Origin of the sequence: Metallumcola ferriviriculae (genome assembly GCF_035573695.1) — a bacterium.
In the GTDB taxonomy this organism is placed as follows: Bacteria; Bacillota; JADQBR01; order JADQBR01; family JADQBR01; genus Metallumcola; species Metallumcola ferriviriculae.
On sequence record NZ_CP121694.1, the window covers coordinates 1431273 to 1546615 of the forward strand.

Sequence of the window (115343 nt, forward strand, 5' to 3'; positions counted from 1 at the left end):
AAATGATAGAGCAGGGCTTTGTACCGCTGCGGCTGGACGCAGTGGCAGCTCAGGAGCATATTAATAAGAAGCAGCTGGAATATACCAAGCTGTTAAAGGAACTTAACCTGCCTTAATAATCACATCAACTGCAGGAATGAGGCCTTGCACTTCAATGCGCATAGCTTTGAGCTGTTCGTTAATTGACTTTTTGAAAAAGGGAGAGAGCCATTGTGGTTGAAAACTTTGCCGGAGCACTGGGGCACATATTCAATTTATATAATTTCATGTTGATGACCCTGGGGGTAGCGGTGGGCATCGTGGTGGGAGCATTACCGGGCCTCACTGCTACCATGGCTCTGGCAGTACTTGTTCCCTTTACTTTTATTATGGACCCGGCCACAGGGTTGATGACACTTGGTGGTATTTATGTTGGGGCAATCTATGGCGGCTGTATTTCTGCCATTCTTATTAACACGCCGGGCACCCCCTCGGCAATTGCTACCACCTTTGACGGCTACCCACTCGCGCAAAAAGGAAAAGGAGAGCATGCTTTAGTTGCTGCCGCTTTTAGTTCTGGCGTAGGTGGTGTAATCGGTGCTTTAGTGTTGATATTTCTGGCACCATTATTGGTAGAGGTTGCTCTTAAATTTGGCCCGCCCGAGTATTTTTGGCTGGCTATATTTGGTCTAACCATAATTTCAACATTAGCGGCCAAATCCATCTTAAAAGGCCTAATCGGTGGTGCCTTGGGCCTGCTTGTATCCACCGTTGGTTTAGCGCCAATCGGCGGCGAAATGCGCTATACCTTTGGCTTTTACCAGCTGCAGGGTGGGATTGAATTGATTGTGGCATTGATTGGCTTTTTCTGCATTCCGGAAATTCTCAATATGATAGCCGATAAAAAAATCGGCAGCGGGCAAGTGGGCAAATTGCAATCCCGCACGGGGGTTGCCGGCAGTGTAATGATGGCACTGATAAAACAACCGGTGCTCCTTATCCGTTCTGCCATCATCGGTGCTTTTGTAGGGATCGTTCCCGGAGCTGGTGGCAATGTGGCAGGTCTGGTTTCCTATAATGAGGCAGTAAGATGGTCTAAAGATTCAGAGAAATTCGGTACCGGGATGTTAGAAGGAGTGGCGGCATCAGAAGCAGCTAATAATTCTGAAGTGGGTGGTTCCTTAGTGCCGCTGCTTACCCTTGGTATCCCGGGGGCGCCACCGGCAGCTGTGATTATGGGAGCATTATTGCTGCATGGGCTGCGCCCGGGGCCGGACTTGTTTATCCAGCATGGCGCAATTACCTATACATTCCTGCTATCTTTAGTGGTGGCCAATGTGGTGATGTTTGTGCTGGGATTTTTCGGTGCAAAGCATATCGCCAGGATGATTAATTTGCCTGCCAATTATCTAGCCCCGCTAATTGCCTTTATGACGGTCATTGGGTCTTATGCCATTAGAAACAACATGTTAGATGTGGTTATTATGGTGACCATGGGCTTGGCTGGCTACATTCTACGGCGATTAGATTTTCACCCGGGACCCATTGTGCTGGGTATGATCTTAGGACCCATTGCTGAGAAGGGATTAGTACAGTCCCTAATGCTGGCTCGGTCACAAGAAAGCATTGCAGTGGTATTTTTCACCAGACCTATCTCCTTAGTGCTGATAATCTTATGCATTATCTCTGCGGCATGGCCTGTGGTTGCTGGTTTTCGCAAAAAGCACAGTGAGCGCCTACGAGAACAGACTGTGGATGGAACCCGGGAGGTGACCGCTGATGGTTAATAGAAACACTATTTTTTCTTTGCTAATAATCATCTTTGCTATTGGCGCTATTTTTGAGGTGCAGGAGCTGGGAACTGACAGCAGGATATTTCCTCAGGTAATTAGTGTTATTCTGATTATCCTCTCGTTACTTCATTTGGTTAAACATGCCCGAATTAAACCGATACAAGGTTTCTTTGGCGATGCCGTTATCAGTCGTCTCATAATAATGGCTTTGGGGATGATTTTTTACGTTTTTGGTGTTAAATATCTGGGTTTTACAGCAGCTAGCGTAATATTCTTAAGTTTTTTCATGTGGTATTTCCATATCCGACGTAAAGTCGGCGGCATGAGGATATTATTGTTTAGCGTGATATTGTCCGTGGTGATTACCCTTACTTTTTATGGTATTTTCCAGTACTTGTTTTTAATTCCCTTACCCCAAGGAGTTATTTTTGCTATAAACTAATACAGTACTCGTCAATGCAATGCCTTCCTTCAGGGAGGCTCTTTTTCTTTTTTTAGAAACGTCAGAAATTGACAAAAATTCTACGGCGGTATAAGATTACCCTAATGTGTTAATTTAAATATAGGGGGTAGATGATTTGACGGAGGAAATATTTCCCGGGCTTTTTAGGATAAGGGTACCGCTTCCGAAAAACCCTTTGAAAGCCATAAATTCTTATGTTATTAAGTCAACTGACAGGAATTTAATTGTAGATACAGGATTAAATCAAGAAGAATGCTTAGCCGCCATGCAGGAAGGCTTAAAAGCATTGGGTGTAGATATTGACAAAACTGACTTTTTTATTACCCATCTTCACGCGGACCACGTGGGCTTACTTGGTGCTCTAGCCGGCGAAAAGAATCGTATCTATTGCGGTGATCCAGATGCTTTTGTGGTTAGGAGTGGGGTAGATTGGGGGCAGTTTTTGGATTTTGCCAGGCAAAATGGGATTCCGGAGACTGAAGTGCAGGCCGCATCTTCATTACCGGGATATGACTATGGAGCAGGCAGTGGTCTGAATGTTATTTCCGTTAAGGAAGGCGACCTTATCAACGCAGGGGAATATTCCTTTCGGTGCGTACATACTCCGGGTCATACCGAGGGGCATATGTGCCTCTATGACGAAGATAAACAGATTATTTTAGCCGGAGACCACCTTTTAGCTGAGATTACTCCTAACATTTCACTTTGGGGCGGCAATGATCAAGACCCTATTCGTGATTATTTCAACAGTCTTGATAAAGTCGCCCAAATGGAGATTCAATGCGTCCTGCCGGGCCATAGAGATCCTTTCAGCAATTATCGTCAGCGGGTGGATGAGCTAAAAGCTCATCACCGAGAACGCTTCCAAGAGATAATGGAAATACTTAAGCCAGGAAGCGCAACCGCCTATCAGGTGGCCTCTCTGATGCATTGGGATATGAGTTATGACAGGTGGGAACAGTTTCCTGTGGCCCAGAAATGGTTTGCTACGGCAGAGGCCAATGCCCATCTTAAATACCTCGAACAAGAAGGACTGCTGAAGGTAGAAGTAAAAGATGGTAAAATTATATATCAGGCGAAAATTTAACGGGCTATCGGGCCTGTTTTTTTTGCTCGCTCAGCCGCGTTACTGGTACTACACGGGTGTTTAGATAAATAAGGTGTACAGCGAAATAATGTCGCGTATATAATAGGGATATAGATGGCTATCAAAAACAGTTAAACTAGGGGGCGCTATAATGGATGAGATGATTTTAAAATTGGATGAAATAAATCCCCGTCATCAATTGTATTTTGGTAGTAAGGCTGCAAATTTGGGGGTGATTGCCAGGAACTGTCAGACCGCTCCTGGTTTTTGCCTCAGCAGCAGAGTATATTATAATGCTTTAAGGTCCGCCGGAGTGCTGAAGGAAGTTATTAAGGTGGCATGTAAGGCGGAAGGCGGCAGTATTGACACTATCACCGCAGCGTCTCGTAGGATAAAAGAAATTATCAAGGGAGTTAATCTTCCTGAGAATGTTGAACAGATGCTTGAAGCAGCTTTTCGGCAGTTAATGGGCGAAGGAGAGGGCATTAAAGTCGCCGTACGTTCTTCGGCCACTGCTGAGGACCTTCCGTCCGCCTCTTTTGCCGGGCAATTAGAGAGTTTTTTGAATATCCAGAGTTTTGAAAAGGTAAAAGAAGCGGTAATAAATTGCTGGTGTTCCCTTTGGGAACCGCGGGTAATCCATTACCGTTTTCAAAAGGGAATTGAGCAGGCTAATTCCGGTATGGCCGTAATTATCCAGGAGATGGTTCCTGCCGAGGTCGCAGGAGTGATGTTTACTGCCAATCCCCTCAATAATTCCCGGGAAGAAATCTGCATCGAGGCGGTAAAAGGTCTGGGTGAAGGTTTGGTACAGGGAACTACTAGTGGTGACCGTTATTTGGTTAAAAAAGACGGACTTTATATTACACACCGGGAGATGGTTGGGGGAAGTCCATACTTGACCGATTTTCATATTCGCTGGCTGGCGGATGAGGGAGCGAAGTTAGAAGCACTCTTTGATGCACCGCAGGATATAGAGTGGGCATACAACTGGGGTGATATTTACATTTTGCAGGCAAGGCCTATTACTACTTTGGCAGATGAAGAGGCAGAGATTCCTGATCCGGAAGATATGACTGTAATTCAGCGGGAAGTATGGACCACCATTAATGAACGTTTCCCCGAACCGGTGCTGCCATTGGATAGTGTGATTGTGAAGACCTATTTTCTCAGCTTGTTCCTGGCCTACAAAGATCTAGGGTTTAGTGTGCCGCTGGTGGATTGGAACCGGGTGGAAAAAGGTGTTTTCCCCGATTTCTTTGTGCCGCCTGCTATCAGAATGGGGCCTAAAAGACTAATTAAGATTTTTAAAATGGTCAGACTGGATATAGCTAAAGAATGGCAGATTAATGAAAATATCTTTAATAAATATCTTGATTTACTTAAACGTGATACTCTGAAAACATTTCCGATGGAAGTAATCCATCAGTACCTTGAGGAGGCTCTGAAAGATTTCCAAAGGGCCAATATGTTTCGCTATCTAATGTATATCCAATACGGGACTATTTACGGGGCTTTATCTAAACTGCTGAGTTTTTTATACGGGGATGAAGGTAAGGAACTATTCCAGGATGTTATTATCGGCCATCCTCAAATTACTATGGAGCTAAATGTCAGATTGGAAGAATTGGCTGGGGAGATTAACAAAAATCCCCAGGCTGCGGGTATTGTAATTAAGCAGGAGACCGATGAAATTGAGGCATGTCTTCGGGAAGTTCCTGCCGGCGAAAAAGCGATAGAAGAATTTAATTCTTTTCTTGAAAAATACGGCAGCAGGGAAGTTTCACAAGGCCTGGGGGGTGTGGCAGCGGACACCTGGCAAGAGAGGCCGGAGGTTGTTTGGGGTATGCTAAAAGGAGTTTTATTGCAGCAGGATGGTGTGGTCGATTATCACCAGCGACAGTTAGAACGCAGGGAACGGGCGGAAAAACGCCTGGCACAGTTGACGAGTCGGGGTGCGGGCCGGGTGCTGCCACTTAAACGGTGGATAGATAGGCTTGTGGTATATGCTCGGAAATATACGGCGTTTCGCGAAGACAGTCATTTCTACTTAACTCAAGTAATGCCGGTATTTAGGAGCTTGTTTTTGGAAATTGGCAGACAGCTGGTTTCCCGGGGTGTGCTTAAAGATAAGCAGGAAGTAATGTATTTCAACTACTGGGAATTGGTGGAGCTGTTAGATGACGTCTATAACTATAAAAAGGTAAGTCCAAAAGAAATTAAGGAAACATTGGCAGAGAGGAAAGCCAATCTGGAACGGCGGCGTAAACTATGGCTGTCCCGAAACTTAGTAGTAGAGGGCGATAATGCTTCCATTTTGAATGGAATAGGTGCCAGCAGCGGCAAAGCATCGGGAATTTGCCGGGTGGTCCTTGACCCAAGGGATCTATCAAAATTAAAACCAGGGGACATTCTGGTGGCACAGTATACTAACCCATCTTGGACGCCGGTATTTTCATTTATTGATGGTTTGGTGGTGGAGTACGGCAGTGCTTTGTCCCATGCGGCCATCATCGCCCGGGAATATGGAGTGCCTGCCGTAATGGGTGTTAAAGGTGTCACGAGACTGATTAAAGACGGTGATCGGATAACTATTGATGGTAGTCAGGGATTGGTTCACCAGGAAGGTAAATAAAGGGGTAACGCCCATGCGTTACCCCTTTATTTTACCCGCCGCCAACCGGTGGGAAAATGCCCACCCTGTCGCCGTCTTTTAAGGTGGTTTCCTCAAATTGCCGGCGCCCGTTAACCATGATAATTAATGGTAAATCCCGGGTAATATCAAGTTTTTCAATTAATTCTGCTACGGTACTGTCTACCGGCAAATCTACTGTCAGAACCCCTTTAGATTCTTTGGGGAACTGGTCTCGTAAGTTAGCAAATACTCTTACTTCAAGTTTCATCAGACCCAACCTTCCTAGAAGTCAAATACCTGATCTAATTCTTCATTGGGAATGTCAAATACTGCTCCGTGCGGGGTAAGCTCTTCTTTAAAGAATTCCGGCAGGCGATCATGGGCTTCATTGAGACCCGCCGTAACATTGAAATTTCGCTCATTTTTAAGTACTTCTTTACCCAAGGCGGTGACATCGTCGGTGGTTAGATTAAAACCATATTGTGCATTAAGCATATCTACAATCCGGTCTAATGCCTTGGGTTCATCCAATACGGAGAAAGCTACAAATAAGCAAAGCCCGGTACTGTCTATGGCTGCGGTAGCAATTTGCAAAGTTCTTGATAGATCCACTTGTCCTTCTTTCTTTAGTGGGTCAATGTGTCCGCCAACTTTAAGGATGTTTGCAGTGACGCTATATCCGGCGGTATGGTCTGCACCCATGGGCGTGGTAGCATAAGTGACACCAATTCCTTTAACTGCTCTTGGGTCGTAAGCGGGAATACTTTGGTTTTTCACCACTGGTACTCGCGTAACGCCGAAGGCCTTACCGGTGAAGCCGGCGCCATTGCCGATGATTCGACCCATCTGGGTGCCTTCGCCGATTTGTTCCAATAGATTTATTGCTCCGTCCGCATCGCCAAATTCCACTACGCCGGCTTCCATGGCGACTCCTACGGTGACTCCCATTTCGATGGTATCTACACCAATGTCGTCGCAAAGATAATCCATTTTTGCAATCGCATCCAAGTCATCAATGGTACAGTTGGCACCGAATGCCCAGATAGTTTCGTATTCAAAACCAGCGGTAAGATATTTACCTTCTTTGTCGTGATAAACTTGCGAGCAGCGAATGACACAACCCCGATGGCACCCATGGGTGGGTTCGCCTTTCCGTTCCTTGATTGTGTCATGCATCATTTCTCCACTGATCTTCTCTGCAAAGTCAAAACGTCCGTGTCGGAAGTTCTTTGTGGGTAGACCACCCGCTTCGTTAAGGATATTTATTAAAACTGCGGTGCCATACATAGGTAGTCCTTGGCCGCTGACAGGGTGTTCGGTGAGCATTTTGCTGAAATCCCGGGCTGCTTCTTTGAATTTTTCTTTGTTTTTTATTTCTACTCCTGGTGCATTAATGTCGTCAATCACTATGGCCTTGATACCTTTAGAGCCAAATACGGCGCCGCCGCCGCCTCGGCCTGCATGTCTCACTGGTCTACCTTCGGGGTCTGCTACGGCCACGGATGCTGCGGTCAGCCTGTATTCACCAGCAGGACCGATACACATCACCCCCACATCTTCGCCATGTTTAGCTTGTAAGGTTTGGATGGTTTCGTAATTGCGTTTACCGCTAAGTTCATCACCTGGCAGTATCTCCACGCCATCGGTTGATACCTTTAAAGTATAGAAGGTTTCTTCCTTGGGGAGACCTTCGATAATAATAGCCTTAATGCCTAGTTTTGCTAACTTTTGGGCTGCTGTGCCGCCGGCATTGCTTTCTTTAATACCACCGGTAAGAGGGCTTTTAAAGCCGACGGACAGGCGGCCAGAACTTGGAGCGCTGGTACCGGATAACAGCCCCGGCGCGATTACTATCTTATTCAAGTGTCCTAAAGGGTGGCAGGTGGGTTCTACTTCTTCGGCGATAACTGCAGAGGTAAGTGCTCTACCCCCTAAGGTCTGCAGCTTTTCGGGCGTGTCTTCGGAAGTTACCTGTTGATTTGACATGTTTACTCTAAAGATTTTCATAATGTTTACCTCCCGTTTATTAACTTGTATTAGTATCCAAAGTTTTAGAAAAAAGTATACTAGTAATGTCAGATAGCCCAGAAGTGCTATGGGGGTTTCTGCATCAAAAAAGACCCTTGCGGGTCCTTAAGATACTATCACTTATTCGTATTGTACCGCAGCGCCAATGGTACCCGGGCCGGTATGTACACCTATTACTGGCCCCACTTGGGTAAAGAGAGAGGCCTTAATGCCAAGGGCATTTTCCAAAGAGTCCTTCAGTCGTGCTGCTGCTTCCGATGCAGCACCGTGTGCCACCGCAAGTTTTACCGGTTTACGGCCGTTGGCTAGCTTTTCAAAACCCTGTTCCAGGGTTTTTAAGGCCTTATTTTGACTGCGGGCCTTGCCAAAGGGTACATAAATGCCTTCATCATTGACCCTAACAATGGGCTTGATGTTTAGCATTGAACCCAACATACCTGAAACTTTGCCGATACGGCCGCCCTTGCTTAAATATTCTAACGTGTTTAAGGTAAACAAGGTCTCCGAGTTTTCCCTCACATAGGAAATTTTATCCATGGTATCCTTCACATTTAGCCCTTCTTTAATGCATTTCGCGGCTTCCGCTACCATCAAACCAATGCCTAAACTAATTGATTTAGAATCCACAATGTGAATCTTTGCTTTCAGCTTTTCCTTGGCCAACTGGGCTGAATTAATGGTGCCGCTCAAGCTAGAGGAAAGATGGATGGATATAATTTCTGAATAGTGTTCCAGTAAATCTTTGTAAAGAGTGGTGAAGTCAGCTGGAGACGGTTGGGAAGAACGGGGTAGTTCCTTACTCTTTTGCAGTTTGTCGTAGAATTCATCCGACTGGATGTCTACTCCGTCCAAATATTCTTTGTCGCCAAACAATATGGTCAGGGGCATCACCTGGATATTATCTTTGGCGGCAACCTGTCGAGGAATATCTGCAGTACTGTCGGTAACCAAGGCAATTTTTCGCATAAAAAAGCTCCTTCTCGAATCTGGTTTATTAGCTTATTTATAACATACTCGGGCCTAAAAGTACAAATATTTCTTTAATTGGCAAATAGTATCCATTATCCATTTTCACGGCAGGGCAGCTAAGGGGTCAGCGCTCACGTAGAGTGAGCGAACGTTGTTCGACTGAAGGCAGCAAAGCTGTTAAGTCCCTGCCTGCGCCGGGGGGAGTGGTGCCATTTCCCTTAGTGTTCAAGTGATTAGATTAAGCAGGATACTTAGAGTGATTATGCTGAGAAGTGTACTAACAAAGGTGATTGAAGAGACCAGCTGGGGTTCACTATCGTACTGGAGGGCGTACATGGTTGTGATAGCTGCAGAAGGCATGGCCGCTTCCACGATCATTACGCTGCCCAATAACGGCTCCACCGGAAGCATTAATACTATCAACCAGGCAATAGCCGGTGATAAGAGAAGGCGAAAGAGTAAAGCCACAGCACTCTTTTCCCAGTGAAAATTAGCTAACTTAATCTCTGCCAATTGCAATCCCAGTACCAGCATGATGGTAGGTATAGCCGCGTCGCCCACCATTTTAATAGCTTTAAAGATGTTTGCCGGCAGGGGCAGTGCCCAGTACTGCCAGGCCAGCCCGGCAACGGCGGCATGGACGATGGGCATTTTCAGGACTGACAGCAGGGAAGTTTTAATATCAGATTTGCCCTTGGCGGCGTAATAGATGCCAAGGGTGCTCATGATAATGGTATGAAAGACCATAATTGCTACCGCATACTGAAAACCCTGTTCACCGAAGGCAAAAAGAACTATCGGGGCCCCCATGTTGCCGTTATTCATAAAGGCAGAAGATAATATCAATGCGCTGGTGGCTGCAGCATCATAATGCTTTAAGCGGGCGAACAGTTTTACCAATACAATTAGGGACACGGATAGAAGTGTACCGTAAATGACTATATGCAAATATGTGCTGCCTAATTGGGTCTCATAAAAAGTACGAAAAATCAGTGCTGGGGTCATTAGATAAAGTGCGGCTGTAGAAATAGATTTTATATCCAGCTTAAAGGATTTTTGTGCCGTATAGCCCGCAAGAAACACCAGAAATACCGGTAGTACTACTTGAAACAATATTGACATATTAAGTTGCTCCTCTTCCCAAAACTAATAACCGACCCGGACAGGCCGGGTCGAATGAAATCAAGGATTAATCTGATACGAGTATTCAACTGACGCCGTTTTATTAAGCATATGCAGGACACTGCAGTATTTTTCCTGGGTTAAGTCCACAGCTCGCTTCACCCGGTCTTCAGATAGGTTTTCGCCCCAAACTCGATAAACCATTTTGATTTTGTTATATACTTTAGGATGTTCATCTGCTCGGGCAGCTTCAATTTCTATTTTAAAATCTGTTACGTCTAAGCGCATTTTTTCAAATATAGACACCACATCTATTCCAGAACATCCACCTAAAGCTACCAATACCACTTCCATGGGGGAAGGGCCTTTTGCTTGATATTCTTCATTTAATGTGGGGTCTAGGAGAATTTTATGCCCTGAAGGAGTCTTGCCTTCGAAGGCCATATTACCTTTCCATTGTACTGTTGTTGTCAAGAAGATCATTCCTCTCTGATAGGGGTTTTAAGCGCTGTTTTAGCGCCCCGGCTGCTTGGCCTGGATTAGGGGCTGTTAAGATATAGGACATTGCTGCGATTCCATCGGCACCTGCTTCCAACAACTCTTCAACATTATCTGGCATTATTCCTCCTATCGCAACCACCGGAATATCCACCCTGGCCTTAATTTCTTTTATTAACTGAAGACCTTTAGGAGATAGTCCGGGTTTACTGGCGGTGTGGTAGATATGGCCTGCCAAGAGGTAGTCAGCACCGTTAGCCGCGGCAAACTCCGCCTCGGAGGCTGAATGTACTGAGACGCCTAACTTCTCTGAGAAGTTACGGCATTCTTGGGTAAACTGAGCAAAATGATGAAAGCCGTCATGATACCCTGCGGCCCCCGTCTGCTTGGCCACAAGCAAATTGCCGTTGACGATTAAAGGTATGTTTAGTTTACCCAAGCGATACTGTAATATTTTTGCCAGCGCTAGTAGTTCTGCGTCCGGCAGGTCTTTTTCTCGCAGTATCACCGCATCAACGCCGCCTGCTGCGGCGTCCAAAATGCAGTCAAGAAAATTTCTGTTTTGCACTAACAAGCGGTTGGTCACCAGGTAAAGCATGCTAAGTATCTTCCCTAAGAATATTTACATTTTTCCCCTGCATAACCTTATTCATATTACGCATAGAGCACATTTTACCGCACATGGTACAGCTGTCTTCATGCTCCGGTGCAGATTCAGCCCGGTAACGGCGAGGCTTTTCAGGGTCGATGGCCAACTGAAACATTTTATCCCAGTTTAGTTCCTGCCGGGCCTGACTCATTTGATAGTCCCACTCCTTGGCACCCTTGATACCTTTTGCAATATCCGCTGCATGGGCGGCAATTTTAGTGGCAATGATACCTTCTTTCATATCATCAAGGGTAGGCAGGCGCAGGTGTTCTGCCGGGGTGACGTAACACAAAAAATCTGCTCCGTGGCTGGCAGCGATTGCCCCGCCGATGGCGCTGGTGATATGGTCATACCCCGGAGCTACATCGGTAACCACTGGGCCTAATACGTAAAAGGGGGCACCGTGGCAGAGCTTTTTCTCCAGCAGCATATTGGCCTGGATTTCTTTTAAATCCATGTGGCCAGGACCTTCGATAATTACCTGGACGTTTCTTTTCCACGCTCTGAGTGCTAGCTCACCTAACACCATCAATTCTTTAACTTGACTGGCATCGGTGGCATCATTAATGCTCCCCGGTCGGCAGGCATCCCCTAAGCTTAGTGTCACATCGTATTTTTCACAGATGTCCAGCAGGTCATCAAAGTACTCAAAGAAAGGATTCTCCCGGTTGTTTAATTCCATCCACGCATATAATAATGACCCGCCCCGGGAGACGATGTGGTTAAGCCGCTTGTTTCTCTTGAACACTTCAACAGTTTCCCTGTTTAGCCCGGCGTGGACGGTCATAAAATCGACGCCGTCTTGGGCGTGTTTTTCCACTACTTTGAGAAACTCCTCTACAGTAATATCCTGAAGTTCCTTGTCATAAAAGCCTACCGCATCATAGACCGGCACCGTACCAATGACCGCCGGGGACATTTCTACCAGCCGCTGTCTAAACTCTTCTGTCTTGCCGAAAGAGCTTAAATCCATGATAGATTCCACCTGCATGGACAGAGCAGTACGAACCTTTTCCAGTTCTACTTCAATATTGCAGCAGTCTTTAGAAATACCCAAGTTCACATTAACTTTGGTGCGTAGACCTTGGCCTACGCCGTGGGGGTCTAGGCTATGGTGATTGATATTTGCGGGGATAGCAATTTTACCTTCTGCTATTAAATCTTTTAGAGCTTCTTTGTTCATGTTTTCTTTTTCGGCCACAATGGCCATTTGCTTAGTGATAATTCCTTTTCTAGCAGCATCCATTTGAGTAGTATAATGCATTTCATCGTCTCCCTTATTATGGTCTCACTTCTGAAAAACGTGATAACGTGGCGCTGACACGGCGTAGCGTCGGTACGCACAGAGGTGTCACTTATTTAACATTGTGGTGCCTGACACCAAGGATACCAAGTGTCACTTATTGTGGTGCCTGACACCACGTGTCACTTATTTATTCTAGCGCACTGTGAAGGGCAGCCACCTTTTGCTCAATTGAGTGGGCGCCTGCCAGTTCTGATATAATGGCGAAACATTTACCGCCGTGCTTTTTTACCTGGGCGATATTTTCTTCCTTGATTCCGCCGATGGCTACATGGGGAATACTGATATTTTCTGCTACCCATTCCAGATATTTCAGACCGCCTGATTTTTCTAAGTTTTTCTTGGTGTTAGTGGAGAATATGGGACCAACGCCAATGTAGTCTGCACCGTCTGATACTGCTGCCTTAGCCTGGTCGGGGTTGTGGGTGGATACCCCTATGATCATATTGCCTGCGATTTGTCGCACTTTTTTTAGCGGTAGATCATCCTGCCCGATGTGTATACCGTCAGCAGTCACTGCCAGGGCAATATCCAAGTCATCGTTGACAATAAAAGTGGTACCAGCTTCTAGTGTCAGGCGGCGTATGGTCTGACACTGGTGATATTTTTCCAGCTTGGATTTTTCTTTTTCTCGGTATTGGATGACTGTGATTCCAGCAGCAATCATTTCCTTTGCTAAATCTACATTGGTTTTTCCGGTGGCAAAAGTCTCACCTGTGATACCGTAGATACCATCAAAGACTACTCTCTTTAAAGGAAAGTTTTTTTCCAGTTGATAAGCGCTGAAGCGGAGAGTTTCGTAGACTTTGGATTGCTGGTTATATCCCAAGATTTTCAAGTGTTCTTCGATACTTCTAATACCCTCTTGGATACGCTTAAAATTTCCTGTCACTAAATCACTGATATTTCCTTTATTGTCCCAGGTGGTGGCAGCAGATACACTTAATCCTATATCCCCGGCAGCATTCCGATAATTTGCCAGGCGGGGATGGCTAAAACTCTTGCGTATCCGGTGTCGCAGTTCTCTCAGGGAATTAGTGGTGTCAGGATTTTCAATAATAAACCGGGAGATATCCTCTAAAACTCTAACACCTTCCGCTACCCTGTTGATATTGGCATCAATAATTCGGTAATAATTCAGTTTACACACCTCGCTTAATTCGGCTAGGTTTTACTAAAAACTCATCCAATCCTTAGAAACGGGTTGATAACCCTTGGCCAGTATGGCTTGTTTCATTTTTGCAACATTTCTATTATCAGCTATTTCAAACTGTCCTTCACCCTTATCTTCGGAACTATGTCCGCCTACTTCCGTGCTTACCCCGGCGGACATTTTAGTAACGCCCAGAGGTATTAAATGGTCTCGGTATTCCTGCCGTTCCCTGGTGGAAATGGTTATACCGGTGTAGGGAAGAAAGATGCGCAGGGCAAGCATAATTTGTACCAAGCTTTTATCATTGACCGGGAAGATATCTTGGAAAGTTCCCGCATGAGGACGGATGCGGGGCAGTGAGACACTTACTGCTACATCGGGATATTTATTTTGTAGGTAATCGGCATGGAGGCCGGTGAAAAAGGCTTCTTTACACCACTCATTTAATCCCAGCAGTGCCCCGATATTTACCGAGCGTATTTTTGCCCGGCATGCTCGTTCCGGAGCATCTAGTCTAAAGCTGTAGTTTCGTTTGGGTCCCGCCAGGTGTACCTTATCGTAGATACCTTCGTCGTACACTTCTTGATAGACGGTTAAACTATCCACACCGGCATCGATTACCTGGCTGTATTCCTGTTCTGTTAGAGGATAGATTTCGATGCCCACGGAGTGGAAATGTTTTTTTAATATCCCGGCAGCCTTTGCTATGTAGGAAACCGGTGATTGAGCTGGGGACTCTCCTGTTAAAAAGAGGATATGTCTTAATCCAGTAGCGGCAATGGCTTTGGCTTCCTGTTCTATTTCTTCCGCGGTGAGTTTTTTTCTTTTAATACGGTTGCCTACATTAAAACCACAGTAAGCACATTTATTGATACAATGGTTAGCAATGTACATGGGTGTAAATAGGAGAATTGCCTTGCCGAAATGCTGCAGGGAAAGCTTTTGTGCCTTCTCTGCCATGGATTCCAGGTGCTTCTCCGCCTGAGGAGAGAGTAGTGATAAAAAGTCATAGGCATTTATTTTATCCTTGGCGAGTATCCGCTCAATATCTGTTGTTGTGATACTACTGAAGAAAGAATTAAAATCAAAGTCCTTGTGTGCCAAATAATATTGATAAAAGCTCATTATTTGTCACCTTCGAAGAGAAAACCGGTTAGGGGAGAGGAGGCTTGGGCGTATCGAGTTTTTGCGCCCATCTTTGCGAGATAACCCATACGACCAGCTTTAACTGCTAAAGAAAAAGCTTGGGCCATCTTTACCGGGTCAGCAGAAGTGGCAATGGCAGTATTGACCAACACCGCTGAAGCACCCATTTCCATGGCCTCTGCTGCGTCTGACGGTTTGCCCAGCCCAGCATCGATAATAACCGGCACCTCAATTTCATCGATAAGAATGCGTATCAGTTCCTTGGTCTTTATGCCGCGATTGGTACCAATGGGTGCACCTAGCGGCATTACCGCTGCTGCACCCGCTTCTACCATTCTTTTTGCTGCCATTAAATCAGGACTCATGTAAGGCAGTACTTTAAACCCTTCTTTAGCGAGAATTTCCGTAGCTTTGATGGTTTCTTGGTTGTCAGGCAGCAGGTACTTATTATCGGAAATAACTTCGATTTTCACCCAATTTCCCGCCCCCAATGCCCTGGCTAAGCGGGCGATCCTTACCGCTTCATCGGCATCCCGAGCACCAGAAGTGTTGGGAAGGAGAATACATCCCTTGGGGATATATTCAAGAATATTGTCCTCATCAGCACCGATGTCCACTCTGCGCAGTGCCATGGTGACAATCTGGGTTTCACAGGCATTAATTACTTTAGGTATAATCTGCTTACTGGGAAATTTACCTGTGCCGATTAATAGACGGCTGTTTAATTCTACGCCCCCGATAGAAAGAGGGTCCATATGATCAACTCCTTTTTATAACAGTCAAAAAGCCTTAACTAAAAAAAGCGTTAACTTTGGGGAAGGCATCAACTCAATAAGGTTTATGCCCGAAATTGACCTAGCCTCCTCCTACAAAACTGATAATTTCTATTTTGTCTTCGGCATCAAGAATTACTTTCTCAAAGCGTTGTGCAGAGATAATTTCCTGGTTTACTTGTACTACAACCCGTTCCGCATTTATCTTGAGTTTTTTTAACAGGGCGGAGATAGTGGTACCTGACGGAATATTCATTTCCTTACCATTGACTATCATACTATACCTCCTTTGCTTAAAATGAGTTGCACCCTCCTGCGTCAGAGCAATATTTAATACAGGTTGTTAAAATGCGATAAAAAAAGAAAAAACCTGCTGTAGAAAAGCAGGTATAAAAGATTTCAAGCTTCCCTACGGTAGTACTAACTACATCAGGTTAAAGGGTTAGGAAATATTTCCTTCTCAGCCAAAGGGCACCCCCAGCGGTAGTATTTAATTTTATTAAATTATATCCTGAAAGTAAGGGGCTTGTAAAGAAAGTTAGTTAACTGGCAGGAAAATTTTAGTTTGTGTTGAATTTTCATTTAAAGTTTAATAAGACTTATTGGTGCCCGTCATGGGAGAATAGGGAAGTTCGGCCTAATATTTAGGTAAAGGACGCGGTCCCGCCGCTGTAGTAGGGTTACGAAAGCTCCGAAACCACTGGTTTTGCCGGGAAGGGGAGTGATTAGGCAGCCCTGAGTCAGAAGACCTGCCAATAAGTGAGATTTTAAGCCCCCGCGGAAAGGGGTGATGGAGTTTAGGATGATGGAAAAGTCCTTGGGAAACCAGGGGCTTTTTAATTTTTTTAAAACGAAGGGGGATTTATATGTTAACCAAAACCGTCACTCGTGTTGGTATTTTTGTAGCATTAAGTGTTGTAGGTGCGTTTTTAAAGGTTCCCAGCCCTACTGGAACCGTGGCATTTGATTCTGCGCCGGGGTATTTTGCCGCTGCAGCCTTCGGCGGTGCTGAAGCAGCACTGATTATATCCATCGGTCATCTAGTATCATCTGCTTTAGTGGGCTTCCCGTTGTCATTACCGATTCATTTCCTTATTGCCGTACAGATGGCGCTGTTTGCCTATCTTTTTGGGTTTTTAGTACGTAAAGTGAACGGTTATGCAGCGATAACTTTGACCACGCTGGCCAATGGAATCCTGGCGCCTCTTTCTTTGGTACCTATGAACGGGTGGCCTTTTTTCGTGGCCATGCTGCCCCCCCTGTTGGCAGCTTCCTTTGCGAATGTTTTGTTGGCGTACATTATTTATAAGTCCGTGCGGAAAGCTGGTATAGACGTTGCCGGATAATAAGCGGGTGCGTGATTTAACCCTGGTGGATTTGGGTCAGCAGACTTTGATAATAGGATGTGATTCTACCGGGGCTGTAGGCCCAAAATCCGGTGATCAGCTGCAGGTGAGCGGGGAACTGCTGGGAAGAATGATAGCTGTTGTTCCTATAATGGAAGTAATGGCCAGCGGTGCTTTACCTGTGGCTATTATAGACACGTTGAGCGTGGAGATGCATCCTACCGGGGAAAATATCCTTAATGGCATCAAGAAAAGTATTGAGGAAGCTGGGCTGCCGCTATCACTTATTAATGGCAGTACGGAAGAAAACTTTCCTACCAGTCAGACCGGTATGGGTGTAACGGTGGTGGGCGTTGCCGAGCGGAATGATTTGAGAATCGGTTCTTCAGTGGATGGGGATATAGTTTACTTAGTGGGTAAACCTTTGGTGGGTGCGGAAGTGCTTGATAAGCCGCGTCTTGTCGCCGGTATCAAGACCCTGCGTTATTTACTGGAAGTTACAGAAATACATGAAATCCTGCCGGTAGGTTCTAAAGGTGTTGATTATGAACTTAAACTGTTGGCGATAACCGCCGGATTATCTTTTGAATATCTTCTTGGCGCCGATAAGGTAGACATGCAAAAGTCTGCCGGCCCGGCAACATGTGTGCTTGCTACCGGAGAAAGGGAGGCTGAAAGGTATTTAAAGGAATTACATTTACCGGTAACCCCCATTGCAATACTTAAACCCGATATAACGTTTTAAATGAAAGGCCGTTATTGATTTGCGGCCTTTCATAATTGTTAAAGACTATTGGGAAATGGTATTATAATGGTAATTAATGATTTGTAAAATAAAATTCAAGTTTTAAGTGTTTTAGGAGGAGACTAATGCAATTTGACCGGGAAATTGACCTTAAAGGTGAAGAATGCCCAATGCCATTTGTGAGGAGTAAACTGGAACTTGAAGAGATGGAGCTGGGGCAGGTGCTGCGGGTAATTGTGGATTATTCGCCGGCAGTGGATAATGTGCCTAAGAGCCTAGAAATTCAGGGGGAAAAGGTGTTAAGTGTAAATAAGATCAATGATACTGATTGGGAGATTATAGTGAAGAAGACGTATGAACCTGGTAATTAATATGGGATTTTTTAATGTACGGGAAATTATGGGGTATGGATAATTTTCTATTAGATGCCGAGAGGCATGAAATGTTTTTGTTCAGAGGGGGTGTTGCGTATTTTACGGGGAGGAGCATGGATGGATAAACTTTACGTGATGTATGGGGATCAAGCCGAAGAAATGGCCGTTAAAATTATGTCTGCTCTAGATGTTCAGCAGGATATTGCCCAGCTTGGCAGGCAGAATCCCCTGATCGGTATCAAACCTAATCTGGTGGTTTCTCAACCGGCACACTGGGGTGCTACTACCTCGCCGGAGTTAGTACGGGGTGTAATAAAGTACTTACATGAATATGGCTACAAAAATATAATTATTTTGGAAAGTGCATGGGTGGGAGATAATACTGAGGACGCTTTTCGGGTTTGCGGCTACAAGGATATCAGCGAGGATTTTGGGGTGGAACTGATCGACCTGAAAAAAGATAAAGCCCAAGAACTTGACGTAGAGGGTATGAAAATAAATGTATGCGGTAAGGCTTTAGGAGTAGACTACCTTATTAATATGCCGGTGCTTAAAGCACACTGCCAGACAAAAATGACCTGTGCATTGAAAAACCTAAAAGGCTGCATCCCGGATAAAGAAAAGAGACGCTTTCACACCATGGGACTTCACCGACCTATTGCTGCATTGAATAAGGTTATAAAGACAAATTTGGTAGTGGTAGATGGCATTGTGGGCGACCTCACTTATGAAGGGGGTGGTAACCCGGTGCAGATGAACCGGGTAATTGCCGGTACGGACCCGGTGATGGTGGATACATATGCAGCGGAATTGATAGGCTACCAGGTTGATGACATTCCTTATATAGGTATGGCGGAAGAATTAGGTGTAGGTTCTGCGCAATTAGTTAGGGAAGATATTGATGAATTGAATTGCCTTGGTGATGCGCCGGCAGTAGGAGAAATTTTGGCCAGCCAAGAGGCGGACCGATTAGCTTACTGGGTTTTGGAGCAAAAGGCCTGCTCAGCTTGTTACAGCAGCTTAATTCACGCATTGCAGCGTCTTAAAGATAAAGGCAACCTGGAACAGTTAACAGAAAAGGTTTACGTCGGTCAGGGATTTAAGGGGAAGGAAAAGAGTGGTATCGGTGTGGGTACATGTACAGGAAAGTTGACTAAAAATGTGACCGGATGTCCGCCTACTGCTAAAAATATTGTTTCTTTTTTGGAAGCATATTTAATGGCAGGGAACCAAAGTTAGGTAAAAATATTTAAAGGATTTATTATTCTTATCAAGAATATGGGGCTAGTGGGAGGTGAATATCATTAGTTTAGACACGAAAGCAAAGGAATTTGCACAGGCAGTTAAGGAAACAGAAGAGTATTCCAACCTAAATGCGGCTCAAGCTCGAATTAAGCTGGACCCGGTGGCCCAGGAATTGATAAATGAACTGGAAGAAAGCCAGCGGCGCATCCAAGAGGGTCAAGCCCAAGGACAACAGGTGAATAGTGAGGTGCAGAGTTTCCAACTTCTGCAGCAGAAAGCTATGGCCAATGAGACGCTAAAGCGTTTTTTCCAGGCTCAACAGGATTTTAGTAAGGTGATGGAAGAAGCTAACCAGATCATCACCAACGAACTATTTGGTCAAATTAGTTCTTAATTTATTCAATAAAAAAACCGCGTCCCTTTAGTTAGGGCACGCGGTTTTTTTAAACCAAAAAATATAATTTTGGTAGGGCGGGCTATTTCTTTTTGAGGTTGCTGCGGATTGTATTAAGTTCTTCGTCAGAGATTTCTCCCCGAGCATATCTCTCTTCGGCAATTTCTATCGCGCCCATATGACCGGTCTTTTGCTGTACGCCGCCGGATTGGACAGCGGCCCGAACAGCCCAGTAGATGATCAATCCGATTATTAGCAAAGGTACTAACATATAGAAAATGCCTAATAAACCCGCACCGTAGCCCATACCGTAGCCACCCATCATATCAATCACTCCCCTTAGATTTTCTATTATAGTAATTAGTCTATCAACAACTTGTGATAAAAATGTGGAGTTTATTTGATTAAATTATGTAGTTTGCTCAAGTTAACTGCTTGAGTAAAGCATCTATTTGGTATACTATGGAAAAAAAGTTTGGTAGTAACGAGGTAATTATGGACCGAAGTAAGATTAAAAAATTTGCCTATAAGGCGAAAAGAAGAATATTGGCGCATACTGACCGGGGCATAGCTTTGCGATGGTATACCTACTTTACTGTGTGGTATTTCATAAGAACAAACGGTTATCTTCCCGGCAAGGTGGATTTTTTGCCTAGGCAAATTCCTGTGGAGGAATTTATTGCTGATTGTTCCCGACTAGAGGGCCTCTTCCCCAGGTTGTTTACCGGACAGAGGGAAGCACTGGCTTCATTTCCTCAAGCATTGCTGAGCGCACAAGGTTGTTTAATGGATCTGGCAGGGGAGTTAGAGGAAACTGATTGGAATAGTGTGGAAACAATCGGCTGGTTTTACCAGTTTTTTATGGCGGATAGGCAAAAAGAGCTGTTAGGTATCAATAAGGGCCCGGTTAAGAAAGCTGATTTACCCGTAGCCACTCAGCTATTTACTCCTGATTGGCTAGTAAGATATATGGTAGAAAATTCGGTAGGGCGGCTCTGGTTAGCGGGGAACCCCCGCCACCCATTGAGAAGCAAATGGCTTTACTTGATTGAACCGTTACAGGGCAGCCAAGGCTTCTTTTCAGAGGGCAGATTACTGCCGGAAAATATTAGAATACTTGATCCTGCCTGTGGCTGTGGACATATTCTGGTATATGCTTTTGACGTACTTTATGACATTTACCTTGCTGATGGTTATGCTGCTGAAAATATTCCCCGATTAATCCTAAAAAATAATCTATCCGGCATGGACATTGATGAGCATGCCGTATCGCTGGCGAGTTTTGCCCTGTCAATCAAGGCAGCTGAAAAAAAGGCCCGGAATTTGGAGGAAGAATTAAAGCCCGATGTATATGCTTTTCAAGAACCTGGTGGGCTAGGTGATGAAGATATCCGAAAATTTTCGGGTGCCGGCGGGGACGGGCCGCTGCAAAAGGTAAAGGATTTATTGGATGTGTTTAGTAATGCTAAAGGGTACGGGTCTATGCTCGATGTGGCTCAGATGGATATTCCCTTTCTCGTCCGGCGGTTGGCGGTAACGGATCCTGTCGTGGCAAGTAAATTTGCGCCTTTGGTGAAGCAGGCTGAAATATTGGCAAGTCAATACCATGCTGTAATTACCAATCCCCCCTACCTGAACCGTAAAGCGATGGATAAAGACATGAAACAGTTTGTCAGCACAAATTGGTATGATGTCCAGGCAGATCTGTTTGCAGTGTTTATGAAAAAATGTTGTCTGATGACTGTTGCAGGCGGTTATACGGCTATGATGGCACCTTTCGTATGGATGTTCATCAAATCTTATGAAAAACTTCGTCGCTTCTTAATTGATGAACATAACATTAGCAGTTTGGTCCAATTGGAGTATTCGGCATTTGAAGAGGCCACTGTCCCAATTTGTGCTTTCGTTATTCATAATCAACCGGGCCATACCCAAGGGACCTATATCAGATTGGCAGACTTTAAAGGTGCGCCGCTTCAGCAGGTGAAAACTTTAGCAGCGACCAAAAATTCTGCAGTGTCCTATCGTTATACAGCTGACACCAGCAAATTTAAAAAAATCCCCGGCTGCCCCATTGCCTACTGGGTGTCGGACAAAATTGGGGCAGTTTTTAAGACGGCGCCGCCCCTGGAGCAGACAGTGCCCCCCCGACAGGGTTTGGCTACCGGTGATAACGATACTTTTTTGCGTTATTGGTGGGAAGTAAGCCGGGACGAAATTGCCTTTGGCTGTCGTGACAGCCAAGATGCAAGGGACAGTGAAAAAGAATGGTTTCCTTATAATAAAGGCGGCTCATATCGCAAATGGTACGGCAACAATTATCACGTCATTAACTGGCATAATAACGGTCAAGAACTAAAAGAGTCACCCCGATCGGTAATTCGTAATGAGGCCTTTTATTTTCAACCGGGAATTACCTGGTCTTTTGTCAGCTCAGCTAGGTTTGCTGCCCGGGCATCGGATACTGGTTTCCTCTTTGATGTGGGCGGTTCGTCAGTTTTTCCAGGGGTGGAGGATGCATATTATCTCTTGGCATTTTTAAATTCCACGGTTGCGGCTGAATTTCTGCAAATTCTCAATCCAACCCTTAATTTTCAAGTTGGTAACATTGCAAAGCTGCCATTAATAGTGAGCACGAACAAAAGAAAGAAAGAAAGAATCAACCAGCTGGTACGTGATAATATAGCAATAGTTAAAGTGGACTGGGATTCTATGGAGGTGTCTTGGGACTTTCAAGGGCATCCGTTGATAATTGCAGGAGATAAAGAGACCGCCATTGAAGAGAAATACCATGACCGGGTAAAGCATATCATTAACCAGTTAAATCGTCTGAGGCAAAATGAACAGGAGCTTAATGAATTGTTTCTAGATATTTACCGTATACCGGGGCGAATGCGGCATGAAATTGCGAAACAAGAAATTTGCTTGGCTGCGCCGGATAAATTAAAAGAGGTTAAGTCATTATGCTCCTATGCAGTGGGCTGTATTTTAGGACGGTTCGCATTGCCGGCGCGAAATAGCTATAATGCGGCGGATTTTTCCGTGACTGACGGGCAGGTCTCGCTAATGGGTAAGACGAATGGTCTCACTGATATGATGGCAGGGTTCGATGTTTTTCTGTCAGCTGTTTTCGGTAGAAGCACTTTGAATAGGAATCTTGACTTTATTGGCAGGACATTAGGAATTGATGAGGGGGAAAGTTCCAGGCAGCGAATTCGGCGATATTTTGTAAAAGAATTTTACCCTGAGCACTTTTCACTTTATCGAAAGCGTCCGATTTATCATTTATCCCGCGACAGAAATGATGCGGTGCTGACCTACCGGGGAGGAAAAATAAGGAACTAAGCTAAAAAGGCTCTTCATGTTATTATAAATAAATGAGAGACAGAAAATAAATGGAATAAAGAAAAAAATTTCCGAAAGAGGCAGGAAATGGCGTGACAATGGAGAATGATATGGTAATAAAAGGGAACATATGTACGGAAAGTAAATTTTGAACAGGAGGTAATTAGATGCTTAACAAGGTAATTCTCATCGGCAGACTAACTCGGGACCCGGAATTGAGGTATACCCAAAGCGGAGTGGCATTGGCAACGTTTACTTTAGCGGTGGACCGCCCCTTTACCAGCAATAGCGGGGAACGTGAGGCAGATTTTATTCGTGTGGTCACCTGGAGAAAGCTTGCTGAGGTATGTGCAAATAACCTTGGTAAAGGACGATTGGTTGCAGTAGAAGGAAGAATTCAGGTACGTTCTTATCAAGACCAGGAAGGTCAGAATAAGATTATGACTGAGGTTGTAGGTGAAAATGTACGTTTCTTGGATTGGCCTAAAGATGGCCAACAGAACCAGCAAAACCAACAGAACCAGCAGCAAGGCCCGGGGGAGCAGAAGTCCAATGATGAACCCGACTGGGGACAGCAGGTCCCGCCGGATGATGTACCTTTCTAAAACGAATTAATAAATAAGAAAAACCCGCGGGCTTGTTGCAAGCTGCGCGGGTACTTTTTGTTCAGAAGCTGAGCTAATATATAATGCGATTTTTATAGCTTTGTTAAGCTGTTGAGCCTGCGCACTAATCGCCACGGGGCAGGAAAACCGCACGCCGGGTAATGCGGCTCATAGTCACTCTCTGTTTTTTAAGATTCTGCTTTCAAAATATGATACTGCTTGATACATAAGAGTAGCACAAATAGCAATGATGAAAAGACTGACAAACACCAGTGTCAGGTTAAATACCTGGAAGCCGTAAATGATTAGATAGCCAAGGCCTTGTTTCGATACCAGGAATTCACCTACGATAACACCCACCCAGGCTAAACCCACGTTAACCTTCAAAGTTGAAACGATAGTTGGGAAAGAGGCCGGGAGGACGATTTTACTGAATATCTGTTTCTTTACCGCTCCGAAAGAACGGGCTAACCTAATGAGATTACTATCCACTTCCTTAAAGCTGCTGTAAACTACAATGGTGGTAATAATTATGGAGATGGCCACGGCCATGGCCAGAATTCCGCCGTAGCCGCCACCAAATGCTACGATAAATGTCGGCCCTAAAGCCACTTTAGGCATGCCATTGAGTATCACAAGATATGGGTCTAATACTTTGGACAGAAAAGGTGACCACCAGATAATAATGGCGAGAAGGGTGCCGGAAAGGGTACCCAAGATGAAGCCGGCAAAGGTCTCAGTTACTGTGACTATGATATGCTGATGCAGTTGGCCGGTCATTAGCATTTTATAAAACGTTACCCATATCTTTGAGGGCTTACTAAATAAGAGCGGGTCAATCCACCCTTGGCTTGCCCCTACTTCCCAGAACCCAACAAACGCTATAAGAATTGCCAACTGAGTGAGCCGGACCAACAATTGTTCAACCCGATACTTCTTTAAAAATTCCGCATGGGCGGTGGACTTGGCGCCACGGGTTAGTAGGCGCTGAAGTAAGTTGTTATTTCCTTGGAGAGATGAGGAGCTGCATTTATCCGTTCTCTTGTTCATGCTCATTCATCTCCTTCCAAATGGCCTGGAAATATTTTTGGAAATGCGGTACATCTCTTGAAGCGAATGGTAGCGGATCGCGCAGTGGTACTGGAATTTCTATTATATTTTTTATACGGCCCGGACTGCTTGCCATAACAATGATACGGTCAGCCATGGCAATTGCCTCTGCTATATCGTGGGTGACCAGTATTGCCGTCTTTTGTCTGCGGCGTAAGGTGTCTAATACTAGGTCCTCCAAGCGTAACCGAGTAGTATAATCCAAAGCGGAAAATGGCTCATCTAAAAGTAAAATAAAGGGCTTGGCGGCGAGGGTGCGCACCAGCGCTACCCTCTGCCGCATCCCTCCGGATAGTTGATTGGGGTAATGGTCTTTGTAATTTGAGAGTTCCATTTCGTCCAGCATTTCCAGGGCATATCGCTGACTTTCTTTATTTAACTGCCTGCGTATTTCCAAGCCCAGCATAATATTCTGCTCAATGGTGCGCCATTTCAGCAGATAATCCTGCTGCAGCATATAGCCAACCTTACGGGAAGGTGATGTTATTTCCTTACCCAAAATGCTGAGAGAGCCAGTTGTAGGGGGGAATAGTCCCGCCAGTAGTGACAGAATTGTGGTCTTGCCGCAGCCGCTGGGACCTAGAATGGCGACGAATTCTCCTTCTTTTATGGAGAATGAGACATTTTTTAATGCTTCCGTTTCTCCTTCCATGGTGACATAGGTCTTGCAGACTTCTGAGAATTTGATTACCTCTCTCGCTTCCACAACTACACCTCCTACCATCAGATTATGCTTTGGGTAAGGTATAATTGCTTGGTCGGGCGGTTATTTATTCATGGCTTTTCTGGCAAATTCGGTATTAACAACTTTTTCATAGGGTACTTTATTAGTTAATTCTCCGGCATATTCCATTACCGCTTCTAGGTTGTGATATTCTTCCTCATCCAAGATGGGGTCAGTGGCCCAAGTATCCTGCTCTTTGTAACGATTTAATACCATTAACATGGTTTCCCGGTCAGTGTCACTAAAATGAGGCTGAATTGCATCAGCGATTTCTGCGATGGAATGGGAATTCACCCACTGTTGGGCTTCGTAGACGGCATCGGTAAACTTTTGAATGGTTTCTGGTTGGTCGTCGATGATACTTTCCTTGGTGATGTACACAGTGTAAGGAAGCTTACCGCTTTCTTTACCCATAGAGGCAATTACATAACCTTTTCCTGCAATCTCCATAGCCGATGCTACCGGTTCAAACAACTGTACAAAATCCCCGGTGCCGGAAGCAAAAGCGGGGCCTAAGTTTTGGAATTCCACGTTTTGAATGATTTCCACATCTTTGTGGGGCTCCAGCCCGTTTAAGTACTGCACATATTCACTGACCATTTCCGGCATGCCGCCTTTACGTTGACCCAGCAGTACCTTGCCCTTCAGCATATCCCAGGAAAAGTTTTCGATGGGCTGCCGAGACACCAAGAAGGAACCGTCTCTTTGGGTCAACTGAGCGAAGTTAACTGCTAAATCGTTAGCATCTTGATTGGCTACATACATGGTTGCTTCCGAACCCATTAGGATGACATCGGCACTGTCACTTAGCAGCGCAGTCATGGTTTTGTCGCCGCCAAATGCAGCTGCCAGTTCCACGTCTAGCCCATGCTTTTCAAATATGCCTTGAGTCAAGGCGACATACTGGGGTGCGTAGAAAATAGAATGTGTGACTTCAGCAAGGCGTACCTTAGTGCTTTCCTGACCGGTGTCAGCCCCTTGGCCGCAGCCTGCGGACACCAGCAAGGCGGCAATAATGCCAGCTACCAACAAAAACCGAATCAATTTAGACACAGTATCAACCTCCAAAAATTTTAGAAATTTTTCTTGCCCTCATAATATATTCATTGCGAGTCAAAAGGTGAAAAACATGATGTTATGTGTTTTATTTGATAATCATTCGCCGGACTAATATAATGATTAAAAGGAGGAATTAATTTGACAAAGGAAATTGGTCTTATGGAAAAAGCAGAAGAATTTTATGGCCAGCTGCGCGGAAGGCAGTATCGCTTTTCTTTTCTCGTATTTATACCGTTGACAGCGTCACGGAATTAAACTATAATAAAAAACCAATCAACATACTTGGTAATAGGGAGGGTAATTTTATGAAGAAGTTTACAATATTAATAGCGTTGATGTTGGTGCTGGTGCTCGCCGTAGGTTGCGGCCAGGGTGGTCAGGAGCAGTCTGCGCCGGATAAGGAACCCAAGGACGATGGTACCCAGAATGCAGCCACTTTACTGGACAATATCAAGGAACGTGGAACCATTAAAGTGGGTACGGAAGGGACATACCCCCCATTCACTTTTATGGATGAGAGCGGCAACATTACGGGGTACGACGTCGAAGTAATTACGGAAGTAGCCAAGCGCATTGGTGTGGAAGCTGAGTTTGTGCCCACCGAGTGGAAAGCCGTGTTTGCGGGCCTTGATTCTAAAAGGTTTGATCTAATTGCCAACCAGGTTGGCATTAATGAAGACAGGAAGAAAAAGTACGACTTTTCCGAGCCTTACACCGTTTCTGGAGCCCAACTGATTGTACACAAGGATACTGATGATATCAGCAGTGTGGAAGACCTTGCCGGTAAAAAAGTTGGCGCTAGTCAGGGTAGTAATTACGCCGAAATTGCCGAAGAAGCAGGTGGGGAAATGGCCTTTTATCCGGGAGCCAACGAATATCTGGCTGACCTGGCTGCCAAGAGAGTTGACGCCGCACTTAACGACCGTCTGTTTGTAATGGAATACATTATGAATCATCCAAACCAAAACCTCAAAGTTGCCGGTGAGCCTTTTAATCGTTCGGAAATGGCTTTCACTTTTAGAAAAGGTTCAGAAGAATTGGTTGACGCTGTTAATCTGGCGCTGGAGGAAATGCGTGCCGACGGTACTTTAGCAGAAATTTCTCAGAAATGGTTTGGTGAAGATGTCAGTAAGTAGTGAATGGCAATATGTAATAAGCTCCCTGCCTATTTTGGTACAGGGAGCTTATGTCACATTATATTTAAGCCTTGGTTCCATGGTAGGAGCCTTGGTTTTAGGCTTATTGGTCGCCTTAATGCGCATTTCAAAATTCCGGCTGATAAAGGGGGTAGCTAGGTTTTATGTATCATTTTTCCGCGGCACCCCATTATTGGTTCAACTGCTGCTGTTTTATTATGGTTTAACCAGCTACAATATTGTATTAGACCCATTGCCTGCTGCATATTTGGGTTTAATTCTTCACTTTGGAGCATATATTTCGGAAACATTTCGTGCCACTATTCTATCAATCAAGAAAGGTCAGTGGGAAGCAGCTTTCTCACTAGGCATGAACTACCTTCATACCTTTTGGCATGTTATTCTACCCCAGGCGGTAAGGATATCAATTCCTCCTTTATGGAACAGTTTTATTGATATTCTCAAATCATCGTCCTTGGCATCGGTAGTTATGGTAGGAGAAATTACTCGTATCGTCACGGAGCAAAGTGCCGCAAAGTTCATTTTCATGCCTTATTTCATGGCACTCGCACTCTTTTATTGGATAGTGGTGATTGCTATGGGACGAGTGCAGGAGTGGTTGGAACAGAGGTTATCCATACCTTAATATAAGAATTTTTATTGCCGCGTTCGCGGCTTTTTTTATGCTTTTGTTCTGCTTTTGCCCGCTGCAAAAACGCGATTAACTTAAGACCGCCAAAGGCAATGAAATCGCTTTTCTTCTTGTCTGGTTATAGATAAGACAAGTCGGGAAGGTGATTCGCTGGCGGATGTGGAAATGGTGGTAGAGAAAATTTCGAGGAGGAGAGTGTTGTGGCCAGGAAGGTACGGTTTATTCATAGCGCGGACTTACATATGGGCAGCCCTTTACGGAATGTGGGTCAGGTCTTTCCAGGACCCAGAAGCATTCTTCAGGAGGCGGTCTATACAGCTTTTAAAAGAATTGTTGATGCGGTGCTGCGCTGCCGGGTGGATTTCCTGCTGCTTTCCGGGGATATTTATGACCAGGAAACTCGGTCAGTTTTTGCTAACCAGTTTTTAGCGGAGCAGCTAAAGCGTCTGGCTGATGAGGACATACCTGTGTACATTATACATGGTAACCATGACCCACTGGGCAGTAGTCGAGAATTTGTAGACCTTCCGGAAAATGTAAAGGTTTTTGGTTTTGCTGAAGTGGAAACAAGTGAGGTGCTCGGTGAAGGCGGTTTGACTATCGCGAGAATAATGGGCCAGTCTTACCGGACTGCGTCTGAGTCCCGTAAGATGTACCAAGTCTTTAATCCACCGGATAATGATGTGGTAAACATTGGCATGCTGCATACTGGACTCAATCCAGGCAGCAACATGTATGTACCTTGTTCCCTGTCAGATTTGAAAAGCAGGGATAATATCAATTATTGGGCCTTAGGGCATATCCACCGAACTGGGATAATGCACCGGCAGGAACCGTTGGTGGCTTACCCAGGTATCCCCCAAGGAAGGGATGTGGGGGAACCGGGCCTGGGCGGTTGCTTAATGGTGGAAGCCGAACCGGGAAACTTGCTTCAAGTGTCATTTATCCCCACGGCACCGGTAGTTTGGCAAACCATATCCGTACCGATAGATGGCCCGGGAATGGCGCTGCGTAATATAGATGATTTGCTGGAACTGATCTTGTCAAAGGGACATGAAATTTTGGAACAGGGAGTGCAGCCGCCTGATGGTTTGCCTTTAGCAGATGGAGAAACATCTACGGTGGAGGGTTATGTGGTGCGCTGGCTGATTAGTGGACGCGGTGAACTACATCAGACATTATCCGGTGAGGAAGAAGAAGCTGTCGGTGTCCTGGAAAGCAGGCTTAGAGAGCTGCTGGGCAACGGGTCGCCATTCGTTTGGACAGAAAGCGTTAAAATCCATACCGCACCACCGCTGCCTAATTTAGAAGCGCTGATGCGGGAGGATACAATTATTAGATCATTGAGCGAGATAAGCCAGGAGATGGAAAGGGACTCGATTAAGCAAGAAGAGGCAGTACGGGCTATGGGACAAATCTGGTATTGGGAAAAAGACCACGAATACAGCCAAAATGAGGCATTCCCGCTTGATAATGAACGTCTGCAGCAATTATTGAGCCGCGCCCGGGATATGGTGATTGAAAAAATTCTGGAAGGGCGTGGCGGTCAATGAAGATAAACCGCCTATATTTTGAAGATTTTGGTATTTTACGTAATCAAGCCATGGAGGGTATAGCCGGATCGCCAGTGGTAATTGCCGGCCCTAACCGGGCAGGCAAGACAACCATTGCCACGGCCCTGCGTTATCTTGCTTACGGTTTCCCCCGTCAAGGGGCGGGGCTGCCTAGTTTTGTCACACAGCATCGCGTGGAAGCGGATGTGGAGACAGCGGATAGTTTTTCGTATAACATCAGTCTGAAGGGACATGGAAGCCCCGATATAAGGCCGTTGGGGCGCAATAATTCAAGGGATTTGCCACAGTTGTATGGTGAAATCGATGCTTTTACTTACCGTCAGGTTTTTTCTATCAGTTTAGACGAATTAAAGCAGGTGCCGGAGGGTTTGGCTGACCGGGAGTTGGAAAATTTACAGGTGCTGCTGCTGGGCGGCGGCTGGAGTGATATCCTTCGCTTAGAGCAGATACGGGCCGGCCTGGAGAAGGAATATAACGTTATTGGCGGCAAACACGGCAAAATTCATGTCAAGCAATTTGGTCCTTACGGAGGTAAAGTCAGTGAGGGGCAGGATGAACTGCAGGAAGCACGTAAGGAGTTGGAATCGTTCTATCGACAAAAAGACCGCTTGATAGAAATAAACAACAACATGCCATGTTTAGTGAATGACAAGAAGGTGCTTCAGAACAAAGTGGACCGGTTGGAAGTTATTAAAGAACATTTTCAGCATTACCGGCGGATGCAGGAATTAGAAAAAGGACTGTCGCAGCATGAGCATCAACAATTGTTGGAGAACTTTCCTGCAAATGCTGAACAGCGGGCAGCGGAGCTCTATCGAGAATACGAAGAGGCTCAGGCAGCATTGGAAAAGGCTAAAAAAGATTTGACTTTAGCAGCGGGATTTACTAATGACCGGGAAGCTCTACAAATAGCGCTGTTAAACTCGGGAGCGAAACTGGATGAATTTCAGTTAAAGCTTTCCGGATGGCGGGAGAGAATAACAGCTCTTAAACGCGGTCGGGCGGAAAACAGCGGGGAAAAAAAGCAGCTTGAAGAAGCTATCAGCGAGTTAAACGCTAATTGGCAGCTGACGGAACTTGCCCAGCTAGAGGTAGACCGGGTGAATGAAAGTGAGCTGCAAAGTCAAGTGGAAGCGTACCAGGAGAAAGAAGGGGAGGCTGATAGCCTGCGTCGGGAGCTTGGCCAGCTCAAACTGCGGTTAGAACAGGCTCAAAAGATTAAAGGGCTTCAGTCGAGGTCATCGGAAGGCGTCTTAAAGCAGGTGATGCTGCTGACTGCTGCTGATTTAGTGATGACATTGGCGATATCATTGTTAATTACTCCTTCTGTTGCCATGGTTATGGGCTTGGTTGGTGGAATGGCGGTATACATTTATTATCAACAGCGCAGCGGTGCTATAAATCAGCAGCTGAGGGAGATAAAGGATACTAAGAATGAAACTGCGGAGCTAGAAAAACAGTGTGAACTTCTGAATGATAGAATAAGTGCAATAGAGCAGGATATAAACTTAATAGGCGATGCACTGATGGAAATACGGCAGAAATTGGGCTTGCCGGATAGTGTGGCCTATCACTATTTACCGGATTTCTGTTATCGTCTACGGGATTTAAAAAGATCCTATGGGCGTTGGCAGGAAAGGGGTAACAATTTGATTAAAGAAGAAAGAGCCTTGTTTGAAATACTGACAGAAATTGTGTCTACTTTAGATTCCCTGGGATTAGATACCGGCGATAAGGAGTTAATATCCAACGGCAATTATATTCTTGACCTTGCCGACCGGGCCAACTACTATCTACGGTTGGCGCGACAGGTTGAAGAGGCAAAATCTAAAAAGGTTGAACAAGAGCAGCGTCTACACCGGTTGCTGGAGCAGGACCCGCTCGGCGACGCGGATAAAAATGTAGAGGAAAGATTGGAAAACTTTTTAGAGCGTGCTCAGCGTTGCCAAGTGTTACAACAGGAGCAGCTTGATTATAGAAACATCTTAAATACTCTAACTACGATGCTGGGTACTACCCGGGGAAAAAATCTCTTTACAGAAGGTGATACAGATATTATTACCGCTTTCGGGCATTCGTTAAATGAGTTTATTTCTCACCGTCAAGCTGCAGAAGCATACGAAGAAGCTGTAGAAGCGCTTCAACAGGTGGATGCCGAGTATCTGCGGACCACAAAGGAACAGACAAGCTTAGAGAATGAGATACAGCGCCTGGCCTCTGATGAAAAGTTTAGGACGGCAAGGCAAAAGATAGATATGGCTAAGGGTGGCTTAGAACCACTGGCTGAGAAATATGCAGTACTGCGTTTGGCGGAACTGATGACGACGAAATTAAAGGGAAGGCTAATGGAAGATTCTCAGGGGTCTATTTTTCAAGGGGCCGGGGAAATATTCCGCAGGGTCACCGGCGGTGATTACGATACTATTTTACCTCCGGAGGATTTAAAATCTCTCGATTTCCGGGCAGCAATGGCTAGGTCGGGCGAGCATCTGGGTGTAGGCGCTCTTAGCCGGGCAACAAGAGAACAGCTATTCCTAGCAGTACGGTTAAGTCGGATTCAGGAAATAAAGCCACCCCTGCCGGTTATTTTTGATGATTCCTTTGTTAATTTTGACCCTGTGCACTGCAGCAAGGTAGTGCGCATGATTGTTGAGTTGAGTAACACTCATCAAGTGTTTGTACTGACCTGCCACCCGCAGCTGATAGACAAACTGATGGTTGAGGCGGCAGCGCCCCAGTTTTGGGCATTAGAACAAGGTAGACTTTCAGGGCCGTATCATGATTCGGCGGCAATAAAATCGGCGCTGCAGTAATTGGTGCGCGTAGCATAGATTTGACTTTTTAAGGAGCATTCCTGTAATCAAAAAAAATGATCTTTGAAAAAAGAAGTACCTCCTGCTAATATACTAGGTGTCACCGGTCGATGACCCTTAATTCGCAAAGGAGGTACTCCAAAATGAAGTATAACCAAAATTTCAAGATTTCGCAAGTGACCGAAAACACCTTAGTGATTGGAGTGGACATTGCAAAGAGCAAGCACTATGCCAGAGCATTTGATTGGCGAGGGATAGAACTGAGCAAAGTCATTAGTTTTCGAGCAGACAGAAGAGGGTTTAGGCAGTTTAGAGAGTGGGCAGAAAAGATTGCCAGGGATGAGGGCAAAAACAAAATTATCGTGGGTATGGAACCCACAGGACATTACTGGTTCACCTTTGCAGCCGATGCAGATAGCAATCAGATGATGGTAGTGCAAGTAAACCCGTATCACGTTAAGCAGTCAAAAGAAATGGATGATAACACGCCCAGTAAAAACGACCGGAAAGACCCAAGAACCATAGCGATGCTGGTGAAAGATGGGAGATATCTGATACCATACTTTCCCAAAGGTCATTATGCAGAAATGAGAAAAGCCTATGAAATTAGGGAAAACCAATTGCAAAAGAAGTGGGCCATAAAGAACCGCGTACAAAGATGGCTTGACATTTACTTTCCCGAGTTTACCCAAGTATTTAAGAGTTGGGAAGGCAAGGCTGCATTGATGACACTAGAGAAATTCCCCACACCAACAGAGATAGTAGAACTTGGCGCAGAAAAGATACTAGCGGCCTGGAGAGAGAAAGTGAAACGCGCAGTAGGTATTAAAAAAGCAGAAGCACTTGTAAAGATGGCAGAAGAAACAGTAGGAATACAAGCTGGGCTAGAGATGGCAAAATACGAACTTGAGTGCATGCTTCAGGAATATCAGGCAATACGCAACATGTTGGAGATGACAGAACAGAAATTAGAGACATTAGCGTCCCTGATCCCTGGAATGGATAAAGTTTTGCAGATAAAAGGTGTAGGGGTCATAACCGCAGCCGGTTTCATTGCGGAGGCTGGTGATTTATCCCGTTTTAACCACCCAAAGCAAATCATAAAGCTTGCAGGACTTAACGTACGAGAAAACAGCTCCGGCAAGCATAAAGGCCAAAGTACAATTAGTAAGCGAGGCAGGAAGCGATTAAGGTCATTACTCTTCAGGGCAATACTGCCATTGGTCGCAAAGAATAAAGAGTTCAAAGAGATTCATAAGTACTACACAACAAGGCCCGTAAATCCACTGAGAAAGAAACAATCACTCATAGTATTATGCGGGAAATTGATTAGAGTAATCTATGCTTTGCTGACCCAAGGCGTAGAATACAGTCCCGAAAAACTACTTTCGGACATTAAAAGACCAAAAGTAATGACACAAGCAGCATAAAAGACTGCACCGCCAAGGAGAGTGTACCGCAGCCAAGAAAGCTTATCAAGGGCAAGGACTACGTCTCCGCTACGCGGACCCTTGACAACCTTTCATGGCAGCTGGTTAGGGTAGTTAAGCGGTGCGATGGATAAGTATAAACTATTCGTTTTCAATCTTATGATTAGGAAAGACATTGATAAAAGTGAGCCGGATAAGTCAGCAGAAATAATATCCATAGGGCATAGACCCAGCAAAGGAGCATGGCTGACGTCCACCTCATGGGCAGGCTGAACGAAGGAATTTAGGCTACGAGCCAGCGAGACATGGGAGGGTGCGCCCCCGTGAGAAACGTGGATTCCGATGGCCAAAATATGGAAAACAAGGACGTAGTGTAATAAGTGGCAACCCTTATATTCCATATATTTGAATATCTGTAATTTAGAGGCCTGCTTTGCGGAACAAGCTCATTTTTGAAAGAATGAATTTCTAAGAATGAGGGAGAAAAACGAAGAAATTTAAAGATTATAGAGGGAGGGATGGTTATCAAACTGACTGACGGCTTACAACTTATTTTTGGAGAGAATACCGGCGGTTTTCCGTATTCTAACTCATTGCTGATTACCGGAGAAACCCGGGCATTGGTAGATGCCGGTGCCGGGGTAAATATACTAAAGGATATAGCGGAGCAGGGAATTGAAACATTAATATTATCTCATTTTCATCCGGATCATGGCCGTGATGCTTATTTATTTAAGGATTCACAGCGCTGGGTACATATTGGCGATGCGCCGGCGGTTGCTGATAGGCGCAGGTATAAGGAATTTAGGAATTATCAATTGCCGGGCAACGAAGGTTTGATGGCAATTGAAGAGGCATCACCGTTGGGCAAATATCCACATTCGCCCGTAGCTAGGGCATTCACCGATGGTGAGGAGCTTGATTTTGGAAAAGGCGCTAGAGTAACAGTAGTGCATACCCCTGGCCATACTGCCGGACACTGCTGTTTCTATGAAGTTGACAGAGAGATACTCTACGCAGCAGATGTTGATGCCGGTCCTTTTGGACCGTGGTACGGCGATGAGGTTAGTGATATTGATGATTTTATCCATTCGGTGGATAAGATTATAGAATTAAGGCCCAAATTGCTGGTGCCCGGTCATGGCAAACCGGTAACAGAAAACATTATGGAGAAACTGACAAAGTATATCCGGGTTATTGACCGCCGTGAGGATGATATTATCCAGTTTCTTGCAGAAAAACCATCTAGTCTGGATGACCTGGTAGGACAGGGACTGATTTACCGGCGTATGCCTGCGCCCGGGGAAATTTTTCGGCTTTTTGAAAAGGGAATGCTGCAGAAGCACCTTCAGCGCTTACTCCGATTCAAAGAGGTAACTGTAGATGGGGATTTGTATTATACCTGCTGATAACAATTCAAAGTCTTAATGAGCTTCGGGTTCAAGCCTGGGGCTTATTTTTATTACGGTGGTAACCGGGGAAATCTATAGCTCGTTAAAGTTTATTTTGGTGTGGATCTGCACCGGTTATTGCTGAAACACACCGCTTATTTCCCGGCAGAGTTTCTTCCCCGCTAATATCGCCCCATTCAAACTAACTTATACAGAACGGTGGCGCTATTTCCGGTTGGCAGCGAAATTGCATTTAAAGAAATGCACAATAAGAAACACAGTAGGGCAGAGCACGACTAATAAGGTGGTACTAGGTCGTGAATTTTAAAAATATTCTGATTAGTAGTCGTGCGCTTAAGTGTTAAGCTATGCTGACGTGACATCGGGGAAGCGAATTAAGAATAACATAAAGGATGGTGAGAATATGACTAAACCATATTATCAACATTGGCCGCAGCTGCTGCCAAAAGAACTGTATTATCCACAGGTGCCGCTTTTTGTACTGCTAGAAACATCGGCTCGATTTTATCCAGATAAGACTGCTATTAATTTTTATGGCCGGGAAATCAGCTATAGCCAACTGCAGGAAAGTATCCTTCACCTGGCAGGTGCATTGGCGGAAATGGGCGTCAGTAAAGGAAGCCGGGTAGCAGTTTATATGCAGGACACGCCCCAGTTTGTTATCAGTTATTATGCAATTATGCGGGCGAATGCCGTAGTAGTGCCGCTAAATCCAATGCTAGTAGAAGCAGAACTAGAGTTTCTAGTTAAAGACAGCGGCAGTGAGATTGTAATTACTACTGCAGATTTGATGCCCAGAATACTGAATATCAAACCGAATACTGCTCTTAAGGAAGTAATTGTTTCTCAATATCAGGATTATCTACCGGAAAAAGCCTCACTGCCGGTACCCAGTTCCCTATTAGCGGATTACCCCGTGATTGAAGGGGTAAAGAAATTGCAGGAATTGATTTCTAAAGAACTGCCGGCACCTCTGGTTGAAGTAGGACCGGAAGACCTTTGTATGCTGCCGTATACATCAGGGTCAACAGGAAACCCCAAGGGCTGTATGCATACCCACGCGACGGTGATTAGCAATACAGTCAGTGCTTATTATTGGATGGTACATACTTCTGCCACTGTGACATTAGCGGTACTGCCTTTTTTCCATGTTACGGGATTAATACACAGCCTTCTTTCACCGCTTTATGCGGGATCAACCATTATCATGCTGGCACGATGGGACCGGAAGACTGCCCTTCAGGCCATTGAACAAATGCGCTGCACACATTGGGTGAATATATCTACTATGTTGGTTGATTTATTGGCCGCACCAGATATTGAACAGCGTGATTTGAGTTCGCTGATGGGTATAGGTGGTGGAGGAGCACCTCTACCTAGAGCAGTAGGAGAAAAGTTGGAACAATTGACCGGATTAAAGTATGTGGAAGGTTACGGGCTTACGGAGACTATCTCCCAGACCCATTTCAACCCACCCCACAGACCTAAGCTACAGTGTATCGGTATCCCTGATTTTGGTGTGGATGCCAGAATAATCGATGTGGACAGTGGAAAGGAAGTACCGCCTGGCAAAGAAGGTGAATTGATTATTAGCGGGCCTGAAGTATTCAAGGGCTATTGGAATCGCCCGGAAGACAACGAAAATGCTTTCATGGAAATTGAAGGCAAAGCTTTTTTCAAAACAGGTGACGTCTGCTATATGGATGAGGAGGGATATTTCTTCATTGTTGACCGTACGAAGCGCATGATTAATGCGGCGGGTTTTAAGGTTTGGCCGGCAGAGGTGGAAAATCATCTTTACAAAAACCCACACATTTTGGAGGCCTGCGTGGTAGGAGTGCCTGACACTAAACGGGTGGAGGAAGTACGGGCATATGTGGTGTTAAAGGAAGCATCCCGGGGACAAGTGACCAAAGAGGATATCATCAACTGGTCCAAACAACGCATGTCTGCTTATAAATATCCCCGACAGGTGAGGTTCGTGGATTCTTTACCAAAAAGTGCATCGGGTAAAATCTTATGGCGGCAAATGGAGACTGAAGCAAAAAAGGAATTTGCCTAAAAGGAAGCTACCAGTTCTGGTAAGGTGCTTCGCCGTTTACTCAAGGAACAGGAAGAGAAGAAGTCATCTTAATACATGTTTGGGGGGTAGCTGATGCAGGAAAAAATCAATGATTTGCTTCGGCGTAAAGAAAAAGCCAAGCTTAACGGTGGTGCGGAAAAAATTGCAAGCCAGCATCGCAAGGGTTATTATACGGCGCGGGAAAGGATAGATCTGCTGGTGGACCCGGGCAGTTTTTTGGAGCTGGGGATGTTAAATCATTCCGACATGACCGGGGCGGAGGACAAAAGTGCCGGGGACGGTATAATCGCCGGACTGGCAAAGGTTCAAGGGCGGCCGGCAGTGGTTCAGGCCGCAGATAAGACAGTGTTTGCCGCTACTGAAGGGACCGTACACATCCGAAAATCCAGGGCAATACATCATTATGCATTAAAAAGGGGACTGCCCATGTTCAACCTCACTGAGGGAGGGGGACTGCGTATGCCTGATGGTATGGGGTCGGACGGTATCAGCGACAAGCTATTTCCCAGCGAAATGCTGGCTCATTCTCGGCAGGTGCCGACCATCACTGGTGTTTTAGGCGATAGTTATGGCGGCCCTACGTGGATTTCAGTTTCCTCTGATTTTGTGGCTCAAGTAAAAGGGACCTGTATGGCGGTGGCTGGCCCAAGAATGCTAGAAATGGCTACCGGGGAAGAAGTGTCCCCTGAGGAACTGGGCGGTTGGAAATTACACGCTAATACAACCGGGCAGGTCGATATTTTTGCTGACGATGAGGAAGAATGTGTGCAGCATATGAAGGATTTCTTTAGTTATCTGCCATCGAACTATCAGGAAGAACCGCCTTTTAAAAGTACAGCCGATGACCCCGAGCGTCGAATTGACCAAGTAATTGACGTGGTGCCTGGGGAAGGAAGACGCACCTATGATATGAAAGAGCTGGTAAGGCTGATAGTGGATGACGGTGAGTATTTCGAATATAAAGGTCTTTATGGTAGAGCATTGATCACCTGTTTGGCGCGGATAAACGGCAGGGTGGTTGGCATAGTGGCCAATCAACCGATGTTTTCTGCCGGAGCAAGCGGGCCTGACGAATGTGATAAAGCGATAGACTTTATCTGTCTTTGTGATTCTTACAATATCCCGATGGTATTTCTTCATGATACTCCCGGCTTTAGAATTAGCGTCCAGGCGGAACGGGCAAAGATGCCAACTAAGATCATGGTCTGGAATCAGGCATTGGCACATTCCACAGTACCAAAAATATCGGTTGTCATTCGAAAAAGTATCGGCGCTGCCTATGGGAATATGTGCGGCCCTTCTATGGGAGCTGATTTCGTAGTAGCTTGGCCCACGGCAGAAATTAATTTTACCGGCCCGGAAGTAGGCATCAATGTGGTTTACGGTCGGCAGTTGGCAGAAGCTTCAGACCGGAAGGAGAAAAGACAGGACCTGCTGAGAAAATGGAGCTTTGACAGTTCACCGTACAAGGCCGCAGCCAAGCACTTAATTGATGATGTGATTGACCCAAGGGATACTCGAAGTTTTCTCTGTCGCAGCTTGGCATTCGCCTGTGATAAAGGGGTCAGAAGTGAACGCCGCTTGGCCAATTGGCCTACCGGCTTTTAATGTTTCAGAGGCAGTTGTGACAGTGCTATCCAGGTAACTTTTTTGGTGCTAAAGAAGTCCCTAGCTTCTGCTGGGGACTTTTTACCGAGGGTTGTACTATTTAACCGTATGGCCAAATAAAGATATTGTTGGCGGAACTTTTGCAATTTCAGGGAGGTAATCAGATGTTAATTGAGTTTAACGGTAAAAAACCTAAGGTGGCCAAAGGTGCATTTGTAGCACCCAATGCTACATTAATTGGTGATGTAACCGTGGAAGAAGGAGCAAGCATCTGGTTTGGTGCACAATTGCGTGGCGACTTCGGCGGGATTATTATTGGTGCCAATAGCAGTATTCAGGATAATGCTGTGGTCCACGTACTGCCCAAAGGGCAGACGGTAGTGGAAGAAAATGTGACGGTGGCTCATGGTGCGGTATTGCACAACTGTGTTGTCCGAGAAGGAAGCATTATTGGAATGAATGTCGTAATTTTGGACAACGCTGAGGTAGGCGAGCAGGCAATGATTGCTGCTGGAAGTGTTGTGGCCACGGGGTCTAAGATACCTGACCGTTATCTGGCTGCCGGTGCTCCCGCAAAGCCTAAAAAGGAACTATCTGGAGAATCGTTATGGTGGGTGGAGGCCAGCGCTAAAACATATGTCGACCTGGCGAATGACTATCTCAAACAGGGAATAGGGAAAATAAACAGCTAAATTTCCGTGGTGCAAAGATGCACCGAAATTGCGATAACGCACCAGCATTTCCCGTGAGGAAGTTAGAATTACCTGAATAAAGTCTTTGGCAGCAATCTTGCAATAAACTTAACCATATAATTCAAAATATTCTGACCGGAGAGAAGGGAGGTTTCGAGGTAATGCAGGCAGCCGGTGTTCATGGCGGCGGTTCGCCTATCATGAACGGATAGCAATCATGGGTCAGTATGATATGGAAGCTAAGAAGATGAAATTTCAGTATCTGGCGGGGATAGAGGATTGGCCCCCAATGTTAGTGTACGGAAACTTGCCGGTGGTGGCTTAGGGCTATTAAGCTGGGAGGAAATAAAATGTTAAAAATCACTCATGTCATGACAGAGAATGTCACCAAAATTTCAACAGAAACCACTATGACGGAAGCAGCATTGGCTTTTAGACAAAAGGATTTGAAAAGGGCGGCTGTGGTTGACGGATCTGAGCGGTTGGTGGGCATTTTAGAAATGAACAGCTTCATCAAAGCCTTCCTAGCCACCGCAGATATGCATGAAAGAGTAACTAAGTACATGAACCGCTCTTTTCGCACCATTTCGGTGGATAGTGACACAGATGCATTAAAGAATGCACCTGTGGAAAGCACTTGGGTAGTAAATGCACAAGGACAGTTGATGGGTTTCTTAAGAAAGTCAGACATTTTAGCAATTTCCGGAGAACAATGCTGGTTATATAACAGCCAACTTCAGACAGTACTTAATTCTTTGCCTGACGCAGTCATTGTAGTGGATACTAAAGGGACAATAGCGCTTTTTAATAAGCCGGCGGAAAGAATGCTGGGCATTGACATCGATGATGCATTAGGTCAGGATGCCCGGAGTATTCTTGCCGATGATTTTCTATCAGACTGTCTCAGGAGGGGTGAGTCACGGTATAACGTTAAAGAGACGATTAACGGAAAGAAAGTGCTCCGCGATTGGATGCCGCTTCTTGATAATGATAAACAAGGTCTTTTGGGCGCGGTAGAGATTATTAGGGATATTTCACACCTAGATCAGGTGTCCACTCAACTAGATGGTGTTAACGAGCTTGTGAAAGAGTTGGAAGGGATTGTGGAATCTTCTTATGACGGCTTGGTGGTTACTGACGGTAACGGGCGGCTGCTTCGGGTGAGCAGCAGTTATGAGAGAATTAGCGGTGTTTCCAGAGAAGAACTTAATTCAAACATTGGTAAGAATATGCAGGAACTGGAGTCCGACGGTACTATATCACATTCAGCAAGCCTATTGGCCTTACAAAGGAAAGAGCCCGTCACCATTAAGCAGCAGGTCAGAACCGGAAAAGAATTGATGGTTACTGCCAACCCCATTATAGACGAGGACGGTAATGTATTGCGGGTTGTTTGTAATATCCGTAATTTGTCAGAGCTTGACCAGCTTCGCAGGGAATTAGCGGAGACCAAAGCGGTTTCAGCTCGTTACCATATCGAATTAAAAGAATTAAGAGCGCGTCAGTTAAATATAGAGGGTGTGATAAGTAAATCAAAGGAAATGCAGAATGTCCTGGATTTAGCCGCTCGGGTAGCCCGAGTAGATTCAACCGTATTGCTCACCGGGGAAACCGGTGTTGGCAAGGAGATTATTGCTAAGGTAATCCAGAAAAACAATACTCGCGCCGATGCGCCGTTTGCTAGAATTAACTGTGGTGCAATTCCCCATGAACTGTTGGAATCGGAACTATTCGGCTACGAAAAAGGATCTTTTACCGGTGCTGGTAAAAACGGCAAAATAGGTATGTTTGAGGTAGCTAACGGGGGCACTATTTTGTTGGATGAAATTAGCGAAATGCCCCAGTCGCTGCAGGTAAAACTGCTTCGGGTATTGCAGGAGCACGAGATTGTACGGGTAGGTGGTGTGAAGTCTATTAAATTAGACGTGCGGGTAATAGCTGCCACCAACCAAGACTTGAGTAAGCTAGTAAAGGAAAATAAATTCCGAAAGGACTTATATTACCGTTTAAATGTTGTACCCATATTTATCCCTGCACTGCGCCAGCGTCGGGAGGATATCATACCTCTGGCTGTTCACTTTTTGAAAAAGTATAACGACCGGTATGGATTTGATAAACACTTTTCTGCCAGGGTATTGGAACTATTCGAGGGCTATGCCTGGCAGGGAAATGTGCGGGAACTGGAAAATATGGTGGAGCGGTTAGTGGTAATGACTGAGGGAGAAATGATTGAAGTACATTGCCTGCCTCAAAGTTTCCTTAAGATCTTGGAATCTGCAGACATTGACGGTATTCATAAGCCAATTACCGTTAATGGCATACTGCCGCTACGGGATGCTTCGGCAATATTGGAGAAAGAATTGCTGGTAAGAGCGTTAGGGGTTTACCGTACTACTCGAAAGGTAGCGCAGGTCTTAGGTGTGGACCATTCTACGGTAGTGCGTAAGGCCAACAAACACAGTATTGCTCTGACTAATTGATTGTTTGAATGTGCCTTAGAGAGTACTTAATTAAGTCCAACATATAGTATTTGCAGGCAGAGTCTTGCATTAGGAGGGGTATTATGAGAGAAGCAGTGATTGTTAGCGCTGCTCGAACAGCTATTGGCAAGGAAAACGGTGCTCTAAAGGATGTACCGCCGGAAAACTATGCGGCTTTGGTAATAAGGGAGGCAGTGAAACGCAGCGGCTTGACCGATCAGCAAATGATTGACGAGGTGGTTTTCGGTCATGTGCTGGGTTCGGTAGGTTGTATGGCCAGGATGGCACTTTTAAAGGCGGGATTACCTCAAAGTGTGCCCGGCTTAAGTATTGATCGCCAGTGCGGTTCCGGATCCACTGCCATTAATATGGCGGCAGCATTAATCAAGGGCGGGGCCGGGGATATTTATGTCGCCGGTGGTGTGGAAAGCATGACCAGACAGCCGTATCTGTTGGAAAAGCCAACAAAGGCTTACCAGCGGGTGGCCCCTAATTGGATACCTTTACGGCCGCTGGCACCCAAAGAGATCGGTGACCCGCCCATGGGAATTACCGCCGAAAATGTGGCTGAAAGATGGCAGGTAAGCCGCGAAGAACAGGATGAATTAGCGTATTTGAGTCAAGTTAAAGCCCAGCGGGCAATCGAAGAAGACCGTTTTGTGGAACAGATAGTACCGGTAGCTATTCCGCAAAGAAAAGGGGATTCGGTGATATTTAGCAAAGATGAGCACCCGCGGCTTGGTATTACCAAAGAACAGATTGCAAAGCTTAGACCGGTATTTAAACAAGATGGTACGGTTACCGCAGGCAACTCATCAGGAATTAATGATGGCGCCGGTGCAGTGGTAGTGGTAGAGGAAGAAAAGGCCCGGGAATTAGGTCTTAATCCACTGGTATCGGTCAAAGGGTTTGCCTACGCCGGTGTTGACCCCAATATTATGGGAATTGGACCTGTGCCGGCAGTGGAAAAAGTATTCCAGCAGACAGGATTGTCCGTAGAGGATATGGATGTGATAGAGCTGAATGAAGCTTTTGCTTCTCAGGCCATTGCCTGCTGCCGCGAACTTGGGATAGATTGGCAGGATGAAGAAAAGTTCAATCCTAACGGCGGTGCCATTGCACTGGGTCATCCTATAGCCGGTTCTTTAGCCATTTTAGTAATCAAAGCTATTTACGAACTAAAACGAAAGAATGGCAGGTATGCACTGATTACCGCGTGTTGTGGCGGCGGCCAAGGGGTCGCCACTATTATAGAAAATAAATAAGTAATATCAAGGGGGAAATTGTAATGAACATTAACGACATCAAGCAAATTTGCGTCATCGGCGCAGGTAACATGGGACATCAAATAGCGCTGCGCGGGGCATTGTCAGGTTATAAGGTTATTTGCACCGATGTATCCGACGAGCAATTAAAAAAAGCTGAAGCATTTGCTGACAAGTATCTGCCCGGTCGAGTGGCAAAAGGTAAATTAACTGAAGAACAGGCTAAAAGTGCTCGAGAGAACATATCCTTCTCCAGTAGTCTTGAAGAGGCGGCAAGAGATGCGGACTTTGTTATCGAGGCCGCTACAGAAAAAATGGACTTAAAACTTAATATCTTTTCTCAGTTGGACAACATTTGTAAGCCCGACACTATTTTAGCCACTAACAGTTCCTTCATCGTCAGCTCTAAAATCGCCGGCTCTGTTAACAGACCGGATAAGGTCGTGAATATGCATTTCTTTAATCCTGCCTTGGTAATGAAATTGGTAGAAGTGGTCAAAGGCCCGCATGTTTCTCAGGAGACAGCTGATGTGACGATGGAATTAGCACGCCGCATGGAGAAAAAGCCGGTATTGCTGAAAAAGGAAATTTACGGTTTTCTTGTGAACTATCTTCTTGCATCTCTTACTCGGGAATCGCTATATTTATTGGACCAAGGAATTGCCAGCGCCCAGGATATTGACATGGCGGTAGAAAATGCGCTGGGTCATCCCATGGGACCCTTTAAACTGATGGACTTAACCGGAGTGGACCTTTCCTATCATATTTCTATGGAGCGTTTTTTGGAGACCGGAGAGCGCAAGGATATGCCCAGTCCCACAATAGTGGAAAAATATGTACGTAAAGAATGGGGAAAAAAGACCGGTAAAGGTTTTTATGAATACAATAAGTAGGTAATTCTAAGCCTGGGGGGAGCGAACCTCCCCTTGGGTAATAATTTTTTAGGGAGGGGTAATAATATGTCAACAAATCAAGAACAACTATGGTATAAATCGTATCCGGAGCAGGTTGATTTTAACTTGGAATATCCGAAAAAAACGCTGCCCCAGTTGATAGATGAGCTAGCAGAGCAGTACAGTGATGTTGATGCCTATGTTTTTGCGGGGAAAAAGGCCAGCTATCGTGAATTTAGTGAGCAGGTGGGCAGGTTTGCCACCGCATTGACGGATATAGGGATAACAAAGGGCGACCGGGTGGCTGTGATGGCTCCAAACTGCCCGCAATATGTAATTAGTTACTATGCAATTTTAAAAATTGGTGCCGTAGTAGTGCAGACCAACCCGATGTATACCCAAAGGGAAGTGGAGCACCAGCTGAAGGATTCAGGCGCTGAGTCCATGATAGTTTATGATGCACTTTATCCAACAGTTGCAGCAGTTCGAGGTAAAACTAACCTGAAGAATGTCATCTTATTCAGCCTCGGACAAGAAGTTCCGGCACAGGGGGATAATATTGAACGTTTTGAACAACTTTTGGCCGGCACGAAGAACCAGCCTCCTGAAGTGGACGTGGACCTTGAGGATGTGGCTGTTTTTCAGTATACCGGTGGAACAACTGGTGTATCCAAAGGGGCTATGCTGACCCATATGAATGTCATGTCTGATGCCTATATGGTTAAAACTTGGACTCATGATGCCACCATGGGTGCAGAGAAAAGCCTGGTGGTATTGCCCTTATTTCACTCCTACGGCATGTCCACTTCCATGAATACAACCCTTTTAATGGCGGGAACATTAATTCTTGTTCCGAGATTTGAGCCCGAGGAAGTGCTTAAACTTATTGAAGCATATCGACCGACTATTTTTAACGGTGTACCAACTATGTATACGGCTCTGCTGCAGCACCCCAAATTAAAGGACTTTGATCTTTCGTCTATAAGAATATGTATAACAGGCGGCTCAGCCATGCCGGTTGAAGTTCAGCAAAAGTTTCAAAATATTACAGGCGCCAAGATTTTAGAAGGGTTTGGCTTGTCTGAATCTTCACCGGTGACTCATTGTAATCCTTTGGGTAAAACCGTAAAGGTAGGCAGTATTGGTGTGCCTATGCCTGATACCTACTGTAAAATTGTGGACATCGATACCGGCGAGAAGGAATTAGAACCTGGGCAAGAAGGGGAGCTTATTATCAAAGGGCCCCAGGTAATGAAGGGTTACTGGAATATGGACGAAGAGACGGCGTCTACTCTTCGAAATGGATGGCTTTTTACCGGTGATATCGCCAAAATGGACGATGAAGGATACTTTTTTATCGTGGACAGAAAGAAAGAGATGATTATTGCCGGCGGTTATAATATCTACCCTCGTGAGGTTGAAGAGGTTTTGTATGAGCACCCAAATGTGGCGGAAGCGGCTGTAGCCGGGGTGCCTGATGAATATCGAGGCGAGACGGTATGTGCTTTTGTAGTACCTAAAGCCGGAACTGAACTTGATGAGAAAGAAGTAATTAAGTTTTGCCGGGAACGGATGGCAGCATATAAAGCGCCGCGAAAAGTAGTGGTGATGGCAGAACTGCCTAAGACAACCGTTGGCAAGATTTTACGGCGAAAGCTTACCGAACTTTATTCCGAGGCTAAATAAAATCGATTAATGCCTCAGGGGAAGTCTGATTTATTTTACAGTGCATATGAATTGCATATGAATAAGGAAAGTCTTTGTCAGGGGTCATGAACATTGGCCCCTGATTTATCAATTAAGGCAGTGACACTGGAGGAGGAATATAAATGAAGAAGATGGTTGAAGGATTAAAACATTATCCCGGGGTACACTGTTGTTCTACATCAGTGAGGGATATCGTGAATTTTCACGGGCATGAATTGTCCGAGGCCATGTGTTTTGGCCTAGCCAGCGGGTTGGGTTTTACTTATTGGAAGGATGACAAGGTATCGCCTAGTAGGTGTATGGCCGGGCGGGCAGAATGGATAGCACCACAATTTTTCCAAAATATTGGCATGCCGTTTACTTGGGAGGTTCAAAAAGAGTTTCCGTGGCCGGAAATGAAAAAATATCTTGATAATGATGTGCCAATTCTACTGCTGACAGACATATATTACTTAGAATATTATGGGAGCAGCACTCACTTTGCCGGTCATTGCGTAGTACTGGCCGGATATGATGAAGAGCATGAAACGGTATTTTTAGGAGATACGGACCGTGAAGGATGGCAGACCGCTTCATTGGCGTCGCTGGAAAAGGCGATGAATTCGGTGGCACTGCCGGTAAGTATCCAAAACTATTGGCAGCCATTCCCTAAGGTAGAGATAGCCAGCATTGAATCAGCGATTGTTACAGCTTTAATGAGGCAGTATAAGCAGATGCAGCATCCATCGCAGCCAATAGTAGGATTGACGGGAATGCAGCACTTTGTTAAGGATTTAAAGAATTGGTCGAAAGAGGCAGCCGACTTAGATTGGTGTCTGCGTTTCAGTTATCAAGTAATTGAAAAACGGGGCACGGGCGGTGGTAATTTTAGATTAATTTACAGCAGTTTCCTTGAAGAAGCCCACCAATATTTCCCGGGGTCAACGCTTGATGATGCTGCGGCGGAAATGAAGGAGATTGCCGCTCTCTGGACAGAATTGGCCTATGTTTTTAAAGAACTGAGCGAATCATTCACTGCTAAACAACTTGAAAATGCGATCGCTTTAAGCCGCAATGTCTGCAGCCGGGAAAAGGACTTCTACCTAAGACTTTCTCACATATGTGAAAATCTATCCGGCTTGGAGTAGGCCAGGTCAAACTGGGCAAAATAAGAAGGTAATCAATCACTGGGTGTCATCGCGCATGTCATCTATCTGCTTATTAAGTTGATCTTTTACGGCGACTGTGGGAGACACTAGAGTAAGGTCAATCGTATCAATAAATAAATCCATAGCGTATCCTAGGTTTAATCCAAACAGGCTGCCGAAAGTTAGACCCATCTGATGAATGGTTTTAGTGCGAATGCCTGGCTGAAACAGCTTTTTATCCATGTTAACCACCTTTCACATCGATAGTATTAATTTTACTGGTGTTGATACCACGAAAGGAGAAATAATTATGCCTTCTTTACGTAATGTTTTTACTAACCCGAATGCAAGGGTGCTGCGAGACGAAATGGTAGACGAGGCTACTAGGAATATGCAGCTTGAGGTAACAGGTCTAATATGCTACTCGGTGTGAGTTAACCGGGTTAAGCAGGCCTTGGAAGGGCTGCAAGGAGTAAGTCAGGTAACTTTTGATAGAGGGCAAAAAGATATTTTTAATATTCTGTATCAAGGGCAATATCCTCGGGGTAGTGAGTTTGCTGATGCAGCAAGGCAGCAAGTGGTAGCACCTAATGTTCGCCGTGCTCTTGATCTGAGCCATCAGCGGTAGTTTTTTGGGATGCAGTTTTTAGGGCATTGCTGGCGGTGAGGAATAAACCCTGAAGACTTAAGGCGGTAACCTCCGAACTAGCACCGATAAATCTACCGATGAGACCCCCCGTTTCTGACCCCATTTCTTCCCAAAGGTTTGTCAGTGAAGGATTGGCCGCAGAGGGTTCTTCATTGAGTGATATTTGCAGCTGTCCTTTTTCCGGCAGCTGTAGGAGTAGGTGCTCTATGGCATGTCGAAGTTCGTCTTTATTTTCATAATTAAAGCTAAAACTCTTCATTTAATATCACCTCCAAAGTTATACTTTGATACTTAACGGCAAATTATCCCTAGGAAGGCATAGTTTGTTTTTTTCAGGGAAAAATACTATACATACTGTATGAACTTTGGAGGGAAAGAATGGCCAAGCCAAAACGCTTTACCAGGATACCTAAACATATCGGAGTTATTCCCGACGGAAATCGTCGCTGGGCCTTATCCAAGGGACTGAATAAGGAAGACGGCTACGGTAATGGGATAGACCCCGGCGTTGAGCTGTACAAACAATGTCTGGAACTTGGTGTAGAGGAAATGTCTTTTTACGGATTTACTATGGACAATACTAAACGTCCGAGAGAACAGACCAAGGCCTTTCAAAAGGCCTGCGTAGATGCAGTGACAGCATTGACGGATCTTGATGCTTCTATATTGGTTGTTGGTGATTGTGATTCACTATTATTTCCTAAAGAACTAAAGGATTTTATTCAACGGCGAAGCTTCGGCCGCGGATTGATGCGGGTAAATTTCCTGATAAATTACGGCTGGCAATGGGACTTGCGGGCATTGATGGCCAATAGAAAAGAGAAGGTGCCTGGAGGGAAAAACATCGCTGAGGTGCTGGCATCATCGGATGTTTCCAGGATAGATCTAGTCATCCGTTGGGGCGGCCGCAGGCGGCTCAGTGGCTTTTTACCAATTCAAACAGTTTACGCCGACTTTTATGTAGTGGACGAGATGTGGCCCGATTTTAAAGAAGGCCACGTCTATGAGGCGCTAAGCTGGTACCAGGCACAGGATATAACTTTAGGCGGGTGATGCCCAAAAGGTATACCCGTTTTTTTAATTATTAGTAGGAAATTATAGGTTTGTAATCTATGCCCATCCATGGGGGTGGGTAAGGGGGTCGTCGCCCCCTTATGGTTGCGGGGTACTCTTGCTGGCTATACCAGTTAATAGCATTTATCTATTAACGGTTGACAGGGGCTAATCTTTAGACTAAAATCAAATTTAAGTATGGTAGGTTTTTATGAAAAAATAATTAGGATGGCAGGACGGTAGTGGGAGATCATTTTGCAGTCAGGCACCCCATGGGTGCTTTTTTTGCTCCCACCGACTGCTCGAAAAACGGAGGGAGAATAATATGAAAAAGAGAAGTGTTATTTTATTGGCTTTGTTGATGGTATTGGCTCTTGTAGCTGTGGGCTGTGGTGATGCAGCAGGAACCCAGGCAGTGAAATTAGGTATTGTTCAAATCGTAGAACACCCGGCACTGGATGCTTCAAGAACCGGTTTTTTGGACGCACTTAACGATAATGGCTTTGCTGAGGGTGACAACCTGGAAGTTGATTATAAAAATGCTCAGGGAGACCAGTCTACATTAAAAACCATTTCCCAAAAATTTGTTAATGACCAGGTAGACCTGGTGCTTGCAATTGCCACACCATCTGCTATCACCATGGCCAGTGAGACGCAATCTACACCAATATTGATTACAGCCGTTACTGATCCAGTTGCTGCCAACTTAGTAAAAAGCAATGAAAATCCGGGAACTAATGTTACCGGCACCACAGACATGACACCGGTAAAGGCTCAGCTGGAAATGTTGAAGCAGTTATCTCCTGATGTTGAAAAAGTTGGTGTTATCTATAATTCTAGTGAAATTAATTCTGAAGTACAGGTAAATATAGCTAAGGAAGCTGCGGCCGAATTAGGACTCGAAATAGTAGAGGCAACAGTAACCACCAGTGCAGAGGTAATGCAGGTCAGTCAATCACTGGTAGGGCAAGTTGATGCTATCTATGTTCCTACTGATAATTTGGTGGCTTCTTCCATCGCCAGTGTTGTCACTGTGGCTGAGGAACATGATATTCCATTGGTTGTTGGTGAATCCGGAATGGTTAACGGTGGTGCTTTAGCTACCATCGGCATTGATTACTATAAGCTCGGATATCAGACCGGAGAAATGGCTGTACGTGTTATTAATGGTGAAAAGCCAGCTGAAATGGCAATTGAAAGTCAAAAAGAGTTAGATATCGTAGTAAACTTAGGGGCTGCTGAAAGAATGGGTGTAGAAATTCCCCAGGAGATTATTGATCAGGCCAAAGAAGTTATCGAATAAAACTTAACTGATAGGTGGAGGCATATGTATTTAAACATCCTGCTAGGGTCGATAGAACAAGGACTACTCTATTCCATTATGGTATTAGGGGTTTACATTACATTTAGAGTACTTGATTACGCCGATTTAACCGTTGATGGCAGCTTTACCTTAGGTGCTGCGGTAGCGGCCATTATGATCGTCAACGGTTATAACCCCTGGTTGGGAGTGTTAATTGCAATTTTGGCAGGCGCTGCAGCCGGCATTATGACCGGAGCGCTGCACACAAAGTTGGACATTGCACCGCTTTTGTCAGGAATTTTAAGTATGATTGCTTTATACTCAATTAATTTACGAGTAATGGGGAAAGCAAATGTTACATTGCTGCGAATGGATACGGTATTCTCTAGTTTGGTTGACTTAGGTATCGCTAAATCATGGGTGGTAATTATCCTGGGCACTTTGGTGACTGTGGTAACGGTACTATTGCTATGGTGGTTCTTAAATACTGAGCTGGGTCTAGCAATGCGTGCCACCGGGGATAATACTCAGATGATTCGTAGTCTAGGTGTGAATACCAATACGATGAAGATTATTGGGTTAAGTATCAGTAACGGAATGGTAGCTTTGTCCGGTGCACTTGTAGCTCAGTACCAAAGTTTTGCAGATATTGGTATGGGTATAGGAATGATCGTGGTAGGCCTTGCTTCGGTCATTATCGGTGAAGTGTTGTTTGGCACATCAGGAATTATGCGTACACTGCTGGCCGTAGCCATGGGCTCGGTAGTTTACCGGTTAGTAATTGCGATAGTGCTGCAATTAGGGCTGCAGCCTACCGACTTGAAGATGTTTACCGCGCTGATTGTAACCATTGCATTGGCGTCACCCATTGTTAAGGGCAAACTGCAGCGGTTGTTGAAGACGGGAAAGGATGGCCAAAATGTTAAGGGCTGATAATGTTTTTAAAACCTTTAATGCCGGCAGTGTTAATGAGAAGACTGCACTGGCCGGAGTTGATCTGCAATTAAGCTCCGCCGACTTTGTCACTATCATTGGCGGAAATGGTGCGGGTAAGTCCACATTGCTCAATGTGGTGGCAGGTGTTTTTCCCTTAGATAGGGGCGGTATTGCTATCGGTGGCGATATGATTGAGAAACAGCCCGAACACCGGCGGGCGGCTGACATCGGTCGGGTATTTCAAGACCCGTTGATGGGTACGGCAGCTACCATGACCATAGAAGAAAACCTGTCAATGGCCTATCGCAGGGGCAAAAGGCGCCGACTGAAGTGGGGTATTACAGCAGGCGAAAGGAAATTTTTTAAAGAACAACTGGCCCAGCTGGATTTAGGGTTAGAGACTCGATTGAAGAGCAAAGTGGGCTTACTTTCCGGAGGCCAACGCCAGGCGCTGACCTTACTAATGGCGACTATGACCGAGCCCAAACTTCTTTTGTTAGATGAGCATACTGCTGCTCTTGACCCTAAAACCGCACAAAAGGTTTTGGAACTTACTGATAAGATTGTGGATACACATAAACTGACGACGCTGATGGTGACGCATAACATGCGAGATGCCTTAAAACATGGCAATCGTACTATCATGATGCATGAGGGTAAGATAATCCTTGACTTGCAGCATGAGCAGAAACAGAAAACTAAGGTAGATGACTTGATGCGTATGTTTGAAAAGGTTAGTGGAAATAAAATGGCCAACGATAGGATGTTGCTGGCTAATTAAGTATAAAAAATCCGGGGACTGATTTCCCCGGATTTTTTTATGGGCAGCTAACTGTCGGTTGTGGTTGTTATTTGTTTTGATGATAGTAAGCATAGGTAAGGGGTTCTGCATCACCTAAATTTGCGCCATTGACCACCTGGCCTACAAAGATGGTATGGGTACCTACATCAATTTGGTGTTCAACTTGGCACTCAACCCAAGCGGTACACTCTGTAAGCAGAGGCGCACCGGTTTTTTCAGTGGTGTAGGACACATCAGAGAACTTATCAACCTTTTTCCCGGATTGGAAGCCAAAGTGCTTAACCGTGTCAATCTGGTTTTGGCCGAGGATATTAACCGCGAAGATGCCGCTTTCATTAATATATTCCCAGGTAAGATTGTTCTTATTAATGCCTATGGCTATTTTGGCCGGGTCATTGGTGATTTGAAAGGCAGTGTTTGCGGCTTGAGCATTGACCTTATCGCCTTTTTTTGAACTAATTACAAATAGGCCGTATGTAAATTTCCGAATAGCTGGTTTTGCATTAGTTTTTTCTTCAGCAGTCATCAACTCCTGCTCTGTTTCAACCTTAACCTCTTCAAACATTTCCGGGCCCACGCCGCATACCGGACAAACATCAGGCGGAGTTTCCCCTTCATGAATGTAATTACAAACAGTACAACGCCATTTTTTCAAAATAACTACCTCCTTGAGTGATTTTCCTAAACTACAATATATTATAAATAATATCATACATACAGGCTATAAGTGTGAGAAATACCACATTATGCTTGTGCGGCCACGCACTCTAACATTAGGTTACCTCAGATATAATAGAATTAACAAATTTCTTAAGGAGGTATTACCATGACTAAAGAAAAAACTGTTGCCTGTGCTAGTTGTGATATGTGTGGTCGTGAGGTACAATCAAATTTTACCTGTACGTTGATTTTGAACAAAGAGGATAATACCGAAGAAGCTTGCTGGTGCGTCTGCCCTGACTGCGCCTCCAGGTTTAAAAAGGACGTAAAAGACTTTTACGATGCCGTAATCGATGAAGAGAAATAACTGGCGTTAAAGACCTTCCCGCGGGAGGGTCATGCTTTTTTTGTTTTGTATAGATTGCCGGTTCGGGGTGATGCTAGAAGCAGACAGATCTAAAGGAGGCGATTCTATGTTACCGCGGATTGCGGTGCAGGATGCCAATGGCGATGTGGCCAGAGTATTGAAAGAGCATGGTTACCCGGTTGTAGACTTGATGATTAATCAGGATCCTGTGGACGTGGTGGTGATGCAGTACTGGTCCGGGTCTGAAGTTGAAGACGGCGTTGCACCGGGGGACAGCCCGATCATCATTAACAGTGTGGGACAGTCACCGGAACAGGTGTTACACAAAGTTGAACAAATGATTTAGGCAGCGATCGCTGCCTATTTTTTTTGGATATTTAGGGCTTGTAAATTCAGCGGCATGAGAAGCCTGCCTACAAAATGCGCCAAAGGCGATAAAGCTGGTTTATTGTTCTGCCCAATTAGATATTGCGTACTATTACATAGTGGACTAGTGACTTTTGTCACAGTCATAACTCCCAATTGTATTTATGATATAGGTGAGGGTTAACGAAACCAAAATAAAACATATTTCAAGGAGGTAGTTATTAATGTTTTGTTATCAGTGTTCACAGACACCCAAAGGTGGGTGCACCAAGGTTGGCGTTTGCGGGAAAAGTGAGGATTTGGCTAGTTTACAGGATACTATCATGATTGGTTTAAAAGGTGTAGCTGCGTATGCCTTCCACGCCCGTGAGTTAGGTTATACCGACCCAGAGGTGGATGCCATAACTCAGGAAGCTTTGTTCAGTACCTTGACCAACACAAACTTTAATGTAGATGACACTATTGGTATGGCGTTAAAGGTAGGTTCGGCCACTGTCAAGTCGATGGACCTTTTGGACCGGGCGCATACTGACCTACTGGGAATACCTGAGCCGGTGAAAGTAGCTCAAGATCGAGTTGAAGGTAAAAGTATTTTGGTCACTGGTCACGACCTATATGCATTGAAGGAACTATTAAAGCAGACAGAAGGTAAAGGTATTAACATTTATACTCACTCTGAAATGTTGCCGGCCCATGGTTATCCGGAGCTAAAAAAATACTCTCATCTGAAAGGTAACGTCGGCGGTTCCTGGGTGAAACAGCGGAAACTGTTTGAAGAGTTTCCTGGCGCCATTCTAGGTACTACTAACTGTGTTTTACCGGTACGGGAAAGCAGCAATTACGGTGGCCGCTTCTTTACGTATGGTATTGCCGGCTTGGAAGGGGTACAAAAGATCGAGAATGATGACTTCACGCCAGTAATCGAGCAGGCACTATCGCTGCCTGCTGTCAACGTAGAATCCGAGAAAAGTCTTATGACTGGCTTCCATCATGAGAATGTGCTGCCATTGGCAGGCAAGATTGTTGAAGCTGTGAAAGCTGGTAAGATTAGAAGATTCTTTGTCGTTGCCGGCTGCGATACACCGCTAAAGGGTCATGATTATTACCGAGAACTTGCACAAGCGATACCCAAGGACTGTGTAATTCTGACCACTTCCTGCGGTAAGTTCCGTTTTAACGACCTTGACTTTGGTGACATTGATGGCATTCCCCGTCTAATTGATTTAGGGCAGTGTAATAACTCCGGCTCTGCGGTGAAAATTGCCCTGGCTCTTGCTGATGCTTTTGACTGCGGTGTCAACGATCTGCCGCTGTCCATCGTACTTTCCTGGTTTGAGCAAAAGGCCGTGGCTATTCTCTTAGGATTATTTAGCCTTGGAGTTAAGAACGTTTACGTAGGGCCTAAAGCACCGGAATTCCTCACTGAAGGAGTAGTAAAAGTGCTGCAGGACAACTTCAATCTACAGCTCACCAGTGGCGATGCAAAAGCTGATTTGGAAAAAATGTTGGGCTAAACAAAATAATAATGCAATCGGAAAGAGAGCGGCTAAAAAGCAAAGCCGCTCTCTTTTTTCGTCTATGCCGGTCAGGAATACTGCCACACCCGCTGAACCCGGCTGTGCGTGAAGGCAGTATGCGCCAAGCCTTCATTAAATTTGGACCTGCTTAAGCCAAGGATTTTTACTTAGCCAATCTTTCTTCGAGACCAAAGTAATGTTCATGGCCGGTGTTCTGATGACATTCAGTACACGGTCGTTGCCGGGTGATAAGGTCTCCATGATCCACAGGCTCTTTGGGCAGGAGCGGTGCTTCAGGAAAATCCTTATTGCTGCCTAAATGGCACGAGATGCACTTGCTTTCATAAAAAATACCTTTCACAGGTATAGGGTCTTTTTGGGTATAATAGGCGACAAGATAGCTTAACCCTCGTGCTTTTGACTCGATGAAGCCTCCTGGCCGCTGGTACTCGTGACAGCCGAAACAGTGAACTTCCTGATGCGGGGACTGCTCCCAAGACTCTACAAACGGTTTAACTTCGTGGCAGCTTTTACAAAAATCGGTGGAGGATGTAGCCCCATAAGTTGCAAAAAATGCAGCTATGCCAAAAAGAAAAATAATGCCGAGATACCCCAATGCTTTTAATAAGAATTTGATCATGCACCAAAAGCTCCTTCAACGCGGCGTTTGCCATTAGTATAGACAGTATTCGACATATAATTCAGCGTTTTGACCGTGGCCAACAAACTTGTCTAGAGAATAATTCCAAAAAAACAAGATTTTCTTTTATATTGAATTACTTTGCATCTATGTCAAATACTTTGCAGTCTGCTTTATGCCAATCAGGGAAAATTAAGACTAGATAAAGCACAAAAATGGGAGGCAGTAAAGTGGCTAAAAGAAATTTAAAATTGATAATCCTGGTTTCGGGATTTTTACTTATCGCAGTGACAATTCTTGGTGTGGAATTTTCTTCGCAGCCGCGCTTTTGCTACAACTGCCATGAGATGGGCATGGTCTATGAAGCATGGCAGACCGGCTTTCATCAGGATATTTCATGCCTCAAATGCCACGCTGAACCCGGAATAGACGGCTTAATAAGGACTAAGGCAAAGGGATTACGGGAAGTATACGTACATTTTACTAACCCCCAGATCGAGCCGAAAGCCGAAGCGGATACCTGGGAATTTTCTCAAAGGTGCCTAGCCTGCCACGATATTAAAGGTAAGGGCGGCCCTCACAACGAAAAGCACTTCGCAATGGAATTCACCTGTGTCAGCTGCCATAAGGGTATTGGGCATGACCCAGATAAAAATGACAAATTGCCGTCTAGAGATATTTGCCAGAAGTGCCATGGGTAGAGAAAAATTGCGGGAAACTCCCCGTATTTTTTTTATTGACCGCGTCATGAGGTTAGGATTATTGGGAAATAACTTAGAAATGTAATTGATTTTGATAAAAAATAGGTGATCCCCGGCAGCTAAAGGCAACTACAGGGGATCACCTATTTTATTATCTGTTTTTAATAGTAGGTCTGTACATGTCTAAAACGCCAAGGACAACATGAGCTGCACCAAATCCAGCTATCCCGGCAGCAATTGGCCCGGAAAAGGCTGTCACGCCGACAGTGGTTACGGCAGCTCCTAAACCTGTAACTACCCAGCTTGTGGTATTACGAGTTTTCATGCGGTTAAGCACCTCCATTTAAATGACTTTTCTATAGTATTTGCATTTGGGGTAGTTAGGTTTCAAAATGTTTCTACCAAAAAAGGATTAATTCTCCGAAAGGGTTTATTCCAGGTTTAAAGTTTCCTGTAATTTTTTATATTTATCGGCAGTCATGTACGCCACATTCCTTGTTTTACTGAAAATTACAAGATAACTTCCTCGGGACCAAGGCTGAATTTCCACGACTTTATCGAGGTTAATGATATAACTTTTGTGTGATCGGAAGAATGTTTCCTGGCTCAAGCGTTGTTCGAGGTTTTCCAGAGTTTCATTAATGTATATTGCATTGCCATCGGTAGCATAGATTATAGTCTTCCTATTTTTGCGGCTAATAAAGACAATATCATTTGTTTCAAGAAAGATGAGGTTACGTTCGATTTTTAATGCAAGTTTATTTATAATCTTTTTTCTGATGGAATTTATAGGTTTATCAGATTTTTTAATTGCAACTGTGCTCAACCTGTTCACCTCCGTCAAAATTACCTTCAATGAAAAAAACTACCCGAAAGGATAGCCTCATTAGTCTGCACATCCTTCGGCAACTGGCTGCCATGCCCCTAAGGGTTTAGGCCCTATAGCTTTGCGCCCCCGCTTTTTAGCGAGTTTGCCATTATCGAGATAGATTTGTATTCTCTTACTTAGGTAAATTCCATTATTAGGTATATTTTTCCTGCAAGAAGATAGGTTTTATTTCCTACATTTAGAGTGATAAAGCCCTATTTTCTGCGGTTTATCCTAATAGTACCACCTTCATCGCCGCCCGACTTAGAACTTGCTCTTTTAATACTTTTAGATTCGGTGTATATATGTGAAGTTTTAGACAAGCAAATGGAGGTTTGGTACAAGGTTAGAAGCGGGCATTCCATGGTTATGATAAGCTTTATTTAGACCCCTAGTTTAACTCTCATCAAGGTATGGGTAAGGTGAACTTACTTAAAAAACTTTGGAGGGGGGTGAATTTAAATGTTTACCTATGGTATTTTAGGTACTTTGGCCGGTGCGGTTACAGCGACTGTTTTGGTTGTGGAATTTTTAAAAGGAATGGGACCGATAAGAAGTGTGCCAACACGCTGGATGGCCTTGGCAGTAGCATACTTGATTATTATTTCTACATCTATGGCCACGGGCCAGTTCAATCTACGGGATTTACTTCTTTATTTTCTAAACAGCTTGCTTGTAGCTGCTTCAGCATTAGGCAGCTGGGAGGTACTTAAAGGTAAACTTTTTGGCTGAAAAAGGGGTATCAATACCGGGTATCTAACCGGTGACAAAGGAGTGACAATTTCCTAAATGACAGAAGAATTAAATGATACTAATATTAAGTGACCCTGCGGCGGCGAGCTGCAGGGTCACTTGTAACTTGTCTAAAAGCCCTTTAAAGTTGCTATGTCCTTAACGGAGCGTATATCTAAACTTTCGATAGCTAACTCAGTCGTTGGATTTAATTGAGAAAAAATTTTGCTTCCAATCGGCATAAGTGTCAATATCCTGTAGTGCTTCTTCATATATAGTCGGCAGCGCCATCAGCTTCTACCAGAATGAAGGAAAAGTAGTTTTTCAGTACTTCGATCCAACTTGGCGGAACTCCGTGAAGTTAATCAGCGTGATTTTACTTATGGGAGGGGCATTGGCCAATGCACTATCATCTGCAGCCCAGGTTGAGCTAAACTTTTTGCCGCTTACTCCGGAAGCCATATGGAAACAAAAAGGGGGTAGCATGCAGTGATAGCTCATGATTTTGAATACTATAAGCCGGAATTCCTTGAAGAGGCCCTGGAAATATATCGTGTTTTGGAATCGGAGGGGAAAAAGCCGGTCTATTACGGCGGCGGTACGGAGATAATTACCATGGCCAGGGTAAATAATTTCTTTACTAAGGCTGTGATTGACATCAAGGGAATTCCCGAATGCAGAAAGATGGAATTTGAGGGAGATCAATTAGTAATCGGCGCAGGCGTAACCTTGACGGACATTGGCGAGTCCGGCTTATTCCCCATGCTGGGTGCTGCAGGAGGAAGGATTGCTGATCATTCGGTCCAGGGTAAAATTACCTTGGGGGGAAATATCGCCGGCACCATTATTTATCATGAAGCGATACTGCCACTGCTTCACGCTCTTCGTAACCAATTAGGCCTTACCGGACCAAAGCCAGGCTGTGAAAACGGGGATTGCGGTGCATGTACGGTGCTGGTTGATGGTTGGCCCATCAAGTCCTGTCTGATGCTGGCAGTAGAGGCGGTGGATCATGAGATAACTACTGTGGAAGGGTTACAAGGGGCCCTTGTCCAACAAGCTTTTGTAGACAATTGGGCGTTTCAATGCGGCTATTGTACCTCAGGATTTTTAATGGTATGTCACTCGTTAGCAACAATTCATCCCGATGCGGACGACCTAACTATCCAGGCCTGGCTGCAATCAAATCTCTGTAGGTGTACCGGTTATGAAGAAATAAAAAATGCAGTGAAAGCTGTATTGGCCGGGCAATCGAGCTAAAAAATAAAAGAATTTCATGCCATTCGCACTTAATAGGAAACTATCCATAACCTAAATTTACAACTTACAAAAAAGGCCAGCGGTTTGCCCGTTGGCCTGATAGTTTTCACTGTGGTTTTATACCTGTACTATCAAGTAATCTCCGGTTTTCATCTTTATCACATCTGCCTTAATTCCTTTGGCAATTTCCAGAGTCATATTTTTTTGTTCCTCTTCATTTTGGGCTAACAGGGTCAGCTGCTTACCGCCTAACACCCGTTCTTTATTTAAAGTGATTATAGCCAAAATTTCTGCCTTAGGTTTTCCTATATTTTCGCTCACGGATTATTCCCTCCCTGCCAGATTGGTATCCATTACATGTGGTGTTTTCCGAATGGCTTCCAATAATGGAGTGTTCTTAACCGTTCGAATCATGCGTTCAATTTCGCCCTCAATAGGCACTATCATGATGACCAGGCGGCCCTTTTGATAATCTTTACGGGTAAAACTATATCTTTTTACCCCCAGGGATCGGGCGGCATCAAAAAGTATGGCCTGCCTTTGGCCGAAATTGTCCAGCATGATGCGGAAACGCTCTTCCCGAGGGTAGATGATTACTGCCAGCCCTTCTTCGGAAACCAATTGCTGCCCCCGCTCGAGACCGACAAGATTGGTAACGTAGATATCATCAACATATAACTCATCGTTCTTCATGGTTATCTTTGCTTCTTTAACGTCAGCTATATCACCTACCGTTTTACCCTTGGAAAGCCGGTGAAGCAGGTAGAGCACTGTCAGTCCCACTGCGATGCCAATACCCATGTCTAATACCAACCATAACTTGTTAAAAAATTGCATTGTCAGACTGGTGCTGAAGGATACCAGCAGGGCGACGTAGTTTCGGGCCTCAAATGTTTTAGAAATACCGTCAATGTATGCTGCTCCCCGCTTTGTGAACTCAGTCTGCTCCAAGTTTGCCAGGCTTGTCGCTTCCATTTTTCTTACTTCCCGAAACTGCTGGATTGCCAAAGCGAGAAAAGTCACAGCGACGAAGTTCTTTGTTACCAAAGCAGGAATAGCAACTGCACCTAAAGCAGCTGCAATAAATCCTATTACAAGGTGAATTAGATATCCGTTGGGGTAGCTGGGGTACTGCCGATAATCCTCTTTTAGAGTGATTGTCCGGGCAAATGTACCGATTACAGTACCGGTAATGATCATTAATATTTGGTGAGAGGTGATTAAACCTTGATTCACTAAGCGCGCCTCCTGGATTAATTCTAGTGTGGCCTCACCAAATATTATCCACAGTATTGGGTTTTCTAATTCTAAATGGGATAGAAATCTTTTTGTTGTCGTTCTAAAGTAGAGGGGAGCATTAAGGAGTAGCCCTGTTACCAACCATTTAATAATAAACAACAAAAAGGGCTTCAACATTTGTTGAAACCCGTAAGCTATTGGCTTGCCAAACACCGCGTTATAGATACGTAATATTGTCCGGCACTAGACCTTTTTACGAGCGAGACTACCCAAAATTATTACATGCGCGGCAGCACCGCCGCCTAATATTGGTATCAGTTTACCGAAAGATTCGGGTGCCGCAACAGCCGCACCAAAAATAACTGCCGCCCAAATTATCGCGCTGCCCGTAAGAGCTGTTTTCATTTTTATACCCCCCCTAAATATACTAATCACTATCGACATTTCTTTTTTCCCACCGCCGGTAAAGAAGGAACAAGACATACAATGTCACGCTGCTGCAAATTAAAGCTATAACAAATGTAAGAACCCCTTCTACAAACGATACCACTGTTCCCTGGAAAATCTGTACTGCTAAGATTGAGCCTGCCATCATCAATGGCACCGCCCAAAACTTGTAGCGGCTGCTACCAAAGGGATTAACTCCCTGCAGAACCTCGCCAAAAGCAACATAAAACGAAGCAGCGATCCAGATAATAAAATAGTCACCATAGTCACTGAATTCCTGGTTAAGATAAAACTGCCGGTAAAGGGTAACAACCAGGAAACCCCATAGCATAATATAAAATGCCCTGGAACTAATTTTCCTTTTGGTTTCCACAATACGCTCGTCAAATTGCCTTTTCAAAATTTATGCCCCCTAAATTACGAATTCAAACTAATATCTGTCAGTAGTCATGCCTGGATAAACTAATCTTCCCAAAACAGATCGTTGAGTGTTTTAGACAGTGCTTTACAAATCGAGATACATAAATTGAGGGTAGGATTGTATTTCCCCGACTCAATCAGACCTATTGTTTGTCTTGATACTCCAACTATTTTTGCCAACTCTTCTTGGGACAGGTCTTTTTCCACTCGAGCCATTTTCATTTTAATGTTCTTCATATTGCTCACATCCAGTATATGATTTAATCATCCCAATCTTCCCAGCTTTTTTTACTGGCCTTTCGAGCTACGGCATCGGTTATTACCATAAAGGCGATAAAAAAGGGGCAATAGATCATTAAAGATGCGAAAAAGGTTTCATCCACTATCGTAGACCTGTTAAAAATCGTCACCCATATCACCCCAAAAGAGTTTTTTTCTTATAGTCATTATAATATATATGCGACTAAATGTAAACTATATATTGCATTTTGCAGTTTATAATTTACTATGTCAGTTTATGGTAAGAATTTTATTGATTAACAGTGGCAGGAGGGGAGAGGGCATAACTTTGGCAACTACATTCAGGGCGGGGTGTATAAAGGCAGCCTAACTCATATAAGAGAAATGGACTACTAGGAGTCCAAGATGGCAATAAAAAAGGTTTGGGCAGCTTTTCTTAATCTGCACAAACCTCAAATCTTAAAAGTTGGGAGACAGGAAGTAATTAAAACTATTTTTTATTTAGTTTTACCGCAGTACCGTAAACAAGTATTTCCGCCGCCCCCTGCATTACGTTGGATGTGGTGAAACGAATATTAATAACTGCATCAGCGCCTAGTTTTTCCGCTTCCGCCACCATTTTGGCGGTAGAAATTTTCCGTGATTCGTTGATCATTTCACTGTACTCCTTCAACTCACCGCCAACAAGTTGTCTAAACATAGCCAATAGATCTTTTCCCACGTGTTTTGCTCTAATGGTGCTTCCTTTAACTAAATCTAATACTTCAGTTACTTCGTAGCTCGGTACATAATCAATATTTGTTAAGATCATCTTTTTCCGCCTCCTTATCTTTAATCCTCTCTCTAATTAATAAAATTAACAGCAGCCCACCGCTTATTATGGCCGTAACCACCGATACTCCAACAACAAAGGGAATTAATGGCGGGGATAAAAATGCCATAACCATAATGCTGAAAAAATATAAAACTATGCATAAAACTAAAATCCAACTAAGCAATTTAATCATTTAAATACTCCCTTTTTTTAGCAGGTACTTTTGCTTTTTTGGCAAACTAGTAAGAAGTCAATCATTATTCATACAATTAAAACCATATAATGTTGATATAATTATATCATATGGTTTTTAAAAAGGGGCAAAGAACTCGCTATGTAAATTACTTAATTTTATTGTTTGAGTAATGGAAATATGTTTTACCAAGATGGAGGTTAATTATGTTAAAGGTTACGCGGTTGACAAAAACATTTAAAAAGACAACGGCTGTGGACAACATAAGTTTTACTTTAAATGATGGGGACATTGTCGGGTTACTTGGGCCAAACGGCGCAGGAAAGAGTACTACCATAAAAACTATTGCCGGACTGCTGCGTAAGAATACTGGTGAGATCACCATAGCGGGTCATAAAAATACTCTGTTAGAAGCAAAAAAACATTTTACTTACGTACCCGAGGTCCCGGAACTGTACGATATGCTGACAGTAAGAGAACATTTGCAGTTTATCGCTTATGCTTACGATGTACCTGACTGGAAGGAGAAGGTGGAAGGTCTTTTTGCAAGATACGATCTTTTAGACAAACAGGAAAAGCTGGCAAAGGAGCTTTCCAAAGGGATGAAACAAAAGGTATCTATCTGTTCAGGGCTGCTTCCGAATCCTGATCTGTATCTTTTTGATGAGCCGATGATAGGTCTAGATCCCAAAGCTATTCGAGAAACTAAGCGGATTTTTCAGGAGCTAAGCGCTCAGGGAAAAACCATTTTCATCAGCACACATCTGTTAGATAGTATTGAAAACCTATGTCACCGCGTGTTGGTGATGAAAAATGGGCGGATTATAGCCGATGGCGATAGAGCTGCCCTAAAGGCCCAGTTGGGAGACGGCAGTAAAGATTATACCCTGGAAGAGTTATTCTTAGAGGTGACCGGGGATGAATGATTATAAGTTATTAGTAAAAAAAGATGTGTGGACAATAAAAAATCATATCCTCGACATTAAAGGTAACCCCAAACGATTGGTTCCATATTTGTTGGGGCTTTTTTGGGTTGCCTCATTGGTGTTATCTGCATTCATGCGTTTAAAGCAGGGACCAACGAAAATCCAGGCCACTATTGGTCCGGAAATTATTGGGGCAGTCTTTACCGCGCTGGCCACGGCATTACTCTTGTATAATTTGTATCGTGGAACTCAGGAAGCGGCCACATTCTTTTCGTTGGGTGATGTGCACTTCCTCTTCCCGGCACCTGTATCATCAAAGAAAATTCTTCTTTACAATATGATAAAGCAGAGTTTGCAGTATTTTTTTCTGTACGGTATCGTTATTTTGGCCTTTACGCCATCTATATTACAGATAGCCACTATAAACTTTCAATATGTGTATTTAATGTATCTGGGCTATATCACAATCGTTCTCATGCTTTGGCCCTTGAATTTTTTGATATTTGCTGCCGGTACGAAATATAGAATTCTGGGAATGCTGCAGTTTGCGGTTTATCTTTTCATAGCCGTCTTTCTTCTCTACATCGGCGGCAGTATTATTTTTGCGGGAAATATTGTGCAGGGTTTTTTGAAAGGATTAAATGCTTCATTCATTAACTATCTTCCCATAATTGGCTGGGGGAAGACCGCATTCATGACTGCCATATCAGGGTATAACCCATTTAGTATCACGGCCGCAATAATGCAATTAGCACTTTTATCAATAGTAATCTTTTTTTCCTACTGGCTGGCCGATGACTATTATGAGGATGTCTTGGGAGCAACGGAAAAAAGAGCCCAGCGCAAAAGGCAGAAGCAGGGACTAGAAAAGAAACAGTTCACCATGTTTCATCGTAAAGGAAAGGTATCTGTTCAAAAGATAGGCACCGGTCCGTGGGCTCTGTTATGGAGAGCCCGGGTGGAATATAGCCGTACCGACTTGCATCCGTATTTTAGTTTATTGACAGTAGCTGCTCTGGCTGTGGGACTTATAGTGGGTTATTTTATCAGTCAATCCGCGGAGAAAGCAATTCCGGTCTACGTAGTTAACGGAGTAGCCGCCTACATAATCTTTATCTTTACCGCAAGCCAAAGTAGGTTTGACCAGTGGAGCAAACCATATATCTACCTAATACCGGGGAGCCCTTTGCAAAAGATTATTGCGGTAAATATGCTGGATATTATCCGTATGACTATCAATATATTTGTACTAAATGCTGCTGTTTTTGTTTGGTTAAAAACTTCACCTTTAATTATGGCTGTGATGATTTTGTTTGTGATTAGCTTTTATGTGCTTAATTTAAGTGCAAGTTTTATTATGCGGGTGATCTTCCCCGATGCGGTGGATCATAAGAATTTATTTCCTTTATTCCTAATGCTGCAAATTCTTTTATTGCTATTCCCCGGATTAATTGGCGGAGCTGTGCTGGCGTTTGTCTTTCGTACACCCTTAGCATTCTTTCAAGGTGTTGTGCTGACAAACCTTGTTACTATTACTATATTACTAGTTATAGGCAATAAAGCTTTTGCATATCTGGAGTGGAGGTAATACCTTAGGAGTGAAGGGTTTATTGGCCCTTAACCAACCTTGGATAATAACATGAAGAAGAGGGGTTAAAATTTGAAATCTATCATACTTGGCATATTAGCCTCTTCATTTTTTGCTATGACATTTATTTTAAACAGGGCGATGGACCTTTCAGGGGGCAGTTGGGTCTGGAGTGCGGTGTTGAGATTCGTATTTATGGTGCCGTTCCTCTTAGTGATAGTAGGCTTACGGGGAGATTTAAAGGGACTCTTATCGGAGCTAAGCGCAAAACCTTTGACCTGGTTAACATGGAGTTCCGTTGGCTTCGGGTTATTTTATGCCCCTATCTGTTTCGCTGCAGCTTACGGACCTTCCTGGCTGGTGGCGAGTATGTGGCAAATAACAATTGTCGCCGGGTCTTTACTGGTTCCATTTTTTAGTGATGTAATTGAAACACCAGAAGGAACAAAAACCGTTAGACAAAGAATACCGGTAAAAGGGCTATTTATTTCGTTGATAATATTAGTCGGTATTGCTGTAATGCAGATTGAGCAGGCAAAGCACTTATCTACAACGGAAGTTGTCATTGGCATCGTTCCGGTAATTTTTGCGGCATTTGCTTATCCGTTGGGTAATCGTAAGATGAGGGCGGTTTGCGAAGGACGTTTAGACACATATCAAAGGGTCTTAGGAATGACGCTGGCAAGTTTACCATTTTGGCTGATTCTTTCTGTCTATGGCTTAGCCTCTGCAGGTTCACCTAGCTTTTCACAGACTGTGCAGGCTTTAATCGTGGCGGTCAGCTCAGGGGTAATCGCAACACTATTATTTTTCTATGCTACAGACATTACCAAGGGAGACGTTCATAAACTTGCCGCTGTGGAGGCTACCCAATCAGGCGAAGTGATATTTGCATTAATGGGAGAAATATTTTTACTGCGCGGCAAAATGCCGTCAATTATGTCTGTGGCAGGAATGAGCTTAGTGATAATCGGAATGGTTTTGCACAGCTTTGCTTCGCAGTCTAAAAGTATTGATATAAATGGGGGGATAGTTGGTGATTAAACGGTCTGACGATTTGCAGCAATTTTTTAAGGAAAAATTGCCAATGCTTTGGGAATATACCTTTGACAGCATCATTGTAGTGGATCGCTCATTAAAAATTAGATACATTAATCCGGAGGCGGACAGGATGCTGAAACAACTTGAAGAAGAGACTGATACCCTAAAACCATTTGAGGCGCTGACGAACCATCTCGATGTGAATGAAGTGCTGGATCAACAACGGCCGAAATTTAACATTAGCATCTCTTTTGAAGGAAAATTTTTTACCAGCAATGTCATACCGGTTGATGAGAATCTTTGCCTTGCAATAATAAAAGATTTGACAAAAGTCAAAGAAGCCGAAGAAAAAATTGAAGCCATAGAAGAAACGAATAAAGAATTGAATGATATTATTGATCTTAGTGCTGATGGGCTGGTCAGCATCGATGGGAATGGTATACTCCTTCGGATGAACGAGGCTTATGAGAAGATAGTTAATATTCGAGCAAAGGATTTTCTTGGAAAGCCGGCAATTTTGCTGAAAGAAAAGGGTGTTTTACCGGATTTGGTGAGCACCCATGTATTAAAGGACTTAAAGCCAAAAGACCTTTATTTAACTATCCGGGGAAAGGAAGTATTGCTAACCGGAAGACCGGTATTTAATAGCGGTGGCAAACTTATCCGGATAGTGGCAAATATCAGGGACTTGACAGAGCTGAATAATCTCAAAGAACAAATCCAACGGTTTTATAAGTTGACCAGCCGGTATAAGACAGAATTGGAGAGGTTAAGAGCAAAAGAGCTTGAAGGAGACCTAATAGGCAGCAGCGTTAAAATGAAAAAAGTAGTGGAGTTAGTAGTACAAGTTGCCGAAGTAGGCTCTACGGTGTTGATATATGGTGAAACGGGTACCGGTAAGGAGATTACCGCTAGAATGGTACACCGAAACAGCCGGCGTAAAGAAGGCCCCTTTATAACGGTCAATTGCGGTGCACTTACTACATCATTATTAGAGTCCGAGCTGTTTGGTTATGTAGCCGGGGCATTTACGGGAGCGGATAAAAATGGCAAGATGGGGCTTTTTGAAGCTGCTGAAGGGGGTACGTTGTTTTTAGATGAAATTGGTGAAATGCCAATGGAGATGCAGGTGAAGTTATTAAGGGCAATACAGGAGAAAAAAATACGGCGCATTGGCGGTAACAAAGAAATATCAGTCAATGTGCGTCTGGTTGCTGCTACGAATAAAGATTTAAAGAGTATGGTTGAGAAAGGGGAATTCAGAGAGGATTTGTTTTACAGGTTAAATGTACTTAAAATATCTCTTCCTCCTCTTAGAGTGCGTAAAGAAGATATTCCGGATCTAGTTGACTATTTTCTCGAAAGGTTTAATCGGAAATATGGATTTCAACAAGTGCTGCCAAAAGGTATGATAGCTAGATTAGTGTCTTTTGATTGGCCGGGAAATGTAAGGCAGTTGGAAAATACCATTGAAAGGCTTGTTGTCTTAAGCCGCGGTCTAAATTTAGATCATGAACTACTTAACGATATTATCGATCCCGGGGAACAGATCATTATGGACAATAAACCACTGAAAGAGATTTTGGAATACACCGAACGAGAAATTATTTTTAAAGCATATAAGAAATATGGGAGCACAAGAAAGGCGGCGCGAAAGCTGGGTATCAGCCAGGCAACGGTTTCCCGGAAATTACAGAAGTACAAGCACGATGAACTAAACTGATGCAGAAAGGTAACACTGCTGTTACAGTAATGCATCAGTTTGATTAAGCGCCTTGTTGACAGGAAAAGACTCCTATACTAAGCCGCAAGTGATACAGAAATGTATCGCTTGCGGCTTAGTTTTATTGGTCAACAAAGGCTAGAATCCCTTGTGTAGTGCGATAATTCAGAAAAGTGCGAATTGGTATAACGCTTGCATAATAAATTAGGAAAATTCGTTTTATTGATACCATTATAATGTTTTCGATCTTAATAGCCAGGTTTTTATGCCAATCTATTGATGAAGATGATGTTTTATCGTGACGGAGAACGGCTGTGTGTTGATCTCAAGTGTACCTCGGCAACTATTCGAAGTTCACGGATAATTGCAAATCGAGGCGACTGAATTTTTAAAAAATTTAGGATGGTGGAGAAATGGGCGCAATTAGCAAAAGAATCTTGTTGGAAAATGTTCCGGATTATATTCAGGAGGGGGACCGGGTGTGGACCGGTGGTTGGACTGTTGTACGTAAACCCATGGCCATGGTTTATGAAATCATCAAAAGGGAAAAAAGGAACCTGCACATGGTGGCTAATCCCGGCGGACCCGAAATTGATTTAATGACCGGGTGCGGGTGTGTTACTAAAACAGAAAGCAACTACATTGGTAATGAGGTCTTCGGCCATCCTTATAATTTCCGGCGTCGGTTGGAGGACTCGCGGTACAAGGGAGAGTTCTTCCATGATGACTGGACGGTGACCACCGGTGCTCTGAGAATTATGGCCGGGGCCATGGGCATTCCCTTTATCCCCACTAAATGTCTTAAGGGAACAGATATCATCAATCCCGAAATGGATGGGTTTCATACTCTCAGGGGCAAAGATGCAAAAGTTCCTAAAAAGAAAGCAGTCTTGATGGAGGACCCCTTTTGGGAAGGGGAGACAGTGGTTTTAATTCCTGCTCTGCGGCCCGATGTTTGTCTCATCCATGCTCAAGAGGTAGGTGAGGACGGAACGGTCCGCATCAGCGGCGGGGCCTTCCTTGACTATTACGCTGCTGTAGCTGCCAAGATAACAATTGTCTCAGCTGAAAGGATTGTTCCTATTGAGGAAATGGAGCAAACTGCCGAGGCCAATACTATTCCGGGTGAGGTGGTAGATGGTATTTTGGAAGTTCCCTATGGTGCTCATCCCACGGCTTTACAGGGCTTTTATGATAATGACCCGTGGTGGTTTAAAGAATATATGGAAGCTTCCAAAGATACTGAAAAAATGGATACGTGGGTCCGAAAATGGATTTATGAAGTGAAGAGTTTTGAAGAGTATCTACTAAAGGTAGGGATGAAAAGAATACAGAAACTTCGAGCTGATACGGTTTTAGGCTACAATCCCGATATTAAGAGACGGCTCGATAAGTTAGAGGAGGTGAAATAAGTGGTCGTGGAAAAAAGGACCGAGGAAGCTGCCTATAACGCCCCACGTCCATATAGTCAACTAGAAATGATGGTAATAGCCTCCAGCAGACTGCTGCAGGATCGTGAGAGAGTATTAGTGGGAACAGGCCTTCCGTTGGTGGGGGCAGGTCTCGCCAAGAACATCCACGCCAAGGATATGGTGGTGATTATGGAGGCTGTTGCTTTTGACAGTGATCCCCAAGCATTGCCGTTTTGTGTGGCCGACCCTAGGGCGGTGTACAAAACAAGGTGGGTACCGACGGCGATAGAGGTTATGGGGCAGTTCCTCCAGAGTGGCAAAATCGATGTTGGTTTTTTGGGCGGTGCACAGGTTGATAAGTACGGAAATATTAATTCTACAATTATCGGCAATTATCATAATCCTCGAAAGCGTTTTGAAGGATCGGGCGGTGCAAGTGATATAGCTGGCCTGTCCAAAAGAACTATTATTATCATGGTTCATGAGCCAAAAAGGTTTGTGGAAGAGGTTGATTACATTACCAGCACAGGTTGGAAATGCCGTTCTTTTGACGGAAATTTGCTGGTAGACAGGGATGAACTGGGCCTTGGTGGAGGACCTGATGCGGTGGTATCTACGATGGGAGTTATGAAGTTTGATAAATCAAGTAAAGAGATGTATGTACAGTACTACTATGCCCACCTGGGTGTTACTGTTGAAAAGATCCAACAAGCCACGAGTTTTGACATAGATATCTCGCGGGCAAAACCCATGGATCCGCCTACCTCAATTGAACTTGAGGTTTTAAGAAAGAAGGTTGACCCAGAAGGGATTTACATGAAATATTAACAATGCTTTTGAGCAAGGGGGTGAATGCTTATCATTGAAAAGTTTATAGGGGCATTTGAACAGGGGGATAAAGTGGCTTTAGGCAGGTTGCTTAAAGAAGTAGAAAACCAGACCCCATTAGGTTACGAAATGCTGAAGCAGACCATTTCCAGGGAAGGAAATTCCCATATTGTGGGGATTACCGGTCCCCCGGGCGCTGGGAAGAGCACCATTATTACGAAACTGTGTCAAGTGTTATCCAAACGGGGATTAAATGTGGGAGTGGTATGTATTGATCCCAGCAGCCCTTTTAATGGAGGAGCTCTGCTGGGTGATAGAGTCAGAATGCAGGACGCGGCAAAGCTTCCGCAGGTTTTTATTAAAAGCCTAGCTACTAGAGGAAATCTTGGAGGTCTGGCTGTCTCTACCGCTGATATCGTTCAAGTGCTTGATGCATTTGGCAAAGATTTAATCATTGTCGAAACAGTAGGCGTCGGACAGGTCGAATTTGATGTCTTGGATATCGCGGATACGGTAGTGCTTGTCACTGTTCCAGGTTTAGGTGATGCTATTCAGACATATAAAGCCGGTATCATGGAGATAGCAGATTTATATGTGGTAAATCAGGCCGACAGAGGCGGCGCAGATGAAACTGCCAGAGACCTACGGATGATGGTTGAGGAAAGCGGCAAAAAAGATTGGCAGCCACCCGTGATAAAAACGGTGGCAATTAATAGGCAGGGAATAGAAAAATTGTCGGAGGAAATTCAGCGGCACAGGAGTTATTTACTGCAGGCGCAGTTATGGCAGAAAAAGCGTAGAGAACGTAATGCCAAAAAACTTACTAGAATGCTCGAAGCGTTATTCAATGTCAAAGCCGCCCAATACATCGAAAGTCATCGGGAAGTGGAACAGTTGGTAGAGCGGGTCAGAGAAGGTAACCATGACCCATATTCTGCCGCTATTGAAATATTGGAAAATATGCTCAAAAGCTAATATGAAATAAGAGTAGGGGGTTTAACATGGCAAATTCAGAAAAAAAGCTGTTTGACCAAGAAATGCTTCAAAGAATTGAAGCTGAGAAAGTCCGCTGGAACAAAGAAACTCTAAAGGGAAAAGCGGGAGAGGAAAATTATTATACCGAATCCGGTATACCCATTGATATTTTATATACACCGGCACACCTCAAGGAGTTAGATTATTTCCAAGACCTTGGCTTTCCCGGTGAGGCACCATACGTACGTGGTGTATACCCGAATATGTACCGTGGACGTTTGTTTACGGTCCGCCAGCTTTCAGGTTTTGGCGCTCCTGAAGATTGCAACATACGCATTAAGTTTCTGCTCGATAACGGTGCAACTGGTGTTAATATAGTCTTTGATTTGCCCACAGTTCGAGGCTACAATTCTGATGATCCTGAGGCTGAAGGTAATGTCGGCGCCTGCGGCGTGGCGATAGATTCCCTGGAGGACATGGAAGCGCTGTTTGAAGGGGTGCCTATTGATGAGATTTCTTCGTCGGTGGTTACCCATATGCCCAGTACTACGGTGGTGCTGATGGCAATGTACACAGTTATGGCAGAAAAGCGCGGCATACCTCTGGAAAAACTATCTGGGACAAACCAAAACGATTTTTTGATGGAAACCACTATTGGCAGTGCCCCAGAAATATTACCTCCTAAGGCATCATTTAGGCTGCAATGTGATGCCATTGAATACGCCAGCAAAAATCTTCCCCGATGGAATCCTGTCAGTTATAACGGTTATAACTTACGAGAAGCAGGTACCAGCGCAGTTCAGGAAGTGGCCATTGCCATTGCAAATGCTATAGCGACAGCAGAAGAATTAATTAGGAGAGGGAATAAAATTGATGACTTTGCAAAAAGAATGTCTTTCTTCTGGGATTTATGCAATGACTTCTTTGAGGAAATTGCCAAATGCAGGGCTTCGAGGATTGTATTTCAGGAAGTAATGCGCGATAGGTTTAATGCTAAGGATATCAAATCCCAATTGATGCGTTTCCATGTTCAAACGGCCGGCATCACTTTAACCGCTGTGGAACCACTTAATAATATTGCCCGCTCGGCAATTCAGGGATTGGCGGCAATCCTTGGAGGATCGCAATCCCTGCACATTGATTCCTTTGATGAAGCATATTCCGCGCCAACTGAAGAAGCTGCTTTGGTTTCATTGCGAACTCAACAGATTTTACAGACTGAAACAAATGTGGTAAATACTGTAGATCCACTGGCTGGTTCATACTATGTGGAAACTCTAACCCAGGAAATGGCGAAACTAATCCGCGAATACGTTGCGACAATTGAAGCCAAGGGAGGCTTGGTTGCTGTAACTGAGAACGGCTGGCTGCACAGGGAGATTTCTGACTTTGCATATAAGCAGCAGAAAAAGATTGAAAGCGGCGAACATAAAATAGTCGGGGTCAACTATTTCCCAATGGAGCACAAAGAAACTGACATTGATGTTTTTAGGTATCCTGAGACAGAAGGAAGACAAAAGGAGAAACTGGCTCAATTGCGCCAAAAAAGAGATCAGGGAAAATTGGATAAAGCCCTGGGTATTTTAAGAGATAAATGTCATTCGGATGAAAATATCATGCCATATGTCAAGGATGCAGTAGAAGCATTGGCTACGTTGGGTGAAATTGAAGAGATCTTCCGTGAAGAATTTGGCCTCTGGCAATTTCCGTTGGCCTAAACGATAAGAATGGGGGAGAAGAGAGCATGGAAAAGAGAATAAAAGTTGTCATGGCAAAACTTGGGTTGGATATCCACTGGCGTGGTGCCGTTGTAGTTTCCAGAATGCTAAGGGATGAGGGGATGGAAGTTGTCTACTTGGGCAATCAGTTTCCTGAACAGATTGTGGAGGCAGCATCCCAGGAAGGCGCCGATGTAGTGGGCTTAAGTACTTTGGGCGGCAATCACAGTATTCTGGGACCAAAAGTTGTAAGGCTGCTCAAGGAAAAGGGATTAGATGATGTATTAGTTCTCATGGGGGGAGTTATTCCTCCGGATGATATTCCTAAACTCAAAGAAGCTGGCGTTGCAGAGGTTTTTGGCCCGGAAAGCAGAATTGATACAATTTCTACATTTATAAGAAGCAAGGTTATATAGTAAAATGGGCTGTGTCTAAGCGCACTTGCAACCCCATGCCAAAAGAGGAGTGAGGAAGACTATGAAAATGGACGGGAAAGTGGTATTAATTACTGGCGGCGCCAAGGGCATCGGTAAAAAAACGGCGGAAAAGTTCTTAAAAGAAGGAGCCAAGGTGGTCATTGCGGATTTTGATGCAGCTGCAGGAGCGGCAGCTTTGGAGGAATTTGGAGCAGGTGAAGATGTCAAGTTTATTCAGGTTGATGTTACGACTACTCAGCATGTTGAAGCAATGGTTAAGTTCACTAAAGACGCATATGGTAAAGTGGACGTACTGATCAACAACGCTGGAATAACCATTGACGGCTTTCTCACAAAAATGGAAGATAGTTTCTGGGAGAAGGTCATTGCCGTTAATCTAACCGGGGTTTTTAAATGCACCAGAGCAATTGCTCCGCTAATGATTGAGCAGGGGTCGGGAGTGATACTTAATGCTTCCTCGGTAGTAGGATTGTACGGTAATGTAGGACAGACCAATTACTCAGCCACTAAAGCCGGCGTAATCGGCCTTACTAAAAGTTGGGCGAAAGAATTAGGCCCAAAGGGGATAAGGGTGAATGCGGTAGCGCCGGGTTTTATTGTAACAGATATGACCGCTAAAGTGCCGCAAAAGGTACTTGATTTAATGGAAAATAAAACACCTCTCAGGAAACTTGGTCGGCCGGAAGACATTGCATCGGCATATTTATTCCTTGGGTCCGATGATGCCAGTTTCATAAACGGGGCGGTGCTTAGTGTTGACGGAGGATTGGTAATGGGCTGAAGTAAGAGCAAGCTTGATATGAATAAAGAGAGGCTATTCTGGGGTGCGAAACCAACAAAGTTCCGAAGTTTTCATTAGTGAAAATTTCGGAACTTTTGATAATATGAATTGGGGCCAAGGAGGAGCCTTATTAACAGTGATAGTGGTGGTAGAAAGATAGGTAAAATGATAATATATTAATTAAGATTAAATATAGAAACTGGGGGAGAAGACATGCTAGAAAAATATACTTTAGGAAAGACGGGGTTGGAGGTTACGGAATTTTGCTTAGGCGTACTGCCTGTGGGGTCGTAGCTTGAAGTTTAATTAGTTTTATATTTTTACGCGATGCGTAGGACTTTAAGGTTTTCACCGCACATGACTATAAATCGAATTCATATAAGTCTAATTGCAAACTCAGGGCACACGGGACTGCAATAACCGCGGAGTAAGCATTTATCCCGATCAACTTCCGCTTTGCCTTCCCGTTAACACTGATGTTTAGAAAATAATGGAAGGAATATGGTGTTGGTTGGTGAATATTTTGAAGTGTAGTAATAGTAGTAAATGTTTTGGGTACTGTTATACCGGTCATCGGTTGGTTTATAATTTTACCGTTGGGTGATCTCTTGGTCCTGATTTTGGCAATTATCGGAATAATTAATGCCGCCAAAGGTGAAACAAAAGCACTTCCCCTTTTAGGTAATATCACAATTCTAAAGTAAGTAAAGGACCCGAGGATTATCCTCGGGTCTTAATATATCTATGGATAGCGTAATTGTAAACCTGGTCCACGTTGATGGCGGTCTTTTAGCTTATGTAATTTGCCTGTCTAGTATATTTCCATCTGCACTCAGTATGGTGAGTTCTCAAATAAACGTTTTCTCAGTTTTGCTTGACAAGAACTTAGTAACTGTTTATTATTAAACAGTGTTAAATAAATTAAACAGTGTTAAGCTAGGCTTTAAACTAAATAGGGCTTAATCATAACTATGAAAAAGGGGCACTTTTTTATGGCTTTCGGGCTGACTGCTCATCGAAGATGGTGGAGGACAGTTTCGATACTGTAGCAAGTATAAGAGTCAAATAGGGAGGATGTTTATCTTGGGTAAAGAACGTCAATTACGCCAAAGGGAAGCAACAAAAAATGAAATTTTGGATGCAGCACGGGAAATAGTTTTTAAAGAAGGTTTTCAGGGACTGTCAGTACGTAAGATCACTAATCAACTAGACTACTCTCCCGCCATTATCTATCATTATTTTAAAAACAAGAACGAGATAATTGAAACATTGGTAAGCGAGGGATATAAACGAATATTTGCTGCCGTAAGTTCAATTACAAGAAACGAGGATGAACCTGAAAAAGAGATTAGGGAGGCATTTACAAATTTATTAAAAGCAGCCCTAGACTCCTCGGAAGAATATAAAGCTGTTATGCTTAATGATGATGCCGCCGTACTGCAGAAGACAGCCCTTCTGAAACCAGGGGTCCCGGAAAAGAGCCCAACTTTGAAGATGTTATGCGAAAACCTTCGAAGGGGCATAGGCCAAGGCCGTTATTCGTGTTATGACCCTGAACTTACGGCACAGGTGCTTTGGACTGCTATATTCGGTTTAATCATAAAAGTAATAATTGAGAAAGACGTTTCCCAAGAACAAATAAATCGGCTGTTAGACCATCATTTTACTGTATTGTTTAACGGGATTTTAAAAAGATAAGAAATTTGGTTTTAAGTATTTTAATTACGGAGGTGCAGCATGAATACATTAGTGGCTTATGCCAGCAAGTACGGGTGCACAGAAAACTGTGCGAGAATGCTATCAGAAAAGCTGACTGGGGAGGTTGATTTATGTGATTTGAAGACGGCGAAGATTGTAGATCTCTCAAAGTACGACAAGGTGATTGTCGGTGGTTCAATTTATGCTGGTAAGGTTCGAAAAGAAGTTAGTGATTTTTGCTCGACAAACCTGAATGTATTAAAAGAGAAAAACCTTGGACTCTTCGTATGTGGTATGCTAGAGGACCAGGCCGAAATGGAACTAAACAATTCTTATCCTTCCGAACTGTTAACTAAGGCTTTAGTCAAGGAATTCATGGGAGGAAAATTTCAATTTAAGAAGATGAAACTCCCGGAGAAATTTATAGTAAAGATGGTCTCTAAAGCAGACAAGAGTCGTCCTGCATTGGACACTAGTAAAGATGTTTCGACTATATCGGAGCAAACTATCACTAGATTCGCAGCCGCAATGAATAATGCTTAAGAGAACTTGACTGAAGGGTTATTTTGTTCATAATAGGGGGGAAAGGAGTATATTATGAAATTTCAAAAAAACATTAGTATCCTTGTTTTTTGTATTATAATAGTATCCTTAATCGCCACTACAAGTGGGATATTATCTAACCACGGGCCGGGAGCTTATGAATATCAGTCTGTTCGTGGGGAAACTGTTACTATTTACGGCAGAGGGTTATACCAGCACATGTCGTCAGAAGTTGCCGTGCAAGGCATTGCCCAAGACTATGTCACTTTATTTATAGGGATACCTTTGCTGATAGCAGCACTTTTTCTAGTACGAAAGGGTTCTGTTAAAGGGAAATTTCTTTTAACAGGAGTGTTGGGGTATTTTCTTGTAACTTACCTTTTTTATTTAGTAATGGCTATGTATAACCCTCTTTTCTTGGCTTATGCTTTCTTAATGGGTGCTTCATTTTTTGGCTTTACTTTAGCTATGTTTTCTTTCGAAGTTGATAGTTTGCCGGAATCATTTAAAGAGAATACTCCAGTAAAGTCTGCAGGAGTATTTTTAGTAGCGCAGTCTTTCCTAATAGCTTTTCTATGGTTAAGTATCGTAGTTCCGCCGTTAATAAATGGAGAAATTTATCCGCAACAAGTAGAACACTACACAACTCTTATTGTTCAAGGCATGGACTTAGGCCTATTATTACCAGCAGCTATCATTTCGGGTATCCTCTTAATAAAGAAGCAGACGTATGGTTACTTACTTGGTCCCGTGTACTTTGTTTTCTTATCAATCTTAATGACTGCTTTGACGGCCAAAGTTATTGCTATGGGAATATCAGGCTATAACATTATTCCAGTAATTTTTATCATACCAACATTTGCGCTTATTTCAATATTCTTTTCGGTTCTATTAATTAAAAATGTAATCGGGAAGCCGGGCAGCGCTGAAAAACCGCTTGTCATTTGAAGCATTATAACAAAGGTTGGCCTGGACCAAGATATATAGAACCGTTGAGTATTCATTGCAGTGGTTGAATAATAGAAAGAGCAAAAGAGGGGGCACAGCATGCGTAATATTGAATCTGAGAAGGTTATTGTAAAGTTAGACCCGGATAAACAGTTAACCCAATTAGCTGAGCAAGTTATTGCCGAGCTTCCCCTTAATACTATAGTTATAGGCGGTACGCAAAATATTGCCGCGGAAAATAGCCGGCGGCTTTTTAAGTTAATAAAAAGTTTAGGCTATCAAGGCCGGGTATTCCAGGAACTGTCCTCGCCGGATGCTATTATTTTTGAAGCAGACGGTTATCTCTTACCTCTGATTTTAAATTCTACTAACCTTTATTGGTTGCGAGATGCCCATTTGGCTGCCATTAAGAAGTACGGGGATTTTATACCTTGGGACAACATAACGGTAGAGGGTTACTTAGTATGTAATCCCCATTCGGCAGTATCTAAGAAAACTGGGGCAGTGTGTCAAGATTCTGAAGATGCCGCGGTGTATGTCCGACTAGCCGAAGAAGTCTATAATTTACCCAATTTTTACATCGAATATAGTGGCACATACGGTGACACAAATTTGGTACAGGCATGTGCTGATGCCAGAGAAAGCATCCATTTAATATATGGCGGGGGAATAGCTACCTTAGAACAGGCTGAGGGGATGCTCAGCCTAGTGGATACCATAGTGATAGGTAATTTGATTTATGATGATGCGAAAGAATTGATGAAGATAGTAAACTGTTTGTACAACAGATGAAGGTGTAAAAAACTTAAATATTTCTAATTATTGAAGGGCCCCGGTCACGATCTGATTGGGGTTTAGTTATGACCTTATAGTTGTATAACGATAACAATAATACAACGCTTATAAATATACATTGACAGTCGTGGTAATTTAATGTATATTATAGTTATGGAGGTGATACTATGGTCGATAATAAAATTCCCTCCGATTTACTTAGAGGGCACACCGATACAATTATCCTTAAGCTGTTATTGAGTGGAGATAAATATGGCTATGAAATAACGAAATTAATACTTTTAAACTCCAGGGGCGAGTATGAACTGAAAGAATCCACAATGTTTTCGAGCCTAAAGAGAATGGAGAAGGACGGTAATGTAACTTCATATTGGGGTGATGAGAGCCAGGGCGGGAGAAGAAAGTACTATAAGATTACAGAAAGAGGAAAAAAGATTTATTCTGAAAACAAACGGAATTGGGAAAATGCCAAGCGTGTCTTAGATCAATTGCTATAAACGAAAGGTGGAGATAAAATGCAAGAGAAATTAATGAAATATTTAGATGGGGTATTTGCACCCTATAAAGACTTATATGCAGTTAAGGAACTGAAAGAAGAGCTATATGTTGATTTACAGGAAAGGTTGAATGATTTTAGAAACCAGGGCTATGATGATGAAGCTGCATATAGTATGACCATCGATTCTATTGGGGATATTGACGAGATCTTAGAAAGCATCATCGATAAGACAAGGGATGCCGGACCAAGCGAGAAGAAGTCCGATAAAGGTACAATTAGGGAAAGCATTACCGATAAGATAAAAGGGCTGCGGCAGACGGTGAAAAGGGATATGTCTATGAGCAACCTTCAAGGTTCCGATTTAAAAGGGGTAAAAGTACAGGATGGGAAGTTTAACTGCAGTTCCTTAAATGGGTCAGACTTCAGCGGCTCAGATTTAACAAACAGCTCCTTTAAATACAGTGATTTAAGAAACGCTATATTTGACGGTGCTGACCTTACTGGAGCAAAAATAATTGCGTCCGCATTGAAAGATGCAAGTTTTAAAAACTGTGTTTTGAATAACACAGTTTTCAATAGTTCAGATTTGTCCGGGGTATGTTTCGACGATCAAACGCTTATTGGTACAGTTTTTAAAAATACGGGCCTAGCAGGAACGTCTTTCAAAAATGCCATATTAAGAGACGTTATTTTTAAGACAGATGTAAAAAAAACTGTCTTTGACGGTGCCACAATGGATAAACTGACTTACGCCCTTTTGAAAGGCAGTAATGCGAACCTGACGAATGTCATGGTCATTTAGGTAATTATGATGAAAACAGATATAGCGATTTCCCTAAGTGGCATCGAATACAGAAGTTGAAGATTCCGCCGCAAATAGTAATCTTTTTAACCTGTGCGGTATTATTTTAAAAATTAATTCCATGGGGCCCTTTTTATGCATAGGATGTATCAACAATGTTTTGTAAGGAGGCTTTACGTTTTGAGTAAAAAAAGATATACACACGCCATGGTTCCTATGCAGGGGGATATTATTCCAAGCCCACCAGAAAGTTGTGAAGGCCAGTTATACACTGTACGGGCCGGGGATACACTCTTCTTAATTGCTCGTAGATTTGGAGTAACGCTCCAGCAGATTCGCGCTGCAAACCCACAGATTGTAAATCCAAATATTATCTTTATCGGCCAGGTAATCTGCATCCCTACAGTTACACCCGAGCCAAGTGAGCAGCTACGCGTCCTATCACTTAGATTTTTAACGGAAACAGGTCAACAGCTCCCCATGGTGGATAATGCAGTTCAACTTATTGACAGAGTAATCGTACGAGCAACGTTTACTCGTCCGGTTTCACGAGCGTTTTTCTTTCTGGAACCTACCGGCACAGAAACTTGTGAAGCAGCCAGTCTAATCGGGATTGACTGTCCCAGTGCAGTTACCGGTGTTGCAGAGATACTTTGGCAGGTTCCTAGAGGTACTTTAGGACGCGTATTTGTTGTGGCATGCATCGATAGCGTTTGTGCAAAGTCAGATGAAATTCTTGTTATTCGTAATGAATAGCACAAACCGTGGACTCGTCCACGGTTTTTACATTAAACGCTAAATTATTAACTTTTTTGAGTCTAAGCCTTTAAAAAACAAATGACCATGTAACAAAACAAAATTTCATTAGGACATATTTTTGGGAATATAAGGTTTTTTATGATAACATACATAAGTAGAAGAATTGATATTTACTCCCGGACCATAAGAAAGATTGGGGTGTACATATGGACTCACCTTGTTTTTCCAACTTAATAGAGAAATATAATAAAAAAGTATATAACCTTGCTTACCACATTACAGGCAGTAGACAAGATGCTGAAGACGCTGTCCAAGAAACATTTCTTCAGGTCTATAAGCATCTGGATGATTTTCGAGGTGATAGCAGTATCTATACATGGATATATAGGATTACAGTAAATATATGTTTCCAGTTAAAGAAACAAAATGATAAAGCCTATGTTGAGAACTTAGAAGAGAAAATCGACCTATACCGGGATAAGATACCTTTTCCACAACAGGCTAACAACAGTAATCCGGAGGAAGCAGTATTAATTAACGAAATAACCAAAGTTATTAGAAATGAATGTCAGCAAATAGTGATGCGTAAGCTTCCGGAGAAGCAAAGAATTGTTTTTGTAATGAGGGTAGTTCTGGACCTTTCATATCAGGAGATTTCCGATACATTAGGAATATCGGAGAATGTTATCAAGGCAAGACTGCACAGGGCCAGAATAAGTCTTCTGAGCCATTTCCAAAACAAATGCCAGTGGTACATACAAGGAGAACCAAGCTCCTGTTGTCGGGAAAAAGCTGGTTATATTTTAACTCAGGATACCGAAGCGCTTAAAAGGGTTTTTGAGGGGATGAAAGACTGTAATTCTGATAATGAAAATGCAAACACTTCTGAACAGGAGTGTCAGAAACTGGAACAAATTTATAAACAAGTACAAATTCCACACCAGAAACCAAGTGTGGAACTGATAAAGAATTATGTTTTTCAAGCTTAGGATAAAAAACTACAAAAAAGCCGTAACCTGCCTTTCGTTTTTTTCTCTAAATAAGTAGAGAAAGCGAAAGGTTTTAATTTTTTATTAAAGGAGATGTATTATGTACAATTCACTTCAAGGATTAATCATTAGTGGAATATTTGCGTTGATGCTGCTGGCATTGGTTTTTTCCGGTACCAGTATTCCTTTTATATCTGAATATTGGAATGCTACAATTATACTTTTGGTTTTAGGTTTGTTCATGTGTACCTTTGGGGCCATGGGATACATTCTGGCAAAATCCACGTTCAGCCCGATTACACTGGTTGGAAGTTTTTTGGGAGTACTAGCTCTAGTAATTGGGGCATTGAGTTTTTTCAATAAAACTATCCCTTTTCTGCATGGTGAGCGCCAAGCATTTATCGCAATAGCAGTTATTATACTTCTGAAGGTTATTCTGGCACGAATCCAGCTTTATGTTATTAAGTAGACTGTGTTTTTTGGGTGATTAGCCATAACCTCGTTACTTTTTATTACTCTAAGTAGATAGAAAAGAAAAGAAAGGGTGTTATTTAAATGAGTAAAAACTTTATAATTGACGAGAAACTTTGTACTTGTTGTGGACTGTGTGTGAAGGAATGTGTACGACACGTCAAAATTCCTCACCAGAATCATGTTAATCCTCAAAATCCGGCCTGCAGTAAATGCTACCATTGCTTAACTGTTTGTCCTAATGAGGCAATTAAAGTTAAGGATACAGATACAGATATTGCACCTGATTTTGATAACCAACTGCTGACTTCCATCGATGAGGATAACTTGATGCAATTCTTTTCTTTTAGACGAAGCCATAGGAAATATGAGAAGAAGATGGTTGATGAAAGAACCCTAGAAAAACTTGTTAGCGCGGCTAGTTACATTCCCTCAGGTGGTAACAGCCATTCTTATGAGTTTACGGTAATTAAGAGTGAACAAGTAAAGAAAGCACTAAAAAAGGAATTGGCCGCCTTTTATGCAAGAAAAAATACTATCATAAATAATGCTTTGCTAAGAAACATAGCGGCCCTATTTACAAACGCCTCTACCCGGGGGTTTCTAAAAGATCCTGCCTACCGCAACCGAATGAAAGATCTATTTAATAGAATTAGCACAGGGGAAGATCCTTTGTTCTATGGTGCACCGGTTATTATAATTATCCATTCCAAGGAAGAGGTGCCTACTCCAAAAGAAGACAGCATCCTTGCCGGTTACAATATGACCTTAATGGCACAGGCCCTTGGGTTAGGTACTTGCTTTGTAACGCTTGCTCAAAAGGCTATTAACTCCAGCAGCCAATGCAAAAAAATATTAAATTTGTCAAAGGAAGATAACATCAACGCAGTCCTTTTACTTGGATACCCCTTGGTGAACTATCTTAGACCCGCACCAAGGTTTAGAAAGGAAATTAAATGCCTTTGACATCTTAGACGTTTAAGATATTAACAAACAAATTAGCCGGTGGTTTGAAAACTGGAAATGGAAGTAAAGGTTAGAACAATATTATTTAAGAGTTCGCTTAGGGAGGAAATAGAAATGAACGAGATGAGCGTTATTTTTCGAATACTTATTGGGGACTTTTTGATTTTGCATGGTCTTGTACTTCCGATTATGGCCCTGGTACCCAGCGACAAAGTCGAAGGCGCCCCAGTGGGGAGTTTTTGGGCGGAATCCTGGCTTTTTGGGACAGGGATGGGAGTGAAATTTGCGATTTATGGATTATCAGCAGTTTCAGCAGTGTTATTTATCCTTAGTGGAATGAGTTTTATGGGTTTGCTTGTACCCTACCGCGCATTTAATACGTTACTTTTAGCCGGCGCAAGCGTCTCATTGGTTCTAATTACAGTTTTTTGGCTCCCCTGGTTTATTATTGGAATCGCGCTCAATTTATTAATTCTAATAGTGGCAGTTTAGTGTGCATGTGAAATAAATATGGGAGGTTTTTATATGAATACCACAGAAGTAAAATTGGGATTTTGGGCATCAGTTTTGTCAGCACTCTTTAGTATTATATGGTTTATTACCTATAATTTGCGAGATGCATTTCAGGCTGTACCAAACTGGAAAGACCTGCAGGCATATGCCGATGCATTTCGTGTGGTGAGGTTGGCCTATGTTTATCCCTCATTATTATTGGCTCTAACTTATATCATTCTTTTGGCATGTATCCATAGGGTGGTTTCAGAAGAGAAGAAAATTTGGAGTTTGATTGCTTTATCTATCGGAATTCTATATTCGGTGATGGCGAGTATCAATTATAACATTCAGGCAGTGGCTGTACGCCTAAGCCTTGCGGCAGGGGAAACACACGGTATTGAAATGTTGATTCCGGATAATTTAAACTCAATTTTCAATGCCCTGGCGAACTCTTATGTTTATATGGCTTTATCTATGTATTTTCTAGGATTTGTATTTTCAAAGGGAAGAAATGAGCGATGGATTAAGGGCCTGTTACTAGTACAAGTGGTAACTGCCATCGGCCAGGTAGGCTATTCTATGTTTGATATGAACACTGGCATCTTCATCGCGACTAGCATGGTATGGGTTATCGGGGCTCCTCTGGTATTCATCCTGATAGCAGTCTGGTTCAACCGCCAAAGAATATAGTAACAGGCGTTTTTTTTGCTAAGCACATCCATTATGGTAAGCATCTAAAAAACATAAAGAATATTAAGCTGCGTTTTCGTAAATGCTATGCGTAAATATTTTAGGAGGTATTTATAAGATGGATACGCAACGGGCTAAGGAAATTGTCACTTCACCGATTATGGCAAATGTAACTCTCGATGGAGAGGCCGTCTATATTGAACAGGTGAACGACCAAGAAAACACAGCCAGAATTTATCCCCTTAATCAGCCTGATAAAGAACAAGAGGTCTCCTTGAATAATCTAAAGGAGCACTAGAATTATCGTTAATGGCTAGACCAAGTAGGAATTAAAGACCCGGGAGAATTACCCCGGGTCTTTAATTCTTTTCCCGTATGAGAAATACCTTATAAAAGGGCTTAAGGGCCCGGAATACTGTTTTTTAGTCTTCTCCTGGAACTTGCAGATGCGCCTTTGCGTCTAAAGAGATATCAAGCTTTTAATGGGAGATGTTTACATGAAAAGCCGGTTGTTTTTAATACTTTGTGTTTTACTGGCAGTGGGCTTGTTCGCTGGGTGTTCCGGTGAGTTTTCGCCATTCGGTCAAAATGGAGCCTTTGATAAAGCTAAGATCAGCGTGGAGACTGTTAGCGGAAACTCCCAATTTGCTTTTAACATTTTCAAGCAGTTGGATAAGGAGGACAGGGATCAGAGTATCTTCACATCGCCACTAAGCATTTCAACGGCACTAACAATGACTTACCAGGGAGCGGAAACGACAACTAAGGAAGCGATGGCAAAGACTTTAGGCTATACGGGTATTGAAGACGGACAACTCAATGAAAGCTACAAGAACTTGATTCGGTACTTGAAGCAGTTGGACAAAAAGGTGGAAATGAATATCGGCAATTCGTTGTGGGTTAGGGCTGGAGAGGATATTAATGAAGAGTTTTTGGCTGTAAACAAGGACATATTCGATGCTTCAGTGACACAGCTGGACTTTTCCAAAGAAACTGCCGCAGGCGAAATTAATCAGTGGATATCCGATGCTACGAATGAGAAAATCGAAAAGATGATTGATCCGCCAATATCAGCAAATGTCGTGATGTATCTGATTAATGCCATATACTTTAAGGGGGACTGGGCAGAGCAATTTGATAAGGATAATACCTACGCTGCACAATTTCATGCAGGGGACGGCAGTACCCGTGAAGTGATGATGATGAGCAAAAACGGAAAAGTGGAATACGGACAGGGAGATAACTTCAAAGCAGTCAGGCTCCCATATGGCAGCGGGAACGTGGCCTTTTACAGTATTCTGCCGGATGAAAATGTACCTATCAGCGATTTTATTGCTGAACTGAATTTAAACCGCTGGGAGGCTATCAGGGATAGTATTTCAGAGAAAGAAGAGGTTCAATTACGGCTGCCGCGGTTTAAATTGGAATATGGAATCAAAAAACTGAAGGACAGCTTGGTGAGATTAGGAATGGGGGAAGCGTTTTCAGTTACAGCCGACTTTTCAGGTATTCGCGATGGTATTAGTATCAGCAGGGTGCTCCACAAGGCGGTAATCGAAGTCAATGAACAAGGCAGTGAAGCCGCAGCGGCAACCGTGGTGGAGATGAAAGAATCAGCAGCGGCCGAACCGCTGACATTCATTGCCAACCGTCCTTTTCTATTTATCATCGCAGACGATGAGACCGGAACCATTCTATTTTTAGGGAAACTTTATGATGTGAAACCCTAAGAAGTTAAAATAATCCCATAAGAACTTCCAAAAAGGAATAAAGGCTAGAACGGGAGTTCCATCAGCGAATTGGATTAGTCCTGTATGTATATTTTATAAGGTACGGCTCTTATTTTGGCTTACAAAAGTAGTTCATATAAAAATATCAAGGTAGGGGGTTATCCATACCTTGATATTTTTATAACAGTAAGACTAAACATTAAAGTATTGTTTTTGTATTAAAAGATGATGCCGAAGGTGGAGTTGGTAATTAATATCGTACAATTTTGAAATTAGATTTGCAAGTTATGACGTTATCTTTTTGATTTTCATTTGCTGGATGTGATTGGAGCAGCCTGATATTCGCAGGCTGCTCCTTCAATATGGGTTATTTTGCGATTGTTTTTTTAGAATGAGTATTGGACTTCTTTGAGAATTTCACAAGGAAAATACCCAGTGCTGCTGCTGCGACACCAAATCCTAAGGGATATGAAATACTGGTTGCCAGGTGAAAACCTTCAGGAGCCTGTAGGATATAGGTTACGGTTACAGCCGACATAAAGGTCGCGGGAATTGTGGTAATCCAGTGCAGTTTACCTTCTTGGGCCAGGTAAGCAGAAGCGGTCCACAGCATCATCATGGCTAGAGTTTGATTGGACCAGGCAAAGTAACGCCAAATAATGCTAAAGTCTACCTGCGAGATCAGGAAGCCTACGGCTATCAGAGGTAAGGCTAGAGCGAGACGTTTAATAATCGGTTTTTGTTCGAATTTAAATGCATCGGCAATGGCCAAACGCGCGCTTCTGAATGCGGTGTCACCTGAAGTGATGGGACAGGCAATAACACCAAGCACTGCCAGCAATCCGCCGACTTTGCCAAGGAGTGTGGTGGATATGATATGCACTACAGCTCCGGGACCGCCGTTAGCCAAGGCTGTCTGCAGCCCTTCTGTTCCATTAAAGAAAGTCATGGCTGCAGCAGCCCAAATTAGAGCAATCATGCCTTCGGCAATCATTGAACCATAGAATATCTTTCTGCCCTGTGTTTCGTTTTGTACGCATCTGGCCATCAACGGTGATTGAGTGGCATGGAAACCACTGATGGCACCGCAGGAAATAGTGATAAACAAGAGCGGCCAGAGGGGCAGCCCTTTGGGGTGAAGGTTAGTCAATGCCAGTTCGGGTATTTGATATCCGCCGAAAACTAGGCCGCCGGTTATTCCTACTGCCATAATCAGCAATGCAGCACCAAAGAGGGGGTAGAACCTGCCGATTATTTTATCCACCGGTAAAATAGTTGCCAGGAAGTAGTAGAGAATAATGGCAGCCAGCCACCAAGTTACAGTGAGGCTGTTTGGTGTCAGGGCGGCAAGAAGCTCAGCCGGTCCCACCATAAACACAGTCCCTACCAGTATCAGCAGTACCACAGTGAAAACACGCATGATCTGCTTTGCGGTACCTCCCAGGTAGATGCCTACTAGTTCAGGGATGCTAGCCCCATTGTGTTTAATGGATAACATGCCAGAGAAATAATCGTGTACCGCCCCCGCAAAGATGGAGCCAAAAACAATCCACAAGAATGCTGCGGGTCCCCACAATGCACCGGCTATTGCACCGTAGATGGGTCCCAAACCGGCAATGTTAAGAAACTGAATTAAAAATATTCTCGGCCAGCTCATAGGCACATAGTCAATGCCGTCAGCGGAAGCAACCGCGGGAGTTTGGGCACTAGGATCCACACCTAAAACACCTTCAACGAATTTTCCGTAAAAAACATAACCTGCTACGAGTATGACGAGAGACAGGAAAAAAGTGATCATATTATTGCCTCCTCCTAAATATTATTTGGTCACTATTAATTACATCATAAGATAGAGGGGGAGGCTGCATATTTGGTCTAAAATGCAAATAATCAGGTATGAACTGCCTGATTATTTGCATAAACATCACTAAATATTTAATATTTTTTTGAATTCTTTGATCTGCTTTCGACTGACGGGGATGGGCTGGTCGTGGCCGGCTATTCTTACCTGGTAGGTGTTATGAAACCAGGGTATCACTTCTGTGATCTTTTCCAGGTTTATCAGGTAACTGCGGTGTATCCTAAAAAAGGATAAATCTTTAAGCCGGTATTCTAATTCTGATAAATTATAGCGGGAATGATATTGTTTCTTTTGTTCAGTATGGACAACGGTACTTTTTCCTTCTGTTTCCACAAAGGTAATATCCTCAGGTGGAATGATGATTACTTTGTCATTTTTATTGACGGCGACACGGTGAAGCTGTTTTTTGGGTGCCTGCTGGTTCAAAAGGCTTATTAGCCGTTTCATCTGGCTGCTATCCTGCTGCAGGAAGCGGGATAGAGTATTGCTCAGCCGGTTTTTGGTTACCGGTTTAAGCAGATAGTCCACGGCATTAATTTCAAATGCTTTAACGGCGTACTGATCATAAGCTGTGACAAATACTATTTGGGGGGGAGTGGGTAGCTTAATCAGTTCTCTGGCCACAGTAAAGCCATCCATATCAGGCATTTTTATATCTAAAAACACCAGGTCTGGGGAGAGGTCAAGCACTTTTCTAATAGTCTCTGCCCCCGTACTGGTTTCACCCACAACCTGAAAATCTTCTAGCATGTCCAGGAGATAGACTATTTCTTCACGGGCTGGTTTCTCATCGTCCACTACCAGTACTTTATGCATTAATTTTACCTCCTTTTTCAGCAGGCAGTACAATTCTTACTTTAGTGCCTTCGTTTTTCCTGCTGCTGATAGCCAAGCCAAAGCTGCTGCCAAAATGAGACTTGAGTCTATTGTTTACATTGCTGATGCCGATGTGATCAGCGGAGTCGTTGGGACTGAGGTAAAGTTTGATATCGTTGGGGTTCATCCCTACACCGTCATCTTCAACTATCAATATGATTTTGTGTTTAGTCTGCTCCAAACTGATATAAATGTTTCCTGGTGCGTTTTTTGGGTAGAGACCGTGTTTGACAGCATTTTCTACTATGGGCTGCAGCGTAAAGGGAGGAAGTTTTCGCTTGACAGTTTCGTCAATATTCCAGTGGACCTGTAAATGTTCTTCAAAGCGCGCCTGTTCGATTGCCAGATATGACTTGACGTGCTGTACCTCCCTGGCTATTGATACCATTTCTTTACATGACTGTAGATTTGTCCGGAAATAGTCTGCCAAATGTGCCAATAGGTCCCTGGATTTCTCCGGGTTGGTACGTACCAGGGATCTAACTGTATTCAGCGCGTTAAATAGAAAATGAGGATTAACCTGCGCTTGTAAAGCTCTCAGCTCGGCTTGGTCTAGCAGCTTGGCCTGGTATTCCACTTTTGCTAATTCCAGCTGGGTGGAAAACATCTGCGCTAGGCCGAGAGCCAACTGAGTTTCAATAGAGGTTATACCGTTTTCTCTGTTTTGGTAAATTTTCAGGCAGCCGATTACCTCATCGTTCTCTTTCAAAGGAACGATAATGGCAGAAGCCAGGCGGCAGCCCTGGGTACTGCACTGGATAGAGTCTTTTCTTTGGGCAATATGATACTGTCCAGTGGTAATTACTTTTTTTGTTCCTTCGGTCAGGTAGGAAAGACCGGGTTTATGGTGGTCCTGACCTAGTCCGACATGCGCCAATATTTTGTCTTTATTTGTGATTGCTACCGCTGCGGTGTCAATATGGCTATAGATAATTCCACATGCCTCCCGGGCAGTGACTGTATTTAGACCTTTTCTAAGAATTGGTAGAGTTTGATTCGCTATGGTTAATGCCAGTTGTGCCTGGTAAGCGCCAGCCCGGGCTTTTTCCCAGAAAATATTCTGTATGATACCCATCATGGCTGCGGCCCCCATGCTGTTGACCAGTATCATGGGCAGCCAGATAACGTTGACCAAGGCTACTGCGCTATCTAAAGGTTTGGCAATCAATAGGATGATAATCATTTGTATTATTTCGGCAGTCATTCCAATAAAGAAAGTCGGCAGCCACTTATTTTTTTTGGCCATTACATATTTGTGCAGTACCCCGCCCATGACACCCGCAACAATGGTTGATACGGCACAAGCTAGGGCAGTAAAACCGTTAATATCTATAGCCCAACGGTGCAGGCCCGCTATCGTACCGGCTATCAAACCTACCACAGGCCCTCCCAGGAGACCGCCAACTAGCGGACCAATTACTCTTGAATTTGCTATGGCCCCCTTTACGGGTATGCCTGAATAAGTGCCTAATATGCCAATAAGTCCAAAAACTAAAGCGAGTAGAAATTTTTCGCGTTTCTCAATGCTTTGTTTTATAAACAGTCGTTTAAAAGGTGCCATTCTGCTTAAGAGATATGCTAGTAGAATGATAAATCCCAGTCGACTGAGAAGGGTTTCAAATATGGAAGCCATGATAGACACCTGCCTTTCTGACAAATATGGTAACATAAATAGATTAATAGTTGTAGCAAAGATTGCTGGCAGCTGTTCCAGGAAAAAACAGGGAAGTCAAAAAGGTTATGCAGAACCACTAGGGGTCTGCATAACCTTAAGGTTTTTGGTGCCGAAGGTGGGAGTCGAACCCACACGAGTGTTACCTCACTGGATTTTGAATCCAGCGCGTCTGCCAGTTCCACCACTTCGGCACGATATTCTTTTGTTGCCGTAAACCAGGCAAGTTATATTGTACAATTTCTGCTGCCGATTTGCAAGTATAATTAAGATTAACTAGTCGAATTTTATTGGAAGGAGTTCCAATAATTGATATTACTCAGCGGTTATCCATTCCCGATAACTGTTTTGTCCTCAACAAAGCAACAAATGTTTTCACAACTTCCGGATCAAATTGATTCCCGGCGCAGACGGTTAATTCCATAATTGCTTCATCGAAGGATTTTTGCGATTGGTAAGGCCGCTGGGAAGTCATTGCATCGTAACTGTCTGCAGCAGCAACTATCCTTGCAAATAGTGGGATTTCCTCACCTTTAAGGCCGGATGGGTAGCCATGACCGTCATATCTTTCGTGATGATATAAGATAATAGGTAGACATTCCTTTATCGTCTTAATGGGTTTGACCAATTCGTAGCCATGTTTGGTGTGTTCCCGGATGGCTTTAAATTCGTCTTGGGTCAAAGGGCCGTTTTTAACCAATAAGTTTCGGGGAATTTTGATTTTTCCGATATCGTGGAGATAAGCACCGTATCTAACGATATTGCATTGATATTTATTTAGCCCCATGGCTTCAGCTATGATGGTGGCGTGAATAGATACCCGTTCGGAATGATGAAAGGTGTAATCGTCCTTATTGTTAATTTTCATCAACAGTTTTCTTATTTGTTTAAGAGTATCATGTTCCGCTGCTTCAGTTTTGGAATAAAGTTCATCGATAATGCTGAAGTATCCTTCTGCCCGGTTTCTGCCTCCTCGTTTTGCGGTATATAGGGCCAGATCAGCACAGCTTATCAACTCATTTTTACTTTCACAATGCTCTGGAAAACTGGCAACTCCTATGGAAATGGTTAAAGGATTACCAGCTTGCTTTCCTCTAAATTCGAAGGGATGCCTATGCACAGTTTCTCTTATTTTTTCAGCGGTTTTTAAAGCTTCCCGATAAGTTGCACCGGGTAGTACCACAGCAAATTCCTCGCCGCCGTATCGGGCTATGAATTTTTCTGCTCCCAAGATAAGTCGGAATAGACCCGCCAATTCTTTTAATAATCTATCCCCGGCCATATGACCGAAAGTGTCATTAAACCTTTTGAAGTGGTCGATGTCTATCATTAATAAGCTTACGGGTTTGTTTATGTTATATGCTGAAGCTATCGTATCGGACAATTCTTGTTGAAAGTAGCGGTGGTTGAATAGTCCCGTTAAATCATCAATATAAGAGAGTTTTTCCATATACTCAAACATTTGGGCATTGTAAATTGCAGCACCCACCAAATCAGCAATTTCTGAGAAAAGTTTTTTTTCTTTCAGTGAAAACTTACGTACTGTCTGAGCATCAAAGGCAATGACCCCTACCAAGTGATCCTTTACAATCATGGGATAGCCGATGCTTGACTTGTTGAGGTGAATTTTACGTGCATAGGGGTCAATATTGGGGTTAGTTTGTAGGTTTTCTATATACATAGGTTTTCGCATGGAGGCTATTTTCCCTGGGGCTCCTTCACCCAGCGGTATCCGAAGCTTCTCTAATTGTTGTTTCGTAAAAACATTACATGCCACCAGGCGAAGAAGCTCATTGCTTTCTTCATAAAGAAATATGGCTCCCGATGATAGACCCAAATAATTTACTACCAGCTCGATAGTTTTGTCCAGCACCTCTTTTAAATGTAAATGAAGATGCAGATTTTTTGTGATTTCCGACAAGACATGTTCTTGGGCATCATCAATCATATATAATACTGCCTGAACTCGTCCCTTGCTGTCAGTAAGTCCATTTGCGGATAACAATACCGGCAGCGAGGAACCGTTTTTATGAACAAATACAGCGGAACGTTTAAATGATTTTCCGACTTCCATTAAATCCTTAAAAATATTATCCAATTCGTTATAGACTTCTTTCGAGAAAGTAGTAATTATTTTTATAAATTCAGTGCGACTCATACTGAGAAGCTCGGATTGCTCATAACCGACAAATTGGCAGAGCCATTGGTTCACGTGACAAATGCGCTGTTTTTCATCAATAATAATAATTCCTTGATTTAAATGACTAATCAAGTCGGGAACAATACATTTAGTATCGGTGCTGTAGCATGGATTTACCGGCATTTGGATTTGCTCCTATCTGCTCGTAAATTCTACCAATATAATAAATGTTTCGCCCAGTATGTATAAAAATCCTCTCTCGAAGGGGGGGCTATTGTCCACTGGTTTAGCCAAAAGTTCCGCCATATTTTAGAAGTATACCGCGAACTATATTAATGGTTGATGCGAAATGAGCTAGAATAGCTCATTTCGCATCACCTAGAATACTAGCTCTCTTCACCTGAGGCCTGTCTTACCTGCATCCAGCCCCAAAGCAGTACTACCAGGGCAATACCCCAGGAAACTGCCATTGTTGTGGTATGGTTAAGATAGTGGGTCAAATCCAAACCGTGATCTTTTAATATCATATCGATAGATGTGTGCGCCAGAATGGCACCACCGATATAGATAATTACCGGATAACGGTTCATGACTTTTGCCAGCAGGTTGCTGCCGAATACTACGATAGGTATGCTAATCAGCAGACCTAAGATTAATAAAAGGGTATTTCCGTTAGCTGCGCCGGCAATTCCCATGACATTATCAAAGGACATGGTTAAATCGGCAATAATAATTGTGGTGATTGCCCCCCACATGGTGGTATCTGATTTTACGTTAGCTTCGTCATTATTGCCGGAAATTAAGCTCCATGTAATCCCAATTAGGATGACTCCGCCGATAAATTCCAGGTAGGGAATGGTAATCAATACCCCGGCTATCACAGTGAGAATGACCCTTAGCAGCACTGCGCCGCCGGCACCAATAATTGCAGCTTTTTTACGATTGTCCTCAGAAAGGTCTTTAATGGCCAAACCAATGACAGCAGCGTTATCACCTGAAAGTACCAGGTTAATAAGGATAATTGAAAAAATAGGACCAAGTAATGTAGATAAGTGCATTGCTATCGACTCCTTCCTGTTAAATGGTTAATTTGGGGGAAATCAAAAAAAAGACCTTTGCGTGGTAAACGCAAAGGTCTTGCCAGCTCTATTTTTGAGCCCATGAGGCCGGGCTGCTACCGTTTTGACGACCTCATAGCGATATGGCTACTCCCCTTTAGCTATATAATTCTACTCCTATTAGGAGCAAATGTCAACTTATGTCGAAAGCTGTCGGCGAAATCGAAGTCCCTATTCTCAAAGGATATAATGGAGTTACGGTTACTTTGTCCTTTTGGAAATGTTTTGATATAATTCAAGTGAACATTTGTTTGGGTGGTGGCTCTATGAGTGGGCTGTATATCATTCATGTGGATATGGATGCCTTTTATGCGGCAGTGGAACAGCGGGATGACCCGAAATTAATGGGTAAGCCGGTGATTATAGGTGGCGCGGACCCTACCAAGCGTGGCGTGGTGTCTACAGCATCCTATGAGGCAAGAAAGTGTGGCGTGCACTCGGCTATGCCGCTTAAAGAGGCGTATCGGCGCTGTCCTCGCGGCTTTTATCTGCCGGTAAATATGAAAAAGTATAAGTCGGTCTCAAAGGAGATTTTTCAGCTTTTTGGCGAATACACACCTTTAGTTGAGACGATTGCCCTTGATGAGGCGTTTTTGGATGTGACCGGATCGGTGCGGTTATTTGGGCCGGCGGAAAAAATAGGTCAGCTAATTAAGGAACGCATCAAGCGGGAGTTGGATTTAACTGCATCCATTGGCATTTCTTATAATAAGTACCTTGCCAAGCTGGCCTCAGACCTTAACAAGCCTGATGGTTTTTTAATGGTTAATAAGGGGAACTTAGAAAGAATAGTACATCCTCTACCGGTGACACGGCTTTGGGGTGTGGGGGCTAAGATGGCTTTAAAGTTAAATGCCGCTGGTCATAACACTATTGGCAACATAGCTAAAGCTGACCCAGTAGATTTACGCAGGCAGTTTGGCGTGTTGGGGGAGCATATTTCTCTACTTAGCCGTGGTATTGACCAAAGGCAGGTGATACCTGATCATGAGGCCAAATCGGTAGGCAGGGAGACCACTTTTCCCCGGGACGTTAGCAGCAGAGAAATTTTGCTTAGCGTCTTGATGCAGCTGGTGGAAGATGTCTGCTATAGGCTGCGGGCAGAGGATTTACGGGGCTATTGTGTGACGGTCAAAATTCGATATGAAGATTTCGAGACCCATACCAAGCAGGCTACTTTGGACCGAATGACCAATCTTGAACATGAAGTTTTCGAGACTGCCAGGAGCTTATTTAATGAACTGCATTCCCGGCGAGCGGTTCGGTTGCTCGGGATATCAGTGTCAAGGTTAAGCAGTGAAAATGAGGAACAGCTGGATTTATTCGGTGAGAATCGGCAAAAACATGACGTTTTGGCCCGCACTTCTGATATGCTGCGAAAAAAGTATGGGCGCCCGTTGATAACTCGGGCTCGGGGTGTGGATAAAGATAACGACTAGGTGGAGGGGTAACGATGATAACTTTTAAAAGTGCTGACTTTTGGCTTGAAGCATGGCAGGAAGGGAAAAAGGATGCGCTGAATGCTCTGCGGGATGAGGTGCATACTGACGGACATTACTGGGATCAGCGTGCCAAAGGCTTTGCTAAATTGGGAAAGACTGATGAAATCGAGGAGCGGGCGAAAAAGTTAGCAGAGATTTTGGCGGCTCGGGGCAGGGCTAGTAAGGATATGCATTTATTGGATATTGGTTCCGGCACCGGTAATTATGTCATTCCGTTAGCGCATAAACTAGGACAAGTAATGGCTCTTGACCCTTCAGGGGAGATGCTGCGTTTACTAAGAGAGCGGGCTGATGCTGAGGGTCTAGATAATATCGATACCGGACAATTGTATTGGGAAAAGGTAGATTTAGCGGCTAAAGGATGGGAGCAGGGATTTGATGTTGTGATGGCTACAATGTCACCGGGGATCAGTGAGGTCGCTACCCTAAAGAAAATGATAGATGCCAGTCGAGGCAGTTGTCTGCTCGTCGGACACTTAAGTAGAGAAGATACCGGCAGACAAGAATTATGGGGACGTCTGCTGGGCAGCGAGATGCGGCCTGTTTGCCCTGATATCTTTTATATCTTTCATTTGTTATATTCCTGGGGCTATCGCCCTATGTTGGATACTGAGGAAAAGGTGATAGTGCGTTACTTGGGTCCCGAGGAAATTATTGAAGTATATAAAACCCACTTTTACCCTTATCTTAATATGACTAAAGCAATGGAAGGGAAAATAGCTGATTATGTCAGGGAGAAAACGATGGACGGACGCTATCGGGAGGAACGCCGGTTTACCATAGGTTACCTTTGCTGGGATGTTTAAATAATTTAACTGTAACAACCCATTAAACTATAGCATGTGACCATTAAGACATGTTAAACTGATAGGTGAAGATTAACCGAAGGGTGGTTTTTTGCTATGAGCTTGGAGCAGCGGTTCCAGGAAGAATTTAAATGTAGCAAATGTGGCAATTTGGGGGCACATACGAAAAAGTTGGCCATGACCGGTACAGGTCTTTCTAAAATGTTTGACATTCAAATGAACAAATATTTATTTGTGTCCTGTACAAGCTGTGGTTTTAGTGAAGTTTATAACCTGCGCACTTTAGAGGGTAAAAGTGGTATGGATGCGACAGATATTTTCGATGTTCTCTTTGGTGGATAATTTATCCTTAGCAGCAAGTTAGTCCACGCTTTGGTGGACTTATTTTTTTAATAGTACTTGGAACAAAATTATTATACTGTCGTCTAATACCATGAGGGCTGTCATGAAAGGGGGCCTTGAAGTGAGTTTGACCAATGATCGGCTGCTTGAGAGAAGCAGAGCCGGTGATGTGGATGCTTTTCAAGAGTTGATTAATCAGTACGAAAAAAAGATATATACTATTGCTTATAGGTTTATGGGTAATCATGAGGATGCCAGTGATCTGGCCCAAGAGGCAATGTTGAAGGCCTTTAGGTCTATCAGTAAGTTTCGCGGTGAAGCGTCCTTTAAAACCTGGCTTTATCACATAACCGCCAATGTTTGTCGGGATGAATTACGTAAAAGGAGCCGCCGGCACGAGGTATCGCTGGATGAACCGCTGGTTTTTGACGAAGGTGAGGTACCAAAGCAAACCGCTGATTGGTCCGGGGTACCGGAAAAGCTTTATGAGGAACGGGAACTGCAGGAATATCTCAACGGCCTAATTCAAAAGCTTACTCCTGAGTACCGAATGGTGATAGTAATGCGGGAAATCCAAGAACTGAGTTATGAGGAAATAGCCATTAAGCTGGATTGCTCGTTGGGAACGGTGAAATCTCGCTTGAACAGGGCGCGGAAAGCGCTTAAGGATAAAATAGTCTCTGACCGGGAACAAATGACTGAAGGAAAGCGTCTAACCAAGTGAAAGGAGGGAGGACAATGGCATGCGAAAAATTCCAAGAAATGCTTTCGGCTTACCTCGACCAGGCATTAAATCCAGCCGATGTTGAACTGTTAGAAGCACATTTGGAAGAATGTGAGCAATGTCGTCAGGAATTGGCGGATTTAAAGGATACAGTTACTATGCTGCGTTCAATGGCAGAAATTGAACCGCCGGCTGAATTCAAGCAGCAGCTGCGGGAGCGTCTGCAGGCGGAAAAACAGCAAGTAAAGAATCAGAGTCCCTCCTTGATGCGTAGAGTGATACGTTCTCCTTGGCTTCCGTTATCTGCAGCAGCCGCTTTGTTTTTCGTGTTCATTGGTGTTTTTGGTATTAGTTTTTGGCTGCAACCCATGGGTAGGAGTGCCGATACGGCTAAACAAGAGCAGTCAGTCGCCCCGGAAATGGGATTTGATGAACAAAATAAATCTGCTGCTCCCATGGAGTATGCCGATGATGCTGAATTTGACCAGCCGGAGATAGCCAGAGACCAGGGTCAGCTGGAAAGTCAGGATATGAAAATAGCCGGTAGTGCGGCGGGGATTGCCAAAGAGGAAGCGCTGCCACCCGCTGCGGTTAAATATGAGCAACGTGTAGAGCGTAAGGTTGTTCGCCGGGCAAGCTTTACACTTGAAGTAAAGGATGTGCCAGGGGCGGAACAAAGTCTGCGCCAGTCTGTGGAAAAGTTTGGCGGTTATGTTGAGTCGGCTAATATGCAGAAACAAACGGAAGACAGATATTTTGCCAATCTAACATTGCGAGTACCCCAAGATAGCTTTAACCAAATGCTAGATGACATTAAAAAATTAGGTGAAGTTAGAGATACGTCTTTTAATGGCGATGATGTCACCCGACAGTATTACGATACTCAGGCGCGGTTAAAGGTAATGCGGGAAGAAGAAGAAAGCCTGCTCGAGGTACTTGATAAAGCAAGCAAGATTGAAGATATCATGCAGGTAAGGCGTGAACTGAGTCGCGTGCGTCAGGAAATAGAATCTTTAGACAGCCAGTTAAAAAATCTGTCCCAAATGGCAGATCTCGCTACAATTAACGTAAGTTTAAGAACGGAAGACGTACCCAAAAATACTATTAGTACCACGGGAATGGGCGGTGTCTGGTCTCGGACCATGCAGGCATTTGTTCTTTCCACTAACCGTCTTATCAGAGGATTAGGTGAGACGCTGATTGGGGTAGGGGCGCTGCTGCCCATCTTAATATTGCTGGCGGCGTTGATATTGTTTGTGGCGGCGATAGTTCGCTTCAGGAGACAAAGTAAATCGGAGTAAGGTAACGGTGTGCAGGAAATAAAAGCCTGCACACCGAATTTTTATATATAGGGCGATTTTGGGGCGGAGAGGATGACTTCGGTGGGTAAAAGCAGAGGTGCGGGCGTACTATTATCCATGATAGCGGGTGTGTTGGCTGGGGTGCTTGCGGCCGGTTTGGTAATGCTTGCCTTTAATAGCACCACCTGGGGTCGGGTATCTGAAGAAGCAGCTCCGGTGTTTAATATGGAAGCAGGTAGCCCTCGGGTTTCTCTGGCTGCTGTGGGTGATATAATGCTGGCGCGTAAAGTTGGCCGTTTGATGGAGGAAAAGGGTAATCACTATCCCGTGGACGCTATAGCTCAGCGTCTTGCCGCAGCAGATGTGACTTTTGGCAACTTGGAATCACCTATTGGTACAGGGGGCACTCCTTTGCCGCAAAAGGGGATATGGTTTCGGGCCAAGCCGGAAAGGGTGGAAGCGCTGGTGCTTTCAGGCTTCGATGCGGTCAGTATCGCCAATAACCATGCCCTCGATTATGATAGTAAGGTCTTTTTAGATACGCTGGATATTCTAGACCAAAGGGGTATCAAAGCGGTTGGCGGTGGAGTGGATATTGATCATGCGAGAAAACCGGTCATAATTGAAAAAAACGGTCTTAGTATCGGATTTCTAGCTTATAGCGAGATGGCGGATATCATTTGGAGCTTTAACTATCCTAGGATGCTGATGGCATCTGAGGATACGCCGGGCATCGCGCCTGCGGGGCCCCGGTATGAAGCGGAGATACTAGAAGATGTTGAAAAGCTGGCTCCGAATGTGGATATAGTAGTAGTATCACTACACTGGGGCACTGAATATCAATACAGTCCCATGGACAGCCAACGCGACTTTGGCCACCGTTTGATTGATGCAGGAGTGGACTTAATTATTGGACATCATCCTCACACCTTGCAGGGGTTGGAACGATACGGCAATGGATTAATTGCTTATAGCTTGGGGAACTTTATCTTTGATCAGAATTTTTCCCAACAGACAACCGAAGGGCTGCTGCTGGAAGTGACCCTGACGCCTATGGGAGTGGAGAATGCTACCGTTAGCCCTGTGGTTATTCCTCAGTCCCAACCTAGGATAGCAGCGGGGGAAGATGCAGCGAGGGTTAATAAGCTTACCGCCTCACTTTCGAAAGACTTGGGATTAGACTTTGAGTGGCAGTTTGACATGCCGGTACTGTCCTTACAGGAAGACTCGGGTATGAAGATATAGGTTTCAGCAGTAACCAAGGGGGATATTAAGATGAAAAGGTTTTTGGTCATTGACGGCAACAGTTTAATACATAGGGCATTTTATGCGCTGCCGCCGCTTCAAAATAAAAGCGGGCAGTATACCAACGCTGTATATGGTTTTACCAAGATGTTTTTAAAGGTTTTGGCTGAGCAGCAGGCAGATTATGTCGCTGTTTGTTTCGATAAGGGGAAGATAACTTTTCGCCATGATAAATTTGAAGATTATAAAGGTACTAGAAAGGCCACGCCCTCTGAGCTAAGGCCGCAGTTTGCTTTGGTAAAAGAAGTTTTGGCGTCACTTGGGGTGACTATGTTTGAACTGGATAATTATGAAGCAGACGATTTGATTGGCTCCTTGGCCTGCGCTGCTGAGAAAGAAGGTTTCCGCACTTTAATTGTCACCGGTGACCGTGACGCTCTGCAGTTGGCTTCAAAGAATACTGAGATACTCCTTACCAAAAGAGGTATTTCTGAACTTGATTGCTACGGAATTGCTACGGTACAGGAAAAATATGGTTTAGAACCCTATCAATTGATAGATGTCAAGGGCTTGATGGGTGACCAGTCAGATAATATTCCGGGGGTGCCCGGTGTAGGTGAAAAGACAGCGCTAAAACTGATCAACCAGTTTGGCTCATTGGAGGAGGTCCTGGCAAATATTGACCAGGTTTCCGGGAAAAAGCTGAAGGAGCGTTTGACGGAATATCAAGAGCAGGCCGTGCTAAGCAAAGAGTTGGCTACGATAGACTGTCAGGTACCGCTGGAGATGGACCTCGAAGGCTGCTGCGTCGGCGCGCCAGATTATCCAAGAGTATTAAAATTATTTAAGGAATTGGAATTTGCCAGCTTAGTGAAAGAGATATTGGCACGGATGGAAAAGAGTGATAGAAAAGAAGGTAAACCACAGCAACTGGGTACTGTTACCGTAGCTAAAGACCAGCGGCATTTTAAAGAATTACTCAACTCTTTCGACAGCGCAAAACCCTTAGCTTTATACATAGAGCATGATGCTGGTGATAATTCTCAAATAATGGGTCTAGGTGTATCTGACGGACACGATATGCTAGCACTTTCTTTTAATGATGAGAGTGATGGAAGTGGGAAAGAATTAGCTGAACTGATTCAAAAAGTCAGCGTTATTACCCATGATGCCAAGCTCGTCTTTCGCACAGTGGGATTAGCGGCCAATGTTGTGGGCGATACCTTATTAGCGGGTTACTTGCTTAACCCTTCTCTCAGCAGTCATGAACTGTCCCAATTGGCAGTAGAGCATTTGGACCTAGCCCTGATCGAAGAGGGACCAGAAGGTTGGGGCTATCGGGCAGGGGCTATTGCCAGGATGGAGCCGCTGTTGCGGGAAAAGCTTGAAAACGATGGCCTAGATAAACTGTACCTGGAGGTCGAGTTACCCCTGGCAAAAGTCCTAGCAAGTATGGAACAGACCGGCATTAAAGTGGACGGCCAAAAGCTTGAGGAAATGGGTAAAGCGCTGCATAAGGATATTGATAGACTTACTACAGAAATTTATCAACTGGCGGGAAAGGAATTTAACATTAATTCCCCGAAACAGTTGGGCGTATTATTGTTTCAGGATTTAGGGCTTCCGCCACTAAAGAAAACTAAGACCGGCTATTCAACCAGTGCTCAGGTGTTGGAGGAATTGGCTCCGAAGCACGATATAGTCGCAAAGATTCTTGAATATCGGACCATTGTGAAACTTCGTTCCACCTATATTGAAGGTTTAAAGCCGTTAATAAATCCCAAAAGCGGCAAAATACATACCACATTCAACCAGACAATTACCTCTACCGGCAGATTGAGCAGCACGGAACCAAACTTACAGAATATCCCGGTACGTCTGGAAATTGGTCGGAAAATTCGGCAGGCATTTGTACCGTCTTCATCGGACAGGGTTCTACTAGCTGCGGACTATTCACAGATTGAGTTGCGGGTGTTAGCCCATATTTCTGGGGATAATACCTTAATGCAGGCCTTTCACAACGGCGAGGACATTCATACACGGACTGCTGCTGAAGTTTTCGATGTATCCATTGACGCAGTTACCCGGGAAATGCGCCGTAGCGCCAAGGCGGTCAACTTTGGTATTGTCTATGGAATCAGTGATTTTGGTTTAGCTCAGGACTTAGGTATCAGTCGTAAAAAAGCCAAGGATTATATCGAGCGTTATTTTGCACGTTATCATGGGGTTAAAGAGTGGATTGACCGGGTAATTGTCCGGGCTAGGGAAGAAGGGTTTGTGACGACATTGCTTAACCGCCGCCGCTATCTACCGGACTTGCTCAGTTCAAATTTCAACGTACGGAAATTTGGTGAACGAACGGCGATGAATACACCCATCCAAGGCAGCGCCGCGGATATTATTAAATTGGCCATGCTTACGGTGGATCGGCACTTATCCGGAGTTGACGGTGTGGAAATGCTGCTGCAGGTACACGATGAGTTAATACTAGAGGTAGAAAAGGAGCAGTTGATATCAACAGCCCAAGAAGTGAAGCAATTTATGGAGCAGGCATTTGAGTTGAATGTGCCTTTGGTGGTGGATTTAAAAAGCGGGTCGGATTGGTATCAATTGGAGCCGTTAGATTTACGTGAATCAAATGCATAGAATTTAATAAGGAGTGACATCATGCCGGAACTGCCGGAAGTGGAAACTGTCAGACGTTCCCTTGAGCCCCGATTGTTGGGGCGAAGCATTAAACAGGCGTATATCTATTTACCGCGAATAATTAAAAAACCGGATGCGGAGAGCTTTACCAGACTGCTCGCCGGCCGCACGGTGGAGACTGTGGACCGCCGGGGTAAATATCTGCTAATTCGCTTGGCAGGGGACTATACCTGGGTAGTGCACCTGCGTATGACCGGCCAGCTGGTTTATTCAGAGATAAAAAGCGAGCACAAGCACTTGCGGCTCACCTTTGAATTAGATGATGGTAACTGGTTGAACTTTATTGACATGCGTACCTTTGGCAGTATGTATCTACTTTCTGATGACCGGCTGGATGAAATAAATGGTCTAAAAACGATGGGCCCCGAGCCGTTAGAAGATGATTTTATTATGGCTGACTTTTATCAGCGTTTACAAGGGAGCAGCAGGGCGGTAAAGAATTTGCTGCTTGACCAGACGGTAGTGGCCGGGCTGGGTAATATTTATGTAGATGAGGCTTTGTTTTTGGCCGGAATACATCCGTCTCGCGGCGGCTCATCATTAACCGAGGAGGAAGCCGCTAAGCTTTTTCAAGCGATAAAAGAGGTGCTCCAAAAGGGTATTGAAAACCGAGGTACTACTTTTCGCGATTATGTAGACGGTGCCGGCGCGAAGGGCAAAAATCAGCATACCCTCAATGTTTACGGACGCGGTGGCGAGTCATGCTCTCTTTGTGGTACAAAGTTAGTGAAGTTTCGCTTGGGAGGTAGGGGGACAGTTTTTTGCCCTGATTGCCAGAAATAGTACACGCACGGCTGAAGGGCTCCTTCATATATTGGTTATTAACCGTAATGTGAAGGGGGCTTGATGGTGTTTCTTTCTGCACTGATATTTGCTTTGGCGGTAAGCATGGATGGTTTTGGGGTGGGTTTTGCTTACGGCATGCGTAAGATTAAAATCCCATTGTTTTCACTGTTGATTATTTGTTTATCTTCAGCTGCTGCAATTACTTTGTCCATGTTTTTTGGTGGTTTGGTACGCAATCTTTTTAATCCCGCTTTTGGTGAAAGGTTTGGCGCCGGAGTTATTGTATTAGTCGGCTTATATCTAATATTCCAGGCTTTGGCGGCGCCGGGAAACAAAAAAATTAGCGATACTCAGCCATATAAAGTCTTTAGGTTAAATTTATCCCGGTTGGGTATTGTCATTGAAGTATTGCGCCAACCGGCGAAAGCGGACTTTGACCGGTCCGGCACCATCAATTCATGGGAAGCCATGGTATTGGGATTTGCTTTGGCCATGGATGCCCTAGGTGCCGGTTTCGGAGCGGCAGTCGCAGGATTTCGGATATGGCTGACTCCTGTATTGGTAGCTGTTTGTAAATTTTTATTGGTATCTGCCGGGGTTAATCTTGGTAAGAACGCCAGTTCTAAGAGATTGTCAGGCAGATTTGTCAGTGTGCTTCCCGGATTAATTTTGATTTTAATTGGCATTGCAAAGATTTGAGGTGATTTTATGATAATCGGGCTGACCGGCGGTATTGGAGCCGGCAAAAGCCTAGTGTCTTGGCGCCTAGGTCAACTAGGCGCATACATACTTGATGCGGATGTTATTGCCCGCCAAGTAGTGGAACCGGGGCGGCGTGCTTATTATCAAATTGTGGAGCGATTTGGTAGGGGAGTACTAAACTCAGACGGTGCCATTGACCGCAAGGCGCTGGCGGAGGTGGTATTTACTGACCCGGCAGCGCGTGAGGACTTAGAGGCAATCATACATCCGCAGGTGCGGAAAACCACAGACAATTTGGCGGAAGCCTTTTTATTGGACAACCCTGCTGGGGTAATAGTAAACGATGCGCCACTTTTAATTGAAGCGGGTATGCATCGCCGGGTAGACCAAGTATGGGTAGTAACTGCTGATGAAGATCAGCGTCTCAACCGGGTGTCAAAAAGGGATAGGACATCAAGGGAACATGTGAAGCAGAGGATGGCAGCGCAGTTGAGTCAAAAAGAAAGAGTGAAATACGCCGATGTAATCATAGATAACAGCGGCTCCAGGGAGGAAACAATCAGTCAGGTAGATCAATTATGGCGAAAGATATGTAATGGTGATCTAAAAAAATAAATATACTAGCACTAAACGAAGCTGTTGCTGGAGTGATATAATGTTTGGCCTGAGTACTTGGAACAAATTTGTAATTATAGTGATAGTTTTGATGCTCCTTTTTTCTGCCTTTTTACTTACCGGGCAATGGAAGGAATTAGGCAAGCTGTTTTACCCGCTGCCTTATCGTGAGGATATTTTCCGTTACAGCAGACAATTTGATTTGGACCCTTATTTTATTGCGGCAGTTATGCGGGTAGAGAGCCGCTATTATTCTAAAGCGTTATCTAAAAGAGGTGCCCGGGGATTGATGCAGCTGATGCCGGAGACGGCTCGCTGGGTTGCCGGCCAAATGAATATTGAATATAACGATGAGCTGTTATATCAACCGGATTATAACATTCAGCTTGGTTGTTGGTATTTGGCTAATTTATTGGTAGAGTTTCAGGGGAACTTTGCTGCCGTCCTTGCGGCATATAACGGCGGGAGGGGGCGGGTTGCCCGTTGGTTGGATGAAGGTACTTGGGACGGTCGATTGGAGAGCACGGCAGACATCCCTTTTCCGGAGACGCGTACGTTTGTGGATAGAGTCTGGCGGGACTATCAAATCTACCGTCATATTTATAATTGATTGCGGATAGAAGCCTGACGCAGCCCTAAATATGGCTTAAGGGCTTGGAATTTGTCAATAAAAAAAGGTATTTCGGAAATCATAACGAATATAGTATTGATTTTTTGACATTGGCAGGGAGTGAAGGAGAATTGAAACCACTGGAGAATTTAAAGCAGGTTAATGAACTAAAAGTAGACCCCAATAGTAGGTTTTTTTCGGCGCAGCATGACGAAATAACCGGTGGGATGACCACTGATATATATTTTATAAAGACCAGGGAGATTTTAGAGCATCTGGATTTAGGAAATACACCCGTGACAGCAGAGATATTTGCTCGTAAATCGGGCGTGCTGGTAGGCGTTGAAGAGGTGAAACGGCTCTTAGAAAGCACCGGTGTGGAAGTGTGGTCATTAAAAGAAGGCCAAAGCTTTTCTCCTAACGAGGTGGTTATGCGAATTCGTGGCCCGTATAACAACTTTGGTTTTTATGAGACGGTACTTCTTGGGATGCTGGCCAGCTCCAGCGGTTGGGCTACCCGGGCTAGAGAAGCCAAGCAGGCAGCCGGGGACAAGCCTATTTTTTGTTTTGGCGCAAGACACGTACATCCGGCAGTAGCACCAGTGATGGAGCGAGCGGCCATGCTTGGCGGTGCAGATGGCGCCAGCTGTATTCTTGGGGCTAAATTGCTGGGTAGAGAGCCGGCTGGAACAGTGCCCCACGCGGTTTTCTTATTGGTGGGGGATACGGTCAAAGTGGCCCAGGCATACGATGAACTGATGCCTCCGCAGGCTTTACGATTGGTATTAGTAGATACTTTTAAGGATGAGGTGGAGGAGTCCTTGCGAGTAGCTGATGCATTGGGTGAGAGGCTAGAGGGGATTCGTCTGGATACTCCCAGCGAGAGGGGTGGCGTAACCACCGGACTGGTTAATGAGGTGCGGCTGCGGTTGGATGCTGCAGGGTTTAACAAAGTAAAGATATTTGTTTCCGGCGGATTGGTTCCAGATAGAATCCAACTGCTAAGTGCTGCCGGTGCTGATGCTTTTGGCGTAGGCAGCTTTATATCAGCGGCACCTCCTATAGACATGACTATGGATATTAAGGAAGTTGGCGGCAAACCCATTGCCAAACGGGGGCGTATCCCAGGCATTGCGGAAAACCAACGGTTGGAAAAACTGCTGTAGGGGAAGCACCGGCTTCTCCTTTTTTATTGAAAAGTCCAGTGCAGCGCAGGTGAGCGGCGTATTTTTTTAAATTTATATCTGAAATTCGGGAGAGATAACAGTGCGTATTAATAGTTGGATTATTATGCTGACAGTGCTGCTGTTGACGGTGGGCTGTACCCGCCCTGCGGAACCGCCCAAATCGCCACAACCACAATCGGAAAAACAAGCAGTATTGACTGAGGTAAAGATAGCGTCCACTGAAGAAATAGGCAGTTTGGACCCGCTGAAGATTAATTCACCCATGGAATTTCAAATTGCTCAAGCGATATATCAAGGTCTAGTCGAATTTGATGAGAGTACCCGAAGGTATCAACCACTATTAGCGGAAAAGTTTACTGATAATGAAGATGGCACCGGGTTAATATTTACAATTAAATCAGGAATTGCTTTCCAGGACGGGACTCCACTTGATGCGGAAGTGGTAAGAGCATCTCTTGAGCGCTGGTTAACATCATACCAGGAACCGTGGCTTTCCCCCATAGATGTGGTCAAGGTGGAGGACAACTATACCTTATTGCTAACATGGCGCCGCAGCAAGGAAGAAATGCTGGCAGCCTTAGCCGGGCCGCGGGCTTCAGTGCTTTCCGCCGGTAAATTGGAAAACCCGGGATTTCAGGCGGGAACATATTTCGAGCCTACTAGACTGGAAGCGGGGACGGGACCGTATTTTGTGCAGGAGTGGGCTGACGGCCAATGGATCACTCTGGCAGCTAATAAAAAATATCAGGGCGATTTGCCGGCAGTGGAGCGCTGGGAGATATGGTTTAATTATCTTCCTGAGGATGCTTTGACCGATATGCAAAGTCGCAGGGTTGACATGGTTCAAGGGCTTGACCAAGGTCTTTTAACTATAGGGCATGAGATGAATATGGATAGTTTACTAAAAATAAACAAACTTAGCAGCGGCATATTTTTATCCTTTAACCCGGTAGTTTTCAAGGAACCTGCCATGCGTCAATCCCTGGCCGGATTAATAGATAGACGTGAGGTATCCCGGGCACTTAAGGGCTTACATCTACCGATGTACCGTTATTTGCCAAAAACCGGTGGCGGTGTCAGTGTATCTGATGTGGTTTATCCCCAAGGAGCAGCGGCACTGCTGGAGGCAGGGTTGGCCGATCTGACTTGGAGTGAGTCTCGGCAATTAAGCATAAGCATAAGACAGCAGACTCTCGCCCAACTTGAGGATAAAGGGATTTTGGTGGAGCCGGTAGAGCAGGATAAAGTGGCGGACTTGAGATTAATCATCTGGACTGAGCCCTATCAACACCCTAACGCAGTTCTTGAGCTGTGGCAAAGGCATAATTTAGAAAAGGGAACGCTTCCACGGGGTGTTAGCGAAAACTCCCGCGAGCACATTGAATTATTGAGTCGCAATTTTGCTGCCCAAAGCAAATTGATACCACTGCTGGCGCTGCGTCAAGCTTTATATGTTAGAAAGATAGATGTTCCTTTATCTGATTGGGGGTACTTAGACCTAGCATCATACCACCCTGCCGACGGTGAATAAGTATGCGTCTAAGAGTTATAATAAGTGGGAGTTATTTACTATTAAGGTTATGACTCATTTATTATAGCGTTTTATGCGGGAGGCTGGGCATGATTGATTTTCGTTATCATATCACGACACTAGTTGCTGTATTCTTAGCTTTAGCATTGGGTATTCTGGTGGGCACTACTATGGTTAGCGATCAAATGCTGGTCCAGCAGCAAAAACAGATGATTGACAGTTTGGAGATTGATTTTGCCGCCTTAAGGGAGCAAAATCGTACATCCAGGCAGGAAATGGCTGTATTTAAAGCGACTACCGATAATTATAGTAAATTTGCCCACGATATTTACCCGCTGCTGGTCAGTGGGCGGCTGCAGGGTATTCAGGCGGCATTAATTGTCACTGGCAGCGGTAAAGTTTCTGACTTGGCAGCGGATTTATCATTGTCTGGGTTAGAAATTAGTCCGGTAATAACAGTGCCGCTGCCGATGGAAAAGGGCGATGGTGAAGAAGAGGACACTGCTGTGACAAAGGCGGATATCAGCTTTTCTGAAGCCAAGATTCTGGCGAAACAGCTGGTGGAATTTGCAATTTCGGGCAAGGTAAATGACCCGCTGCAGGCATGGCAGAGTCGAGGCATTTTTGAAATTCACACTCCACACAATGATACCAAACCGGATATTGTGTTAGTGGTAGGGGGTTCAGAGACGGAAAACCCTGACTGGGTAAAGAACTTCGATATTCCGCTCATTCGGGGATTTAAGGAACAGGAAAAGATAGTGGTGGGTACGGAATACAGCCAAGTAGGATTTTCCTATATGCCATATTACCAACTGGAAGGTATTAGTACTGTGGATAATATTGACTTGGTCATTGGCCAAACTGCCTTGACCTTTTTGTTAGAGGGAAGGCCCGGGCATTATGGTATTAAGCCTACCGCTAAAGCACTGCTGCCGGAGTTTGACTGACTGCCTTTTTATGGTTGTTGACAAGGATTGAATAGTTTGGTTATAATATGTAGGTGACTCACTAAGCTTTAAAAAGAATATGCAGGAGTGCTGGAATCGGCAGACAGGCATGTTTGAGGGGCATGTGTCCAATTGGGCGTGCGGGTTCAAGTCCCGCCTCCTGCACCAAAATAAACCTCGCAGTTTTCACTGCGAGGTTTATTTTGGATTTAGTTTAATCACTCACCCCGGGATCCCAGGTGACTTCTTCTGTTAGAACCTCCCAAGGGGAAATTTTTTCTTCGGGCAGAACGATCCTATTTTCCATCTTTTCACCAAGATCAAAGGTGAAGAATTCTTTCGGTTTTTCCGGATGATCTCGCTTAAGCTTAATTTCTCGACTATCCATGGTTTATCCCACCCTTCAACCATAAGTTTTCCCCAATAGACAAGGTTAAATATTGGTAAGTGTTGGGCGATAACCAAAAAATAAGCTACATAAATAAGTTCGTGTTAATTTACTAATTTTAGGGGGCAATTAGTAAATTTATTTTGTCGAATGCCTAAAAGTTCAACAATGATACGACAATGCTTTACATATATTGGGAACACATTTCCAAGGGAAACGTCAATTTGAGGCAAAAAGCAGTAAAAAATTTCCATGTTATTTGTCAGAAATATCATTAGCAAGTCGTTAATAAGTTTTCATCACCGACAAACTTTTACGGACGACCCCACAAACATCTGTTAACATTTGTAAAAACAGATAAAGTTTGTGGAAACAATGATCGGCTGCCGATAAGTTGGGCATCTAGGTAGCCAGGAGTGAGTGATGCAACCGGCCACTATCTAAAGCGAAATTTAGATTAGTGGCTTTTTTTATTTGGTAAGCGTGGAGGCGTTAAGATGAAGAATGCTAGGGCCTTAGATGAATTACTTTTAGTATTTTTAGGTTTAACTGTGGTACTGGTACCGCTGCTATATCCGGAATTCTCTTTGGGTTCAATTACGATAACCATTACTGATTTAGCTACTTTACTGCTCGGTATCGGCTTTTTATTAAGACTTACCCAGAGGAAGTTGGATTTAAAGCCTACTAAGGTGGACATCGTCTTCTTTGCTTTGATAATTTGGGGGGCAATCAGTCTATTAAAAACCGTAAACCTACCGGATTCAATGAGGGATTTCCTCTGGTTGCTAAATTCAGGCTTGGTCTTTTACATAGTCAGTCATGCCGACTTAAAAGAAGATGAAGTTATAAGAATATTCAGAACGGCATGTTATGGAGCGGCATTAATTGCAGTTATGAGTATTTGGCAGCACTACGTTCTGCATCAGCGCACCTATTTTACCTTACACAATGCCAATCACTTAGCCGGATATCTAATTTTTTACCTGCCAATTCTAATCGGCTTTAAGTATGGAAAGAGAGTTGATCAGAGATTCTTTTGGGGAATTCTCGCTACTGTAGTAAGTACCGCGCTGGTGGTCACTTATACTCGCGGGGGTTGGATAGCAGCTATAATATCCTTGGTAGTTATGGCTGTAATGAAAGATAAAAAATTATTGATATTTCTTATCATTTATATAATGGCTTACACATGGCTTTTTACACCTGTAGGAAATCGAGATATTTTCGTGACCAATGGAATGGCAGTCGGGGATAGGGCTTTAAGCATATTGAAAGAACATGAAACTGCCAATGGGCAATACCGTATTCAGCTGTGGTTGACTGCACTGCAAATGTTTAGAGATAACCCGATGGACGGTGTGGGCATAGGAAATTACTACAATCTGCATGACATATATTTGGCTAAATATCCGTACCTGGATAGAGGAAGACCAGCACGAAATCCGCATAGTTCTTTTTTAAAAATTCTTGCAGAGACAGGTATAATCGGGTTTGCTCTTTTTATGGGTTTACTGGTCGCTGTGGCAAAACAGAGCTTTATGTTGTGGTATAAGTTGGGGTCTAGGGGAGATGCATTAATCGTCGGTTTCATCTGCGGGGCGGGTGCTGTAATCATCCAGGCAAATACTAATATCTTATTTCATTTATCTAGAGGGGTGTTTGGGGTATGGGTGGGATCGGCATTGGTAATGCAATTGGCCAAAGAGGCTCAGACTGCATCTTTGCAAGAAAGTGTACCGGCCAAAGGCAAGTGGTTTGAGATGAACAACGTAGCCCGGCCTGCTATAGGAAAAAAATTAAATTGTTAGTACTGCCATATATTGGTTTTATATAGAAAAGTTAAATTCGAATGTATTGGCGGTATCTAAAAACTATTTGAGAAAGGAGGAGTGTAGGTGAGCAATTTACTTAAGCGTTTGATAAATGAGGAGTCCGGTCAGGGTATGGTGGAATATGCTTTGATAATTGCCTTAATTGCCATTGTTGTAATGGCTGCTTTAGGACCTTTGGGCACGACAATCAAAGAGAAGTTCGAAGACGTCACAAGTGAACTGTCATAGTTTGAGGGCAGAGGGCCCGAAAGGGCCCTTTTTACCAATAAACGGAGGTTATTATGTACCAAGTATTAGTTACTTTACTTATAGTATTAACATGTACTTTTTGGGACATAAAAGAACACCGCATCCCCAATAAAGTAACCTTACCAGCAATTGTTTTTGGAATTATTCTTAATTCATATTTAAACAGCTGGTTAGGATTAAGGGAAAGTATCTTTGGAGCGGCACTTGGAATAGGACCGCTGCTTATTCCCTTTATTATGGGTGTTATCGGCGGTGGCGATGTTAAACTCCTTGCAGCAGTTGGCGCTATCAATGGTGTGGATTTTGTTATTTGGGCATTTCTTTACAGCGCTTTAGCGGGAGGGGTGATGGCCTTGAGTTATTCCCTGATTAAAGGTCAGTTGAGGGTGGTTATAAGTAACATAACCTTTACTACTACTTCATATATTTTAGGAATTAAGAATGGGTCAGGGACAAAGGGTTTGGTTTTTGCACCATCAGGGCTTTATCTTCCTTATGCCGTGGCCATTCTAGTAGGTACGTTAGCTACATATGCTTTGAGGTGATTTAATGTTTTTTAAATTTAGGAATGATACGAAAGGTCAAAGCCTAGTCGAATTAACTTTAATCCTCCCTTTTTTAATATTCCTTTTGCTGGGCATTATGGAAGGAGGCCGGCTTTTTGCTGGTTATCTGGAGTTGCAAAACGCCGCAAGAGATGGAGCGCGTTATGCTGCGGTTCATACAGAGATAGATGCGGTGTTAATCGTAGATAAGACAAAGGATTATATCAAAGGGCGTTTTACTATGTTAGATCCAACCGAGCTGGACGTCACTGGTAATTACGTACTAAACCTTGAAGAAAGTGCAGATAAGAAAGATCTCTGGGTAGAGATAAAACTAAATTATCCGTTTAAGATAATCACGCCCGTTATCAGTACAGTACTTGGTAATCCTTTTGAAATTAGTGCAACCATGTCAATGAGAAGGGAGTAGTTGAGAATGCAACATTTTAGAGAAGAAAAAGGTTCGGCACTTGTGCTGGTTGCTTTAACTATAGTTGTACTATTTGGCTTTGCTGCCTTGGCAATAGACGGTGGTTATTTATATTACCGACATACAAGATTGCAGGATGTGGCTGATGCAACCGCTTTAGCTTCAGCAATTGAACTGTCGAAAAATCCACCGAAAAACTTGAATGCAACAAAGGAAGAGCAAAAGAAGAAAGCAGCATTTGAAGCTGCGGTGAAATATGTTGGTTTAAATGGGATATCAGTTAGTAATACCAGTAACTATACTGCAGATATTTCCCTTAATTCCAGCAACGAGCAGGGAAAAATGATAGTCAGTTTTCCTGAGAGCCTTAGTAAGGCTAAAGTTGATATTGAGCTAAACACAAACTTATACTTTGCCAGGGTGCTTGGCAAGGACTTAACCCTTGTTCCTGTAACTGCTGTTGCTCAAGTTGGTTCAGCTAGTAAGCAAACAGGGGGATTAATACCTGTGGCAATTGTTGATGATCCTGATGATCCGACTGATGGGAACTATGTTCAGTGGCGTCAGTACGAAATGACTTTGGGGCCCGGTGGTGGTGCCAACGGTAATTTCGGCTGGTTAGACTTTGGGGCGTATGAGGGTGTCGGGGGAAATACTTTATCTTATTATTTAGAACACGGGTACCCTGGTACGTTGGAAGCGGAAGAAACAATAGAAACTAAAACGGGGGTAAGTGTTGGTCTAGCTGCAGATGCCATAGACAACAGGTTGTCGTTATGTAACGCTTCTACTTACGACCTTGAGACTTATATACCAGAAGGGGACACTTTTACCAATTATTATGAAGCCAGAGTAAAAGAGCATTTAGAACAACATGAAGACTGCTCAAGATTAGTTTATACTCCCATCGTTAATAGCATTGGTGAAAATGGAAGCTCTACCGTTACAATAGTTGGCTTTGCTGCCTTTTTTTTAGACAGCTATGTTCATAATGGCGACGAAATAACTTTAGTGGGAGCCTTTATTGATGTATTAAATCCAGAGGACATTATGCCGAACATGTTAGATTACACTGTGCAGTCAGTGATGTTGATTGAATAGAGCATAATTGTAGGGTGTCTGTTATCAATCACAAAAGGAGTTTTACGCATGAAAAATTCTAAAGCCCGCATCATCTTTATATTAACAATTATTCTAGCCGGTGTTTTGGCTTTTCTGGTACGTAACTATTTAGTTCAAGTTGAAGAGCAAGCAGTTATGGCCCAGAAGAAAGCGGAAGTACTAGCTACTATGGTAGCTGCCAGCAAGCCAATCCCCGAAGGAACAAAGGTAGATAAATCTATGCTTAAAGAGGTAGATGTACCTAAAGAATTGATACACCCTCAAGCTGTTAAAACAATCGAAGAGGCTATTGGCCAGTTTACAACTGTCAGCCTATTAGCTGACGAGTTAATATTAACGACCAAACTAGCTTCTTCTGCAACCAGTAATGAATTACCATATCGAATACCCGAGGGGAAAAGGGCGATTACTATCTCGGTTAATCCTTTGATTGGAGTGGGAGGTCATATAAAACCGGGTCATTATATAGATGTTCTTGGGATATTTAAGTTTGAACCGGGCGAAGAGGCTAAGCCCGAGGTTTTGACATTATTGCAAAATATTAAGGTCTTAGCAATTGGCCCTAACATTAAAAAACTAGAAGGGGTCATGGAAGCACCAAATATAACTATAGCAGTTTCGCCGGAAGAGGCCGAATACATAACTCTTACAGAAAACATCGGCCGTATGAAATATACCCTTAGACCGGTTGGCGAAAAAGATGTTCATAATCTGCCAACTGCTACTGAAGAGCGCTTGAAAGCAAAATATCGGGTGGGTGGCAATGAAGAAAATTAGCATCTTAATTTTAGACCAAAAAAAACAGCCCGAACTCGAGGAAATTCTAAACAAAAGGCAGGATTTCCAACTGCTTAAAAGTACCACAAACATGGACTTGGGGTTTACCCTTGCAGAACGCTACCAACCTACGGTAATTCTTTTAAATGTTGATTTACCGGGCAATGAAGGCATGATACTGGCAGAAGTCTTTACTAATGAATTTCCTGCATCCAGCTTAATATTAACTACTCAAGAAGATAGTGAACAGGCATTAAGACATGCGTTAAACATCGGGGCTCAGGATGTATTGACTTTGCCAACAAGTGAAGAAAAACTATGTACGACTATCCAAAGAACAGTTCAACGGGATGCCAAAAGAAGGGAATTGTTTACCGAGCAAGGTAAAGAACAACCTCAATTTAAGACTATTTTGGTATTTGGTCTAAAAGGCGGAGTAGGGAAGACTACATTGGCAACCAATCTAGCTTTGGCGATTAAAAGGATTACTGGTAAAAGAGTAGCATTGCTGGATTTAGACTTAGCCGCCGGTAATGTGGCGCTAATGACAGGAATAAGTTGGAGCAGAACATTAAAAGATTTGGTTGATGAAATAAGTGATGTCGATGCGGAACTGATAGATACATATTGTGCTGATCATCCTTTAGGGGTCAAGATAATTCAATCACCGGCAGATCCGGAGGTCGCAAGTCTAATTAAGTCTGATCATATTGATAAAATTCTTAAGGTTGTCCGTAATTCTTTCAACTATGTCATTATTGATGCTCCCTCAGCATTCAGTGATACTATATTGCCGGCTTTGGAGCAGGCAAAGGATATTATGTTGGTGACCACTTTAGATGTAGCTGCTATTCAAAACCTTAAAAAATGTTTGGACATGTTAGACAGCTTAAACTATGGCCGCAAGGCCAAAGTAATTGTCAACAAAGTAGGTTACAGCGGGGGAATTAAACTTCAGGATTTAAAAGACGTAATAGGGTTTGAGCCTATTTGTACTGTTTCTAATTGTGAAAAGCAGGCGATTAATGCTATTAACCGAGGCGAACCACTGACATTATCGTACCAGAACAGTAAAGCGGCTAAAGAGATAGAGCAATTAGCCCTAAAAATTACCAAGGATGATAGACCCACTGCCATAAAGAAACGTAAGCTCCTAAGAAGAGGTGTCCGTTAATGGTTTCATTGCTTCAACAGCGTTTAGCTCAACAAAAGAAAATACAAGAAAATAATGAAGTTGAGCAGGGTAAAATCAGTGACCCGGTTTCCCAAAAACACGAGGTTAAGTCCATAAAAGAAAAGGTGCTATCCGAACTAGTTGCTACAGTAGATACTGCAATGATAAAGGACAAGAACCAAGACGAAATAACACGCCACTTATCGGTACAAATAGAAAAGTTACTTGACCAGCATCTATTGGAGATGGGTGTTACATTTAAACGCAGTACGAGACACCGTATAACCGGGGAAATAATTAGCGAAGCCATCGGCTATGGTCCAATTACACCATTGCTGCAGGATAACACGATTAGTGAAGTTATGGTTAACGGGCCGAAACAGGTGTACATAGAAAGAAACGGCCTATTGGAGTTGACTGATATTCAGTTTAGAGATAATGACCATGTTCGTAACGTTATTGAACGGATTATTTCACCGTTAGGGAGACGGATTGACGAGAGTTCCCCGATGGTAGATGCACGGTTGCCCGATGGTTCCAGGGTCAATGCGGTAATTCCTCCCCTTGCCATTGATGGACCTACTATTACTATCCGGAAGTTTTCAGATGACCCTTACAAGTTATCTGACCTAATAAATTTTGGAACAGTATCTACTAATATGGGGCTGCTGTTAAAGGCAGCAGTACAGGGTGAGATGAACATTTTGGTGG

119 protein-coding genes, 2 tRNA genes and 4 riboswitches (2 of these 125 cut by a window edge) are annotated in these 115343 nt (G+C 43.9%); of the genes, 85 read left to right on the forward strand and 36 right to left on the reverse strand.

Translation table 11 applies throughout. The features are described from left to right. From MFMK1_RS07130 to MFMK1_RS07150, 5 genes are all read left to right on the forward strand, one after another. Nucleotides 1-116, forward strand: the 3' portion of a protein-coding gene (locus MFMK1_RS07130) for a tripartite tricarboxylate transporter substrate binding protein (protein ID WP_366924429.1). It extends 904 nt beyond the left edge of the window; only the last 116 of its 1020 coding nucleotides appear in the window; the start codon falls outside the window, past its left edge; it ends in the stop codon at nucleotides 114-116. A gap of 96 nt (nucleotides 117-212) precedes the next feature. Then, nucleotides 213-1766 (forward strand): tripartite tricarboxylate transporter permease, encoded by a 1554-nt coding sequence (locus tag MFMK1_RS07135; RefSeq protein WP_366924430.1) that lies wholly within the window; start codon nucleotides 213-215, stop codon nucleotides 1764-1766. Then, on the forward strand, nucleotides 1759-2214 hold the full coding sequence (locus tag MFMK1_RS07140; RefSeq protein WP_366924431.1) for a tripartite tricarboxylate transporter TctB family protein: 456 nt from the start codon (nucleotides 1759-1761) through the stop codon (nucleotides 2212-2214). The genes MFMK1_RS07135 and MFMK1_RS07140 overlap by 8 nt, the downstream gene beginning before the upstream one ends. 136 nt (nucleotides 2215-2350) lie before the next feature. Continuing rightward, nucleotides 2351-3322: an MBL fold metallo-hydrolase gene (locus tag MFMK1_RS07145; RefSeq protein ID WP_366924432.1), complete on the forward strand. Its 972-nt coding sequence runs from the start codon at nucleotides 2351-2353 to the stop codon at nucleotides 3320-3322. 151 nt (nucleotides 3323-3473) lie between these two features. Then, nucleotides 3474-5957: a PEP/pyruvate-binding domain-containing protein gene (locus MFMK1_RS07150; RefSeq protein WP_366924433.1), complete on the forward strand. Its 2484-nt coding sequence runs from the start codon at nucleotides 3474-3476 to the stop codon at nucleotides 5955-5957. A gap of 31 nt (nucleotides 5958-5988) precedes the next feature. On the opposite strand, the gene MFMK1_RS07155 is transcribed toward MFMK1_RS07150, so the two are convergent. The 11 genes from MFMK1_RS07155 to thiS form a co-directional block, all read right to left on the reverse strand. Beyond that, nucleotides 5989-6225, reverse strand: a complete 237-nt coding sequence (locus MFMK1_RS07155; RefSeq protein WP_366924434.1) for a MoaD/ThiS family protein — start codon at nucleotides 6223-6225, stop codon at nucleotides 5989-5991. Between the two features lie 14 nt (nucleotides 6226-6239). After that, a complete protein-coding gene (locus MFMK1_RS07160) occupies nucleotides 6240-7964 on the reverse strand; it encodes an aldehyde ferredoxin oxidoreductase family protein (RefSeq protein WP_366924435.1) in 1725 nt (574 codons plus the stop codon). Nucleotides 7965-8105: 141 nt separating this feature from the next. After that, the gene (locus tag MFMK1_RS07165) at nucleotides 8106-8951 is read right to left on the reverse strand and encodes a DegV family protein (RefSeq protein WP_366924436.1); all 846 of its coding nucleotides are present in this window, start codon (nucleotides 8949-8951) and stop codon (nucleotides 8106-8108) included. Nucleotides 8952-9179: 228 nt separating this feature from the next. Further along, nucleotides 9180-10076: an AEC family transporter gene (locus MFMK1_RS07170; RefSeq protein WP_366924437.1), complete on the reverse strand. Its 897-nt coding sequence runs from the start codon at nucleotides 10074-10076 to the stop codon at nucleotides 9180-9182. A gap of 60 nt (nucleotides 10077-10136) precedes the next feature. Then, nucleotides 10137-10550: an OsmC family protein gene (locus MFMK1_RS07175; protein WP_366924438.1), complete on the reverse strand. Its 414-nt coding sequence runs from the start codon at nucleotides 10548-10550 to the stop codon at nucleotides 10137-10139. Next, on the reverse strand, nucleotides 10522-11172 hold the full coding sequence (locus MFMK1_RS07180; protein ID WP_366924439.1) for a thiamine phosphate synthase: 651 nt from the start codon (nucleotides 11170-11172) through the stop codon (nucleotides 10522-10524). Before MFMK1_RS07180 ends, MFMK1_RS07175 begins: the two co-directional genes overlap by 29 nt. A gap of 1 nt (nucleotide 11173) precedes the next feature. Further along, a complete protein-coding gene (gene thiC / locus MFMK1_RS07185) occupies nucleotides 11174-12487 on the reverse strand; it encodes a phosphomethylpyrimidine synthase ThiC (RefSeq protein WP_366924440.1) in 1314 nt (437 codons plus the stop codon). A gap of 169 nt (nucleotides 12488-12656) precedes the next feature. Next, nucleotides 12657-13676 (reverse strand): thiamine phosphate synthase, encoded by a 1020-nt coding sequence (gene thiE / locus MFMK1_RS07190; protein WP_366924441.1) that lies wholly within the window; start codon nucleotides 13674-13676, stop codon nucleotides 12657-12659. Between the two features lie 24 nt (nucleotides 13677-13700). Beyond that, a complete protein-coding gene (thiH, locus tag MFMK1_RS07195) occupies nucleotides 13701-14804 on the reverse strand; it encodes a 2-iminoacetate synthase ThiH (protein WP_366924442.1) in 1104 nt (367 codons plus the stop codon). Next, on the reverse strand, nucleotides 14804-15580 hold the full coding sequence (locus tag MFMK1_RS07200; protein WP_366924443.1) for a thiazole synthase: 777 nt from the start codon (nucleotides 15578-15580) through the stop codon (nucleotides 14804-14806). The genes thiH and MFMK1_RS07200 overlap by 1 nt, the downstream gene beginning before the upstream one ends. Before the next feature lie 100 nt (nucleotides 15581-15680). Further along, nucleotides 15681-15875, reverse strand: a complete 195-nt coding sequence (gene thiS / locus MFMK1_RS07205) for a sulfur carrier protein ThiS (RefSeq protein WP_366924444.1) — start codon at nucleotides 15873-15875, stop codon at nucleotides 15681-15683. Nucleotides 15876-15987: 112 nt separating this feature from the next. After that, a riboswitch (TPP riboswitch) is annotated at nucleotides 15988-16087 on the reverse strand. A gap of 97 nt (nucleotides 16088-16184) precedes the next feature. Next, nucleotides 16185-16369: riboswitch (cobalamin riboswitch) on the forward strand. A gap of 95 nt (nucleotides 16370-16464) precedes the next feature. On the opposite strand from thiS, the gene MFMK1_RS07210 reads away from it, so the two are divergent. The 5 genes from MFMK1_RS07210 (at nucleotide 16465) to MFMK1_RS07230 (ending at nucleotide 19702) form a co-directional block, all read left to right on the forward strand. Further along, nucleotides 16465-16944, forward strand: a complete 480-nt coding sequence (locus MFMK1_RS07210; protein ID WP_366924445.1) for an ECF transporter S component — start codon at nucleotides 16465-16467, stop codon at nucleotides 16942-16944. Continuing rightward, on the forward strand, nucleotides 16934-17689 hold the full coding sequence (locus MFMK1_RS07215; protein WP_366924446.1) for an AIR synthase related protein: 756 nt from the start codon (nucleotides 16934-16936) through the stop codon (nucleotides 17687-17689). Before MFMK1_RS07210 ends, MFMK1_RS07215 begins: the two co-directional genes overlap by 11 nt. A gap of 125 nt (nucleotides 17690-17814) precedes the next feature. Next, nucleotides 17815-18060, forward strand: a complete 246-nt coding sequence (locus MFMK1_RS07220) for a sulfurtransferase TusA family protein (RefSeq protein ID WP_366924447.1) — start codon at nucleotides 17815-17817, stop codon at nucleotides 18058-18060. Between the two features lie 120 nt (nucleotides 18061-18180). Beyond that, nucleotides 18181-19302 carry a DUF362 domain-containing protein gene (locus MFMK1_RS07225; RefSeq protein ID WP_366924448.1) on the forward strand — a complete coding sequence of 374 codons (1122 nt, stop codon included), beginning with the start codon at nucleotides 18181-18183 and terminating at the stop codon, nucleotides 19300-19302. 55 nt (nucleotides 19303-19357) lie between these two features. Further along, on the forward strand, nucleotides 19358-19702 hold the full coding sequence (locus MFMK1_RS07230) for a YlbF/YmcA family competence regulator (protein WP_366924449.1): 345 nt from the start codon (nucleotides 19358-19360) through the stop codon (nucleotides 19700-19702). A gap of 82 nt (nucleotides 19703-19784) precedes the next feature. Here MFMK1_RS07230 and MFMK1_RS07235 read toward each other — a convergent pair whose 3' ends face one another. Next, the gene (locus MFMK1_RS07235) at nucleotides 19785-20027 is read right to left on the reverse strand and encodes an SHOCT domain-containing protein (RefSeq protein ID WP_366924450.1); all 243 of its coding nucleotides are present in this window, start codon (nucleotides 20025-20027) and stop codon (nucleotides 19785-19787) included. Nucleotides 20028-20197: 170 nt separating this feature from the next. Between MFMK1_RS07235 and pglX the strand changes: the two genes are divergently transcribed. Next, entirely contained in the window at nucleotides 20198-23047 is a 2850-nt protein-coding gene (gene pglX / locus MFMK1_RS07240) for a BREX-1 system adenine-specific DNA-methyltransferase PglX (RefSeq protein WP_366924451.1), read from the forward strand. Between the two features lie 167 nt (nucleotides 23048-23214). Beyond that, nucleotides 23215-23652 (forward strand): single-stranded DNA-binding protein, encoded by a 438-nt coding sequence (locus MFMK1_RS07245; protein WP_366924452.1) that lies wholly within the window; start codon nucleotides 23215-23217, stop codon nucleotides 23650-23652. 174 nt (nucleotides 23653-23826) lie between these two features. Here the strand turns inward: MFMK1_RS07245 and MFMK1_RS07250 are convergent, their stop codons facing one another. The 3 genes from MFMK1_RS07250 to MFMK1_RS07260 form a co-directional block, all read right to left on the reverse strand. After that, complete coding sequence (locus tag MFMK1_RS07250) at nucleotides 23827-24702, reverse strand: ABC transporter permease (RefSeq protein ID WP_366924453.1); 876 nt, start codon at nucleotides 24700-24702, stop codon at nucleotides 23827-23829. Further along, entirely contained in the window at nucleotides 24683-25414 is a 732-nt protein-coding gene (locus MFMK1_RS07255; protein WP_428846302.1) for an ABC transporter ATP-binding protein, read from the reverse strand. Before MFMK1_RS07255 ends, MFMK1_RS07250 begins: the two co-directional genes overlap by 20 nt. 114 nt (nucleotides 25415-25528) lie before the next feature. Then, nucleotides 25529-26539, reverse strand: a complete 1011-nt coding sequence (locus MFMK1_RS07260; RefSeq protein WP_366924455.1) for an ABC transporter substrate-binding protein — start codon at nucleotides 26537-26539, stop codon at nucleotides 25529-25531. 311 nt (nucleotides 26540-26850) lie between these two features. On the opposite strand from MFMK1_RS07260, the gene MFMK1_RS07265 reads away from it, so the two are divergent. The 14 genes from MFMK1_RS07265 to MFMK1_RS07330 all read left to right on the forward strand — a co-directional run bounded on the left by MFMK1_RS07265 (nucleotide 26851) and on the right by MFMK1_RS07330 (nucleotide 47417). Continuing rightward, on the forward strand, nucleotides 26851-27681 hold the full coding sequence (locus MFMK1_RS07265) for a transporter substrate-binding domain-containing protein (protein ID WP_366924456.1): 831 nt from the start codon (nucleotides 26851-26853) through the stop codon (nucleotides 27679-27681). After that, nucleotides 27668-28327 carry an amino acid ABC transporter permease gene (locus MFMK1_RS07270; protein ID WP_366924457.1) on the forward strand — a complete coding sequence of 220 codons (660 nt, stop codon included), beginning with the start codon at nucleotides 27668-27670 and terminating at the stop codon, nucleotides 28325-28327. Before MFMK1_RS07265 ends, MFMK1_RS07270 begins: the two co-directional genes overlap by 14 nt. Nucleotides 28328-28533: 206 nt before the next feature. Then, nucleotides 28534-29886, forward strand: a complete 1353-nt coding sequence (locus MFMK1_RS07275; protein WP_366924458.1) for a metallophosphoesterase family protein — start codon at nucleotides 28534-28536, stop codon at nucleotides 29884-29886. Then, on the forward strand, nucleotides 29883-32720 hold the full coding sequence (locus tag MFMK1_RS07280) for an AAA family ATPase (RefSeq protein ID WP_366924459.1): 2838 nt from the start codon (nucleotides 29883-29885) through the stop codon (nucleotides 32718-32720). Before MFMK1_RS07275 ends, MFMK1_RS07280 begins: the two co-directional genes overlap by 4 nt. Nucleotides 32721-32863: 143 nt before the next feature. Then, the gene (locus MFMK1_RS07285; protein WP_366921713.1) at nucleotides 32864-34150 is read left to right on the forward strand and encodes an IS110 family RNA-guided transposase; all 1287 of its coding nucleotides are present in this window, start codon (nucleotides 32864-32866) and stop codon (nucleotides 34148-34150) included. 518 nt (nucleotides 34151-34668) lie between these two features. Beyond that, nucleotides 34669-35559 (forward strand): MBL fold metallo-hydrolase, encoded by an 891-nt coding sequence (locus tag MFMK1_RS07290; RefSeq protein ID WP_366924460.1) that lies wholly within the window; start codon nucleotides 34669-34671, stop codon nucleotides 35557-35559. A gap of 406 nt (nucleotides 35560-35965) precedes the next feature. Then, entirely contained in the window at nucleotides 35966-37624 is a 1659-nt protein-coding gene (locus MFMK1_RS07295; RefSeq protein ID WP_366924461.1) for a long-chain-fatty-acid--CoA ligase, read from the forward strand. 93 nt (nucleotides 37625-37717) lie between these two features. Continuing rightward, nucleotides 37718-39253: an acyl-CoA carboxylase subunit beta gene (locus tag MFMK1_RS07300; protein ID WP_366924462.1), complete on the forward strand. Its 1536-nt coding sequence runs from the start codon at nucleotides 37718-37720 to the stop codon at nucleotides 39251-39253. Between the two features lie 164 nt (nucleotides 39254-39417). Beyond that, nucleotides 39418-39945: a gamma carbonic anhydrase family protein gene (locus MFMK1_RS07305; RefSeq protein WP_366924463.1), complete on the forward strand. Its 528-nt coding sequence runs from the start codon at nucleotides 39418-39420 to the stop codon at nucleotides 39943-39945. 350 nt (nucleotides 39946-40295) lie between these two features. After that, nucleotides 40296-42425: a sigma 54-interacting transcriptional regulator gene (locus tag MFMK1_RS07310; protein ID WP_366924464.1), complete on the forward strand. Its 2130-nt coding sequence runs from the start codon at nucleotides 40296-40298 to the stop codon at nucleotides 42423-42425. An 80-nt stretch (nucleotides 42426-42505) separates the two neighbouring features. After that, nucleotides 42506-43690, forward strand: a complete 1185-nt coding sequence (locus MFMK1_RS07315) for a thiolase family protein (protein WP_366924901.1) — start codon at nucleotides 42506-42508, stop codon at nucleotides 43688-43690. 23 nt (nucleotides 43691-43713) lie between these two features. Further along, nucleotides 43714-44583, forward strand: coding sequence for a 3-hydroxyacyl-CoA dehydrogenase family protein (locus MFMK1_RS07320; protein WP_366924465.1), 870 nt, complete (start codon nucleotides 43714-43716; stop codon nucleotides 44581-44583). 66 nt (nucleotides 44584-44649) lie between these two features. Beyond that, nucleotides 44650-46269, forward strand: a complete 1620-nt coding sequence (locus tag MFMK1_RS07325) for a long-chain-fatty-acid--CoA ligase (RefSeq protein WP_366924466.1) — start codon at nucleotides 44650-44652, stop codon at nucleotides 46267-46269. A 143-nt stretch (nucleotides 46270-46412) separates the two neighbouring features. Beyond that, nucleotides 46413-47417: a BtrH N-terminal domain-containing protein gene (locus MFMK1_RS07330; RefSeq protein WP_366924467.1), complete on the forward strand. Its 1005-nt coding sequence runs from the start codon at nucleotides 46413-46415 to the stop codon at nucleotides 47415-47417. A 36-nt stretch (nucleotides 47418-47453) separates the two neighbouring features. Here the strand turns inward: MFMK1_RS07330 and MFMK1_RS07335 are convergent, their stop codons facing one another. Then, the gene (locus MFMK1_RS07335) at nucleotides 47454-47660 is read right to left on the reverse strand and encodes a hypothetical protein (RefSeq protein ID WP_366924468.1); all 207 of its coding nucleotides are present in this window, start codon (nucleotides 47658-47660) and stop codon (nucleotides 47454-47456) included. A gap of 67 nt (nucleotides 47661-47727) precedes the next feature. Here MFMK1_RS07335 and MFMK1_RS07340 point away from each other — a divergent pair, with 67 nt between their 5' ends. Continuing rightward, a complete protein-coding gene (locus MFMK1_RS07340; RefSeq protein ID WP_366924469.1) occupies nucleotides 47728-47850 on the forward strand; it encodes a hypothetical protein in 123 nt (40 codons plus the stop codon). Between the two features lie 154 nt (nucleotides 47851-48004). Here the strand turns inward: MFMK1_RS07340 and MFMK1_RS07345 are convergent, their stop codons facing one another. Then, entirely contained in the window at nucleotides 48005-48325 is a 321-nt protein-coding gene (locus tag MFMK1_RS07345; protein WP_366924470.1) for a hypothetical protein, read from the reverse strand. Between the two features lie 119 nt (nucleotides 48326-48444). Here MFMK1_RS07345 and uppS point away from each other — a divergent pair, with 119 nt between their 5' ends. From uppS to MFMK1_RS07365, 4 genes are all read left to right on the forward strand, one after another. Further along, a complete protein-coding gene (gene uppS / locus MFMK1_RS07350) occupies nucleotides 48445-49119 on the forward strand; it encodes a polyprenyl diphosphate synthase (protein WP_366924471.1) in 675 nt (224 codons plus the stop codon). A gap of 325 nt (nucleotides 49120-49444) precedes the next feature. Beyond that, the gene (locus MFMK1_RS07355) at nucleotides 49445-50422 is read left to right on the forward strand and encodes an ABC transporter substrate-binding protein (protein WP_366924472.1); all 978 of its coding nucleotides are present in this window, start codon (nucleotides 49445-49447) and stop codon (nucleotides 50420-50422) included. A gap of 24 nt (nucleotides 50423-50446) precedes the next feature. Continuing rightward, complete coding sequence (locus MFMK1_RS07360) at nucleotides 50447-51355, forward strand: ABC transporter permease (protein ID WP_366924473.1); 909 nt, start codon at nucleotides 50447-50449, stop codon at nucleotides 51353-51355. After that, on the forward strand, nucleotides 51342-52139 hold the full coding sequence (locus tag MFMK1_RS07365) for an ABC transporter ATP-binding protein (RefSeq protein ID WP_366924474.1): 798 nt from the start codon (nucleotides 51342-51344) through the stop codon (nucleotides 52137-52139). Before MFMK1_RS07360 ends, MFMK1_RS07365 begins: the two co-directional genes overlap by 14 nt. Nucleotides 52140-52206: 67 nt before the next feature. On the opposite strand, the gene MFMK1_RS07370 is transcribed toward MFMK1_RS07365, so the two are convergent. Beyond that, nucleotides 52207-52815: a flavin reductase gene (locus MFMK1_RS07370; protein WP_366924475.1), complete on the reverse strand. Its 609-nt coding sequence runs from the start codon at nucleotides 52813-52815 to the stop codon at nucleotides 52207-52209. A gap of 171 nt (nucleotides 52816-52986) precedes the next feature. Here MFMK1_RS07370 and MFMK1_RS07375 point away from each other — a divergent pair, with 171 nt between their 5' ends. From MFMK1_RS07375 to hcp, 3 genes are all read left to right on the forward strand, one after another. After that, nucleotides 52987-53187 (forward strand): hypothetical protein, encoded by a 201-nt coding sequence (locus MFMK1_RS07375; RefSeq protein WP_366924476.1) that lies wholly within the window; start codon nucleotides 52987-52989, stop codon nucleotides 53185-53187. A 106-nt stretch (nucleotides 53188-53293) separates the two neighbouring features. Beyond that, nucleotides 53294-53533: a YkuS family protein gene (locus tag MFMK1_RS07380; RefSeq protein ID WP_366924477.1), complete on the forward strand. Its 240-nt coding sequence runs from the start codon at nucleotides 53294-53296 to the stop codon at nucleotides 53531-53533. Nucleotides 53534-53777: 244 nt separating this feature from the next. Beyond that, entirely contained in the window at nucleotides 53778-55067 is a 1290-nt protein-coding gene (gene hcp, locus MFMK1_RS07385) for a hydroxylamine reductase (protein WP_366924478.1), read from the forward strand. Between the two features lie 166 nt (nucleotides 55068-55233). Here the strand turns inward: hcp and MFMK1_RS07390 are convergent, their stop codons facing one another. Beyond that, nucleotides 55234-55710 carry a NapC/NirT family cytochrome c gene (locus tag MFMK1_RS07390; RefSeq protein WP_366924479.1) on the reverse strand — a complete coding sequence of 159 codons (477 nt, stop codon included), beginning with the start codon at nucleotides 55708-55710 and terminating at the stop codon, nucleotides 55234-55236. 230 nt (nucleotides 55711-55940) lie between these two features. Here MFMK1_RS07390 and MFMK1_RS07395 point away from each other — a divergent pair, with 230 nt between their 5' ends. Then, entirely contained in the window at nucleotides 55941-56411 is a 471-nt protein-coding gene (locus MFMK1_RS07395) for a cytochrome c3 family protein (protein WP_366924480.1), read from the forward strand. A gap of 151 nt (nucleotides 56412-56562) precedes the next feature. Here MFMK1_RS07395 and MFMK1_RS07400 read toward each other — a convergent pair whose 3' ends face one another. Together MFMK1_RS07400 and MFMK1_RS07405 are read right to left on the reverse strand one after the other, a co-directional pair. After that, a complete protein-coding gene (locus MFMK1_RS07400) occupies nucleotides 56563-56736 on the reverse strand; it encodes a hypothetical protein (RefSeq protein WP_366924481.1) in 174 nt (57 codons plus the stop codon). A 105-nt stretch (nucleotides 56737-56841) separates the two neighbouring features. Further along, on the reverse strand, nucleotides 56842-57237 hold the full coding sequence (locus MFMK1_RS07405; RefSeq protein ID WP_366924482.1) for a LytR/AlgR family response regulator transcription factor: 396 nt from the start codon (nucleotides 57235-57237) through the stop codon (nucleotides 56842-56844). A gap of 75 nt (nucleotides 57238-57312) precedes the next feature. Beyond that, nucleotides 57313-57397: riboswitch (cyclic di-GMP riboswitch) on the reverse strand. 344 nt (nucleotides 57398-57741) lie between these two features. Between MFMK1_RS07405 and MFMK1_RS07410 the strand changes: the two genes are divergently transcribed. From MFMK1_RS07410 to MFMK1_RS18470, 3 genes are all read left to right on the forward strand, one after another. Further along, on the forward strand, nucleotides 57742-58011 hold the full coding sequence (locus MFMK1_RS07410; protein ID WP_366924483.1) for a hypothetical protein: 270 nt from the start codon (nucleotides 57742-57744) through the stop codon (nucleotides 58009-58011). 355 nt (nucleotides 58012-58366) lie between these two features. After that, the gene (locus MFMK1_RS07415) at nucleotides 58367-58504 is read left to right on the forward strand and encodes a hypothetical protein (protein WP_366924484.1); all 138 of its coding nucleotides are present in this window, start codon (nucleotides 58367-58369) and stop codon (nucleotides 58502-58504) included. Beyond that, complete coding sequence (locus MFMK1_RS18470; RefSeq protein ID WP_428846292.1) at nucleotides 58501-59271, forward strand: 2Fe-2S iron-sulfur cluster-binding protein; 771 nt, start codon at nucleotides 58501-58503, stop codon at nucleotides 59269-59271. The genes MFMK1_RS07415 and MFMK1_RS18470 overlap by 4 nt, the downstream gene beginning before the upstream one ends. 117 nt (nucleotides 59272-59388) lie before the next feature. On the opposite strand, the gene MFMK1_RS07430 is transcribed toward MFMK1_RS18470, so the two are convergent. The 8 genes from MFMK1_RS07430 to MFMK1_RS07465 form a co-directional block, all read right to left on the reverse strand. Beyond that, nucleotides 59389-59592 carry a capping complex subunit for YIEGIA gene (locus MFMK1_RS07430; RefSeq protein ID WP_366924485.1) on the reverse strand — a complete coding sequence of 68 codons (204 nt, stop codon included), beginning with the start codon at nucleotides 59590-59592 and terminating at the stop codon, nucleotides 59389-59391. A 3-nt stretch (nucleotides 59593-59595) separates the two neighbouring features. Then, complete coding sequence (locus tag MFMK1_RS07435) at nucleotides 59596-60507, reverse strand: YIEGIA family protein (RefSeq protein WP_366924486.1); 912 nt, start codon at nucleotides 60505-60507, stop codon at nucleotides 59596-59598. Between the two features lie 246 nt (nucleotides 60508-60753). Continuing rightward, a complete protein-coding gene (locus MFMK1_RS07440) occupies nucleotides 60754-60915 on the reverse strand; it encodes a hypothetical protein (protein ID WP_366924487.1) in 162 nt (53 codons plus the stop codon). 22 nt (nucleotides 60916-60937) lie between these two features. Next, nucleotides 60938-61357, reverse strand: coding sequence for a DUF6773 family protein (locus MFMK1_RS07445; protein WP_366924488.1), 420 nt, complete (start codon nucleotides 61355-61357; stop codon nucleotides 60938-60940). A gap of 62 nt (nucleotides 61358-61419) precedes the next feature. After that, nucleotides 61420-61614 (reverse strand): helix-turn-helix transcriptional regulator, encoded by a 195-nt coding sequence (locus MFMK1_RS07450; RefSeq protein ID WP_366924489.1) that lies wholly within the window; start codon nucleotides 61612-61614, stop codon nucleotides 61420-61422. Nucleotides 61615-61637: 23 nt separating this feature from the next. Then, nucleotides 61638-61787 carry a hypothetical protein gene (locus MFMK1_RS07455; RefSeq protein WP_366924490.1) on the reverse strand — a complete coding sequence of 50 codons (150 nt, stop codon included), beginning with the start codon at nucleotides 61785-61787 and terminating at the stop codon, nucleotides 61638-61640. 320 nt (nucleotides 61788-62107) lie between these two features. Then, the gene (locus MFMK1_RS07460) at nucleotides 62108-62428 is read right to left on the reverse strand and encodes a YbjQ family protein (RefSeq protein WP_366924491.1); all 321 of its coding nucleotides are present in this window, start codon (nucleotides 62426-62428) and stop codon (nucleotides 62108-62110) included. Continuing rightward, the gene (locus MFMK1_RS07465; RefSeq protein ID WP_366924492.1) at nucleotides 62409-62624 is read right to left on the reverse strand and encodes a hypothetical protein; all 216 of its coding nucleotides are present in this window, start codon (nucleotides 62622-62624) and stop codon (nucleotides 62409-62411) included. The genes MFMK1_RS07460 and MFMK1_RS07465 overlap by 20 nt, the downstream gene beginning before the upstream one ends. A 206-nt stretch (nucleotides 62625-62830) precedes the next feature. Between MFMK1_RS07465 and MFMK1_RS07470 the strand changes: the two genes are divergently transcribed. From MFMK1_RS07470 to MFMK1_RS07585, 24 genes are all read left to right on the forward strand, one after another. Continuing rightward, on the forward strand, nucleotides 62831-63550 hold the full coding sequence (locus MFMK1_RS07470; RefSeq protein WP_366924493.1) for an ABC transporter ATP-binding protein: 720 nt from the start codon (nucleotides 62831-62833) through the stop codon (nucleotides 63548-63550). Then, nucleotides 63543-65138 (forward strand): putative ABC exporter domain-containing protein, encoded by a 1596-nt coding sequence (locus tag MFMK1_RS07475; RefSeq protein WP_366924494.1) that lies wholly within the window; start codon nucleotides 63543-63545, stop codon nucleotides 65136-65138. The genes MFMK1_RS07470 and MFMK1_RS07475 overlap by 8 nt, the downstream gene beginning before the upstream one ends. Nucleotides 65139-65210: 72 nt before the next feature. Next, nucleotides 65211-66182, forward strand: coding sequence for a DMT family transporter (locus MFMK1_RS07480; protein WP_366924495.1), 972 nt, complete (start codon nucleotides 65211-65213; stop codon nucleotides 66180-66182). Continuing rightward, nucleotides 66175-67902 carry a sigma-54 interaction domain-containing protein gene (locus MFMK1_RS07485; protein WP_366924496.1) on the forward strand — a complete coding sequence of 576 codons (1728 nt, stop codon included), beginning with the start codon at nucleotides 66175-66177 and terminating at the stop codon, nucleotides 67900-67902. The genes MFMK1_RS07480 and MFMK1_RS07485 overlap by 8 nt, the downstream gene beginning before the upstream one ends. 413 nt (nucleotides 67903-68315) lie before the next feature. Further along, nucleotides 68316-69314: a CoA transferase subunit A gene (locus tag MFMK1_RS07490; RefSeq protein ID WP_366924497.1), complete on the forward strand. Its 999-nt coding sequence runs from the start codon at nucleotides 68316-68318 to the stop codon at nucleotides 69312-69314. Then, nucleotides 69315-70142, forward strand: coding sequence for a CoA-transferase subunit beta (locus MFMK1_RS07495; protein ID WP_366924498.1), 828 nt, complete (start codon nucleotides 69315-69317; stop codon nucleotides 70140-70142). It begins immediately after the preceding gene. A 24-nt stretch (nucleotides 70143-70166) separates the two neighbouring features. Next, nucleotides 70167-71117 carry a methylmalonyl Co-A mutase-associated GTPase MeaB gene (gene meaB, locus MFMK1_RS07500; protein ID WP_366924499.1) on the forward strand — a complete coding sequence of 317 codons (951 nt, stop codon included), beginning with the start codon at nucleotides 70167-70169 and terminating at the stop codon, nucleotides 71115-71117. Nucleotides 71118-71143: 26 nt separating this feature from the next. After that, nucleotides 71144-72835 (forward strand): acyl-CoA mutase large subunit family protein, encoded by a 1692-nt coding sequence (locus MFMK1_RS07505; protein ID WP_366924500.1) that lies wholly within the window; start codon nucleotides 71144-71146, stop codon nucleotides 72833-72835. Between the two features lie 26 nt (nucleotides 72836-72861). Further along, complete coding sequence (locus MFMK1_RS07510) at nucleotides 72862-73251, forward strand: cobalamin B12-binding domain-containing protein (RefSeq protein WP_366924501.1); 390 nt, start codon at nucleotides 72862-72864, stop codon at nucleotides 73249-73251. Between the two features lie 61 nt (nucleotides 73252-73312). Further along, nucleotides 73313-74053: a 3-oxoacyl-ACP reductase FabG gene (gene fabG / locus MFMK1_RS07515; protein WP_366924502.1), complete on the forward strand. Its 741-nt coding sequence runs from the start codon at nucleotides 73313-73315 to the stop codon at nucleotides 74051-74053. A gap of 1083 nt (nucleotides 74054-75136) precedes the next feature. Then, nucleotides 75137-75751: a TetR/AcrR family transcriptional regulator gene (locus tag MFMK1_RS07520; RefSeq protein WP_366924503.1), complete on the forward strand. Its 615-nt coding sequence runs from the start codon at nucleotides 75137-75139 to the stop codon at nucleotides 75749-75751. 39 nt (nucleotides 75752-75790) lie between these two features. After that, complete coding sequence (locus MFMK1_RS07525) at nucleotides 75791-76294, forward strand: flavodoxin domain-containing protein (RefSeq protein WP_366924504.1); 504 nt, start codon at nucleotides 75791-75793, stop codon at nucleotides 76292-76294. Nucleotides 76295-76348: 54 nt separating this feature from the next. Further along, complete coding sequence (locus MFMK1_RS07530) at nucleotides 76349-77242, forward strand: hypothetical protein (RefSeq protein WP_366924505.1); 894 nt, start codon at nucleotides 76349-76351, stop codon at nucleotides 77240-77242. Nucleotides 77243-77341: 99 nt separating this feature from the next. Continuing rightward, entirely contained in the window at nucleotides 77342-78034 is a 693-nt protein-coding gene (locus MFMK1_RS07535; RefSeq protein ID WP_366924506.1) for a geranylgeranylglyceryl/heptaprenylglyceryl phosphate synthase, read from the forward strand. Nucleotides 78035-78204: 170 nt separating this feature from the next. Next, the gene (locus tag MFMK1_RS07540) at nucleotides 78205-78534 is read left to right on the forward strand and encodes a PadR family transcriptional regulator (RefSeq protein WP_366924507.1); all 330 of its coding nucleotides are present in this window, start codon (nucleotides 78205-78207) and stop codon (nucleotides 78532-78534) included. An 18-nt stretch (nucleotides 78535-78552) separates the two neighbouring features. Then, a complete protein-coding gene (locus MFMK1_RS07545; RefSeq protein ID WP_366924508.1) occupies nucleotides 78553-79338 on the forward strand; it encodes a pentapeptide repeat-containing protein in 786 nt (261 codons plus the stop codon). 180 nt (nucleotides 79339-79518) lie between these two features. Then, nucleotides 79519-80094 carry a LysM peptidoglycan-binding domain-containing protein gene (locus MFMK1_RS07550; RefSeq protein WP_366924509.1) on the forward strand — a complete coding sequence of 192 codons (576 nt, stop codon included), beginning with the start codon at nucleotides 79519-79521 and terminating at the stop codon, nucleotides 80092-80094. 209 nt (nucleotides 80095-80303) lie between these two features. Continuing rightward, complete coding sequence (locus MFMK1_RS07555) at nucleotides 80304-81086, forward strand: RNA polymerase sigma factor (protein WP_366924510.1); 783 nt, start codon at nucleotides 80304-80306, stop codon at nucleotides 81084-81086. Nucleotides 81087-81186: 100 nt separating this feature from the next. Next, nucleotides 81187-81555 carry a hypothetical protein gene (locus MFMK1_RS07560; RefSeq protein WP_366924511.1) on the forward strand — a complete coding sequence of 123 codons (369 nt, stop codon included), beginning with the start codon at nucleotides 81187-81189 and terminating at the stop codon, nucleotides 81553-81555. Nucleotides 81556-81641: 86 nt separating this feature from the next. Next, nucleotides 81642-82523 carry a nitroreductase family protein gene (locus MFMK1_RS07565; protein WP_366924512.1) on the forward strand — a complete coding sequence of 294 codons (882 nt, stop codon included), beginning with the start codon at nucleotides 81642-81644 and terminating at the stop codon, nucleotides 82521-82523. A 114-nt stretch (nucleotides 82524-82637) separates the two neighbouring features. Then, complete coding sequence (locus MFMK1_RS07570) at nucleotides 82638-83015, forward strand: hypothetical protein (RefSeq protein ID WP_366924513.1); 378 nt, start codon at nucleotides 82638-82640, stop codon at nucleotides 83013-83015. Between the two features lie 33 nt (nucleotides 83016-83048). Then, nucleotides 83049-83708 (forward strand): hypothetical protein, encoded by a 660-nt coding sequence (locus MFMK1_RS07575; protein ID WP_366924514.1) that lies wholly within the window; start codon nucleotides 83049-83051, stop codon nucleotides 83706-83708. A 118-nt stretch (nucleotides 83709-83826) separates the two neighbouring features. After that, nucleotides 83827-84006, forward strand: a complete 180-nt coding sequence (locus MFMK1_RS07580) for an H-type small acid-soluble spore protein (RefSeq protein WP_366924515.1) — start codon at nucleotides 83827-83829, stop codon at nucleotides 84004-84006. Nucleotides 84007-84205: 199 nt separating this feature from the next. Then, nucleotides 84206-85438 carry a serpin family protein gene (locus tag MFMK1_RS07585; RefSeq protein WP_366924516.1) on the forward strand — a complete coding sequence of 411 codons (1233 nt, stop codon included), beginning with the start codon at nucleotides 84206-84208 and terminating at the stop codon, nucleotides 85436-85438. A 367-nt stretch (nucleotides 85439-85805) separates the two neighbouring features. Here MFMK1_RS07585 and MFMK1_RS07590 read toward each other — a convergent pair whose 3' ends face one another. From MFMK1_RS07590 to MFMK1_RS07615, 6 genes are all read right to left on the reverse strand, one after another. Continuing rightward, entirely contained in the window at nucleotides 85806-87236 is a 1431-nt protein-coding gene (locus MFMK1_RS07590; RefSeq protein WP_366924517.1) for a carbon starvation CstA family protein, read from the reverse strand. Nucleotides 87237-87365: 129 nt separating this feature from the next. Next, entirely contained in the window at nucleotides 87366-88115 is a 750-nt protein-coding gene (locus MFMK1_RS07595) for a LytR/AlgR family response regulator transcription factor (RefSeq protein WP_366924518.1), read from the reverse strand. Next, nucleotides 88108-89808: a LytS/YhcK type 5TM receptor domain-containing protein gene (locus tag MFMK1_RS07600; protein ID WP_366924519.1), complete on the reverse strand. Its 1701-nt coding sequence runs from the start codon at nucleotides 89806-89808 to the stop codon at nucleotides 88108-88110. Before MFMK1_RS07600 ends, MFMK1_RS07595 begins: the two co-directional genes overlap by 8 nt. A gap of 146 nt (nucleotides 89809-89954) precedes the next feature. Further along, nucleotides 89955-90041, reverse strand: a tRNA-Leu gene (locus MFMK1_RS07605). A 125-nt stretch (nucleotides 90042-90166) separates the two neighbouring features. Next, on the reverse strand, nucleotides 90167-92170 hold the full coding sequence (locus tag MFMK1_RS07610; RefSeq protein WP_366924520.1) for a diguanylate cyclase: 2004 nt from the start codon (nucleotides 92168-92170) through the stop codon (nucleotides 90167-90169). Nucleotides 92171-92373: 203 nt separating this feature from the next. Next, on the reverse strand, nucleotides 92374-93045 hold the full coding sequence (locus MFMK1_RS07615; protein WP_366924521.1) for a TerC family protein: 672 nt from the start codon (nucleotides 93043-93045) through the stop codon (nucleotides 92374-92376). A gap of 326 nt (nucleotides 93046-93371) precedes the next feature. Here MFMK1_RS07615 and dinB point away from each other — a divergent pair, with 326 nt between their 5' ends. The 15 genes from dinB (at nucleotide 93372) to MFMK1_RS07690 (ending at nucleotide 108280) form a co-directional block, all read left to right on the forward strand. Further along, entirely contained in the window at nucleotides 93372-94544 is a 1173-nt protein-coding gene (gene dinB, locus MFMK1_RS07620) for a DNA polymerase IV (RefSeq protein ID WP_366924522.1), read from the forward strand. A gap of 14 nt (nucleotides 94545-94558) precedes the next feature. After that, complete coding sequence (locus MFMK1_RS07625) at nucleotides 94559-95413, forward strand: class I SAM-dependent methyltransferase (RefSeq protein WP_366924523.1); 855 nt, start codon at nucleotides 94559-94561, stop codon at nucleotides 95411-95413. A gap of 96 nt (nucleotides 95414-95509) precedes the next feature. Beyond that, nucleotides 95510-95755, forward strand: coding sequence for a zinc ribbon domain-containing protein (locus tag MFMK1_RS07630; protein ID WP_366924524.1), 246 nt, complete (start codon nucleotides 95510-95512; stop codon nucleotides 95753-95755). 121 nt (nucleotides 95756-95876) lie between these two features. Then, nucleotides 95877-96479: a sigma-70 family RNA polymerase sigma factor gene (locus MFMK1_RS07635; RefSeq protein ID WP_366924525.1), complete on the forward strand. Its 603-nt coding sequence runs from the start codon at nucleotides 95877-95879 to the stop codon at nucleotides 96477-96479. Nucleotides 96480-96493: 14 nt separating this feature from the next. Further along, nucleotides 96494-97780 (forward strand): DUF4349 domain-containing protein, encoded by a 1287-nt coding sequence (locus MFMK1_RS07640; RefSeq protein WP_366924526.1) that lies wholly within the window; start codon nucleotides 96494-96496, stop codon nucleotides 97778-97780. Between the two features lie 81 nt (nucleotides 97781-97861). Beyond that, nucleotides 97862-99025, forward strand: a complete 1164-nt coding sequence (locus MFMK1_RS07645; RefSeq protein ID WP_366924527.1) for a CapA family protein — start codon at nucleotides 97862-97864, stop codon at nucleotides 99023-99025. A 30-nt stretch (nucleotides 99026-99055) separates the two neighbouring features. Next, entirely contained in the window at nucleotides 99056-101671 is a 2616-nt protein-coding gene (polA, locus tag MFMK1_RS07650; protein ID WP_366924528.1) for a DNA polymerase I, read from the forward strand. A 21-nt stretch (nucleotides 101672-101692) separates the two neighbouring features. Further along, nucleotides 101693-102514 (forward strand): DNA-formamidopyrimidine glycosylase, encoded by an 822-nt coding sequence (gene mutM, locus MFMK1_RS07655; RefSeq protein WP_366924529.1) that lies wholly within the window; start codon nucleotides 101693-101695, stop codon nucleotides 102512-102514. A gap of 63 nt (nucleotides 102515-102577) precedes the next feature. Beyond that, nucleotides 102578-103216, forward strand: coding sequence for a sporulation membrane protein YtaF (gene ytaF / locus MFMK1_RS07660; RefSeq protein ID WP_366924530.1), 639 nt, complete (start codon nucleotides 102578-102580; stop codon nucleotides 103214-103216). Between the two features lie 9 nt (nucleotides 103217-103225). Next, nucleotides 103226-103834: a dephospho-CoA kinase gene (gene coaE / locus MFMK1_RS07665; RefSeq protein ID WP_366924531.1), complete on the forward strand. Its 609-nt coding sequence runs from the start codon at nucleotides 103226-103228 to the stop codon at nucleotides 103832-103834. Between the two features lie 40 nt (nucleotides 103835-103874). Next, complete coding sequence (locus tag MFMK1_RS07670) at nucleotides 103875-104444, forward strand: lytic transglycosylase domain-containing protein (protein WP_366924532.1); 570 nt, start codon at nucleotides 103875-103877, stop codon at nucleotides 104442-104444. Between the two features lie 131 nt (nucleotides 104445-104575). Next, entirely contained in the window at nucleotides 104576-105610 is a 1035-nt protein-coding gene (locus tag MFMK1_RS07675; protein ID WP_366924533.1) for a nicotinate phosphoribosyltransferase, read from the forward strand. A 100-nt stretch (nucleotides 105611-105710) separates the two neighbouring features. Continuing rightward, nucleotides 105711-107162 carry an ABC transporter substrate-binding protein gene (locus tag MFMK1_RS07680; protein ID WP_366924534.1) on the forward strand — a complete coding sequence of 484 codons (1452 nt, stop codon included), beginning with the start codon at nucleotides 105711-105713 and terminating at the stop codon, nucleotides 107160-107162. Between the two features lie 89 nt (nucleotides 107163-107251). Continuing rightward, nucleotides 107252-108112 (forward strand): copper transporter, encoded by an 861-nt coding sequence (locus tag MFMK1_RS07685; protein WP_366924535.1) that lies wholly within the window; start codon nucleotides 107252-107254, stop codon nucleotides 108110-108112. Between the two features lie 81 nt (nucleotides 108113-108193). Further along, nucleotides 108194-108280: transfer RNA gene (locus tag MFMK1_RS07690), tRNA-Leu, on the forward strand. Nucleotides 108281-108326: 46 nt separating this feature from the next. Here MFMK1_RS07690 and MFMK1_RS07695 read toward each other — a convergent pair. Beyond that, nucleotides 108327-108500 carry a hypothetical protein gene (locus MFMK1_RS07695; RefSeq protein WP_366924536.1) on the reverse strand — a complete coding sequence of 58 codons (174 nt, stop codon included), beginning with the start codon at nucleotides 108498-108500 and terminating at the stop codon, nucleotides 108327-108329. A gap of 359 nt (nucleotides 108501-108859) precedes the next feature. Next, nucleotides 108860-108944: riboswitch (cyclic di-GMP riboswitch) on the forward strand. A gap of 53 nt (nucleotides 108945-108997) precedes the next feature. On the opposite strand from MFMK1_RS07695, the gene MFMK1_RS07700 reads away from it, so the two are divergent. The 8 genes from MFMK1_RS07700 to MFMK1_RS07735 all read left to right on the forward strand — a co-directional run. Further along, complete coding sequence (locus MFMK1_RS07700) at nucleotides 108998-110311, forward strand: O-antigen ligase family protein (protein ID WP_366924537.1); 1314 nt, start codon at nucleotides 108998-109000, stop codon at nucleotides 110309-110311. An 87-nt stretch (nucleotides 110312-110398) separates the two neighbouring features. Next, on the forward strand, nucleotides 110399-110563 hold the full coding sequence (locus MFMK1_RS07705; protein ID WP_366924538.1) for a Flp family type IVb pilin: 165 nt from the start codon (nucleotides 110399-110401) through the stop codon (nucleotides 110561-110563). A gap of 53 nt (nucleotides 110564-110616) precedes the next feature. Then, a complete protein-coding gene (locus MFMK1_RS07710) occupies nucleotides 110617-111129 on the forward strand; it encodes an A24 family peptidase (RefSeq protein ID WP_366924539.1) in 513 nt (170 codons plus the stop codon). Nucleotides 111130-111133: 4 nt separating this feature from the next. After that, complete coding sequence (locus MFMK1_RS07715; protein WP_366924540.1) at nucleotides 111134-111559, forward strand: TadE/TadG family type IV pilus assembly protein; 426 nt, start codon at nucleotides 111134-111136, stop codon at nucleotides 111557-111559. A gap of 6 nt (nucleotides 111560-111565) precedes the next feature. Next, complete coding sequence (locus tag MFMK1_RS07720; RefSeq protein ID WP_366924541.1) at nucleotides 111566-112660, forward strand: pilus assembly protein TadG-related protein; 1095 nt, start codon at nucleotides 111566-111568, stop codon at nucleotides 112658-112660. Between the two features lie 48 nt (nucleotides 112661-112708). After that, on the forward strand, nucleotides 112709-113458 hold the full coding sequence (gene cpaB, locus MFMK1_RS07725; protein WP_366924542.1) for a Flp pilus assembly protein CpaB: 750 nt from the start codon (nucleotides 112709-112711) through the stop codon (nucleotides 113456-113458). Continuing rightward, nucleotides 113445-114632: a CpaE/TadZ family protein gene (locus MFMK1_RS07730; protein ID WP_366924543.1), complete on the forward strand. Its 1188-nt coding sequence runs from the start codon at nucleotides 113445-113447 to the stop codon at nucleotides 114630-114632. Before cpaB ends, MFMK1_RS07730 begins: the two co-directional genes overlap by 14 nt. Next, nucleotides 114632-115343, forward strand: partial view of a TadA family conjugal transfer-associated ATPase gene (locus tag MFMK1_RS07735; RefSeq protein WP_366924544.1) — the 5' portion only. 665 nt of this gene lie beyond the right edge of the window; 712 of the gene's 1377 nt are visible here — the first part of the coding sequence; the start codon lies at nucleotides 114632-114634; the stop codon falls past the right edge of the window. Before MFMK1_RS07730 ends, MFMK1_RS07735 begins: the two co-directional genes overlap by 1 nt.

What these genes read in the sequence shown, in the direction of transcription:
- MFMK1_RS07140 (WP_366924431.1), top strand. Translation starts at nt 1,759, where the DNA reads ATGGTTAATAGAAACACTATTTTTTCTTTGCTAATAATCATCTTTGCT.
- MFMK1_RS07150 (WP_366924433.1), top strand. Translation starts at nt 3,474, where the DNA reads ATGGATGAGATGATTTTAAAATTGGATGAAATAAATCCCCGTCATCAA.
- MFMK1_RS07155 (WP_366924434.1), bottom strand. Translation starts at nt 6,225, where the DNA reads ATGAAACTTGAAGTAAGAGTATTTGCTAACTTACGAGACCAGTTCCCC.
- MFMK1_RS07160 (WP_366924435.1), bottom strand. Translation starts at nt 7,964, where the DNA reads ATGAAAATCTTTAGAGTAAACATGTCAAATCAACAGGTAACTTCCGAA.
- MFMK1_RS07165 (WP_366924436.1), bottom strand. Translation starts at nt 8,951, where the DNA reads ATGCGAAAAATTGCCTTGGTTACCGACAGTACTGCAGATATTCCTCGA.
- MFMK1_RS07170 (WP_366924437.1), bottom strand. Translation starts at nt 10,076, where the DNA reads ATGTCAATATTGTTTCAAGTAGTACTACCGGTATTTCTGGTGTTTCTT.
- MFMK1_RS07180 (WP_366924439.1), bottom strand. Translation starts at nt 11,172, where the DNA reads ATGCTTTACCTGGTGACCAACCGCTTGTTAGTGCAAAACAGAAATTTT.
- thiC (WP_366924440.1), bottom strand. Translation starts at nt 12,487, where the DNA reads ATGCATTATACTACTCAAATGGATGCTGCTAGAAAAGGAATTATCACT.
- thiH (WP_366924442.1), bottom strand. Translation starts at nt 14,804, where the DNA reads ATGAGCTTTTATCAATATTATTTGGCACACAAGGACTTTGATTTTAAT.
- MFMK1_RS07200 (WP_366924443.1), bottom strand. Translation starts at nt 15,580, where the DNA reads ATGGACCCTCTTTCTATCGGGGGCGTAGAATTAAACAGCCGTCTATTA.
- thiS (WP_366924444.1), bottom strand. Translation starts at nt 15,875, where the DNA reads ATGATAGTCAATGGTAAGGAAATGAATATTCCGTCAGGTACCACTATC.
- MFMK1_RS07210 (WP_366924445.1), top strand. Translation starts at nt 16,465, where the DNA reads ATGTTAACCAAAACCGTCACTCGTGTTGGTATTTTTGTAGCATTAAGT.
- MFMK1_RS07220 (WP_366924447.1), top strand. Translation starts at nt 17,815, where the DNA reads ATGCAATTTGACCGGGAAATTGACCTTAAAGGTGAAGAATGCCCAATG.
- MFMK1_RS07225 (WP_366924448.1), top strand. Translation starts at nt 18,181, where the DNA reads ATGGATAAACTTTACGTGATGTATGGGGATCAAGCCGAAGAAATGGCC.
- MFMK1_RS07235 (WP_366924450.1), bottom strand. Translation starts at nt 20,027, where the DNA reads ATGATGGGTGGCTACGGTATGGGCTACGGTGCGGGTTTATTAGGCATT.
- pglX (WP_366924451.1), top strand. Translation starts at nt 20,198, where the DNA reads ATGGACCGAAGTAAGATTAAAAAATTTGCCTATAAGGCGAAAAGAAGA.
- MFMK1_RS07245 (WP_366924452.1), top strand. Translation starts at nt 23,215, where the DNA reads ATGCTTAACAAGGTAATTCTCATCGGCAGACTAACTCGGGACCCGGAA.
- MFMK1_RS07250 (WP_366924453.1), bottom strand. Translation starts at nt 24,702, where the DNA reads ATGAACAAGAGAACGGATAAATGCAGCTCCTCATCTCTCCAAGGAAAT.
- MFMK1_RS07255 (WP_428846302.1), bottom strand. Translation starts at nt 25,414, where the DNA reads ATGGAAGGAGAAACGGAAGCATTAAAAAATGTCTCATTCTCCATAAAA.
- MFMK1_RS07265 (WP_366924456.1), top strand. Translation starts at nt 26,851, where the DNA reads ATGAAGAAGTTTACAATATTAATAGCGTTGATGTTGGTGCTGGTGCTC.
- MFMK1_RS07270 (WP_366924457.1), top strand. Translation starts at nt 27,668, where the DNA reads ATGTCAGTAAGTAGTGAATGGCAATATGTAATAAGCTCCCTGCCTATT.
- MFMK1_RS07280 (WP_366924459.1), top strand. Translation starts at nt 29,883, where the DNA reads ATGAAGATAAACCGCCTATATTTTGAAGATTTTGGTATTTTACGTAAT.
- MFMK1_RS07285 (WP_366921713.1), top strand. Translation starts at nt 32,864, where the DNA reads ATGAAGTATAACCAAAATTTCAAGATTTCGCAAGTGACCGAAAACACC.
- MFMK1_RS07290 (WP_366924460.1), top strand. Translation starts at nt 34,669, where the DNA reads ATGGTTATCAAACTGACTGACGGCTTACAACTTATTTTTGGAGAGAAT.
- MFMK1_RS07295 (WP_366924461.1), top strand. Translation starts at nt 35,966, where the DNA reads ATGACTAAACCATATTATCAACATTGGCCGCAGCTGCTGCCAAAAGAA.
- MFMK1_RS07300 (WP_366924462.1), top strand. Translation starts at nt 37,718, where the DNA reads ATGCAGGAAAAAATCAATGATTTGCTTCGGCGTAAAGAAAAAGCCAAG.
- MFMK1_RS07305 (WP_366924463.1), top strand. Translation starts at nt 39,418, where the DNA reads ATGTTAATTGAGTTTAACGGTAAAAAACCTAAGGTGGCCAAAGGTGCA.
- MFMK1_RS07310 (WP_366924464.1), top strand. Translation starts at nt 40,296, where the DNA reads ATGTTAAAAATCACTCATGTCATGACAGAGAATGTCACCAAAATTTCA.
- MFMK1_RS07320 (WP_366924465.1), top strand. Translation starts at nt 43,714, where the DNA reads ATGAACATTAACGACATCAAGCAAATTTGCGTCATCGGCGCAGGTAAC.
- MFMK1_RS07325 (WP_366924466.1), top strand. Translation starts at nt 44,650, where the DNA reads ATGTCAACAAATCAAGAACAACTATGGTATAAATCGTATCCGGAGCAG.
- MFMK1_RS07330 (WP_366924467.1), top strand. Translation starts at nt 46,413, where the DNA reads ATGAAGAAGATGGTTGAAGGATTAAAACATTATCCCGGGGTACACTGT.
- MFMK1_RS07335 (WP_366924468.1), bottom strand. Translation starts at nt 47,660, where the DNA reads ATGGATAAAAAGCTGTTTCAGCCAGGCATTCGCACTAAAACCATTCAT.
- MFMK1_RS07340 (WP_366924469.1), top strand. Translation starts at nt 47,728, where the DNA reads ATGCCTTCTTTACGTAATGTTTTTACTAACCCGAATGCAAGGGTGCTG.
- MFMK1_RS07345 (WP_366924470.1), bottom strand. Translation starts at nt 48,325, where the DNA reads ATGAAGAGTTTTAGCTTTAATTATGAAAATAAAGACGAACTTCGACAT.
- uppS (WP_366924471.1), top strand. Translation starts at nt 48,445, where the DNA reads ATGGCCAAGCCAAAACGCTTTACCAGGATACCTAAACATATCGGAGTT.
- MFMK1_RS07355 (WP_366924472.1), top strand. Translation starts at nt 49,445, where the DNA reads ATGAAAAAGAGAAGTGTTATTTTATTGGCTTTGTTGATGGTATTGGCT.
- MFMK1_RS07360 (WP_366924473.1), top strand. Translation starts at nt 50,447, where the DNA reads ATGTATTTAAACATCCTGCTAGGGTCGATAGAACAAGGACTACTCTAT.
- MFMK1_RS07365 (WP_366924474.1), top strand. Translation starts at nt 51,342, where the DNA reads ATGTTAAGGGCTGATAATGTTTTTAAAACCTTTAATGCCGGCAGTGTT.
- MFMK1_RS07375 (WP_366924476.1), top strand. Translation starts at nt 52,987, where the DNA reads ATGACTAAAGAAAAAACTGTTGCCTGTGCTAGTTGTGATATGTGTGGT.
- MFMK1_RS07380 (WP_366924477.1), top strand. Translation starts at nt 53,294, where the DNA reads ATGTTACCGCGGATTGCGGTGCAGGATGCCAATGGCGATGTGGCCAGA.
- hcp (WP_366924478.1), top strand. Translation starts at nt 53,778, where the DNA reads ATGTTTTGTTATCAGTGTTCACAGACACCCAAAGGTGGGTGCACCAAG.
- MFMK1_RS07390 (WP_366924479.1), bottom strand. Translation starts at nt 55,710, where the DNA reads ATGATCAAATTCTTATTAAAAGCATTGGGGTATCTCGGCATTATTTTT.
- MFMK1_RS07400 (WP_366924481.1), bottom strand. Translation starts at nt 56,736, where the DNA reads ATGAAAACTCGTAATACCACAAGCTGGGTAGTTACAGGTTTAGGAGCT.
- MFMK1_RS07410 (WP_366924483.1), top strand. Translation starts at nt 57,742, where the DNA reads ATGTTTACCTATGGTATTTTAGGTACTTTGGCCGGTGCGGTTACAGCG.
- MFMK1_RS07440 (WP_366924487.1), bottom strand. Translation starts at nt 60,915, where the DNA reads ATGAAAACAGCTCTTACGGGCAGCGCGATAATTTGGGCGGCAGTTATT.
- MFMK1_RS07450 (WP_366924489.1), bottom strand. Translation starts at nt 61,614, where the DNA reads ATGAAGAACATTAAAATGAAAATGGCTCGAGTGGAAAAAGACCTGTCC.
- MFMK1_RS07460 (WP_366924491.1), bottom strand. Translation starts at nt 62,428, where the DNA reads ATGATCTTAACAAATATTGATTATGTACCGAGCTACGAAGTAACTGAA.
- MFMK1_RS07465 (WP_366924492.1), bottom strand. Translation starts at nt 62,624, where the DNA reads ATGATTAAATTGCTTAGTTGGATTTTAGTTTTATGCATAGTTTTATAT.
- MFMK1_RS07470 (WP_366924493.1), top strand. Translation starts at nt 62,831, where the DNA reads ATGTTAAAGGTTACGCGGTTGACAAAAACATTTAAAAAGACAACGGCT.
- MFMK1_RS07475 (WP_366924494.1), top strand. Translation starts at nt 63,543, where the DNA reads ATGAATGATTATAAGTTATTAGTAAAAAAAGATGTGTGGACAATAAAA.
- MFMK1_RS07490 (WP_366924497.1), top strand. Translation starts at nt 68,316, where the DNA reads ATGGGCGCAATTAGCAAAAGAATCTTGTTGGAAAATGTTCCGGATTAT.
- meaB (WP_366924499.1), top strand. Translation starts at nt 70,167, where the DNA reads ATGCTTATCATTGAAAAGTTTATAGGGGCATTTGAACAGGGGGATAAA.
- MFMK1_RS07505 (WP_366924500.1), top strand. Translation starts at nt 71,144, where the DNA reads ATGGCAAATTCAGAAAAAAAGCTGTTTGACCAAGAAATGCTTCAAAGA.
- MFMK1_RS07510 (WP_366924501.1), top strand. Translation starts at nt 72,862, where the DNA reads ATGGAAAAGAGAATAAAAGTTGTCATGGCAAAACTTGGGTTGGATATC.
- fabG (WP_366924502.1), top strand. Translation starts at nt 73,313, where the DNA reads ATGAAAATGGACGGGAAAGTGGTATTAATTACTGGCGGCGCCAAGGGC.
- MFMK1_RS07525 (WP_366924504.1), top strand. Translation starts at nt 75,791, where the DNA reads ATGAATACATTAGTGGCTTATGCCAGCAAGTACGGGTGCACAGAAAAC.
- MFMK1_RS07530 (WP_366924505.1), top strand. Translation starts at nt 76,349, where the DNA reads ATGAAATTTCAAAAAAACATTAGTATCCTTGTTTTTTGTATTATAATA.
- MFMK1_RS07535 (WP_366924506.1), top strand. Translation starts at nt 77,342, where the DNA reads ATGCGTAATATTGAATCTGAGAAGGTTATTGTAAAGTTAGACCCGGAT.
- MFMK1_RS07540 (WP_366924507.1), top strand. Translation starts at nt 78,205, where the DNA reads ATGGTCGATAATAAAATTCCCTCCGATTTACTTAGAGGGCACACCGAT.
- MFMK1_RS07545 (WP_366924508.1), top strand. Translation starts at nt 78,553, where the DNA reads ATGCAAGAGAAATTAATGAAATATTTAGATGGGGTATTTGCACCCTAT.
- MFMK1_RS07555 (WP_366924510.1), top strand. Translation starts at nt 80,304, where the DNA reads ATGGACTCACCTTGTTTTTCCAACTTAATAGAGAAATATAATAAAAAA.
- MFMK1_RS07560 (WP_366924511.1), top strand. Translation starts at nt 81,187, where the DNA reads ATGTACAATTCACTTCAAGGATTAATCATTAGTGGAATATTTGCGTTG.
- MFMK1_RS07565 (WP_366924512.1), top strand. Translation starts at nt 81,642, where the DNA reads ATGAGTAAAAACTTTATAATTGACGAGAAACTTTGTACTTGTTGTGGA.
- MFMK1_RS07570 (WP_366924513.1), top strand. Translation starts at nt 82,638, where the DNA reads ATGAACGAGATGAGCGTTATTTTTCGAATACTTATTGGGGACTTTTTG.
- MFMK1_RS07575 (WP_366924514.1), top strand. Translation starts at nt 83,049, where the DNA reads ATGAATACCACAGAAGTAAAATTGGGATTTTGGGCATCAGTTTTGTCA.
- MFMK1_RS07580 (WP_366924515.1), top strand. Translation starts at nt 83,827, where the DNA reads ATGGATACGCAACGGGCTAAGGAAATTGTCACTTCACCGATTATGGCA.
- MFMK1_RS07585 (WP_366924516.1), top strand. Translation starts at nt 84,206, where the DNA reads ATGAAAAGCCGGTTGTTTTTAATACTTTGTGTTTTACTGGCAGTGGGC.
- MFMK1_RS07590 (WP_366924517.1), bottom strand. Translation starts at nt 87,236, where the DNA reads ATGATCACTTTTTTCCTGTCTCTCGTCATACTCGTAGCAGGTTATGTT.
- MFMK1_RS07595 (WP_366924518.1), bottom strand. Translation starts at nt 88,115, where the DNA reads ATGCATAAAGTACTGGTAGTGGACGATGAGAAACCAGCCCGTGAAGAA.
- MFMK1_RS07600 (WP_366924519.1), bottom strand. Translation starts at nt 89,808, where the DNA reads ATGGCTTCCATATTTGAAACCCTTCTCAGTCGACTGGGATTTATCATT.
- MFMK1_RS07610 (WP_366924520.1), bottom strand. Translation starts at nt 92,170, where the DNA reads ATGCCGGTAAATCCATGCTACAGCACCGATACTAAATGTATTGTTCCC.
- MFMK1_RS07615 (WP_366924521.1), bottom strand. Translation starts at nt 93,045, where the DNA reads ATGCACTTATCTACATTACTTGGTCCTATTTTTTCAATTATCCTTATT.
- dinB (WP_366924522.1), top strand. Translation starts at nt 93,372, where the DNA reads ATGAGTGGGCTGTATATCATTCATGTGGATATGGATGCCTTTTATGCG.
- MFMK1_RS07625 (WP_366924523.1), top strand. Translation starts at nt 94,559, where the DNA reads ATGATAACTTTTAAAAGTGCTGACTTTTGGCTTGAAGCATGGCAGGAA.
- MFMK1_RS07630 (WP_366924524.1), top strand. Translation starts at nt 95,510, where the DNA reads ATGAGCTTGGAGCAGCGGTTCCAGGAAGAATTTAAATGTAGCAAATGT.
- MFMK1_RS07640 (WP_366924526.1), top strand. Translation starts at nt 96,494, where the DNA reads ATGGCATGCGAAAAATTCCAAGAAATGCTTTCGGCTTACCTCGACCAG.
- polA (WP_366924528.1), top strand. Translation starts at nt 99,056, where the DNA reads ATGAAAAGGTTTTTGGTCATTGACGGCAACAGTTTAATACATAGGGCA.
- mutM (WP_366924529.1), top strand. Translation starts at nt 101,693, where the DNA reads ATGCCGGAACTGCCGGAAGTGGAAACTGTCAGACGTTCCCTTGAGCCC.
- ytaF (WP_366924530.1), top strand. Translation starts at nt 102,578, where the DNA reads ATGGTGTTTCTTTCTGCACTGATATTTGCTTTGGCGGTAAGCATGGAT.
- coaE (WP_366924531.1), top strand. Translation starts at nt 103,226, where the DNA reads ATGATAATCGGGCTGACCGGCGGTATTGGAGCCGGCAAAAGCCTAGTG.
- MFMK1_RS07670 (WP_366924532.1), top strand. Translation starts at nt 103,875, where the DNA reads ATGTTTGGCCTGAGTACTTGGAACAAATTTGTAATTATAGTGATAGTT.
- MFMK1_RS07685 (WP_366924535.1), top strand. Translation starts at nt 107,252, where the DNA reads ATGATTGATTTTCGTTATCATATCACGACACTAGTTGCTGTATTCTTA.
- MFMK1_RS07695 (WP_366924536.1), bottom strand. Translation starts at nt 108,500, where the DNA reads ATGGATAGTCGAGAAATTAAGCTTAAGCGAGATCATCCGGAAAAACCG.
- MFMK1_RS07700 (WP_366924537.1), top strand. Translation starts at nt 108,998, where the DNA reads ATGAAGAATGCTAGGGCCTTAGATGAATTACTTTTAGTATTTTTAGGT.
- MFMK1_RS07710 (WP_366924539.1), top strand. Translation starts at nt 110,617, where the DNA reads ATGTACCAAGTATTAGTTACTTTACTTATAGTATTAACATGTACTTTT.
- MFMK1_RS07715 (WP_366924540.1), top strand. Translation starts at nt 111,134, where the DNA reads ATGTTTTTTAAATTTAGGAATGATACGAAAGGTCAAAGCCTAGTCGAA.
- MFMK1_RS07720 (WP_366924541.1), top strand. Translation starts at nt 111,566, where the DNA reads ATGCAACATTTTAGAGAAGAAAAAGGTTCGGCACTTGTGCTGGTTGCT.
- cpaB (WP_366924542.1), top strand. Translation starts at nt 112,709, where the DNA reads ATGAAAAATTCTAAAGCCCGCATCATCTTTATATTAACAATTATTCTA.
- MFMK1_RS07730 (WP_366924543.1), top strand. Translation starts at nt 113,445, where the DNA reads ATGAAGAAAATTAGCATCTTAATTTTAGACCAAAAAAAACAGCCCGAA.